This window comes from Thiemannella venezuelensis, from assembly GCF_014203605.1.
In the GTDB taxonomy this organism is placed as follows: domain Bacteria; phylum Actinomycetota; class Actinomycetes; order Streptosporangiales; family Streptosporangiaceae; genus Planomonospora_A; species Planomonospora_A venezuelensis.
Map to the genome: position 1 here is coordinate 112810 of NZ_JACHJJ010000007.1, position 113400 is coordinate 226209.

Sequence of the window (113400 nt, forward strand, 5' to 3'; positions counted from 1 at the left end):
GGGTGTTCACGCGACCTCCCAGCACCTCCTCCAGCAGCCGGGCCGAGGCGTCTGCGGGGAGGGGGCCCAGCGGCAGATGCGGCAGCGGTCCGCCCGTCCGGAGCCGCGCCACCGCGTCCGGTGCGCCGCGGTCCGGCCGAGCCAGCACGAGGAGGCGGGTCCGTCCGTGCACCGCCAGGTGGTGGACGAGCGCCGCCGAGGCCTCGTCGAGCAGGTGGGCGTCGTCCACCACCAGCACGCGCACCGGCTGCAGCGCCTGAGCAGCCCGGTGCAGGGAGACGGTGCCCGGCAGCAACTGGGCGAAGGCGGCGAAGGGCATCGGCCGCGCTCCGGGCGTGCCGGCGACCATGACGTGCTCCAGTTCGCGTACGGCCTCCGCGGCGAGGCGGGTCTTGCCGCTCCCGGCGGCCCCGGTCACCACGGTTCCCCGGTGGCCCGCGGAGAGGCTCCGCCGTACGAGATCGAGTTCTTCGCCCCGGCCGGTGAACGGCCAGGGCCTCCGGAGGTTCTCCATGACAGGGAGAGCCGGGTTGCTCAGGTCTGATACAGGGACGGTTGAGCATGCCCCTGCTCAGGCGTCCGCCGGGTGCCCGGCCGCAGCCTGGTGCCATGAACATTCGTTACTGCTCCATCCCCCGGCAGCCTCCGCCGGCGCTCCCTGCCGACCTCGACGCCGACCGGCTGAACGCGATCGTCGCCACGCGCTTCACGTGGCTGAACGGCACGGTCCTGCACTACTACTTCTTCGACGGGGAGACCGACGGGTCCGTCATCCCGATCCCGGGAGAGGAGACCCGGCGGTGGGTCTCCTGGGTCGGCGGCAAGGACCAGCAGGACGTCGTCCGCGAGAGCTTCCGGGCGTGGAAGGACCTGGGAATCGGCCTGGAGTTCACCGAGGTGGCCGACCGGACCGAGGCGGAGCTGCGGATCGGCTTCCAGCGCGGCGGCGGATCGTTCTCCCGGGTGGGACGCAGCGCGCTCGCGGTCGCGACCGACCAGCGCACCATGAACTTCGGGTGGGACCTCACGCCTCCGGACGAGCGGTCCACGGCCCTGCACGAGATCGGCCACGCCCTCGGGATGGTCCACGAGCACCAGAGCCCGTTCGCGGGCATCGTCTGGGACGAGGAGGCGGTCTACGCGAACCTGGCCGGCCCGCCGAACTTCTGGCCCCGGGAGCGGACCTTCCACAACATCATCCGCAAGCAGGATCCCGCCGAGGTGAACGGATCGGACTGGGACCCGCAGTCGATCATGGAGTATCCCTTCAGCCCGGGTCTCATCCTGGAACCGGAGAGGTTCCGGGCCGGCTTGTTCCCGCCGGGGACGATCTCCGAGACCGACGCCGCGTTCGCCCGGCGCTGGTACCCGTCCTTCGGAGACGCCGAGCCGCCCCGGCTCCTCCCCTTCCGCTCGGCCCCGCTCGGCCTGGACGCGGGGGCCCAGGCCGACTTCCTGGTCGTGCCCGAGGCGACCCGCGACTACACCGTCGCCACGTTCGGCGAGAGCGACGCGGTGCTCGTGCTGTTCGAGGAGATCGGCGGAGAACCGCGCTACCTGACCGGCGAGGACGACGGCGGGCGGCCCGGCAACGCGTCCGTGACGGCCCACCTGGTCAAGGGGCGCCGCTACATCGTCCGTGTGCGCCTGCACTCCTCATGGGGGTCGGGCCAGACGGCTGTCATGTGCTGGTGACCACCGGCACGGTGAACGAGAGAGGAAACGCAATGCGGAACAAGAACGTCAAGAGCATCGCCGACGCCCTGCAGCAGGCCGGCATCGTCAACTTCGGCGGGACGATCCAGGACCTGCTCACGATCGTCGAGACCGCCGAGCTCGACCCGGAGAACCCGACCGACAGCGGCGCCCTCGCATGGGACGGCTACCTGCTCATCTACAAGGGCGACGCGACCGGGATCGAGGAGCTGCGGCGCCTCGCCGGCCCGAAGGGGTAGACCGCCGTGCGCTCCGTCGTCGCCGACTCACCGCCCGCCGTCATCCGGACGCTCCTCGATCTGATCGAGGCCGACCGGCCCGCCCAGTTCGTGGACTTCGGCTGCGGCCGGGGCGAGGTGCTGCTGAGCGTCGCGCGAAGGTTCCCGGACCTGCCGTGCGTCGGCGTCGACATCGACGCGCACGCCCTTGAGCACGCACGCGTGCGAGTACCGGCCGGGAACGTCACCCTTATCGAGGGTGACGTTCTCGACCACGCCGGCGTGGCCGGAGACCTCGCCTACCTGTACCTGGGCGGGGCGCTGAACCAGCGCCTCGGCCACGCCCTCCTCGCGCTCGGGCGGTGCCGATGCCTCCTCGCCGTGCGGTACCCGGTCGCGGGGGCCGTGGCCTCGGCCCGCATCCCCACAGGCGGCCCGGGCGTCACAGGCGCCTCGGACATCTTCGCCTACGAGCCGGCGTCGTCCCGCGGGCTGGTCGAGTGGGACGCGCCGGCGACACACGTCCAGGTCCCCGCGGGGGCCGCCTACCTGCTCACCAGGGCGGTGCGGGTCACCGCGGCGGGCACCCTCACGCTGCGCCGCCGCGCGCTGGCCGGAGCGCCGCTGCGCTCCTACGAGTTCGGGCTGCAGCCGGCCCGGCCGGGCGTACCCGTCATGTGCGACCTGTTCCTCGGGTCGCGAGGGGTGCTGGAGGTGTCGGTCCTCCTCGACGGGACCGCGCTGACCCCGTCGCACCTGGTCGTCGTCACCGAGGGACCGCCCGGCGAACGGGTGATCGACGGGCCCGGGGAGCTGGAACGCCTCATCGCCCGAAGGAACGTCCCAGGAAGGAAGCCATCGTGACACGCGAGCTCGAAGACCGCCTCGTCGCCGCCCTCAGGTGGGGCGCCGTCACCATCCGGGCCGCGGACCCCGGACGGCCGCCCTGGAGGCAGGACGGCACCGCCGTCGTCCAGCCGTTCGACAAGCTGCTGGTCGAGGCGGCCCTGCTGGCGCTGCTCGCCCGGCGCGCCATCGGCCCCCACCCCGCGGTCACCGATCTCGTCGGCGCGATCACGGACTGCCGCGAGTCCCTCGACCGCACATACGAGATCGTGCGCTGGCGCCCCTACCTGTGGACGTCCGCGGGGGCCGTCTGGGTCTTCCTCGACCGGTTGTCCGCCGGGGATCCGGTGAAGCGGGGACTGCTGCGCGAGCTCTGGAACGCCCCGGTCGTCGAGCCCCGGGAGCGCGTGCCGTACCGGTTGCTGGACCAGGCGTGGACCCGGATGATCGCGCGGGGGAGGCCCGACTCCCGGATCTCCTCGGCCGGCCTGCGGTCGACCACGTCCCTGTGGAACCTCGACGGCGCGCTGCTCATGAGCCGGAACGACCTCTACGCGATCACGCACGCGGCCATGTACCTCACCGACTTCGGCAACGCCGGCCGGGTACCGGCCGCCCCGGGCTGGATCGGCGCGCTCGCCGCGGCGCGGCTGCTGCTCGGCGACTTCGACCTGGCCGGCGAGCTGGCCGTCACCGACGTGCTCACCCGCGGGGCGCCGGAGGCCGGGACCCTCGCCGCGGCCGCGGCGCTGAGCACGGTCTTCGACCGGCTCGGCTTCGTGCCCGCCCCGACCTTCCGCGCGCAGGACCATGCCGCCGCGGAGGATCCGTCCGCGTACCTGTTCTTCCACAGCTATCACAGCACCTTCGTCTACGGCCTGCTCTGCGCGGTCCTGATCACGTCCGGCGCGCACGGGAGCGCGCTCGCCCGTCTCATGACGTCGGGGGTCCCGGAGCCGGAGCTCCCGGAGGAGTGGCACGGCGGACGCGCGGGCGTCACGGGGCTGGGCGCGCAGATCGTGCACACCTGCGAGTCGTGGGAGGGGATCGCGGCGGCGCGCGGAGGCGAGCCGGACCTCCTGCGCACCGTGGTCGACGCCTATCTCCTCGACGCCGCCTCCCGCCAGGACACCCCCGGCGTCCTGGCGCTCCTCGGCATGCGCGACGTGGCCGGGTCCAGCGTCGTCGACGGGGCGGCGCGGCGGCTGCTGACCGTCCGCGCCCGGCTCGGGGGTGCCTCGTGGACCTTCGCGTGACGCCCATGACCCCGGCCTGCGGGGCCGAGGTCCACGGCGCCGACCTGGCGGGGCCGCCGGCCGCCGTCGCCCGGGGCCTGCGCCCCCTGCTCCTGCGCCACGGAGTCCTCGTATTCCGCGGGCAGGCCGCGCTCACCCCGCAGGGCCAGATCGCGCTGGCGCGCTGCTTCGGCGGTGTCACGCCCCTGCCCTCCGGGCTGCCCGGCCATCCCGAGATCGCGCGCATCGACCACGGGGTGGACGCGCCTCCCACGGAGAACGTCTGGCACAGCGACATGAGCTTCCTCCCGAACCCCCCGATCGGCGCCCTGCTGCGTGCGGTGCGCCTTCCCGCGGTCGGCGGCGACACGTTGTTCGCCGACATGAGGGCCGCCTGGCGGCGGCTGCCGGAGAGGCTCAGGGAGGTCGTCCGGGACCTCTCCGCCGAGCACGACATCGCCAAGTGCGCGCGCGCCGAGGAGCGCGGACGTCTCGCCGGTTTCCCGCCGGCCGTCCATCCTCTGATGCGGGCGCATCCGGAGACCGGGGAGGAGATCCTGTTCGCCAACCCCGCCTACACCACGCGGGTGGTCGGCATCCCGGAGAACGAGAGCGCCGCCCTGCTCGGGCGGTTGTTCCGGATGGCGTCCGTGCCGGAGGTGCAGTGCCGCGTGCGGTGGGCGGAGGGGACCGTGGTCCTGTGGGACAACCGCTCCGTCCAGCACTACGCCGTCGCCGACTACCTGCCCGAACGCCGGATCATGGACCGGGTCGCGATCGCCTGACCACCGGCCCGCCGTCGTCGGGCCGGTGCCGCCGCCGGCGGGTCCCCGGGGGGTCCCCGTCCAGGACGCTCCGGTAGACGGCGAGCGTCTCCTCGGTGGTCCGGTCCCAGCTCAGCCGTTTCCGGACGAACCGCTCGCCCTCCGCCGCGAGCGAATCCCGCGCCTCCCGGTCGGGCATGAGCTCGATCACGGCCTCGGCGATGTCGTCCGGGTCGTCCCCGCGTACGAAGCGCGCCGCGGGGCGGGCCGGGTCGCCGAGGAAGATCCGGGAGAAGCCGTGACCGAGGATCGTCGGCTTCCCCATGGCCATCGCCTCGGTCGCCACCAGGCCGAACGGTTCGAAGAGCGAGGGGAAGACGCAGGCATCGGCCATCTCGTAGTACTCCAGCAGGTCCTCGCCGCCGACCCACCCGCCGGAGGTGCGGACGTGCCCGGCCAGCCCGGCCTCGGCGACGATCCGCCGCACGCCCTCATCGTCGCCCTCCCCGACGATCACCAGGCGCAGCCCGGGCACCGCGGCGACGATCCGCGGCATGGCCTCCAGCAGCTGGTAGATCCCCTTCTGCCGTTCGATCCTGCCGACGAACAGCAGGACCGTGTCGTCGGACCCGACGCCGAGCCGGGCGCGCAGGCCGCCGGCCCGCGCCCGCAGCGCCTCCCCTCCGGGCCCGTCTCCGGCGAGCAGCCGCTCGAAGGTGCCGCCCAGGCAGACCACCTCGATCGACGAGCGGTCCCAGCCGGAGGCGGCGAGCTGGTCGCGCACCTCCGGGGTGGGGACCACGATCCGGCGGGCGACCCGTGCCAGCCACCGCTCGACCGCGGCGAGCAGTCCCTTCGCCCCCGCGGTGCCGTGGCTGCGGTTGACGCCGTACTCGGTGGTGTGGACGTGGAAGACGACGGGAAGCCGCAGCAGGTGGTGGCAGAGGAGGCCGGCGAGGAAGTTGGTGGAGTCGTGCACCGCCACCAGGTCGGGCCGCCCGTTCCGCCCGGCGGAGAGAAGGCGCAGGAAGTACCGCCAGTTGCTGACCAGGACGTTCAGCGTGAGCAGGGCGAAGTCGAGCCTGCGGGTGCGGTTGAGCCGCCGCCTGCGGCTGATCGCGCCGAGCAGCCGGTCCCCGGGCCGGTGGACGACCACGCCTCCGACGCGTTCGAGGGCCGGCAGGCGGCCGTCGTTGGGCGTGAAGACGGTCAGGCGGTGCCCCTCGGCCATGCGGGGGGCGATCTCCGCGATGTAGCGGCCGAGCCCCGCGGTGATGTTGGGCGGGAACTGGTTGATGATGTGAGCGATCTTCATCGCCGGACCTCCGGACTGCGGACGCTCGGCGCCTCGGCCCGCGACCGGTACACCCGGGCGGAGACGACGGCCACGGCCGCGATGAGAACGAGATTGCACAGGATGAACGCCACCAGCCCGCCTACCAGGCCCTGCCAGGCGATGAGGGCGGCCTGGCAGGAGAGCACGATCGGCGCCGCGGCGGACTGCGCGGCGATGAGGGCCTTGGCTCCCCGCACCCCGTCCATCGACAGGGCCGCCGAGTAGAGGTTGAAGACCGTGTGGGCGCCGATGCCCAGGGCCGACAGGGCCATGAGGCCGAACGAGTACGGATACTCGTCCCGGAGGAGGAGGAAGAACACCGCGCTCGCCGCGAACGACAGCAGAACCGTCGCCGCGAAGACGGCCGGGGACAGCCGCCCGATGCGGCGCAGTGCCGAGGACGTGTCCGTGACGGCCAGCGCGGGCAGCAGGACCAGGCCGATGCCGTCGGCGACCACCACCCCCAGGAGCCGCTTGGGAAAGTTGTTGTAGATCGAGTACACCCCCACCTCGGTCTGGTCCGCCCAGTGGTTGAGGAAGATCACGTCCACGCCGAAGAGCACGGCGCTGAGGCCGCCGAGGACGGTGAGGTAGGCGCCGTGCCGGTACAGCGAGCGGGCGAGCGGGCGCGACCAGGAGCGCGGGTCGATCCGGAAGCCGATCGCCGAGACGAGGGCGAAGAGCAGGTTCGTGCCGATCAGCGCCAGCAGGTACCAGTCGACGTTCCTGACGTCGAGCACGAGCAGGCAGTAGGCCGAGAGTCCCAGGTAGGCGAAGGCGATGACGATCTTGATTCCGGAGGTGAGGCCGTACTTCCGCAGGCCCCGCAGGAAGCTCTCGGTGAGGTGGTTCACCGCCATTGACAGGGCGAGGGCCAGCGCGAGGCAGAGGGTGCGCAGGTCCACTCCCACGAGCACGGTCAGCAGGGGGGCGGCCAGCAGCCCCGCCAGGGCCATGGCCGTGCCCAGCACGAGGGTGGACAGCAGTGCCGTGGTGATCAGGGCGCGGTGCTCCTCCGTCCGGGCCCGCGGGAGCTCCTGGTACATGACGAAGTGCAGGCTCATCACCATGCCGACCGTGACGATCAGCGCGATCGACAGGACCAGGGTGAAGCGTCCGAACTCGGCGGCGCTGACTCCCCAGGCCACCAGCAGCGTGGTCGAGGCCGAGACGCCGCTGGCGACCGCGTTGACGGCCATCGGGGCCGCGACGGCCCAGCGCCGCCCGCCGCGCCGGAAGATCACCGTGCCGCCCCGGTGCGGGAGGGCCGCCGCGCCGCCTCGGCGTAGGCGGCCAGGGTCCGCTCGGCCGTCCGGGACCAGCTGTAGCGCTCCCGGACGTACGCGGCGCCGCGGGCGGCGAGCCGCGCGGCCTCCGCCGGGTCGTCGAGGCAGCGCGACAGGGCGTCGGCCAGTTCCCCGGGGCAGTCGCGCGCGTACCGCAGCGCCCCGTCCCCCACGACCTCCGGCGAGTAGCCGGGGCCGACGAGCACCGGCCTGGCCAGGGCCATGGCCTCCACCGCGACCAGCCCGAACGGCTCGTACACGGACGGGAAGACGCACACGTCGGCGGCGAGGAAGTGCGCGAACAGCTCGGCCGAGTCGAGGAACCGGTAGCCGGCGACCACGTGCTCGCCGGCGCCGGTCTCGTCGATCAGCCGCGCGACGACCGCGTCGTCGTCGGTCTGCGGGAGCTGCGCACCGATGATCACGATCCGCAGGTCGCCGTACTTCTCCGCCAGCAGCGGCGCCGCCCGGATGAGGGTGTGCACGCCCTTGTGCGGGGACAGCCGCCCGGCGAACACCACCAGCCGGCCTTCGCCGTCCGGCAGGTAGCGGCTCCGTATCCGCGAGACGACGCGGGCGCGCTCGTCGCCGGGCAGCGCGGCCAGCCGCAGCAGCTCCGGTTCCTCGAAGCCGTGCGGCAGGACCCGCAGCCGCTCCCCCGGCCAGCCGCGGGCCGCGAGGTCGTCGCGGACGCTCGCGCTCGGCACGATGATCAGGTCCGCCAGGCGGGCCTGCGCCGTCTCCACCGCGTCGAGGCAGGCCGCCTGCAGGGAGCGGCCCCCGGACGGGTCGGCGTTGAGTTCGCGGGTGTGCACGTGGAAGACCACCGGCAGGCGGCCGACCAGGCGGCACAGGATGCCGGCCGGGGAGCCCATCCAGTCGTGCACGGCGACGACCGTCCCGGACCGCTCGGCCCGGGGCCGTCCCGCCTCGGCGCGGAGGATGCGGCTCGCGACGCGCACGTTGAAGGCGAGCAGCCCGGCGATCCTGGCTGCCAGCCGGAGCACGCGCGGGGTGCGCGGGTTCCTCCCGTGGCCGCCGCCCGCCGTCGTCAGCCGGTGCAGCGTGACGTCGCCGCGGCGCTCGGTCCGGGGCGACCGGCCCCTGCGGGCGGTGCCGTACACCGTGACGGGGACCCCGCCGCGGCGCAGGGCGTCCATCATGCGTTCCGCGTAGCGGCCGAGCCCGCCCACGACGTCGGGCGGGATCTCCGAGCAGACGACGTGGACCCGGCGGGGCAGTCCGGGACCGGGGGTCAGCTCGTGCATCGCAGGTACGCCCTACGGGTGAACTCCAGGTCGGCGGGGGTGTTGATGCCGCGGGCCTCGTCGGGGTCGGCGACCGGCACCACCGTGGTCCGCCAGCCGAGCTCCCGCGACAGGTACGGCAGGAACGGCAGGAAGTTGACCTCGCCGGTGACCGTCCCGGTCCTGGCCGCGGCCAGGTAGCGCGGCCACGCCTGGGCCAGCCCGTCCACGCTGAGGCAGAAGACGCCGACGTCGCTGAGCCCGCCGGGGCGGCACTCGTCCCCCTCCCTGGACATGCGTACCCGGAGCAGGGCCGAGGAGTCCTCGTCGTATTCGTACTCGACGTAGGGGTCGGGCAGCGCGACCAGCGGAAGGGCCAGTGCCGGCCCTCCCCCGGCGGCGCTCCCGCGATGGGCCCGCACCGTCTCGCCGACCGTCCGCGAGGAGAGGTTCGCCTGGTCGCCCCAGACGACCAGGATCGCGTCGTGGTCCGCCCAGTACGGCACGGCGGCCCCGAAGACGGCGTCGCCCATGCCCGTGGGCTCTTCCTGGACGCTGACGGAGACCTCTCCCCGTTCGATCGCCTCGGCGGCCAGCCGCTGGAAGGGGGCCTTCCCCGCCGGGGAGAGCACCACGTGGACGTGCTCCGCCCACGGTGCGAGGCGGCCGCGCAGCAGGTCCCACACGGTGACGCCGCCGGCCACCTCCAACATGATCTTCGGGATCCCGAGGCCGAGCCGGGACCCCTGCCCCGCCGCGGGGACCACCGCGCAGACACGTCCGTCACCCAAGGGGGTTCTCCTCCATGTCCAGAGCCTCCATGTCCAGAGCCTCCATGTCGCTCATGTCATCCGTGCCGAGAAGGGAAACGATCTCTTCCAGGTCCCGTACCGGCACCGCTCCGGCCGCCGGGGCGGCGCCGTGCACCTGGAGGGTGAGAAGACCCGCGCCGACGGCGGAGGCCACCCCGTGCGCGGAGTCCTCCAGCACGACGGCGCCGCGGGGATCGACCGCCCAGGCGTCGCAGGCCCGCCGGTAGAAGTCCGGATCGGGCTTGCTGCACGACACGTCGTCGGCGGTCAGCACGCCGCGGAAGTATCCGGTCAGCGCGCATGCCTCCAGGACGCGGGTGACCGAGTCGCGGCTCCCGCTGGTGACGAGGTAGGCGGTGTGCCCCCGGTCGGCCAGGAGCGCCAGCAGCCGGTGCGCCCCGGGCAGGACCGGCACCGCCCCGTCCAGGACGTACGCCCGGTACAACCGCTGCTTGCGCCTGATCACCCCTTCGGCGAGGGCCGGGTCCACGCCCAGCCCCTCCACCACCTGCCGGGTGCTCGCCCCCGTGTGGGCGCCGTAGTCGAAGGAGCCGGACAATCCGGGGGACACCTCGGCGAGCGCGGCGCGGAAGGCGGCCTCGTGGGCGGGGGCGGAGTCGACGAGCGTGCCGTCCAGGTCGCACAACCAGACGCGCCGCCCGGCGAGCACCGCGGCCGTCCGCCGCGTGACCGCGCTCATCCGGCGCCCAGCAGGGAGGTCTCGCCGACGATGCGGGCCAGCGCGGCCACCGTGCGGGCCCCGGAGTGCACACCGGGCCGCCGCGGGTCCTCCAGGTCGGCCGTGACCCACCGCGCCCCGTCCCCGTCTCCCGCGTCCTCGGGCGCCCGGGAGTCCCCCGTCGCGGCGGGCCCCGCGCGGTGGCAGAGGACGTGGGTGACCATGCGCCGCTCGTTGCGGGGGTCGCCGAGGTAGCGCAGGGTGCGGCCGACGAGGGCGCGGGCGTCGAGTCCCTGGACGTCGTGGTCGTCCCTGACGTTGACGACGAACACCTTCGCGGCGGCGCGGCCGGCGGCGATCGCGTCGGCGATCCCGGGGGTGAGATAGCTCGGCAGCAGCGACGAGTGCGGGGTGCCGGGCCCGTACACGATCAGGTCGGCGTGCACGACGGCGTCCCTGGCCTCCGGATTGAGGGAGATCCCGGCGCCGTCGCGGGCCAGGGCGCGTCGCCGGTGCTCGTCGGGGAGCGCCTCGAGTTCGGCCCGCCGCCGCGGGGTGATCGGCCTGTCGAGGAGGAACAGGTCGGAGATGGCGACCGGGTCCTGCGGGGCGACGATGTCGGCCTCGTCCGCCAGGAGCCGGCCGTCCTGCTTGAGCGCCACCAGGAAGGCGTTCTCGCCGCCCGTCACGTTGACGAGCCGCACCGGCGACCCGAACGTCTCGGCGCAGGAGCGGATCGCGGCGTTGAAGTCCCGGCCCAGTCTCAGGTACGCGCCCGCGAACACGAGGTTGCCGAGCGCGCAGTCGCCGAGATCGAGGCCGGGGCGGCCGTCGAGCATGTCCGTCAGGACGCGGAGGTCGCGCACCACCGCCGCCCTCGTGCGCGGTGGCAGCATGCCGTACACCCCGCCCCGCGCCAGTCCGTCCACGAGGTCGTCGAGGTCCTGCCGGGTGGCCTGGGCGGGCAGCCGGTGGTCGAGCACGCCCCTCAGCGCCGCCTGGCGCGAGTCGTCCCCGTGGAGGTGCAGCAGGAGGTTCTTGCGGAAGTCCGAAGGGCCGAGCATGCCCGGCAGGTAGCGGCGGAGCGCCCCGGTGGACTGCCCGTTGTCGTATCCGTTGATCACCACGGACAGGTCGAGGTCCGGCACGCGCAGCAGGCCCCGGGCGATGCTGGCCCCGCCTCGCCCTCCGCTGAACAGGACCACCGACGCCCGGTCGAGGTGCGGCGTGGTCATCGGACCTCCAGGGGCGGGTCGGCCGGTCCACCGGCGGCGGGCAGGGCCGGGGGCCGCAGCACGCCCATGCGGAGCAGCCAGCGCCGGTACCCGAGGTAGCCCACGAACAGGGCACGGTCGCGCGCCCCCCGCCAGAACCGCCAGCCCCGGCTGCCGCCGCCGCGCTCCCGGTGTTCGATCGGGATCTCGATCCAGTCGTGGCCGACCTCGACGACCCGGGCGGTGATCTCGGTCGAGCAGTTCATCCCGCCGGACTCCAGCGGCAGGGTGCGGAAGAGCGGGCCGTACACGACCTTGAAGATCGAGTTGAAGTCGCGGTACCGGGTGCGGTGGAGCAGGTTTCCGACGGCGCCGCTGAGCGCCGACCCCCACCGGTACCGCAGGCCGTCCGCCTTCCGGATCCTGGCCCCGGAGAAGGCGGTCCCCTCGCCGGCGCGGACGCGGTCGAGGAACCCGTCCAGATTGGAGATCGGGAACTGGCCGTCGGAGTCGAGAAGCACGACCCAGTCGAGGCGGGTGGCGGCGATCGCGGCCGCGATCGCGGCGCCCGCGCCGCGGTTGCGCTCGAAGCCCACCACGACGAGCTCGGGGCATCCCTTCCGCAGGTCTTCCAGGATCGCGCGGGTGGCGTCGGTGCTGCCGTCGTCGCACACGACGATCTCCCACGCGCCGATCGCCGGGTGGTCCTCCAGATAGCCGCGCCACTCCCCCACCGCCGCCGCGATGTTGTCGGCCTCGTTGAAGGCGGGCGCCGCGACGGAGAGCTCGACCGTCCGGGACGCTGTCGGGACTTCCGGCATGCGCTCGCCCTTCGTGATCATTTCGGGCCGCCGGTGGGGGCGGTGCCGGGCAGGCGGTCGATCCGGCGGTTTTGTGGGAGCGCTCCCAAAAAAACCATGACAAAGCGGGCGGTCATTTCGAACCGCCGACCTGTGCAACGCCGAGCAGGCGATCGATCCAGCGATCTATTGGGAGCGCTCCCACAAGCACGACGGCAGGGAGGTGAGCCAGGGTGAACAGGACGGTCGCCCCGTAGGAGATCGGACCGCCCGTGAAGATCGAGATGTGCGGCGCGTCGATGACCCGGGGCAGTTCGACCGGGTTGACGAGGAACCACATCAGGTCGAGGAAGCCGGAGAACACGATGACGATGCCGTTCACCGCGATCTTCAGGCAGGCGCCCGGGCTTCCGCCCCCCAGCCGGTGCGCGGCCGCGACGGTGAGCACGATCCCGGGGTACAGGAGCAGGTAGAGGTGCGTGTAGAAGCTGTCGCCCTGGGCGCGCGCCACGTCCCCGTAGTAGAAGTAGCTGATCCGCGGGATGACGTATCCGGTGAAGAACACGAAGGGGACGTACAGCAGCCAGTGGAGGCGCGGCGTCGACCAGGGGAAGAACGCGATCGCCGCGCACAGGCAGGCGAACGCGGCCAGCTTGACCCCGAGCTCCCACACCGCTTCTATCTCTCTGCCGTGCGGCGTGGCCAGCCATGTGAACGCGGCTCCGGCGCCGCCGAGGACCAGGGCGATCCACCACACGTGCCGCGCCCACGCCCGCTCCGACCTCAGGACGGAGCCCTGAGGATGCCGCGGAGACCCGGTGGCGGGAACACCGCCGCGGAGGAGGCCGAGGGAAGGGGGGCTCCCCCTGTTTACTGCCATGGCTTCAGCGCCTTTCTTCCGTTGCCAGTGCTCCGGCACCCGTTCGGACCCGAGACGCGGGCCGCCCTGCCGGGGCCCGGAGGAAGGTCGCGTCCGCGGCGTGCGGTGGCCGGGGTGCCGAGTGAGGCGTGGACGGGGGTGTTCGGCTCCGGCCCCTCCGGGGAGGGTCCGGCTGACGGGTGAGGTAGAGGGGACACAGAGCGAAGGAGCGCTTCGCCCGGCGTTCCGAGAGAAAGTTGCCGCAAAAGATCATAGTCCTTTCAGTAACTTTCGGAAAGGCTCGACAATCCGGGTGCCGCCGGGATGCATCCTTCCGTAAGTCCCCACTGATGTCTTCCGAATTGGGACGAATCTTCTGGATCCAGCACCCCTATAAATCAGGACAAAAGGGTATTTTGGTAAGCCTCAGGCATCGTCCGTACGGACGCTCCCCGAAGGCTGCGAGGGCACGGCGAGTGAAGGCACGGGTTCTCCCAGGGCCGCCGAACCCCGCCGTGCGATGAGCGTCCCGGCCGCTCCGCCCACGGGGACCCGGCCGGGCACCGGGCCCGCACTCCGCTGCGAACGCGGCGCACCCACCGGACGGGACGAGGCCGGCGCGGCATGACCGGCCGTACCGGACGCCCGCCGCTCTTGCTCGACGTCGACGGGCCGCTCCTCCCCTTCGGGCGGTCCAGCACCGCCCAGACCAGGCCGCCCATGGTCTGCCTATTGTTTCCCAGGCTCGTCTCGGGTCGCTTGCGGGTCCAACGGAACGCCGTTCCGGCTGCCTCATCGGCAAGCAGATCTGCATAAGACGCGAGCACCCTCACCGACCTGCAGATATACCTCATACTGTCCGATATGGACAGATAGACGATTCGCCTCTCCCTGTATGCGAGGATTCGGAGAATGTCCTCCCCTCGTGATGGGAAGCCCCTGACGGGTGTGGCACTGGGCGCGCTGGTGCTGGCCCTGATCGGGTGCACGGCACCGTCACCCGGAATCTCCTCATCCGGAGACGAGCGTCCGTCCGCCGAGACCGCGCGCTCCTCCCCCGGCAAGACCCGTGTTCCGTCTCCGCCCGATGCGCCGGCGACCGTGCCCCCGCAGCCGGTGGCGGCCCCGACCCTGTTGCTGCGATCGGCCAAGCCCTTCAGGCTCGAGCCCGTCCGGGCCCGGCCCACCGCCTGTCTCCAGCCGCCGGCGCGTGCCGACGATTTCCGTGTGGCGGGCAAGGCCCCGGCGTGGAAAGGACTGGCGGCCGATAAGGATGACGCCTTCGCCGCGCCGCTCGGGGTGGCCGCCGCCGCGGACGGGACGGTGTGGGCCGTCCATGATCGTGATGGCGCGGGGTACCGGCCCGGTCGACTCCGCCGCTGGGATGGTTCGGCCTGGCGGGTCTTCGACATCCCGGCGGTGCCGTTCAGCGGGCCGTTCGACTCTTACTCCAACCCCCATACCGCGAAGCAGGTGGCGGTGACGCCGGATCGGCAGGTGCGGGTCTTCGGTAGCCCGCAGTACGCCCACCGTTCCTCCGGTCCCGCGATGTTCGTCCACACTTTCGACGAAGGGCGGTGGCGCAGTGAGGTCTTTCCCGTCGCCGCGGAGCCCGATGCTTCCGTGCAGGCACGTGGGCCGTGGGTGAGGTACGGCGTCGGGCGGGCGTTGCACTGGACGGGTTCGGCCTGGCGGTCCTACCGGCTGCCGGCCCCGCAGTTGGGCGTTCCGGGTTATGGCGGTTTACAGGACGTCTCGATGTTCGAGGGACGGGGCGACGAGTTCTGGGCGATCGCCGGGAGGGAGGGCGACGGGGGTGGCTGGCGGACGGGGCTGCTGCGCTGGGAGGGGACGGGCTGGCGGGAGATCGGAATGCCCGGCGTGGGCGGCCCGGGCAGGGGCGTCCTGAAGAGCGGCCGGAGGCTTATCGAGACCTACGTGATGGTCAACGACGTGGCGGTGCTGGGTGCCGGTGACGTGTGGGTGGTCGGTGCGGCGGTGATGCTGGTGGAGACCGGCGAGGATGAGGAGGTGGATTTCCGTCCGATGGCGATGCACTGGGACGGGAGGTCCTGGAGCTGTCATTGGGGTCCCGCCGCGGGGGACCGCAGTGAGTGGTTCCAGCATGCCGAGCCCGACGGTGCGGGCGGGATGTGGGTGGTGAGTAAGGCCGGGAAGTTGTGGCATATGTCGGGTGGGCGCTGGAGCCGGGGGCGGCTTCCCGGCTTCGGCGGTTGCGCGGGGCCGTCGGTGGACCTGGTGATGGATCTGGTGGTGCGGCCTGGGGGGCGTCAGGTGTACGCGCTGGGCACCCACCGCTGTGGTCGTGTCGTCCGTTCCGCATTGTGGCGGACTGGGTGATCGTGTGCGGTGGGGTGTTCATTCGCCCGGGGCTGCCGCCGCGGGAAGACCGTCGGCGGGTGATGCGTCGCCGGTTGTAGAGCCCCTCGATATACCGGATGACCTGGCGTCTTGCCTTGGCCCGGGTGGTGAGGACGAAACGGCGCAGCCACTCGTTCTCCAGCGCGGCGAAGAACGACTCGGCCATCGCGTTGTCGTAGCAGATCCCGGTGCGACCGACCGAGCGGCGGGTGTGCAGGCCGGTCAGGAAGCGGCCGAACTCGTCCGAGGTGCAGTTCGAGCCGCGGTCGGCGTGGAAAACGGCGCCGGGCTGGAGCAGGCCGGCGCCGGCGGCCGTCCGGATCCGTCCTTGATCGGCTCGGTGCGGGAGTGATCGGCCACCGCCGCGACCGCCCGCTCGCCCTCCGGCACCATGCGGACGGCTTCGTCCTTGAACTCGGGCGGGAACCGGCCTACGACGCCTCGTCACGCACCTACCTCTTCCAGACTTCTATCAGCTTACGTAGCCGACTGTCCGGAATCTGCTAGGCGCCTCACACCGCGATCACACACGGAGCGATGAGAAATGACGAGACCTGCGCCGCAGGTCAGCGGGGGTTCCGCCGCTGCGGCGCAGGCTCTCAGAGCAGGTCAGCCCTTGATGCAGATGAGCTGGCGCAGGTGGGCGACGACCTCGACCAGGTCGGTCTGGGCCGCCATGACCGACTCGATGTCCTTGTAGGCGGCCGGGATCTCGTCGATCACCCCGGTGTCCTTGCGGCACTCGACGCCCTCGGTCTGGGCCTTGAAGTCCGCCAGGGTGAACGTCTTCTTGGCCTTGTTCCGGCTCATCCGGCGACCGGCACCGTGCGAGGCCGAGTTGAACGCCGCGGCGTTCCCCCGGCCCTTCACGATGTAGGTGCCGGTCGCCATCGAGCCGGGGATGATGCCGAACTCGCCGGATCCCGCGCGGATCGCGCCCTTGCGGGTGACGAGCACATCCACGTCGTCGTACCGCTCCTCGGCCACGTAGTTGTGGTGGCAGGAGATCGGCTGCTCGAAGGTGATGTTCGGCAGGTGGCGGCGGAGCACGTCGCAGACCAGGGCCATCATGACCGCCCGGTTGCGGCGCGCGTAGTCCTGCGCCCAGAACAGGTCGCGCCGGTAGGCGTCCATCTGCGATGTGCCCCCGACGAACACCGCGAGATCCCGGTCCGGCAGATCCTGGTTGTGCGGCAGCCCCCGCGCCACCTCGATGTGGTGGTCGGCCAGCTCCTTGCCGATGTTGCGCGACCCGGAGTGCAGCACGACCCAGACCACGCCCTCGTCGTCGGCGCAGACCTCCAGGAAGTGGTTGCCTCCCCCGAGGGTCCCCATCTGCACCTCGGCCTTCTCACGGCGCCCCTGAACGGACGGGGCCAGCTCGTCGAAGCCCTTCCAGAACTCCGCCCAGCCGGTTCCCCTGAGCCCCTGCAGCGCGGTCGGGTCGACCGGCCGCTTGTGGTGCCCGAACCCGACGGGGACCGCCCGCTCCAGCTTCGAGCGCAGGTATCCCAGGTTGTCGGGCAGGCTCTCGGCCCGGTAGGAGGTCTTCACCGCGGTCATCCCGCAGCCGATGTCCACACCCACCGCCGCCGGCGAGACGGCGTCGCGCATCGCGATCACCGAGCCGACCGTGGCGCCCTTGCCGTGGTGCACGTCCGGCATCACCGCGACGCCGTGCACCCACGGCAGGTCGGAGACGTTGCGCAGCTGCCGCATCACGTCCGGCTCGACCTCGGCCGGCTCGGCCCACATGCGGATCGGCGCCCGGCCACCCATCACCTCGTTGTACGTCATCCCCACGTCGCCTCCCTCCGGCGCGTCAGTCGGTCGTGAACGAGATCAATAACGCCAGAAACCGCACTGCCCCCGCAACCGAATTAACCACGCGCGAAGGATCTGAGCAGTCAAAACACCCTCAAATCTTCCTGTACGGCTCCGCCGGAGCCTGTCCTGTGATCACGCGAGGGGGCATCTCCACTCCGCGCACCGGAGGTTCCCGGGCGCGCGTCTTCCCCCTCCGCCGCCGGGTCATCACGAGGCCGTGGGGCTGCGTGCTCATCCGCCGGTCCGGCTGGGGAACCCGTCCGCGGCAGCCCGTGCGGACGGCGGTGCGGACGGCGGCGCGGAGGAGCCCGGCAGGATCAGGGCGCGGTGATCCCGACGCCCTGCGCGAGCAGGAGGAGGACGCCGACGGCGGCCACCGCGATGGCCGCCGCGAACGGGATCCGGGGTGAGCGCCCTCCCAGCAGCACTCCCGCGCCCGCGAACACGCAGGCCGCGGCGAGGGCGGCCCAGCCCGCCGCGCCGGGCGGGCCGTCCGGGGCCAGGACGAGCAGGCCGGTCGCCGCGAGCAGCGGGAGCGGAATCAGTGCGCGGACGCGGGCGGGGCCGAGCCGCTGCGGCCAGCCGCGGACCCCGGTGGCGAGGTCGTCGGAGATGTCGGGCAGCACGTTGGCCAGGTGGGCTCCGCAGCCGAGCAGCGCCGCCGCGGCGACCGCCCACCAGGCGGGCCGGGGCTCCCCGGGCAGGCCGAGCGCGACGAACGCGGGCAGCGAGCCGAACCCCGCCGCGTAGGGGGCCCAGGACAGCACGGTGGCCTTCAGCCCGAGGTCGTAGGCCCACGCGGCGGCGACGCCCGCGAGGTGGACGGCTCCGGCCGCCGGGCCTGAGGCGAGGGAGAGCGGCACGCAGAGCGCCAGGGCGGCGAACGCGGCGGCCCGCACTGTCCGGACGCTCACCTCGCCGCCGACGATCGGCTTGTCCGCCCGCCCGGCCGCGCGGTCCCGCCCGGCGTCCACCGCGTCGTTGCACCAGCCGATGGAGAGCTGCCCGGTGAGCACGGCGGCGGCCACCGCGGCGCATCCTGCCGCGTCCCGCCCGCTCGCCGCGGCCAGCGCGGCGGTCAGGACGGTGACCGCGGCGGTCGGCCCGGGGTGGCAGGACCGCGCCAGCCCGAGGGCCGCCGCCGGCACGGCCCCGCGGGTGCGCCCGCTCGTCGTCACGGAGCCGATCCTAGGACGCCGTACGGCGACGCCGCGACGGGCGGCCCGCGCGGCGGAGAGGCATGACGTCCGGCCGGATGGGCACAGAGCGGGTGTTCCGCCGTCCGCCGTCCGGGGGTGTCCAGATTGAGCCGTATCGCCGCTGTCCAAGGGGCGCTGCCGCCGAACCGCTACTCCCAGGACGAGATCGCGGACGCGTTCGCCCGGATGTGCCTGCCGGAGGGGAGCGGCCGGGCGCTGCTCGACCGCCTGTACGCGGGTGCACGGGTCGGGCACCGCCACCTGAGCCTGCCCCTCGACCGGTACGGCAAGCTCGACGGCTTCGGGGCGGCCAACGACGCCTTCATCGAGACGTCCGTCGAGCTGGGCGCGGAAGCGGTCTGCGGCGCGCTGGACGCGGCCGGGCTCGCGCCGGAGGACGTCGATATGATCATGTGCACCTCGGTGACCGGCATCGCCGCGCCCTCGGTGGAGGCCCGGCTGGCCGGCCGGATCGGGCTGCGTCCCGACGTCAAGCGGGTGCCGGTGTTCGGGCTGGGGTGCGTGGCGGGGGCGGCGGGGATCGCCCGCGTCCACGACTACCTGCGGGGCTGGCCGGACCACGTGGCCGTGCTGCTCTCGGTCGAGTTGTGCTCGCTGACCCTGCAGCGCGAGGACGCCTCCGTCGCCAACATGGTGGCGGGGGCGCTGTTCGGCGACGGCGCGGCCGCGGTGGTGCTCTGCGGCGACGAGCGGAGCCCGCGGGCGCCGGATCCGGCGGGGTCGCCGGGAGCGTCCCGGCCGCCGGGGAGGACGGGGCCGGCCGTCGTGGCCTCCCGCAGCCACCTGTACCCGGGCTCCGGGCAGGTGATGGGCTGGGAGGTCGGCGACACCGGTTTCCGGGTGGTGCTCGACCCGGGCGTCCCGGACGTCGTGCGGACCCATCTCGCCGCCGACGTGCACGGGTTCCTCGCCGGCCACGGCCTGAGCACCGGCGACGTCACCGCCTGGGTCTGCCACCCGGGCGGTCCCAGGGTCCTGGAGGCGGTGGCGGAGACGCTGGAGCTGCCGCCCGGCGCGCTGGACGTCACCTGGCACTCCCTGGCGGAGGTCGGCAACCTGTCCTCCTCCTCGGTGCTGCACGTCCTGCGCGACACGATCGCCCTGCGGCCGCCGCCGGGCACGCCGGGCCTGGTCGTCGCGATGGGCCCGGGCTTCTGCTCCGAGCTCGTCCTGCTGCGCTGGTAGGGGTTCCCATGCTCTGGAACACGGTGTCCTGGTACACGGCGCTCGTCCTGCTGATCGCGGCGGAGCGGCTGGCGGAGCTGGCCGTCTCCCGCCGCAACGCCCGGTGGAGCCTGGCCCGCGGCGGGACGGTCAGCGGACGCGGGCACTACCCGTGGATGGTCGCCCTGCACACGGGCCTGCTCGCGGCCTGCCTGGCCGAGGTCCACCTGGCGGGGCGGCCCTTCGTCCCGGCGCTGGGCTGGCCGATGCTCGTCCTCGTGGCCGCCGCGCAGGCGCTGCGCTGGTGGTGCGTGATCACGCTGGGACGGCAGTGGAACACCCAGGTGATCGTGGTTCCCGGCCTGCCGCGGGTGGCGGGCGGTCCCTACCGCCTCTCATGGCTCCCCCACCCCAACTACGTCGCGGTGGCCGTGGAGGGTGCGGCGCTGCCGCTGGTGCACGGGGCGTGGATCACCGCGCTGGTCTTCACCCTCTGCAACGCCGCCCTGATGATCGTGCGGATCCGGTGCGAGGACGCCGCGCTGGCGGCGCTCACCCCGGCGCCCGCCCCGGAGCGGGCGGGCGGGCCGGATACGGGCCGGGCCGAGGGCCGGGCCCCCGCGTGATCGACGTGCTGGTCGCCGGGGGCGGGCCCGCGGGCCTGGCGACGGCCATCCACGCGGCCGCGGCCGGCATGGAGGCGGTCGTGATCGAGCCCCGCCCCGGGCCGGTGGACAAGGCGTGCGGCGAGGGCCTGATGCCCACCGGGGCCGCCCTCCTGCACGCGATGGGCGTCGAGCCCGAAGGCCGGCCGCTGCGCGGGATCCGCTACCTGGACGGGCGCCACGAGGCCCAGGCGGCCTTCGGCGGCGGCTGGGGGCTGGGCGTGCGCCGTACCGCGCTGCACGCCGCGCTCTCGCGGCGCGCGGCGGAGCTGGGCGTGCGGATCGTCCCGGGGCGGGTCTCGGAGGTCCGCCAGCACTCCGGCGGCGTCGAGGCCGCCGGGTTCCGGGCCCGCTGGCTGGTGGCCGCCGACGGCCTGCACTCTCCGCTGCGGGCCCGGCTCGGGCTGGAGCTGCCCGGTCGCGGGCCGCGCCGGTACGGCCTGCGCCAGCACTACCCGGTCGCCCCCTGGACCGACTTCGTCGAGGTCCACTGGGCGGCCGACGCCGAGGCGTACGTGACCCCGGTGGGCGACGACCTGGTGGGCGTGGCGGTGCTGACCTCCAGGCGGGGCGGCTATCCGGACCGGCTGGCGGCGTTCCCCTCGCTCCTGGACCGGCTCGGCGGGCCTGCCGCGACCCGGGTGCGCGGCGCCGGTCCGCTCCGCCAGCGGGTCCGGGCCCGGGTCGCGGGGAGGGTGCTGCTGGTCGGCGACGCCGCCGGCTACACCGACGCGCTCACCGGCGAGGGGATCTCGCTCGCGCTGCTGTCGGCGCGGGCCCTGGTCCGCTGCCTGCGTGCGGGCGCCCCGCAGGACTACGAGGCCGCCTGGCTCCGGCTGTCGCGGCGCCACCGGCTGATCACCGGGGCGCTCCTGTCCGCCCGGCGGCATCCGGCGGCGGCCCGGCTGATCGTCCCGGCAGCGCAGCGGATGCCCGCCCTGTTCGGCGCGGCGGTGCGGGCACTGGCCTGACCTCGCGCAGGAGCCGTACCCGGCCGGGAAAGGAAGCGCCCGGCGCCCCTGGCGGGGTGCCGGGCGACCTCGTGTGCCGGGCCCTGGAGCCGGTCAGGTCAGTGGTAGACCTTCACCCAGTCCCTGGCCTCGGCGCCGGACAGGCCCCTGGCGCCCTCGAAGACGACCCGCCAGGTGCCGGAGACGCGGGCCGGGACCTCGGTGTAGAAGTGCCCGTCACGGCCGGTCCAGATCGAGTCGACGTAGTGCCACTTGTGCTTGCCGGCGACGCGGAACAGGACGACGATCTTCTGTCCGCCCGCGTTCCCGCTCCAGGTCCGCCGCGTGCGCTCGTCACACGGGACATGGACGGTCACCACGTCCTCGCCGCGGCCGCGCTCGGAAGGAGTGCACTCCTCCTCGATCTGCAGGCGGCCCGAGAGCGAGATCTTGTGGTGCCTGTGGACCCGGCCGGGGCTCGCCTGGAATCCGGTGATCCGCGTGGACTGGTCATACTGCGGGTGGTCCACCGCGGCGGACGCGGCCTGCGCCGGAGCGGCGATCGCGAGCGCGGAGACGCTCAGGGTCGCCGCGGCCAGAGCCGTGGCAAGGCGTCGCATCATATGGAACTTCCTCTCCCCGTGAAGAAACGCGCCCCGGGACGGAGCGCGCCTACCGTCAAAGACGCTCCAAGGTAAAGAAAAGTTGCCATCCAGAACAGAGAAATCTATTCCATTTTGGAAACATTCGTTGAGATTTATGGTCCTTAATGGCTATTTGTCCCTTTTGCCGATATGGATGGTCCGGCTCAGGCCGGAGGCGAAGCGGCTCGTGCCCGGGAAGCGGATCCGCCAGTCACCCCGGCGGCGCTCCCTCACCTTCCTCGCGAAATAGCCCAGGCGGTCCGTCACCGCCGCGGCCGCCTCCTCCCACGCGTCCCCGTCCGTCCTGCGGTGCAGGATCTGCACGGACGCCCCGGCGAAAGGCGCGTAGTCGGTATATCCCTGCGGATCGACCCGGTTCAGCACGCCCTCGACCCGGACGCCCCGCCCCTCCCCGGCCGCCCGGACCGCGCTGAACACGGTCTCCCGCTTCAGCCAGAACCCGGCGTGCCGGACGGCCTCGGCGCCGCCGGACCCCCTGGCGGTGGCGGTGATCGTCCAGCGTCCCGCGGGATACCAGCGGCTCAGCCGCTTCTCCGGCAGGAACCTCCAGGTCGCCCACTCCTGTCCTGCGGACTCCCGCCCTGCCGGCCCCACGGACTCCCTCCCCGGCCATGGGGCGGATCCGGGCGGTGGAGCCCCGTCGGCCGAGGGAGCAGGACCGGACTCGGGCCCGGCGCCGGAAGACGGCCCGGGAGACGGCCCGGGAGACGGCAACCGGCCTGCCCCGGCCTCCGGTGCCTCACCCGGCCCGACCTGGATCGTCACGCCGTCCGGCCCGGAGGTCCCGCGGGCGACCACGTCGATCACCAGCCGTACGGCGTCGCCCGGGCGGACCACCGGCTCCGCGGGATGCAGCGTGATCGATCGGATCTCCGGACCGTCCGCGGCGGGCCGGTCCTCGGCCGCGGGGCCCGCCGTCGCCGCCGCGGGCAGCGCGCAGGCCCCGGCCGCCAGGAACGCGAGAAGAGCTCTGACCTTCATGATCAGGACGCTAGGAACCGGCCGGTCATGGCAGCGGGACGACACACGCCCGGTTGGGCAAAACAGCGGAAAGGGCGCCCGCCCCCGCCGGGAGGACGGGCGCCCGCGCGGCCCGCCGGTCAGTCCTCGTACATCCCGGCGATCACCTCGGCGTACTTGGCGTGGATGACGCGGCGCTTGAGCTTCAGGCTCGGGGTGAGTTCCTCGGTCTCGGCCGTCCACTCCACCGGCAGCAGCCTCCAGCGCTTGACCTGCTGGACCCGGGCGAGCTTCTCGTTGGCCGCCTCGACCGCCGCCCCGACCGCCTTGAGGACGTCGGGGTGCTCGGCGAACTCGGCCAGCGTGGTGAACCCGATGCCGTTGGCCTGCGCCCAGCCGGGGGCCACCTCGCCGTCGAGGGTGAGGATCGCCACCGGGTACGGCCTGCCGTCCCCGAAGGCGAGGGCCTGGCCGACGAGGGGGTGCTCCTTGAGGTAGTTCTCGATGTTGGCCGGGGAGATGTTCTCCCCGCCCGCGGTGATGATGAGCTCCTTCTTCCGGTCGACGAGCTTCAGGAAGCCGTCGTCGTCGAGGGAGCCCACGTCGCCGGTGTGCAGCCAGCCGTCGTCGTCCAGCAGCTCCGCGTCGGCGTCCGGCCGGTTCAGGTAGCCCCTGGTGTTGAGCGGGCTCCGGCTGAGGATCTCGCCGTCCTCGGCGATGCGGATCTCGACGCCGGGCTGGCCCCGGCCGACGGTGCCGAGCTTGTAGGCGTCGTTGGTGTTGCCGGTGAAGGCGCCGGTCGTCTCGGTCATGCCGTACACGTCCAGGATCTTCAGGCCGAGCCCGGCGAAGAAGCGCTGGACCTCGATCGGCATCGGGGCGGCGGCGGTGGCCAGCCAGCTCGCGTTCTCGAGGCCGATCAGGGAGCGGATGATCGACAGGAGGGCGGCGTCCGCCTGCTCGTAGGCCTCCCGGATCTCCGGGGTGACGGTCTGCCCGTACTGGCCGGCCTCGATGTAGGCCAGCCCGGCGGCCATGGCCGCGCGGACCTTCTCCTGCTGCTCCTCGGGCTGGGTCGCCATCATCGCCTGCAGGCGGGCCATGATCTTCTCCCACACCCGGGGCACGCCGAAGAACATGACCGGCTTGACCTGGGCGAGCGAGGCGCCCAGGTTGGCCAGGTCGGTGCAGAAGTGGATGTGGGACATCTTGAACAGCGGCAGGTACAGGCTGAGCACCCGCTCGGCGATGTGCGCGTAGGTCAGGTAGGAGATCTGGGTGCCGTGGGTGGGCAGGGAGGTCAGCCGCTCGGTGGCCTCCACCTCGTAGAGCACGTTGGTGTGGGTGAGCGGCACGCCCTTGGGGTTGCCGGTGGTGCCCGAGGTGTACAGGACCGTCAGCACGTCGTCGGGCTTGACGGCCTGCCAGCGGGCGTCGACGGCGGCCGGGTCGGCGGCGAGCCGCTCGCGGCCCAGCGCGGTGAGGTCGTCCCAGCCGATGAACCGGTCGTCGCCCGCCGGGGCGCCGTCCAGCATCACGATCTTCTCCAGCCCGGGCAGCTCGCCGAGGATCGGCTCCCAGCGGGCCAGCTCGGCCGGGCCGCCCAGCACCGCGACCTTCGCGCCGACGTCACCCGAGACGTAGGCGATCTGGTCGGGGGCGAAGGTGGAGTAGATCGAGCACGACACGGCCCCGGCGTGCACGGCGCCGAGGTCGGCCAGCACATGCTCGCTCCGGTTGATCATCATCAGCGCGACGGCGTCACCGGGCTCGACGCCGAGGGCGGCGAATCCGGCCGCGATCTCCAGGACCCGCTGCCGGGCCTCGGCGTAGGTCAGGGTGGTCCAGCCGTCCCCGGCCGGATCGGAGTAGGCGGGGGCGCCGGGATCGCTCTCGGCGGCCTCCTTCAGCTGTACGCATACCGTACGGCCTGCGATCGTCTCCTCGATCGACGTGCGCTCCGCAAGGACATCACCCATGACGCGCCTCCAGAAAGTGCTTACTTGCACGATTGGCATGCATCGCACCACACCCCATCAGTCCAGGCAAGACCTGCGCCGCAAGAAGCGGCGCGCCCGCCGGAGAAGAGACCGCGGAAACACATAGGGTCACCGATTGGAGGCGGTCCGGAGCCGGAGCCTCCGCCGACCGGCAGGACGACCGGAGCCACCATAAAACCAATCATGGGATGATTCCCCGGTGAACCAGGTGCTCGATCTCGTCGGGATCTTCGTCTTCGCGCTCTCCGGCGCCCTCGTCGGCGTCCGCCGGCGGCTGGACGTGGTCGGCATGGCCGTCCTGGCCTCGATGACCGCGCTGGGCGGCGGGATCCTGCGGGACCTGATCCTCAACGTGCAGCCCACCGCCTTCTCCAGCGTCGGCTACGTCCTCACCCCGCTGGCCGCCACGGTGATCGTGTTCTTCTGGCACCCGCAGGTGGAGCGGGTGATGCCCGTCGTGAACGTGTTCGACGCGGCCGGGCTGGGCCTGTTCTGCGCGGTCGGCACCGAGAAGGCGATGGACCACGGCCTCAGCCCGCTGCACGCGGTCCTGCTGGGGGTGACCACGGCGGTCGGCGGAGGCGTGCTGCGCGACATGCTGGCCGGCCAGATCCCCACCCTGCTGTACGACCGCCAGTTCTACGCGGTCCCGGCCATGCTCGGCTCGGCGGCGATGGCCGTGCTCTACATCCTCGACCTGCACGGCTGGCCCGCCACCCTGGCCGCGGCCGTCCTCGCCTTCGGACTGCGGATCGCCGCCGTGCGCTTCCGGCTGCAGGCCCCGCTCGCCCGGGGCGTCACAGGACAGGAATGACCGCCGAGCGGTCACAGCATGACGGTGACCGCCGAGCGGTCACAGCATGACGGTGACCGCCGAGCGGTCACAGCATGACGGTGACCGCCGAGCGGTCACAGCGCGGGAGTGAGCGGCTCGGCCGGGCGGGCGCCGTGCGGGCCCCTGAGCCTCGCCTCGGCGATGCGCTCCACCGCCTCGGTGACGATCCGGGGCGGCTGGGTGAACGGCAGGCGGAGCCGGTGCTCCAGGGCGCCGTCCACGCCGAACCAGGTGCCGGGCGCGAGCCGTACCCCGTGGCAGGCCGCGGCGTCGGCCAGCGCACCGGCCGAGGGGCCCTCCAGCCGGACCCAGAGGGAGCCCCCGCCCGCCGGGACCGTGAACGTCCAGTCCGGCATCCGCTCCCGCAGCGCCGCCGCCAGCGCGTCCCGGGAGGCGCCGAGCGTGCGCCGCCGCTCGGCCCTGGTCTCCTCCATGTCCTCGAACAACCGGGCCACGACCAGCTGCTCGAAGAGCGGGCTGGCGATGTCCACGGCCGCGCGGAGCACCGCCAGGCGGCGGACCGTGGCGGCGGTGGCGCGGATCCAGCCGATGCGCAGCCCTCCCCACCACAACTTGGACGCCGATCCGACGCTGATCACCCGGTTGTCGGTGTCGAACGCGCCCAGCGGCGCGGTCCGGGACACCTCGTCGATCGCCAGCTCGCTCCAGGTCTCGTCGACGACCAGCGTGGTGCCGTGCCTGCGGGCCGCGCCGACCAGCCCGGCCCGGACGGCGTCGTCCATCAGGTGCCCGGTGGGGTTCTGGAAGTCGGGGATCACGTAGGCGAGGCGGGCGGCCGACTGGCCCATCGCGGAGGCGAGCAGGTCCAGGTGCCAGCCGTCCTCGGCGAGGCCTGCCGGGACGATCCGGGCGCCGCGTATCCTGGCCAGGTCGATCACGTGCGGGTAGGTGGGCGACTCGATCAGCATCGGGTCGCCGGGCGAGAGGAACATCGTGATCAGCAGGTGGATCGCCTGCTGGGCGCCGGTGGTGACGAGGATCTGCTCGGGCCGGGTGGCCAGCCCGCGCGCGGTGTAGCGGGCCGCGATCGCCTCGCGCAGCGGCACGATGCCGACCGGGTCGTAGCCCATGCCGAGCGCGTAGCGCGGGTAGTGCTCGCTCGCGTGGGCGATCGCCGCGGGCAGCGCCGAGGTCGCGTGCGGTGCGGCGCAGTGCAGCGGGAGCAGGCCGTCGTCGCCCGCCGCGATCCACGGGTTCTCCACCCCGAGCGCGCCGGGGTCGGGCAGCGCGGTCCAGCTCCCGGCGCCCTGGCGGCTCTCCAGGTAGCCCTGCTCGCGCAGGCGGTCGTAGGCGGCCGTCACGGTGGTGCGGCTCACGCCCAGCGCCTCGGCCAGGTGGCGCTCGGCCGGCACGCGCACCCGGACCGGGAGCCGCCCGTCGAGGATCAGCGAGCGCACGGCCTCCGCCAGCACCCGGTAGTACGGCCGGGCGCCGGGGTCGATCGCGACGAGCCGGGCGAGCTGGGGGCCACTCAGGTACCGGTCCATACGGGCCAGCATAAAGCCACTTGCCCTGATTGGCCCTTTTATTACCCAACGCCCTCCAGAATGATTGGTCTAGTTATGAGCGAACTCTCCCTTTCCTCCCTGGATGCCCTCCCCAACCGTCTCGTCCGTCTCTACTCGGGCCTGGCGCTCTACGGCGCCGGTGTCGGCCTGCAGATCGAGTCCCAGCTCGGCGGGAGCCCCTGGGACGTGTTCCACCAGGGCCTCTCGATCCACTTCGGCCTGTCCATCGGAACCTGGATCATCGTCGTGGGCGCGGCGGTGATGCTGCTCTGGATCCCCCTGCGCCAGAAGCCCGGCATCGGCACGCTGAGCAACGTCGTCTTCCTCGGGCTGTTCGCCGACGCGGCCTTGTGGCTGGCCCCGTCCCTGACCTCCCTCCCCGGCCGGTGGGCCTACCTGCTGACGGGCGTGGTGGCCACCTCGGCGGCCACGGCCCTGTACATCGGCGCCGGCCTGGGCCCCGGCCCCCGGGACGGTATCATGACCGGCCTGGTCCGCCTCGGACTGTCGATCCGGCTGGCGCGCACCCTCATCGAGGTGACCGTGCTGGCGGTCGGCTGGCTGCTCGGCGGCACCGTGGGCGTCGGCACGGTGGTCTTCGCCCTCGCCATCGGCCCGCTCACCCAGTTCTTCATGCCGCGGCTGAGCTTCTCCCGCCCCGCCGTGCAGAGCTGACCCGCCGCCCCGGACCGGCCCGGACCGGGGCACGGCGCGGGGGGCCGGGCGGACCACCGCGCCCGCGAGGACTGACGGACGCCGCCCCGGGTATTAGCGTCGGATCATGCGGATCGAGGACTACGCCCTCATTGGCGACATGCAGTCGGCCGCCCTCGTCGGGCGGAACGGCTCCATCGACTGGCTCTGCCTCCCCAGGTTCGACTCCCCGTCGTGCTTCGGGGCGCTGCTCGGCGACGAGGACCACGGGCAGTGGTGGCTCGGGCCCGCGGGGACCGGGCGCTCCCCCGCGACCCGGCGGCGCTACCGGGGCGAGACCCTGGTGCTGGAGAGCGAGTGGGACACCCCCGGCGGCACCGTCCGGGTGATCGACTTCATGCCCGCCCGGCAGACCAATCCCGACCTGGTCAGGATCGTGGAAGGCGTCTCCGGCACCGTCGAGATGACCACCCAGATCCGCATCCGGTTCGACTACGGCCGGATCGTGCCCTGGGTGCGCCGCACTGACGGCGGCCTGCTGCACGCCGTCGGCGGCCCCGACTCGGTCTGGCTGCACTCCCCCGTGCCGCTGCACAGCGACGGCTACTCGCACGAGGGCACCTTCCGGGTCTCCGCCGGCGAGCGGATGGCGTTCCTGTTCACCTGGCATCCCTCCCACGAGCCCCGGCCCGTCGAGATCGACCCGTTCGAGCAGCTGACCGAGACCGAGGCGCTGTGGGCCGAGTGGGTGGAGCAGTGCACCCACAAGGGGCCCTGGCGGGAGGCCGTGGTCCGCTCCCTCATCACGCTCAAGGCGCTCACCTACGCCCCCACCGGAGGCATCGTCGCCGCCCCCACCACCTCGCTCCCCGAGGACCTGGGCGGGGTCCGCAACTGGGACTACCGCTTCTGCTGGCTGCGCGACGCCACCATGACCCTCGACGCCCTGATCGGCGCCGGCTACCTGCAGGAGGCCCGCGACTGGCGGGCGTGGCTGCTGCGCGCCATCGCGGGCCGGGCCGAGGACCTGCAGATCATGTACGGCGTCGCCGGCGAGCGCCGCCTGCCGGAGATGGAGATCGGCTGGCTGCCCGGCTACGAGGACTCCCGGCCGGTCCGGATCGGCAACGGCGCGGTCAACCAGCTCCAGCTCGACGTCTACGGCGAGGTGATGAACTCCCTGTACCTCTCGCGCACCTCCGGCATGGAGCCCGACAAGCGGGCCTGGACCATCCAGCGGCAGCTCATCGACTACGTCGAGGCCCACTGGGACGAGCCCGACGAGGGCCTGTGGGAGGTCCGCGGGCCCCGCCGCCACTTCACCCACTCCAAGGTGATGTGCTGGGTCGCCCTGGACCGCGCGATCAAGTACGTGGAGGTCCTCGGCCAGGACGGCCCGGTGGAGCGCTGGAGGGAGATGCGCGCCCGGATCCACGCCGAGATCTGCGAGAAGGCCTTCGACCCGGTGCGGGGCACCTTCACCCAGGCGTACGGCTCGCAGGAACTGGACGCCGCCCTGCTGCTCATCCCGATCGTCGGCTTCCTGCCGCCGGAGGACCCGCGCGTGGTCGGGACCGTCGAGGCCGTCCAGCGCGAGCTGATGGTGGACGGGTTCGTGCTGCGCTACCCGGTGGCCAGGGACAACGACGTGGACGGCCTGCCCGGCGGCGAGGGCTCGTTCCTGGCGTGCAGCTTCTGGCTGGCCGAGGCCCTGGTGATGATCGGCCGCAGGGAGGAGGCGGTCGAGCTCTTCGAGCGCCTGCTGGCCCTGCGCAACGACGTCGGCCTGCTGGCCGAGGAGTACGACCCGCGCTACGGCCGCCTGGTCGGCAACTTCCCGCAGGCCTTCAGCCACGTCCCGCTGGTCCACGTGGCCCGCGCGCTCAGCTGAGGCGCCCCGCGGAGCCGTCCCGGACAGGGGGCGTCCGGACAGGGGGCGTCCGGACAGGGGGCGTCCGGACAGGGGGCGTCCGGACAGGGGGCGGGCCGCCGGGTCCGCCGCCCCGGTCACGGCACGGCACCGCAGGTAACAGCAGGGCGCCGCAGGTCACGGCCGCGTCCCCGGCGGGATGCCCAGAGCGGCGAGCTCGGCACGGCCCTCGGCCTCGCGGCCGGGCAGCAGCGCGAGGGTGCAGGCGCGTTCGAAACGGGCGCCGATGCGCTCCCACCCATCGACGGACTCCTCCAGCGCGGCGGCGTCGCCGTGCAGCCGGCCGCGGGCACGGGCCAGGCACGCGGCGGCCCAGTCGTTCTCCTCGGCCGCGGGGATCACGGCGGCCAGGTGCCGTTCGGCGTCGGGGAACCCTGCGACGACGGCGAGCTCGGCCGCGGCGGCGCACGCGTACGGCGGTGACCAGGTCTGGTTCTCGGTGAAGGCCACCTCCATGAGGGCGGCGGCATCGTCGAACCTGCGGGTGTGGACGGCCAGGCGGACGTCGACGAAGGTCGTGAACGTCGCGTGGTCGCGCACCACGCCACCCATGACCGCGCCCGCCCGGGCACGCCACATCCGGCATCCGCGCTCGTCACCGCGCAGGCCGTGCACGAGGGCGACGGCTGCCAGGGGCGGGGCGAGTATGCCTGCCACGGGGCTCCCGGCCCGCTTCCAGCCGTCCCACAGCGGCGGCGCCAGGCGCAGCACCTCGTCGAAGTCCCCGGTGAGCGCCAGGGACGTGACCAGGCGGACCGCCCCGATGTGGGAGGCGCCGATGAGGTCGTCGTCCCACGCCCACCGGCTGACGGACACCGCGGTGCGAAGATCACCGGTCGCCAGGGCGGCCGCGGCGGCCATCCGGTAGGTGTCGAAGATCTCCGGAGCGGCGCGGGGGTCGTCACGGGACATCCCGGCCAACAGGGACAGCCGTTCGGAAGTGAACTCGCTTCCCTTTCTCCGTCGTCCCGGTGCCAGGGCCCAGGCGCCGACCCCGTCCAGGGCGGCCAGGACGAGAACGGGATCGCCGGTGGCGCGGGCCGCCGCGACGGCGGTCTCGGCCCGGACGATGTCCACCTCGAACAACCGCGGGTCGGCGATCCACGCGTCCGCCAGGGCCAGGTGAGCCGCCACCCGGGGCTCGCGCGGATCTCCCGCGGCGACCGCCTGCTCGAACAGGCTGCGCAGCCGCTCATGGGGCACCTCGGCGGCGAACCCGGCCGGGCTCCCGGCGACCATGACGACGGCGGAGGCGAGCGCGATCGCCTCCGCGTCGCCATCGCCGGCCGCGCGCGCCCGCTCTGCCGAGGCAAGCAGCAGGTCGAAGACCCGCTGGCCGGCGCCGTGGACGAAGCACGCGCAGCCGGCTGCGCTGTACAAGTCGCGGGCGGCCTCACCCGGCCCGGGCGCCCGTTCCGCGGCCTGCCGGTAGTGGTCGAACGCTTCGGCGAGGAACCGGCGCGCGAAGGCCAGCCCGCCCATCGTCCGGGCCAGCCGGTGCACGGCGGGGTCCGGGCCGGGCGGGGCGGCGGCCAGCGCCGCCCGCAGGTCGCCGGCGACGGCGTCGAAGTCGTCGCGCCACCCGTCCCGCCCTCCGTCGCCGCCCAGCCGGGCCTCCAGCACGCTCGCGGCGTCCACGGCCCACTCCAGGTGCCTGCGCCGGATCTCCTGCCGCTCGCCGCTGTCGTCCAGACACCCGGCGGCGAAGGCGCGGACGGTCTCCAGCAGCCGCCACCCGCCCGCCCGTCCCCGGGCCACCAGGCTCTTGTCCACGAGCCGGCCCAGGAGGTCGGCGGCCACGGCCCGGTCGCCGTCGGCGGCCACCGCCGCCACCGCCTCCAGGCCGAAAGCACCGGCGAGCACGGCCAGCCGGCGGAACAGCACCCGTTCCTCCTCCGCCAGCAGGTCGTGGCTCCAGCCGATCACCGCGCCCAGCGAGCGGTGCCGTACGGCGGGCCCGCGGCCACCGGCCAGCAGCCGCACGTAGTCCCCCAGCCCGGTGAGCAGCCCGGCCGCGCCCAGCGACGCGCAGCGGGCCGCGGCCAGCTCGATCGCCAGCGGCAGCCCGTCCAGCCGGGCGCAGAGGTCCGCGACGGCGGCAGGCTCGGCGGTGAAGCCGGGATCGGCCGCGAGGGCGCGCTCCCGGAAGAGCCGCTCGGCGTCGGAGTCCAGCGGGAGCGGCGCGACCGGGACGGTGCGTTCGCCGGGCAGGCCGAGCCGCTCGCGGCTGGTGGCCAGGATCGTGGTCTCGGGGCAGTCCGACAGCACCCGCTCGGCGAGCTCGGCCACCGCGTCGATCAGGTGCTCGCAGTTGTCCAGGACGAGCAGCGACCGGCCGCGGCCGAGCCGCTCCACGACGGCCTCGGCCAGCGGCTGCTGCGCCCGCTCGGTCACGCCCAGCGCCGCGGCCACGGCCTGTGTGACGGCCTCGCCGCGGACCGGGATCAGGTCGACGAAGACCACCCCGAACGGGAACGACGGGGCGGCCGTCTCGGCGGCCACCGCGGCCAGGCGGGTCTTGCCGACCCCGCCGGGGCCCAGCAGGGTCACCAGCCGGGTCTCGCCGAGCACGGCGAGCACGGTCTTCTGCTCCCCGGCACGTCCGACGAAGCTGGTGCGTGTCCGCGGCAGACCGGTCACCTGGCCGACGGGGGGCGGTGTGCCGCCGCCCGCTGTCGCGGCCAGCTCCGCGAGCGCCCTGCGGTCCGCCACGCCGTACTTGCGCAGCAGCGAGGAGACGTGTCCCTCGACGGTGCGCACCGAGACGTGCAGCCTGCCGCCGATCTGCGCGTTCGACAACCGCAGGCCCAGCAGGGCCAGCACCTCGGCCTCCCGGGCCGAGACCTCGACGGGATGCGTCTGATCCACCGGATCATGATGACCGAATTTTGATCATTTTTCGGTGGTTTCTCGGGATCGGCACGTGGTCTCCCCGTGGTGGACACGTGGTCGTCACGGATGCCCGTACCCCCGCAACCGCAGCAGTCTGCAGGCAGACGGGCCGGGACCGGCAGAAGGCCCCGGCCCCCGACGAAAGGATCGCACGATGTCCGAGAACGCAGAGTTCCAGATGCCGGCCCCCGACCCCGCGCTCAAGCGCCTGGACTTCCTGGTCGGCTCCTGGGAGCTGAAGGGCTCCACGGTGGAGGGCCCGATAGGCCCGGCCACCGAGATCACCGGCTGGGAGACCTTCGAGTGGATGGAGGGCGGCTTCTTCCTCGTCCACCGCTGGGAGAGCAGCTTCGCGGTCGACGGCGTCGAGGTCGTCGACGCCGGGTACGAGTTCTTCGACTACGACCCGGAGGGCGGCCGGTACCGCACGCACTTCTTCAACAGCCTGGGCCCCTACGACCACGAGGGCAGCAAGTACCACGGCGGCTTCGAGGACGGGGCCCTGGTGGTGACCGGCCCGGCCCGCATCACCCGCACGCCCGGCGCCGACGGCACCGTCACCGTCGACTCCGACGTGCCGGCCGGAGACGACCAGTGGATGCGGATCATGAAGTACACCCTCACCCGGGCGCGGTAGCCGCCCGCGCTCCGGGCCACGGCCGCACGGTACCCGGGCGGCCGTGGCCTGCGGGAGAACCGCCCCAGCCGGGGTCCGGGGCTTTGATGCCCCGGCGCCGGAAGAAGTTCGAAAAAATCTTGAAACCCGCTGTAACAATCCGCCGCCGCCGCTCCTCTCATCTGATGAACCACCGAGCGGAACGGAAGAACCCGATGAGCGACTTCGATATCACCACCACCGAGTACGTCGACTACGACGGCGACGGCGGCGTCGACGCCCAGCTGATCGACACCGACGGCGACCGCGTCGCCGACGAGGAGCGCTACGACGTCGACGGCGACGGCGTGACCGACGTCGTCTACCTCGACCACGACGGCGACGGCTACGTCGACGAGGTCCGCGTGGACCTCGACGGCGACGGCGTCTCCGACCACACCGAGCACCAGGGCCCGTTCACGACCGCCTGACCGATCGTCCGGTACGAGCCCGTGCGGTCCCGCCGGGGGAACCCGGGGCACCCGGGCCGCCGACGAGGAAGGCGACCGGTCAAGAGCCCAGGCCCGAGAGCCTGGGTCTCCACACTGGAGGAACTGATGAGAGACCGACGCGCGCTCCTTCCGCTGCTGCTCCTGGGCGGCCTGGCACTGGCCGGCTGCGGCTCGGTGGCGGGATCCGGCGGGAACGCGGCGGGTGCCGGCGGGGACGCGGTCACCGCGGTCACGCAGCCCGCGCCCGCCCCCGCCGAGACGAGCGGGGGCGGTGTCGGGCGCCTGCTGCCCAGAGGCGAGGACGGCGTGGCGCAGACCCCCGGCGGAGCCGGTGCCGCGCAGCCCTCCGGGGAGGCCGGGCGCGGCGGGGAGAAGCCGGCCGGCGAGTCCGGCGCCCCGGAGGAGCCGGGCCCGTTCGGCCTGCCGCTGCTGCCGCTGCTGCTCGCGCTGGGGGCGGCGGCCGTCGCCGCGATCGCCGCCGGAGTGCTCCTGTGGCGGCGGAACGCCGGCGCCTCCTCTCCCGCCGCCTGGCAGGCAGGGCCCGTTCCTCCGGAGCCGGCGGGTCCCGCAGCCCCGCAGGCCGGCGCGCCGATGCCCGTCCCGCCCGCGGGGGCGCCCGCCCCGGCTGCGCCGCCCACCGCGCAGTCCGCCATGCCGCCCACCGCACCGCCCAGCCCTGCCGCACCGTCCGGACCGCCCGCCAGGTCGTCCGGAGCGTCCGCGCCTCCGGGATCGCCCGCACCCTCTGGAGACCCCATGCCATCCGCACAGCCCGCCGTACCGGACGGAGATCCCGCTCCCGCCGCCTCGGACCCGCTGAAGGACGTCCTGGAGGAGGTCGCCGGGAGCGGGATCAGCCAGGCGCTCACCCAGCAGGTGGAGCGCCTGTTCGCCGGTGGCCGTCCGAGCAGGGAGGCCCTGGTGGAGGCGTGCATCGGCTGCCGGGACCAGATCGCCGAGCGCCACCCCCGGCTGGCCGACAGGCTGCTGGCCGGGCTGAACCGGGCCGGGGTCCGGGAGATCGTCGCGGACGGGCAGCGCTTCGACCCGCGCCTGCACGAGGCGTTCGGCACCGAGCCGACCGACCGGCCGGAACTGCACGACATCGTCGCGGAGACCGTCAAGCACGGGTACGCCGACGGCGACCGCGTGGTCCGGGTGCCGCAGGTGGCGGTCTACCGCCACGAGCCGGCCGCCGTCCCCGACTCGGACGGGGCCGGGCGATGAGGAGGTCAGGCCGCCCCGAGCTCGGCCTGGAGACGCTGCCTGGCCCGGTGGATCCAGACCTTCACCGTGTTGAGCGGGACCTGGAGGGTCGCGCCCACCTGCTCGTAGGTGAGCCCGCCGGCCCACAGCAGCAGCGCCTCGCGGTGGGAGTCGGGCACCGTGGCCAGCGCCCGGCGCAGGTCGGTCAGCTCGGCGACGGTGTCCTCGAAGGGCTCGGTGACCACCGATTCCTCGCCCACCTCGTCGAAGATCGTCCCCATGGGGGCGCGGCGCCGTACCACCGCGCGTGCGGCATTGCGCGCGATGGCGAGGACCCAGGCCCGGAAGGGGGCCTTGCCCTCGAAGGTGGCCAGGCCCTTCCAGGCGGCGAGCTGGGTGTCCTGCAGCGCGTCGAGCGCGTCGGCGCGGTTCTCGGTCAGGTGGTAGCAGACGCCGAAGGCCTGACGCTGCGCCGTGGACCACAGCGCGGCGAAGGCCGCCTCGTCGCCCGCCCGCGCCGCGACGAGGAGAAGGCTCTCGTCGTCAACCGCGCTGCTCAACGACCCACTCGTCATCGGTCACCCGTCCTCCCGAGGTGGAAATCAGCCAATGACATCACGCCGCACGTTTGCCCGGTATGAGGTATCTAGCCATGATATTGGACCGTAACAATACAGAGTTCGGAGCGGCTTTCGACGGTTCGGACGACCTGGACGAACTGCGCAGGCTCCTCTTCGACGCGGTCCCCGGACCGACCGAGGAGGAGACCGGCGACATGTTCGCGCAGACGTTCTCCGCGGACGAGGCCGACCTGTCCCTCCTGCCCGACGAGGACGTCCTCTCCGGCGACTCCGCCCCGGACGCGCAGGACCCCGCCGGCGAGCCCGGCCCGTTCGGCGAGGACGGGTCCTTCGGCGGGGAGGACCGGGGGGACGCCCAGGACGCCGGTCACGAGGACGCCGGTCACGAGGACTACGGCGACCACAGCGGCGACCAGGACGGCGACCACGGCGAGGACCCCTACACCCCGGACGACGACCACGGCGGCTGGGACGACCCGATCTTCGGAGGTGGCGTGTGACGACCGCCGGACCCGCGGACCTGCTGCGCCGCCTGTGCGACGGCACCGCGGCCAGGCTCGCCGGGGCGGAGCTGCGCGAGCGGGTGGCGCGGGTGCGCGCCGACCTCGACGCGCCGCTGCGGGTCGCGGTGGCGGGCGCGGTGAGCAGCGGGAAGTCGACCCTGGTCAACGCCCTGCTCGGGCTGCCCGTCGCCCCGGTGGACGCGGGCGAGTGCACCTTCGTGGTGACCCAGTACGAGTACGGCCAGGACGACGGCCGCATCACGATCGAGCTCACCGACGGCACGGCGGCCCACTCCCGGCTGCTGCCCGGCCACCGGCTCCCCGCCGACCTCGGCGTGGACGTGGCGCGGATCCGGCGGCTGCGCGTCACGCTGAACCTGCCGTCGCTGCGCACGGTCACCATCATCGACACCCCAGGCATGAACACGGTGACGGCCGTCAACGAGCGGGCGGCCAGGAGCATGCTCTTCGGCTCCGGCGACGAGGACGACCGTGCGCAGGCGATGATCTACGTGCTGCGCTACGTCCAGAAGTTCGACGACACGACCCTCGCCGACTTCCGCCGCCTCACCGACGCCTCCGGCATGAGCTGTGTCAACACCCTCGCCGTGCTCGGCCAGATCGACCGGCGCGGCGACGAGGAGGACCCCTGGCCGACCGCCCGGCGGCTGGCCGCCGGCGGCTACCGGGACCTGCGCACCTCCGTCTTCGACGTGGTCCCCGTGATCGGCCTGCTGGCCGAGACCGCCCGCGCCCGCCCGCTGGACGGCGAGGAGATCGCCGCCCTGTCCCGCCTGGCCGAACTCGACGAGGACGACCTGGAGGACTACCTCCTCGACATGGAGGACTTCCGCACGGCGCCCGACCTGCCCGTCCCGGCCGGGGTACGGCACCGCCTGGTGGAGCGGCTGCACCGCTACGGCATCCGCGTCGCGGTGGACGCGCTGCGCCGGGGCGAGGCGGCCGACGCCGCCTCGCTCACCGCCCTGCTGCTGCAGCGCTCGGGGTACGCCTCTGCGGGACGCGCGGCGACCGGGTCGGTCGCCGCGGGCCTGACCCACTTCGCCCGCCGCGCCGACCAGCTCAAGGCGCTCGACGCGGTGACCCGGCTCCGCCGGATCGCCCGCACGCCCGCGCTCGGCTCCGACCGCGCCACCCTGGACGCGCTGGCGGCCCAGCTCGACGAGAACCGGCCGATCGCGACCGCCCTGGGCGGCCTGCGCATCTTCACCGCGGCCGAGGCGCTCGGCCGGGGCACACTGGTGCTGAGCGAGGAGATGACCGCCGAGCTGCTCCGTCTGGCCCGCCACGACGACCCCGCCGAGCAGTTCGGCCTGGCCGCGGGGGCCTCCCGGCAGGACGTCGCCGCCGCGGCCACCGCCGCCACGACGCGCTGGCGCACGCTCGCCATGATGAACGAGGGCCGTACCGCCGGACACCGGGCCAGGGACGTGCTGACCGTGCTGGAGGACGTCGTCATCGCGGCGCTGGAGGAAGACTCCGGTCCGGCCGCCGCTGCGGCGGGCGACCCGCTCCCGCCGGTCCGGGTCGACTCCGCGGCGATCGAGGTCCTGCGCGCGGCCCCGCTGGTCCCCGCCGACGACAAGCGGGCGCTGGAACTCCTGCTCGCCGGGACCGAGCTGGCGACCCAGCTCGGCGCCCCGCCCGGCGCCCCGCGCGCCGAGGTCGCCGGCTACGCCGCCGCGCTGGGCGCGCGGTTCCGCGTCCTGACCCACCGGCCGATCTCGCTGCGGCAGCGGCGGGCGGCGGAGACCCTCTGCGACGCCTACGAGGCCATCTGGGCCCGCTACCACCAGGACGGCGCGTCCTGACCCGGTGACCACCAGCCACCGCCGGTCCCGGTGTCCGCGGACACCGGGACCGGCTCCCGTTCCCCATAGGAGAGACACATGACGACCCCCGACCAGAACGGCCCGGTGGCCCGGCTGCTGCGCTACGCCAACGAGGTCCACTCGCTGGCGAGCCGGTGCGGCCGGGCGGACCTGGCGGAGGTGCTGGCCTCCTGCGCGGCCCGCTGGAAGGACGAGTGCACCGACATCGTGGTCGCCGGGGCGCAGAAGCGGGGCAAGAGCCGCCTGCTCAACACCCTGGTCGGCCACCCCGACCTGGTCCCGGTCGACGCCGACGTGGCCACCAACTGCTTCCTGTCGCTGCGCCGCGGCCCCAAGCTGGCCGCCGTCGTGCACCGCAGCACCGAGAACGGGCCGGTCCAGACCCCGATCACCGTCGAGTCGATCCCCGACTACGCCTCGATGCGCGGCGACGCCGGCAAGCGCCGCGACGTGGTCAGCGTGGACATCACCCTCGACAGCCCCCTCCTCGACGGCCTGCGGCTGCTCGACACGCCCGGGGTGGACAGCCTCACCGTCGGCCACCGCCAGGTGACCGTCGCCATGCTCCAGCGGGCCGACGCCCTGCTGTTCACGCTCAGCGCGCAGGACCAGCCCGTGCTCCGGCACGAGCTGGAGTTCCTGGCCGAGGCCGCCGAGCGGGTGCAGGCGATCGTGTTCGTGCTCACCAAGGTGGAGGACTCGGCCAACTGGCGGAGCCTGATGGAGGAGAACCAGGCCCGGTTGCGGACCTTCGTCACCGAGGCGGTCGCGGAGAACCCGGCCCGGGCGGCGACGCTGAACCCGCTGCTGTCGGCGCCGTGGATCCCGGTGAGCTCCAAGCTCGCCGAGGCCGCCGAGGTCAAGCGCCGGGAGGGGCGCACCGAACGCGCCGACGCGCTGCGCGCGCGCAGCGGCATGGACGTGCTGGAGCGGCACCTGCGCGCCTTCGCCGAGGGCCGCGACTCCGCGCGGGGGGCCACCGTGGTCGCCGCCGCGCTCTCGGTGCTGGGCTCGCTGGCCACCGGGGCCAAGGACGACGTCGCCGCGGGCTCCGACGACGAGGGCGACGTCACCGCCCGGCTGGCCGAGGTGGACGCCGGGCTGGAGCAGCTCACCGAGCTGGCCGCCAAGCGCCGGGCGGGCGCGGTGGCCAACACCTTCCTCGGCCGCGAGGTGGCGGGCATCGTGGCGGCGCGGGTGGCCGAGGTCCGCCAGCCGTACGAGAACACGATCTCCACGCTGAAGAAGCAGGAGCAGATCGACCGGTACATGGCGGAGCTGCCGCTGAGCGTGCAGCGCTCGCTGGAGGCCATCTGGTCGCAGATCGTCTACGACGTGGAGGTGCTCTCCCGGACCACGCTGGACGCCTTCGCCCGCGACCTCGGCCTGGACCCGGTGGACCTGGAGGCCGACCGGCGGATGCTGCCCAACCTCTCGCAGGTCCAGGTCCGGGGCGACATGGCCGCGGGCGCCCCGGAGAGCGTGGACATGGTCCGCGACGTGCTGCCGTCGGCATCGATCGGGCTCTCCCTGGGCGGTTTCGCCGCGACCCTGCTCGGCCCGGTGGGCTTCATCCTGGTCGCCCCGGCGATCGGCGCGGCCATCTTCATGGGACGCCGATCGATGGAGAAGGTGCAGCGCAACCAGGCGGCGCTCAGGAGCGCGCTGCGGGACCAGTTCTCGATCGTCTCCCGGGAGATGACCCTCGACCTGGAGCGGATGGTCGCAACCTGGCGGGTCAACGTCGAGCAGGTCGCGGACGAGAGCCTCATGCGGCGGCGCAGGGAGCTGGAGGGCAGGCGCGCCGAGCTGAAGGCCGCCTCCGCGCGCTCGGCCGAGGAGCGCCGCAAGGCGCGCCAGTCCGGCCAGGACCGGATCACCGCCATCGGGACCCTCACCAAGCGCGGCCACGAGCTGCGCAAGGAGCTCGCGACCGCGGTGGCCGCCCTGGGCGGCGGCGCCTCACGGCCCTGACCGCCCGGCGGCCCCGCCTCCTCCGGCGGCCCCGGGGGAGGCGGCCGGTCCGGCCACACCTTGCTTACTCTGAGTAATGACTCCGTAACATACGGTATCCGTACGGGCTGGGCTCCTGATACGGCTACACCATGTCCGCCCAGCACCGAGCGCGCCGCACCCTGCCCGCCGCCGTGTTCCCGTCCTTCTCCTCCGCCGTCCCCCGGCCGCCTCGGCGCCGGCCGGACACGGACGCATGGACAGGACACGACCACGTGCAAGGAGAACGATGTACCGCAGACGCGACCTTCTACGCTGGGGAGCCGCCGCCACCGCCGGCCTCGCCACGACGCTGATCCCCGGCCGGGCCTCCGCCGCGCCGCCCCTTCGGCCGTCACCCGTGCCACCGCCGGTCGACGAGGCCGCCTGGCGTGCGCTGGGCCGCGCCCTCGGCCCCGGAGCGGATCTGTACCGCCCCCGGGCCAACGCCTACGACCGCCTGGCCGCGCCGTGGAACCTGCGGTACGCCGACGTGCTTCCGGCCGGCATCGTCGCCTGTGCCGGCACCGCCGACGTGCAGGCGGCCCTGCGCTGGGCCACCGCCCACGACATGCCGCTGGCGGCGCGCTCCGGCGGCCACAACTACGCCGGATACTCCACCACGACCGGCCTGCTGATCAGCCTGCGCCGCATCGACGGGGTCCAGGCCCGCGGCCGCCGCCTGCTGGTGGGGGGCGGGGCGACCAACTCCGACGTCCACCGCGCCCGGGCCGGCGACCTGTACTTCCCCGGCGGCCGCTGCCCCGGCGTGGGCGTGGCCGGGCTGACGCTGGGCGGCGGCCTGGGCTTCAACGACCGCAGATGGGGCCTGACCTGCGACCGGATGGTGGAGACCGAGGTCGTGCTGGCCGACGGGTCCCTGGTGCGTGCCGGCGAGCGGGAGAACGCCGACCTGTGGTGGGCCTGCCGCGGCGGCGCCGGCGGAAACTTCGGCATCAACACCTCCTTCGTCTTCGACGCGGTCCCGGTGGCCGACCAGACCGCCACCGTCTTCGACCTGACCGTCGACCCCCGCCACGCCGTGGCGGCGATGGACGCGGTGCAGGAGATCCTGCAGCAGGACCGGGCCGGCCGCTTCGACTGCCGCGTCGGCTTCTCCCGCTCCGGCACCGGCCCGGCCTCGATCACGCTGCTGGGCCAGTACCTGGGCGCGGAGGAGGCCGCGCGCCGCCTGCTGGCGCCGCTGCTGGCCCTCGGCCCGTCCCGGCGCTTCATCGAGCAGCGCCAGTTCTGGTCCGCGCAGAGCTACCTGATGATGCGGCCCGAACGGACCGCCATGACCTCCCACTCCCTGATGCCCGACCGCTGGCTGCCCGCCCGGACGGTGCAGGCCATCGCCGAGGCCGTCACCGGCTGGCAACCCGGGGGCCCGGGCACCGGCGGGTACGTCACCCTGTTCGCCATGGGCGGCCGGGTCGGTGACGTCGGCCCCGGGGAGACCGCCTTCGCCCACCGCGGCGCCACCTTCGTGATCGACATCGGCGCCGAGTGGGCCCCGGCCACTCCGCAGGAGACGGTACGGCGCCTGCGCCGCCAGGCCCGCGCCGTGTACCGCAGGCTCCGCGCCGACCTGGACACCTCGTCGGCCTACGTCAACTTCCCCGACCCCACCCTGCCGGACTGGGCGCGCGCCTACTACGGCGACAACTACCGGCGCCTGGTGCGGATCAAACACCGGTACGACCCCGAGGGCGTCTTCCGCTACGGCCAGAGCATCGGCTCGCCGACCCGCTGACCGCGCCGTCCGCAGGCCCGGCACCCCCTCGGGTGCCGGGCTCTCGCGTGTCTAGAGCGGCAGGTGGACCAGGGTGGCGGGCTGGTCCCGGGCGGTCCCCGCCGTATCGCCGGGGTTGTGCAGGCAGAGCAGGCCGGTGGCGACCCGGGCCACCGGTTCGAACGTCCCCGAGGTGCGGTGCACCTCCCGCGCCCCGGCGGGGGTGACGTGCAGGAGCCTGCTCCGGCCGGCGTCGCGCATCGTCATCCACATGGAGTCGCCGTCGGCGACCATGCGGGGGCGCTCCCAGCGGTACCGGGAGGTGAGGTGGCCCGAGAGGGTCGCCGACTGCTTTCCCATCAGGAAGGCCACCGAGTGGGAGCGCTCGTCGAAGACCCCGACCGACCAGCCCCTGGCCGGGCTCACCTGGTCGGTGCCGACCGCGTAGATCTGGTTGCCGGCCGGGAACCAGCGCAGCGCGCCGGTCCGCGGGCGCGGCAGGACCGGCACGGTCCGGCCGTCCACGGTGTCGGCCTCCAGCCCCGCCGAGCTGGCCGTGAACCACCTGCCCTTGTGCAGGACGACCTGGTGCAGCCAGCTCTGCCCGCCGTCGCGCACCGTCGGGCGGACGACGCCGCCCGGGTCGATCAGGCACAGCACCTGCCACGGCCGGAAGTTCTGGTGCTGGTTGGCGAACACCGGCTTGGTGCTGCTGAACTGGCCGAGCACCACGGTGCAGCCCGGTGCGCCCACCGAGGGCGACGGCTCCGTGCCGCCCGGCCCCTCCTGGTCCAGCAGCCGCCGGGTCCGGTTGTCCTCGTTCACGAACCACTGGGCGTAGGCGCCGAGGTCGCGGGGCTTGGGCTCCTGGAAGAAGAACCCTCCGCCCAGGTCGAGCTCGATCATCGCCAGGTGGCCCGTCTCCCCCCAGGGCAGGCCCACCGCGCCGTCGACCGCCAGCACCTGACCGGGCTGGTAGAAGACCCACGCCGTGGGGCCGTGGGCCAGCACGGTGGGGTTGCCCCACATCTGCAGCGGGTGCGTGGAGCGTACGGCCAGCTCCGGCGTGAGCGTGCGGGCCAGCGTCTGCGCCGGTCCGACCTGCTCCACCGTGACGACGCCCTCGCTGGAGGCGGCCCACTCCACCAGGCGCCCGAAGGCGAACTCGCGGTCGTGGCGGCCGCCGAGCCCGTCGAGCCTGCGCAGGAAGTGGCCGTTCTCGAACGCCTGGTGGACGTAGACCCGGCCGGCCTCGGCGCGCACCTCGAGCACGCCGTCGAGCACCTTCTCGATCCCCTTGGCGGTGGGGCCGTCCGGGGCGGGAGCCGCACCGCCGGGGAGCCGGTGACCGCCGGTCTGGCCGCCGCTGGGGCCGGTGAACGCCGGGTGGCCTCCGGTGGAGCCCGCGAAGGCCTGGTGGCCCCCTGTCTGCCCGTGGCCGGTCCGCCCGGCCACGGACAGGGCGGACCCGTCCGTGGACCGCGGGCCGGTGGTGTCGGGCCGCTCGACCTTGAGCTTCCAGGCGAGCTGGGCGGCGCCGTAGGCGACCACGATCTTCGGGTCGTCGTAGGTGCGGACCAGGTCCCCGTGGCGGTCGCGCACGACCTGCTGGACCAGCGGCATCCGGCTGGCGCCGCCGGTCATGAACACCGCGCCCAGCTCGTCGCCCCGGATGCCGGCGCCGCGGATGGTCTCGTCCAGGATGTCGACCGTCTTGACGATCTCCTCCCCGATGAGCCCCTCCAGGTCGGCCCTGTTGATGTGCACGTCCTCGTTGATGCCGACCACGTAGTGGGAGGAGGTGTCGAACTTCGACAGGGCCTCCTTGGCCTCCCGCGCCATCTTGAACAGGTCGGCGGCGTAGCTGAGGTACCGGCGTTCGGCGCTGGTGGTCACCTGCTGCCACCACTCGGCGTCGTGCCGCTCGATCTGCGTCCCGAGGAAGGCGAAGACCTGCTCGTCGAAGCTCTCGCCGCCGATCTCGTCGTGCCCGCCCGGCTCTCCGACGACCTTGAAGTCGCTGCCGTCCACGGTGAGCACGGCGGCGTCGAACGTGCCGCCGCCGAGGTCGTAGACGGCCAGGTGCGAGCCGGGGGCCACCCGCCCGGAGGAGGCGAAGTAGCGTGCCGAGGCCACCGGCTCGTCGATGAGCACGATCCGCACGCCGCGCACGACCTTCTTGGCGGCCGCCACCAGCACCGCCTTGCGCTCCTCGCTCCAGGCCACCGGGTGGGTCAGCGCGATGCAGTCGGGCGCGGCCCCGTCGAAGCGCCGCCGGCCCTCGCTCACGAACAGCTCCAGCAGCGCCGCCATGGCGTCGGTGACGTCCACCGGGACCCCGCCGAGCAGCATGCGGCCGCGGCCGACGTAGCGTTTGGGGTTGCGCTCGACGCGCTCTGGGCTGATGCCGATCCCCCGCTGGGCCACCCGGCCGGCCACCAGCGTCCCGCGCTCGTCCAGCATGACGGCGGAGGGGATGCGCCGCTCCCCCTCCACCTCAAGGATGTCGAAGCGCCCCTCGGCCGCTATCACCCCGGCCGAGAAACTCGTCCCGAGGTCGACACCGAGGCACCACTGCGCCATTTCTCACTCCTCGTCGACGCGAACCCGATCACTCCGCATCCGCCGGACGCACCCCCGTCGCGGGCGGGCACCCGGGAACGATCCAGGGTATGCGAAAGGACCATCGGCATGGATCCGGAGCAGAAGACCATCTTCCTACGATCTGCGGAGAACTCGCGATTTCTCCTGACTTCGCGGCGCCGTCAGCTCCCCGGCGCCCCGCCACCGGGACGGACGGCCAGGGCGGCGAGCACGCGGGCGAACTCCGGAGGCGGGGCCACGACCAGCCGGGTCTGCCCCTCCTGGCTGACCAGGTCGGCCCTGATCAGGGCGAGGCGGCCCCGGTGCCACCAGTAGACCTGGGGACTGAGCGGGTCGGCTCCGCGCTCGAACTCGCGCTGGGCCAGCAGGCGCATCCGCTCGATCGCCCGCACGACGTCGATGCCCTCGACCGGGTGGACGACCAGGGTCGCCGGATCGGGCAGCACGACCAGCACGCCGTCGGCGGGAACGGGCAGGTAGTCGCCAAGACGGCGCAGGTGGGCGGCGGCGCACGAGGTGGGACCGGTCAGCCTCAGGACCGCCACGCCGTCGAGGTCGCCGGCGGTCACCGAGAGCAGTTCGTCCTGCCAGGCGTTGTCCAGTGCCAGGTCCAGCGCCTGGGCCGCGGTGACCGGCCAGCAGCCGGCCTCCTCGGGGCGGACCGGGCGTCCGGCGGGGCCGTACCCGACCGTGAGCACCTCGACCAGGTCGGCGGTGAGGTGGCGGCCGACCACCCGGCCGGGGGCTCCGCCCGAGACCAGGTCGTCGTCGCGCTGGATGCGGGTGCGCAGCAGCGGGCGGACCTGCGCCAGGTCGCAGGCGTCCAGCGGCTCGTCCACGGTGGCCAGGGTGTGCGACAGGTGCTCGGAGACGAGCATCGGCCAGTCCTCGCGGGAGCGGCGGGCGGCCTCGGCGCGCAGCCCGGCCAGCCGTACGGTCACCTCGCGCGGGCCCGACAGCACGAGCGTGCCGCCGTCGGAGGCGAAGGAGCAGGTGTAGCCGAGGGAGTCGGCGACCAGGCCGAGCAGCGAGTCGAGGTCGACGTCTTCGATCGGGCGCGACGGTGTTCTGGCCGGCGTCCCAGACGATGTCTCGGCCCGCCGGTCGCGATGCCGCCGGAACAGCCTCACGCGCACATCCCCTCTGCCGGTTTTCTCCCTTTTCTAGACTGCCCCCTCGGAAGTACGGATTGACCAGGTCAGAGAGCACGATTCCGCATCAATAGCACCAAGTGCCCCTAACGGCAGGCTGAACTGGGGCATCCCATGCCCGACCGGCAGACCGGCGATCACCGGCACGCCGAGCGGCGCGAGCCGCTCCTCCAGCACCGGGTAGGGGTCTCCGCACTCCACCCACGAACCGAGCGCGAACCCCGCCGCCCCGTCCAGCGAACCCGCGTGGAGCAGCTGGGTGAGCATGCGGTCGATCCGGTAGGGCGCCTCGCAGACGTCCTCCAGCAGCACGATCCGCCCCCGGGCGTCCATCTGGTACGGCGTGCCGCACAGCGCCGCCAGCAGCGACAGGTTGCCCCCCGTGATGGGGGCCGCGACCGGGTCGCCGCCGCCCCGGGCGATGACCCGGTCACCGGCGACGGGCGGGGCCTCGGCGAACAGGGCCGCGGTGAGGTGCTCGAAGGTGCGGGGCTCGGGCCCGCCGGGGTCGCTGATCGTGGCGCAGGCCGGCATGGGGCCGAACCACGTCACGACGCCGAGCTCGACGGCGAACGCCCGGTGCAGGGCGGTGACGTCGCTGGATCCGGCCAGGGTCTTCGGCCCGGCCGCCCGCATGGCGTCCCAGTCGACCAGGTCCAGGATCCGGGTCGCGCCGTAGCCGCCCCGCGCGCACAGCACGGCCGCCACCGCCGGGTCGCACCAGGCGTCCTGCAGGTCGGCCGCGCGGGCGGCGTCGGACCCGGCCAGATAGCGGTCGCGGTCCAGCACGTGGGCGCCGGTGACGACCTTCAGCCCGAGCCCTCGCAGCACCTGGACGCCGCGCGCCAGCCGTACGGGGTCGGGCGGCCCGCAGGGGGCCACCACCGCGACCGTGTCGCCGGGGCGCAGCGCGGGCGGGACGGCCGCTCCGCCGGAGCCCTGGGCGGGTGCGGCGCCGGAGCCCCGCAGGGGCGCTCCGCCCGGGGCGAGCGCGGTGGCCGCGGTGCCGGGACCCCGCGCGAGTCCGGCGCCCGCCGCCGCCGTCCTGGCCTGGATGGGCGCGGCCGGTTCGTTCACCCGGGAAACGGTGCCACACTGGGGTCAGATATGCGACCTCCGACCCACATCCTCGTGGTCAACGGCATCAAGGTCCGCCGGCCGGTCTTCGTGCTCGCCGCCCCGCACTCCGGCGCGGACCTGCTTGCCCGCGCCCTCAAACGCTCTCCCGGCTTCCACGTCACCATGGGCCGTGCGGCCGTGGCCCATGTCGTGCACGCCTTCGCCCGCCGCCCCTCCATCACCCGGCGCGGCCTGGGGGCCACCCGCGTGCTCCGCGACGCCATGGCCGAGTCCTGGCAGATCCTGCCGGGCGCCTGCCGCGAGTGCCCGGAGCCGTGCCGGGAGGCGGGCGGCGTGACGGGCACGGGCCCGTGCGCCGCCCCCGACACCGTCGCCCGCTTCGGCGACGCCAGCCCCGACCTGCTCTACAGCGCCCCGGTGCTGCTCCAGGCCTTCCCGGACGCCCGGTTCGTCCAGCTCATCCGGGACGGCCGCGACGTGGCCGCCGACATGCTGACCGATCCGGCGGCCCTGTCGTGGTTCAGGCCGGCCATGCTGAGCGACGAGGCCGAGTTCCCCAACGCCTTCCTCGGCGTCAACTCCGCCGAGAACGTCGACCGGTGGAAGGCGATGTCCACGGCCGGCAAGTGCGCGCTGCGCTGGCGCGGCGCCGTGCGGCTCTCGGCCGAGCTCCGCCGGGAACTGCCCGCCGAGCAGTTGCTGACCCTGCGCTACGAGGACGTGGCGGCCTCCCCGGGCGAGACGGCGGACGCCCTGTCCCGCTTCCTCGAGACCCGCGTGTCCAGGATCGGCCTGTACGGCAGGAGCGCCCCGAAGGTCGGCGCCTGGCGCACCCGGCTGCGCTCCGAGGACGCCGCGCTGGTGGAGAAGGTGGCCCGGCAGGAGCTCGCCCGCCTGGGCTACCGGTGACCGGCGGTCAGTTCCCGCGGCTGAACTGGGTGCGGTAGAGCTCGGCGTAGACGGCGCCCTTGGCCAGCAGTTCCTCGTGGCGGCCGCGCTCGACGATCCGGCCGCCCGAGACCACCAGGATCTGGTCGGCCTCGCGGATGGTGGACAGCCGGTGCGCGATGACCAGTGAGGTCCGCCCGGCCAGCGCAGTCTTCAGCGCCCGCTGCACCGCGGCCTCCGCCTCCGAGTCCAGATGCGCGGTGGCCTCGTCGAGCACCACCACCCGGGGCGCCTTGAGCAGCAGCCTGGCCAGGGCCAGGCGCTGCTTCTCACCGCCGGACAGCCGGTAGCCCCGGTCGCCCACCACGGTCTCCAGGCCCTCCGGCAGGGACTCGACCAGCTCGGCGATCTGCGCGGCGCGCAGCGCCTCCCAGATCTCCTCCTCGCTCGCGCCCGGCCGGGCGTAGCGCAGGTTGGCCCCGATGGTGTCGTGGAACAGGTGCGCGTCCTGCATGACGACGCCCACGGTCTCGCGCAGCGAGCCGAGGGTGGCCTCACGCACGTCCAGGCCGTTGATCCGGACCGCGCCGTCGTTGACGTCGTACAGCCGCGAGACCAGCGAGGTGATGGTCGTCTTGCCCGCGCCCGAGGGGCCGACCAGCGCGACGAGCTCGCCGGGGCGGGCGGTGAAGCCGATCCCGCGCAGCACCTCGTGGCTCTGGCCCGTGTCGGGCCTGGCCACCGCCTCCAGCGAGGCCAGCGAGACCTCGGAGGCGGCCGGGTAGCGGAAGGACACATCGTCGAACTCGACCGTCGCGGGCCCCGCCGGGACGGGCCGCGCACCGGCCTTCTCGGCGACCATCGGCTTCAGGTCGAGCACCTCGAAGACCCGGTCGAAGCTGACCAGCGCGGTCATCACGTCCACGTGCACGTTGGACAGGCTCGTCAGCGGGCCGTACAGGCGCATCAGGAGTGCGGCGAGCGCGACCAGGGTGCCGACCTCGAAGGCGCCGTTCACGGCCAGCACGCCGCCGGCGCCGTACACCAGGGCGGTGGCGAGTGAGGCGACCAGGCCGAGGGCGACCCGGAACACCGTTCCGTACATGCCGACGGTGACGCCGACGTCCCTGACCCGCCCGGCCCGGCCCCCGAAGACGGCCGCCTCCTCGTCGGGCCGGCCGTACAGCTTGGCGACCATGGCGCCGGCGACGTTGAACCGCTCGGTCATCATGGAGCTCATCTCGGCGTCGAGCTCCATCTGCTCGCGGGTGAGCCCGGACATCTTCCGCCCGACCCACTTGGCGGGGAAGATGAAGATCGGCAGCAGCACGAGGGCGACGGCGGTGATCTGCCAGGAGAGCGCGATCATCGCGCCGAGCACCAGCACCAGCATGACCACGTTGGACACGACCGACGAGAGCGTGCTGGTCAGCGCCCGCTGCGCGCCGATCACATCGGTGTTCAGCCGGGAGACCAGGGCGCCGGTCTGGGTCCGCATGAAGAACGCGACGGGCATGCGCTGCACGTGGTCGAAGACCTCGGTGCGCAGGTTGTAGATCAGGCCCTCGCCGACGCGGGCGGAGAACCAGCGCTGGGCCAGCCCGAGCCCGGCGTCCACGACCGCGAGCGCGGCGATGGCCAGGGCGAGCCGGACGACGAGGCCGGCGTCCTTCCCGATGATGCCGTCGTCGATGATCGCCTTCATCAGCAGGGGGTTGGCGATCACGATGACCGAGCCCAGCACGACGAGCGCGAGGAAGGCGGCGATCTGCCGGGAGAAGGGACGCGCGTACCGGGCGATGCGCCGGACCGTGCCCGGCGCGAGGCGCTCCTTGGTAACGGAACTGTCACGCCGCAGCGAGCGCATCGCCTGGGGGCCGAAGCCCCCTCCCATCATCGCCATCAGGCCTCCTCTCCCGGTGCGAGCACCGCAAGAGGCTACGGGATTCCCCCGTCAGCTCCGGGCGAACAGGACCGTGCGGCGTCCTGCGCGGGCACGGCCCGTGCCCGCGCAGCGCGGATCAGCCGAAGAGCGACCTGATCCGCGCCATCTGCTCCTGGCGCTCGGCCGCGCACTGCTCCTCCAGCGTCCGCCCCTGGGCGCCCTGGAGCAGCCGCTTGGTCGCCGTCGCGGCGTCCCTGTTGGTCGCCAGCAGGGCGTCCGCCAGGTCGCGTACGGCCTGCATCAGCTCTCCGGGGGCGACCACCAGCTCGGCGAGGCCGATCCTGGCCGCCTCCTGCGCCCCCACGACCCGCGCCGTGAGGCAGATCTCCACGGCACGGGACAGGCCGACCAGGTCGACCAGCGGCTTGGTCCCCGTCAGGTCGGGGACCAGGCCGAGCGCGGGCTCCTTCATGCACAGCTTGGCGTCGTCCGCCAGGACCCTCAGGTCGCAGGCGAGCGCCAGCTGGAAGCCCGCGCCGACGGCGTGCCCCTGAACGGCCGCGACCGAGACGATGTCCGGGCGCCGCAGCCACAGGAACCCCTTCTGGGCCTGCGCGATCCGCTCGTCGAACGCCGCGCCGCCGAGCGTGGCGGTGCTCGAGAACGAACCCTGACCGGGGACCCCTTCGGGGGTGAACATGCGCAGGTCGATGCCCGCCGAGAAGGACGGCCCCTCACCTCGGACCACGACGACTCTCACCTGCTGCGGCAGGTTCTCACCGATCTGGGCCAGTGCCGACCAGGTGGCGAACGTCTGCGCGTTCCGCTTGTCCGGCCGGTCCAGCGTGATCGTCGCGATCTCGCCGTCCACCTCGTAGCGCAGGCCGATCTCCGCGAGGGAGACCTCCTCCGCACTCCCCCCAGGGGCCACGTCCACCATCGCTCGTTCTCCCATACAGGTCGCCGTCCGTTCCGCCCGAGCCTACCGAACTCTCCAGAATGAGGTTCTACAGACCCGGGCGGACGGCCGGCTGTGGACGAGCGGCTGCGGTCGCGCGTTCCGAGGCGGGTCAGCGCTTGGACTTGCCCCGGGTGGCGCCGCCGCGCCCGCGCAGAGTCACGCCGGACTCGCTCAGGATGCGGTGGATGAACCCGTACGACCGGCCGGTCGAAGCGGCGAGCGCCCGGATGCTCTCACCCGAGCTGTAGCGCTTCTTGAGATCGGCGGCCAGTTTTTCACGGTCGGCCCCGGTCACCCGGGTGCCCTTCTTAAGAGTCTCGGCCACGAGTACCTCCTGTAGTGCCAGACTTCCGCAGCGTTACTCCGCCATGATCAGTCATTTCTGCGGGATCGGCTACCTACTCCCAGGGAAAAGATCCGTACCCGCTCAAAATAAGATCAGGCAAGTGCCACAAGATCGGAAAATTCGTCGCTCCACGCGTCTTCAACTCCGTCAGGCAGCAAGATCACCCTATCGGGCTGCAGGGCGTCCACAGCACCCTCATCGTGCGTAACGAGAACAATCGCCCCAGAATAGGACCTTAGGGCCGAAAGCACCTGCTCCCGGCTCGCCGGATCGAGGTTGTTCGTGGGCTCGTCGAGCAGCAGGACGTTGGCCGCCGAGAGCACGAGCGTGGCCAGGGCCAGCCGCGTCTTCTCCCCGCCGGAGAGCACGCCCGCGGGCTTGTCCACGTCGTCGCCGGTGAACAGGAACGAGCCCAGCACCTTGCGCAGCTCGACGTCGGCCAGCTCGCCCCCGGCCGAGCGCATGTTCTCCAGCACGGTGCGCTCCGGGTCGATCGTCTCGTGCTCCTGGGCGTAGTAGCCCAGCTTGAGGCCGTGCCCGGGCCTGACCTCGCCGGTGTCGGGCTTCTCGATGCCTCCGAGGATGCGCAGCAGCGTGGTCTTGCCGGCGCCGTTCAGGCCCAGGATGACGACCCTGGAGCCCTTGTCCACGGCCGCGTTGACGTCGGTGAAGACCTCCAGCGAGCCGTACGACTTCGACAGGTCCGTCGCCGAGATCGGGGTGCGCCCGCAGGGCGCGGGCTCGGGGAAGCGCAGCTTGGCGACCCTGTCGCTGCGCCGCTCCACCTCGAGCCCGGACAGCAGCCGCTCGGCGCGGCGCTGCATGTCCTGCGCGGCCTTGGCCTTGGTGGCCTTGGCCCGCATCTTGTCGGCCTGCGCCATCAGCGCCGAGGCCTGCTTCTCGGCGTTGGCGCGCTCGCGCTTGCGGCGCTTCTCGTCGGTCTCCCGCTGCGCCAGGTAGGCCTTCCAGCCGACGTTGTAGGTGTCGATCACCGCGCGGTTGGCGTCCAGGTGCAGGACCCTGTTTACCGTCGCTTCAAGGAGGCCCACGTCGTGGCTGATAATGATCAAGCCACCTTGATGTGATCGCAAAAAGTCGCGGAGCCAGCCGATCGAGTCCGCATCCAGGTGGTTTGTGGGCTCGTCGAGCAGGAGAGTCTCGGCCCCGCTGAACAGGATCCGGGCCAGCTCCACCCGCCTGCGCTGGCCTCCCGAGAGGGTCTCCAGCGGCTGGACCAGCACCCGGTCGGGCAGGCCGAGGCTGGAGGCGATCGAGGCCGCCTCCGACTCCGCCGCGTACCCGCCCAGCACGTGCAGCCGGTCCTCCAGCCGCCCGTAGGCGCGCACCGCGCGGTCCCGGGTGCGCTCGTCCGCCGAGGACATGCCGAGCTCGGCCTCGCGCAGCTCGCGCAGCACCTCGTCCAGCCCGCGCGCGGACAGGATACGGTCGCGGGCGATCACCTGCAGGTCGCCGGTGCGCGGGTCCTGCGGCAGGTAGCCCACCGAGCCGGTGATGGCGACCGTGCCGGCGGCGGGGATGCCCTCGCCCGCCAGCACCCGGGTCAGCGTGGTCTTGCCCGCGCCGTTGCGCCCGACGAGCCCGATCTTGTCACCGGGGTTCACCCGGAACGACGCGCCCTCGATGAGCAGGCGCGCCCCGGCGCGCAGTTCGATGCCAGAAGCCACGATCATGGTTGGAGAACACTCCCAGACTGGAGATACACCGGCGTACGTCACTGCGACCGGACCCGCCGCGCCCGGTGTCCCCCGGCTCTCGGCCCGGCCGTCCCGCATCAAGCGCGGGCGGCGTCAATCGGGAGCGTGCATACCGATCAGTGTACGGCGCGCCGGCACCCCTCTTCCCCTCGTTTTCAGCCGGGGTCGACGACCCTGATCCTGACCGCGCGGAACTGGGCGGGGGTCCCGGCGAGCACCGCGTGCCTGGGGTCGGGGACCGCCAGGAAGGGCCCGGCCTCCAGCGCGAAGACCGGAGCGAGCCTGCGGTCGGCCCGCAGCGCGTCCACCGCGCGCCGGTCGCCGCCGAGGACCACCGCCTCCAGCCCGGCCACGTGCGGGCCGAGGATCCGCAGCGCCACCTCGGCGGCCGCGTCGTGCGCCTGGTCCACCTGCTTCTCCCTGCGCCGGGCGAAGCGCCGCTGCGACCAGCCTCCCGCGGCGCTGCGGCCGTGCACCTGCCGCGAGCCGACCTTGGAGGAGACCAGCTCGTCACCCTGGAAGATCCCGGCCGCGTGGCCGCCGAGCCGTACCAGCAGCACGCCGATCCGGCGCTCTCTGCGCGCGTGGGTGGTCAGCCTGGCCAGCGGCCCGCCCCCCTCGGCGGTCAGCGGCGGGAAGGGCACCAGGCACTCGGCCACCGCCCCGTCGGCGCCCTCGATCCGCACGGCCTCCTCCGAGGCGGTCACGGCGATCGGGCCGTGCCGTTCGGCGAAGCCGTCGATCCAGCGGCCGAGCCGCTCCGGCCCCACCGAGACCCAGCGTCCTCCCCCGGCGGCCGGTCGTGACGTCATGTCCCGGACCCTACCGGCCCGGCGCTCCCCCGCCTCCCGCGGGCTCCGTGACCGCTTCCGCATTCCCCATCCAACAGATGGAGAATTGTCGGTGAACAACGATGAACGGTACTTATGCGGCGGAAGAGGAATGTTCCATCCTCTGAGCGTGTCGACCAATACACAGCTCCTCCCGCCGGCCACCTCGGCGGCGGCCACGGCGACGACCGCCGCGACCCCCGGGGCCACCGCAGCGGCCCCTCCGGTCGGGATCACGGGCGTCACGCCGATCGTCGACCTCGACACGGGCGGCGTCATCGCGCTGCAGGCGGTCGGCGGCGACCTGGGGGACGGCGGCTCAGGCCACGGAGACGTCGTCGCCCTCGCCAGGACGGTCCTCGACGTCTCCAGGAGCGAGGCCCGGCTCCCCCTCGTGCTCGCCCTGCCCACGGCGGCGGTGATCAGCGGCTCGGCCGCGCTGGCCCCGCTCCACGAAGCCCTGCGCCTGTCCGGGCGGCGGCCCCGCGAGATCATCCTCACGCTCCGGGGCGGGTTCTCCGAGGCCGACCGGCGGGCCCTGGTCGTCGGGCTCGACGGCCTGCGCGCCATCGGATACCTGATCGCCGTGGGCGACCTGGGCACCGCGCACGTCCCGCCGGACCTGCTCACCGACGCCGCGCCGTACCTGGCGGTGCTCTCCCCCCGGCTCATGGCGCGGGTCGCGCGCGACCCGCGGCGCGCGGCGCTGGCCGAGTCCCTGGCCGCCCTCGCCAGGAACGTCGGCGCCCACGTGCTCGCCCCCGGCCTGACCGATGAGGCGCAGCTCGCGGCGGTCCGCTCCTGGGGGGTACGGCTGGCGCAGGGCCCGCTGCTGGCCCCCGGCCCGTCCGGGCGCATCCACGTGCCGCTGCCGGCCGTCAAGCCCGAGCCGGTGCAGCTCCTGCTCGGCCCGCGCGTCCAGGAGTTCCTGCTGCCCGCGGTGACCCTCCCGGAGGAGGCCACCTCCGAGGACGCCGTGGAGATCTTCAGCAGCGAGCCCTCCATCACCAGCGTGATCCTGGTGGACGAGTACCAGCGGCCCAAGGGCAGCCTGGACCGCAGCCGCTTCCTGCTCTCCATCGCCAGCCGCTTCGGCCACGCCCTGCACGGCAAGAAGCCCGCCGTCCGGCTGGCCGACACCGTGCGCGCGGTCCCCAAGACCACGCCCGCCATCGCCGCCATGCAGGTCGCCGGCCGCGACGCCGAGCGCGTCTACGACGACCTGGTGGTCACCGACGAGGTCGGGCGCTGCATGGGCATCGTCCGCGTCTCCGACCTGATCCGCCAGGTGGCGGGCATGCAGCGCTGAGCGGGGCGCCCACCCCTCGCCTTTACATTGTAGATTCATTCCGTGGCGGCCGGTCGGCCGCCGCCCTTGGCAGTCCCCCCGCGATCACGGTAGGAAAGGGCCAGGACACGGCGCGAGGCGCCGGCGAGCGGCAGGGGGTTGCCACGATGCGGGAGCACGACCCCTCGATGGGGCGCAGGGCCCTGCTCGGCGCGGGCCTGGCCGCCGGGGCCGGGGCTGCGCTGGCCGGATGCACCTCCGGCGGGACGCCGCCCGCCGGCTCCGCACCGCCGTTCGACCCGGCGAGCTGGGAGTCGGTGCGCGCCCAGTTCGCCCTCGACCCGGCGCACGCGCAGTTCGCCGCCTACGTGCTCGCCTCCCATCCCGCCCCGGTGCGGCGGGCCGTCGAGGAGCACCGGCGCCGCCTGGACACCGACACCGCCGCCTACCTGGACGGACCGGACCGCGAGCAGGCGGTGCGCGAGGCCGCCGCGGCCTACCTCGGGGGCCGGGCGGACGACGTGGCGCTCACCGACAGCACCACCATGGGCCTGGGCCTGCTCTACGGCGGCCTGCGCCTGCTTGCCGGCCAGGACGTGCTCACCACCGAGCACGACTTCTACGCCACCCACGAGAGCCTGCGGCTGCTCGCCGGGCGCACCGGGGCGGAGGTCCGCCGGGCCCGCCTGTACGACGACCCCGCCGCCGCCTCGGCCGACGGGATCGTCTCCCGGCTCAAGGACGCCCTGCGCCCCAGGACCCGGGTGGTCGCCGTCACCTGGGTGCACTCCGGCACCGGGGTGCGCCTGCCGGTCCGGGAGATCGCCCGCATGATCGCGGAGGCCAACGCCGGCAGGGACGAGGAGGACCGCGCGCTGCTCTGCGTGGACGGCGTGCACGGGTTCGGGGCGCTGGCCGACGGGGTGGCCGACCTGGACTGCGACTTCCTGGCCAGCGGCACCCACAAGTGGCTGTACGGCCCGCGCGGCACCGGCGTCCTGTGGGGCCGCGCCTGGGACGCCCTGCGGCCCGTCGTCCCCAGCTTCTCCCTGCCCGCCTTCGCCGGGTGGATCGGCGGGCACGAACCGTCCGGCCCCGGCGGCGTCCTCGGCACGCCGGGCGGCTACCACAGCTTCGAGCACCGCTGGGCGCTCGGCGAGGCCTTCGCCTTCCACCGGGCGATCGGCAAGGACCGGGTCGCCGCGCGGATCGCCGAGCAGGCCGCCCGGCTCAAGGAAGGGCTCGCCGGGCTCCGGAACGTCCGCCTGATCACACCCCGGGACCCCGGCCTCTCGGCCGGGCTGGTCTGCTGCGCGGTCGTCGGCGTCGAGGCGGACCTGGCCGTGCTCCGCCTGCGGGAGAGGCACCGGATCATCGCCGGCGTCACGCCGTACCGGGAGGCCTACCTGCGCTTCGGCCCCGGCATCGTCACCACGCCCGAGGAGGTCGACCGCGCGGTGAAGGCGGTCGCAACGCTCGAATGACCGTATGCTACAACTTAGGCATACCTAAGTTGATACCTCGGGGAGTGGCATATGGCAGAGGGCAGGCCGGCCCGGAAGGCGACCCGCGGCGAGGTGCTCCGCACCGAGCGGCTCACCCCGCACATGATCCGGGTGGTGCTCGGCGGCGAGGGGCTCCGCGGCTTCGGCGCGGGCGAGTTCACCGACCACTACGTGAAGCTCCTGTTCGCCCCCGAGGGGGTGACCTACCCCTCCCCTTTCGACATGGAGGCGATCCAGCGCGACCTGCCCCGCGAGCAGTGGCCCACCACCCGGACCTACACGGTCCGCGCCTGGGACCCCGAGGCGGTCGAGCTGACACTCGACTTCGTCCACCACGGCGAGAGCGGCCTGGCCGGGCCGTGGGCCGCCCGGGTCCGGCCGGGTGACGAGATCTGGTTCTTCGGCCCCGGCGGCGCCTACGCACCCTCCGCGGACGCCGGCTGGCACCTGCTCGTGGGCGACGAGAGCGCGCTGCCCGCCATCGCCGCGTCCCTGGAGCGCCTGCCCTCCGGCGCCCCCGCCCACGTCTTCGTCGAGGTCGCCGGTCCCGAGGAGGAGCAGCGGCTGGACTCCCCCGGCGACGTGAAGCTCGTCTGGCTGCACCGCGGCGACGCCCCGGTCGGCGAGGCGCTGGTCTCCGCGGTGCGCGAGCTCGAGTTCCCCGAAGGCACGCTGCACGCCTTCGTCCACGGCGAGGCGAACTTCGTCAGGGAGCTCCGCCGCCACCTGCGCACCGAGCGCGGCGTCCCGCTCTCCCAGCTGTCCATCTCCGGCTACTGGCGGCTCGGCCGCGACGAGGACGGCTGGCAGTCCTCCAAGCGCGAGTGGAACAAGCAGATCGAGGAGGAGGAGGCCGCCGCCCTTCCCTCCTGACCCCGGCGTGCGGGCCGCGCCGCCCGGGACGGCGTCACAGCCGGGCGGCGTAGATGGCGGTGACGAGGATCGCCTTGGCGCCGATCTCCCAGAGCTGGTCCATGACCTGCTGGTGGCCCTTGCGCGGCACCATGGCCCGCACGGCGACCCAGCCCTCCCGGTGCAGCGGGGAGACCGTGGGTCCCTCCATGCCCGGCGTGAGCGCGATGGCCTCCTCGATCCGCTCGGCCCGGATGTCGTAGTCGATCATCACGTAGTCGCGGGCCACCAGCACGCCCTGCAGGCGGCGGACGAGCTGCCCGACCCCCTGGTCCTCCGCGGCGCCCACCGGCCTGATCAGCACCGCCTCGGAACGGGCGATCGGCTCGCCGAACACCTGCAGGCCCATGTTGCGCAGGGTGGTCCCGGTCTCCACGACGTCGGCGACCGCGTCGGCCACGCCCAGCCGGATGGCGGTCTCGACCGCGCCGTCCAGCTTGATCACCCGGGCGTCGACGCCCTGCTCGGCGAGGTAGCCCTCCAGCAGCCCGGCGTAGGCGGTGGCGATCCGCCTGCCCTTCAGGTCGGCGACGGAGGCGAAGCCGTCCGGCGGGGCGGCGAAGCGGAAGGTGGAGCGGCCGAAGCCGAGCGGCAGGACCTCCTCGACCCGGGCGCCCGAGTCGTGGAGCATGTCGCGGCCGGTGATCCCGGCGTCCAGGGTGCCCTCGCCGACGTAGACGGCGATGTCCTTGGGCCGCAGGAAGAACAGCTCGCAGGAGTTGTCGGGGTCGACGACCACGAGCTCCTTGCTGTCCCTGCGCGGGCGGTACCCGGCTTCCTTGAGGATCGTCTGGGCGCCCTCGGCGAGGGCCCCCTTGTTGGGGACGGCGAGACGCAGCATGGCGGGGGTTCCTTGTCGGGAAGTGTCTGATCTGTGAGACGGGAGGCCGGGCCTACCGGCTCACAGATGCTTGTAGACGTCTTCCAGGCCGATCCCCTTGGCGATCATGAGGACCTGCACGTGGTAGAGGAGCTGGGAGATCTCCTCGGCGGCCCGCTCGTCGGACTCGTGCTCGGCCGCCATCCAGCTCTCGGCGGCCTCCTCCACGACCTTCTTGCCGATGGCATGGACCCCGGCGTCCAGCGCGGCCACGGTCCCCGACCCCTCGGGCCGGGTGCGCGCCTTGTCGGACAGCTCGGCGAACAGCTCTTCGAAGGTCTTCATGATCTCTCTCGGCCTCGGTGGATGTGCCCGCCCAGCCTAACGGCCCCTGGCCCTGCCACGTGCGCCGGTCCACACAGTGGGACCGTTCACGACGCGCAGCACCGGGTGTCCGACGAGCGCCTCCGGGTCGGGGGAGCCGGTCACGCGCAGGGTGGCGGTCTCGCCGGGCAGGAGGGTGAGGAGCATGTCGTCCACGGTCGAGGCGGGGTCGAGGCGGTCGGGGAACAGGCACAGGTCGCGCAGGACGGTACGGGCGGTGACGGTCACCTCCAGGCCGCCCGGGACCGGGGCCGTCTCGGCGTCGTAGGCGGCCGGCGGGAAGGCCACCCGCGGGTCCTCCGCGAAGAAGCGCACGATCCGCGTCCCGCCCAGCCGTACGGCCAGCAGCTCGGCGGCCGGGTCCCCGGGCACGGCCACGGAGTCCGGCAGCGGCACCAGTTCCACCGACCGCGGGGCCGCCTCCACGGCGGCCGAGGCGCGGGCCAGCGGCTTTCCGGTGAGGGAGTGCCGCACCAGGGAGAGTTCACCGGTCCACGGCTCGGCGCTGTCGTTGACCACCGCGACCGCGCCGTCCTGGACGGTGAGCAGGCGGTCGGCGTAGACGCGGCGCAGCGCGTACCACAGCGGCTTGCGCCGCCCGTCGCCGTCGACCGCCGCCCAGGAGACGACCGGCCAGCAGTCGTTGAGCTGCCAGACGACCGTCCCCATGCAGTGCGGCGCCAGCGCGCGGAAGCGCTCGATGCCGAAGGCCACCGCGCGGGCCTGGTTGAGCTGCGTCAGGTAGTGCCAGTCGTCGAAGCCCTGCGGCTGCGGCAGGTGCTCGCCCAGCCCGCGCAGCAGCTTGGCGCCGCCGTCGATCGCCTTCTGGTGGTGCAGCACCAGCGGGGCGTCGGCCGCCAGCTCCCCGCTGACCGCGCGGCGCAGCGTGGCGTACGCCGGCGGCCCCTGGAAGCCGAACTCGGCCACGAACCGGGGCGTGTAGGCGCCGTAGCGGGTGTAGTCCTCGCGGTTCCACACGTCCCAGATGTGCACGGTGCCGCGGGCCGGGTCGTTGGGCGGCAGATCCGGGGCGCCGGAGTAGGGGCTGCCCGGCCAGTAGGGGCGGGTGGAATCCAGCTCGGCCACGACCTTCGGCAGCAGGTCGTGGTAGAAGCCGGCCCCCCAGCTCCGCCCGGCCAGCTTCTCCTGCCAGCCCCAGTCGGCGTGGCCCTCGATGTTCTCGTTGTTGCCGCACCACAGCACCAGGCTCGCCCGGTGCGCCAGCCGGGCCACGTTCTGGCGCGCCTCGGCCTCCACCTCCGAGCGCAGCGGCTCCTCCTCCGGATAGGCCGCGCAGGCGAAGGGGAAGTCCTGCCAGACCAGCAGGCCCAGCTCGTCGGCGAGGTCGTAGAAGTCCCCGCTCTCGTACAGGCCGCCGCCCCACACCCGCAGCAGGTTGACGTTCGCCTCCGCTGCCCGGGCGAACCGCTCGGCCAGCCGCTCGCGGGTGACCCGGGCCGGGAAGCAGTCGTCGGGGATCCAGTTGACGCCGCGCACGAACACCGGCACACCGTTGACGGCCAGGGTGAAGGCTCCGCCGTCGCGCTCCAGCTCGACCGTGCGGAACCCGACCTTCGCGCTCCACCGCCGCCCGTCCAGGGACACGGTCAGCTCGTGCAGCGGCTGCGCGCCGTACCCGCGCGGCCACCACGGCTCCGGCTCCGGCACGGCCAGCTCCAGCACCGCCTCGCACTGCCCGTCCTCCAGCCGCGCCTGCGCGGTCACGCCCGCGACGGCGGCGTCCACCGTGAGCGGCCCCTCGGCGGTGCGCTCCACCCGGACGTGCACCCGCACCCGGCCGTCGGCTCCCTCCATCGTCACCAGCGGGCGCACCTCGGCCAGCCGGGCGCCGCTCCAGGACTCCAGCCCGATCGGCCGCCAGATCCCGGCGGTGACCAGGGTCGGCCCCCAGTCCCAGCCGAAGTTGCAGGCCATCTTCCGGATGAACGGGTACGGCTCGGCGTAGGCGCCCGGCCGGTCCCCCAGCGCCGCCCGCTGCGCCTCCGCGTAGGCGTAGGCCGAGTCGAAGCGCACGGTGAGCGTGTTGGCGCCCTCGCGCAGCAGGTGCCGTACCGGGAACCGGTAGGAGCGGTGCTGGTTGGCGGTGGTCGCGACCTGCACGCCGTTGAGGATCACCGTGGCGACCGTGTCGAGCCCCTCGCAGACCAGGTCGGTCCGCTCGAAGCCGTCGCCGGACCAGTCGAAGACGGTCTCGTAGACCCAGTCGGTCCGGCCGATCCAGGCCAGCCGGGCCTCGTTGTCGTCGAGGTAGGGGTCGGCGATGAGCCCGGCGGCGAGCAGGTCGGTGTGCACGCAGCCGGGCACGGCCGCGGCGACGCCCGCCACCTCGGCGTCCCCCGAGACGGCGGTCAGGGTCCAGCCGTCGTGCAACGGACGGTACGAACTCACGCAGGTCTCCTTAGCGGTCATGGAGGACGTCACTGTGCGACGTCACCGGGGGCAGTCGCCGAGCCGGGCGCACGCCACGAAGTGCCCCGCCTCCGCCTCGAGCAGCGGGCCGGACGCCCCGGCGGCGTGGTAGCGGCAGACACCGGTGGGCTCGGCGTCCTCCCAGGGGGCGTTCAGCCGGGGCACGGCGGCCAGCAGCTTACGGGTGTAGGGGTGCAGCGGGTCGCCGAAGACCTTCTCGGTCAGCCCCATCTCGACCACCGTGCCGTTGCGCAGCACGACGGTGCGCTCGGCCAGGTAGTTGCCGAGCGACAGGTCGTGCGTGACGTACAGCACCCCCAGGCCGCGCTCCTTGAGCTCGGCCAGCAGGTTGAGCACGTCGATGCGGGTCGAGGCGTCGAGCATGCTGGTGATCTCGTCGGCGACCAGCAGCTTGATGTCGAGCAGCAGCGCCCGGGCGATGAGGAGGCGCTGGAGCTGGCCGCCGCTGAGCTGGTGGGGGTACTTGCCGAGGACCTGGCCGGGGTTGAGCCGGACGTCCTGGACGGTGGAGCGCACGCGCTCGTCCCATTCGGCGCCCGAGACCTCCGGATAGTAGGAGTCTTTGATCATCCGGAAGACGCGGTCGGCCTTGAACACCGGGTTGTAGCAGCTGAAGGGGTCCTGGAAGACGCCCTGCACGTGCCGGTAGTACTCCTTGGCCGCCTTGACCGGCACGCCGTCGACGGTGATCGAGCCCGTGGTGATCGAGGTGAGACCGAGGATCATCCTGCCGATCGTGCTCTTGCCGCTGCCGCTCTCCCCGATGAGGGAGACGACCTCGCCCTGGCGCACGTCGAAGCTCACGCCGTCCACGGCCGCGAAGGCCTTCCCTCCGAAGGCGCCGACCTTGTAGACCTTCGTGACGTTGTCGAGTCTCAGCATCATGCCTTCCAGCACGCGACGAAGTGGCCGGGCTCGACCTCGGCCACGGGCGGTTCCTGCGCGCACTCGTCTCCGGCGAGCGGGCAGCGGTCCCGGAAGCGGCAGCCGGCCGGCGGGTCGAGGAGCGAGGGCGGGCTGCCGGCGATGCCGGCCAGTTTCTTGTCGGCGTAGCGAACGCCGACCTCGGGCAGCGAGTTGATCAGCAGCTTGGTGTACGGGTGGCGCGGCGCGGTGACCATCACCCCGGCGGGCGCCTTCTCGGCGAGCCTGCCCGCGTACATGACCATGATCGTGTCGGCGATGCGGGAGGTGAGCGCGAGGTCGTGGGTGACGAAGATCATGCTCTTGACGAACCCGGCGTCGCGGAAGCCCGTCAGCGCCTTGGCCACCGCCTTCTGCGTGGACACGTCGAGCGCGGAGGTGACCTCGTCGGCGATGAGCAGCGACGGGTTGAGCAGCGTGGAGATGACCATGACCATCCGCTGCTTCATGCCGCCGGACAGCTCGATCGGGTAGTTGCCCAGCACCGTGCGCGGCAGCTCGACCAGGTCGAGGCGGGACTCCAGCTCGGCCCGGTCGAGGGTGACGCCCCTGGACCTGAGCAGCTCGCCCACCATCTTCCCGATCTTCCGCGTCGGGTTCATGGCGCTCATCGAGTACTGCGGGATGAGGGAGACCTCGTGGAAGCGGAACTCGTTCATCCGCCGGTCGTCGCCGATGGGCAGTTCGCGGCCGTCGAGTTCCACCGTGCCGCCCATGTGCCGCATCCGTCCGTCCAGGCGGATGAGGCTCTTGCCCAGGGTCGTCTTGCCGCAGCCCGACTCCCCTGCCAGGCCGAGGATCTCCCCGTCGCGCATCGTGAAGGAGACGTCGTCGAGCGCCTTCACGTCGCCCTTGAGGGTCCGGTAGTACACCCTCAGTTCGCTGACCCGCAGACTCATGTCTCCCTCAGTTTCGGGTTGAAGACCTCGTCGAGCCCGACGTTGGCCACGTACAGCGCCCCGACGACCGCGGTGATCCCGGCGCCCGGCGGCAGGAACCACCACCACAGGCCCAGTTGCATCGCGCTCCACTGGTTGGCGTTCTGGAGCATCAGGCCGAGCGAGACGCCCTCGGTGGGACCGAGCCCGATGAAGTCGAGCGAGGAGGCGATCAGGATCGAGCCGCCGAAGAGAAGGATGAACATCATGAACAGGTAGGAGCTCATGTTCGGCGCGATCTCCCGGAGGATGATCTTCCGCGTGCTCGAACCGCTGAGCCGGGCCAGGGCCACGAAGTCCCGGGTGCGCAGCGAGAAGGTCTGCGCCCGGATCGCCCGCGCCGCCCACGGCCACGAGGTGAGCCCGATGAACAGGGCCTGCGCGGGGACGCTGCGCACCCCCAGGTAGGCGTTGATGATCAGCAGCACGGCCAGGGTCGGGATGACCAGGACGATGTTGGTGACCATGTTGAGGATCTCGTCGACCAGGCCTCCCCGGTAGCCGGCGGTGAACCCGACCGCCATCGCGATGACCGCGGCGATGCCGCCGCCGAGCGCGCCCACGACGAAGGTGGTCCGCAGGCCGTGGACGAACTGCGCGAACACGTCCTGGCCGAACGTCGTCGTGCCGAACCAGTGCTCGCCCGAGGGCGGCGCCATGGGCTGCGAGCCGTACGCGTTGGGGTCGGCGGCCTCCAGCACCAGCGGGCCGGCGAAGCCGAGGAGGAAGAGGACGGCCACGACGCCGAAACCGGCCAGCAGCTTGCCGTTGCGCAGCGCGAAGTACAGCGCCTCCCGGCGCACCCCGGCGCCGGCGTCCTTGGCGGGGGTCTCCTGGATCGCCGTCATGCCTGCGCACCCGCCATTCCGGCCCGCGTCCGCGGATCGACCACGACGTAGACGATGTCGATGATGAAGTTGGCGATCAGCACGCCGAGGACGATGAACATGAATGTGCCCTGCAGCAGGAAGAAGTCCTGGTTCTGGATGGCCTTGAGGATGAGGCTGCCCAGTCCCGGGTAGGAGAAGACGATCTCGGTGACCAGGGCGCCTGCCACCAGCACGCCCAGTTGCAGGGCCAGGCCGGTGATCTGGGGCAGCACCGCGTTGCGGAAGGCGTAGCGGCGGATCAGCCGCTGCGGCGCCCCCAGCGCGGACAGGTAGTTCGAGTAGTCCGACTCCAGCTCATAGATGATCATGTTGCGCATGCCGATCGCCCAGCCGCCCAGCGCGACCAGGAAGAGCGACAGGAACGGCAGCACCCAGTGGTGCAGCAGGTCGGCGACGAACTCCCAGGACAGGCTGGGCTGCAGCGAGAAGCTGTAACCGCCCGCGACCGGGAAGATCCCCGCCACGACCCCCAGGCCCCAGGCCAGGAGCACCGCCAGCCACATGTACGGCATGGCGGTCAGGACGTAGCCCACCGGCAGCACCGTGTTGTCCAGCAGCTTCCGCCGCGCGGCGAAGGCGCCGGCCCAGTTCCCCACCACCCAGCTCAGCAGCACCGAGGGGATCATCAGCCCCAGGGTGTACGGCACGGCGCCCATGATGACCTCGCTCACCGGGGTGGGGAACACCCAGATGCTGATGCCGAAGTCGCCCTGGAGCAGGGCCGCCCAGAAGTTCGCGTACTGCTTCCACAGCGGCTGGTCGAAGCCGAAGAGGTTGGTGTAGTAGGTCCGCATGGTCTCCACGGCGCCGGGATTGCTCACACCCGCCCTGGCCACCATGCTCGAGACCGGGTCGCCGGGCATGAACCGCGGGACCATCCAGTTGATCGTGACGGCGACGAAGAACGTCAGGCCGTAGACCAGCAGTTTCCGGCCGAAGTATTGACGCAAGGGAACCCTCCCAGAGGGCCCCCGCCCCTCCCCGGGCGGGGAGGGGCGGGGGCGGTGTCATCCGGTCAGGAGGCCGGCTTGATCTGCGTGAGCGTCTCGAAGCCGCCCAGCTCCAGCCAGTTGCGCCACATCGTCGGCGGCGTCTTGGGCGTGCTCGCCTCCGAGGAGGGCCAGTTGGTCCAGGCGGCGTTGCTCACCTGCGACCACAGGCCGTTGTACCAGAGCGGGATGATCGGCAGCTCGTCCAGGTGGATCGCCTGGATCTTGGACATGACCTGCTTCATGCCCTCGACGTCGTCGGTCTTGACCTGGTCGAGCTCCTGGACGAGCTTCCAGACCTCCTTGTTCTCGTACCGGCCGAAGTTGACGGTGTTCTGCGTCTTCTGGACCGGGAGCTGGAACATGTAGTCGTAGTACGTCCAGGGGGTGTTCGACAGCTGCCGCTCGTTGTTGATCAGCATGTCGAAGTCGCCCTTGCCCCGCTTGTCCACCAGGGCGTTGAAGTCGGGGAAGTCGGGGGTGACGTTGATCCCCGCCTCCTTGGCGCCGGCGGCGATGACGCGGATCGACTCCATCCAGTCGGTCCAGCCCGACGGGACGATGATGTCCAGCTCGATCTTCGAGCCGTCCTTGTTCTCCACGAACCCGTCGCCGTCGGAGTCCTTGTAGCCCGCGTCCGCCAGCAGCTTCTTGGCCTTGGCGACGTCGAAGGAGAAGCCCTTCTCCCCGACGACCGCCTGGTCGACGTACTGCTCCCACTGGGGCAGCAGGCCGGTGGGGCTGGCCGGCTTGACCAGGTTGCCGTAGACGCCCTCGACGATCTTCTTGGTGTCGATCGAGCCGGCGAGCGCCTTGCGGAACGCCGGGTCGTCCATCGGCTTCTTCTTGGTGTTCAGCACCAGGAAGGCGGTGTTGGCCGAGAGCATGTACGGCGGCTCGGGGTAGTAGGTGGTGATGCCGAAGTTGCCCTTGACCAGGTTGGCCGCGCCGGGCAGGAAGTTGTTGCTGAGGTCCATGCCCTTCTGCAGCAGCAGGCCCATCGCCACCTCGTTGCTGGAGTTGACGATGTCGACGATGTACTTCGGCTTGGGCTCCATGGAGAGCGCGGTCTTGCCCCACCAGTCGTCGCGGCGCTGCCAGACGACGCGGTCCTGGTCGTGGCTCTTGTAGGTGTAGGCGCCGGTGCCGACCGGGTTCTCGTTCTTGCCGTCCAGGACCTCCTGCTCGGAGCGGCCCTGCCAGACGTGCTGCGGGACGATCGCGCGGCTGTACAGCTGGAAGTCCCACTCCTGGTAGTTGGCCTTGGAGAAGGTGAACTTCACGGTCCGGTCGTCGACCGCCTCGGCCTTCTCCAGCCACTCCCAGATGTTGTGGTAGGGGACCGTCTCCATCTTGCCGAGCTCGAAGGTGAAGACGACGTCCTTGGCGGTGAACGGCTTGCCGTCCGACCAGGTGACGCCCTGGCGGAGCTTCAGCTCGTAGGTCGTCTCGTCGGCCCACGCGCCGCTCTCGGCCAGCCAGGGGACCAGCTTGCCCGCGGTGCCGTCGAAGTGGAACAGCGACTCGTAGACCAGGCCCTCCGTGCCGGTCGCGTAGTCCCACTCGCGGAGCGGGTTGAAGTTGGCCGGCGGCCCCCACTGCGTGCCGCTGGTGTAGAGCGTCTCGTGGCGGGGCAGCGCGCCGCCGTCGCCGCCTCCCGGATTCACCGCGGGCGCGCTGCCCGCCTGGGATCCCTGGGGAGCGGGCGTCGTCCCGCCGCTCGAGCACGCGGCGGCGGCCAGGCCCGCCGCCAGGAGTGGAGCCATGATCCGCATCCGGCTTCGCATCGCGTCTCTCCTTCCCCCCGCCCTGCCGGCGGAGGTCATGAACGTCGTCACAGACCCCGATAGCCAGGCGGCGGGGTTACCGCCCCGCCGCCTGGGAGCGCTCCCATAGCTATGAAGACCGCACCTCCCGCCCATCGGACCGGTTGATGACGACCTCCGCGGGATGCCGGGCGATCACGGCCGGCATCTCGCTCCCATCCGCCAGCACCTGCTGAACCGGATAAGTAGGGCGAACGTAAATTCCGCGTAACCTCGCCGTCAATAGTCGTGACACGTTCGATATCTGCCCGGCAAAGGCCCTGGTGGGTTCTCTGGAACGCGAGGCGGTAGGGTCACGGCAACAGGGACTAACCGGTTCAACAGGGGGCTTGCGTGAAGCGACCGACGATCGCCGACATCGCCCGTCGGGCGGGAGTGTCCAAGGTGGCGGTCTCCTACGCGCTGAACGACCGCCCGGGGGTCTCCGAGACGAAGCGAGTCATGATCAAGGCCATCGCCGAGGAGATCGGCTGGCGTCCCAACAGCGCGGCGCGCGCGCTCAACGGGGCGCTGGCCCGCACCGTCGGCCTGACCGTGTGCCGCCCGGCGCGCATCCTGGGCATGGAGCCGTTCTTCATGGAGCTGATCAGCGGGATCGAGAGCGAGCTCGCGGCGCGGTCGTACGCGCTGATGCTCCAGATGACGGCGGACCCCGGCCAGGAGATGGAGGTGTACCGCCGCTGGTGGGGAGAGCGCCGGGTGGACGGGGCGATCCTGGTGGACCTGCGTTTCTGCGACCCGCGCGTCACCGGGCTCGCGGAGCTGGGCCTGCCTGCCGTCGTGGTCGGCCATCCCTCGGAGTCGGGGTCGCTCGTGCCCGTCTGGTCCGACGACACCGCCGCCGTCCGCGAGGCCGTGGAGTATCTCGTCGCCCTCGGGCACCGCAGGATCGCCCGGGTGGCGGGCATGCCCGAGCTGGTCCACACCGCCCTGCGCGACCAGGCGTTCACCGCCGCGTGCAAGGAGATGGGCGTGACCGGATACACCGTCACGCACACCGACTACACCGGGGAGGAGGGCGCGAGGGCGACCAGGCGGCTGATCGGCTCACCCTCCCGGCCGACGGCGATCGTCTACGACAACGACATCATGGCCGTGGCCGGCCTCTCGGCCGCCCAGGAGATGCGGCTCGACGTGCCGGCGGACCTGTCCATCGTGGCCTGGGACGACTCCCCCCTCTCCCGGGTGGTGCGACCGGCCCTGACCGCGCTGAGCCGTGACATCCCCTCCTACGGCGCCCACGCCGCGCGGACCCTGCTGACGCTGATCTCCGGCGAGGAGGTCACGGCCTTCGAGGACGAGGCGCCCCGGCTCGTCCCCCGCGGCAGCACCGCCCCGCCTCCGCCTCCCGGACCGGGCCGCTGACCGCCGGGTGCCCGCGCCCCCGCCCCGCGGTGATGCCCGAAGGGCCGGTACGGCGTCCGCCGTACCGGCCCTTCGGGTCGGATCAGGTGATCAGCGGCCGTAGCGGGCGCCGCCGGAGTGGTCGCCGTGCGGCCGGCCGCCGCGGAACCCGCGGTTGTCGCCGCGGCCCTCGGCCCGGAACGGCTCGCCGCTGCGGTAGCCGCCGCCGGAACGCTCGCCGCGGTAGCCGCCGCCCGCGGGGCGGTCACCGCGGTAGCCGCCGTTGCCGCCCTGGTAGCCGCCGCCGGAGCGCTCGCCGCGGTAGGAGTCGCGCTCGCCCGCCGGACGCTCGGAGCGGTAGCCGCCGGAACGGCCCTCGGCCCGGAACGGCTCGCCGCTGCGGTAGCCGCCGCCGGAACGCTCGCCGCGGTAGCCGCCGCCCGCGGGGCGGTCACCGCGGTAGCCGCCGTTGCCGCCCTGGTAGCCGCCGCCGGAGCGCTCGCCGCGGTAGGAGTCGCGCTCGCCCGCCGGACGCTCGGAGCGGTACTGGCCGCGCAGGTCGTTCACGCTGCCGCCGTTGCCGCCGTTGCCGCGGTAGCCGCCCTGGCGCTCGCCGCCGCGGTTGTCGTCGCCGAAGGAACGCTCGCCGCGGTGGCCGCGGTCCTCACCGGAGCGCTCGCGGGACTGGTAGCCCTCGCCGCCGTGGCCGGGACGGTCGCCGCGGAACCGGCGCGGCCCGCGGCCGCCACCGCCGCCGCCGAAGCCCTCGCGGCGCTGGCGCTGCTTGGCGACCGGCGCCGAGGGCTCCCAGACCGGGATCGCCTCGCCGCTGGGCGTGCGGGCGCCGGCGACCTCCTCCAGGCGCGGGTGGCCCGGGGTGGCCTTGAGGCGGAACGGCTTGATGCCCGCGCGGCGGGTCATCGCGTCGGTGGAGCGGCGCTCGTTGGGGAGCACCAGCGTCATGACGGTGCCCTTCTCCCCGGCGCGGGCCGTACGGCCGCCGCGGTGCAGGTAGCTCTTGTGGTCCTGCGGCGGGTCGACGTGCAGCACGAGGCTGATGTTGTCGACGTGGATGCCGCGGGCCGCGACGTCGGTGCAGACCAGGACGTTGATCGCACCTTCCTTGAACTCGGCCAGGATGCGGGTGCGCTGGTTCTGGCGCTTGCCGCCGTGCAGGCCGCCGGCCTTGACGCCGACCTGGGCCAGCTGCTTGCACAGGCGGTCCACACCGTGCTGGGTGCGGACGAAGATGATCGTCCGGCCCTCGCGGTTGGCGATCTCGGCGGTCACCGGGAACTTGTCGTCGCGGTGCACCTCCAGGACGTGGTGCTCCATGGTGTCGACCGGAGAGGTGGCCGGGGCCAGGGAGTGGGTCACCGGGTCGGTGAGGAAGCGCTTGACGAGCTTGTCCACGTCGCCGTCGAGGGTGGCGGAGAACAGCAGGCGCTGGCTGCCGGCCGGGGTCTGCTGGAGCAGGGCGCTGACCACCGGGAAGAAGCCGAGGTCGCACATGTGGTCGGCCTCGTCCAGGACGGTCACCTGGACCTCCTCCAGGGAGCACTCGCCCTGCTGGATGAGGTCGGTGAGCCGGCCCGGGGTGGCCACGACGATCTCGACGCCGCGGCGCAGCGCCTCGATCTGGCGGCCCATGGACATGCCGCCGACGACGGTCTTCATGCGCAGCGACAGCCCGCGGCCCAGCGGCTCGAGCGCGTCGGTGACCTGCATGGCCAGCTCGCGGGTGGGCACCAGGATGACGGCGCGGGGGCGGCCGGGGGCCGCCTTGACGCCGGCGATGCGCGTCATGGTGGGCAGGCCGAAGGCCAGGGTCTTGCCGGAGCCGGTCTGGCCGCGGCCGAGCACGTCGATCCCGGCCAGGACGTCGGGGATGGCGATGCTCTGGATCGGGAAGGGGCTCTCGATGCCCTGGCGGGAGAGCGCGGTCACGAGGGGCTTGGGCAGGCCGAGCCGGGTGAACTCGGACACGCCGGCGGGCGCCTCGGGAAGCTCGGAGACCTCGCGGAACTCGGTGTTCTCGGGCAGGGCAGCGTCAAGCATGGTCACGAAGGTTCGTGCCTTTCGATAGAAGTACGGGGCACGTCACTTCTGCGAAAGGACGAGCCTGGAGCGCGCGGCGCGGAGCCGCGCTCGATCGGCGCCCACATGAGGGGCGGTGGTGCGGTGCAAGTCGAGGCGCACCGCACGGGGCGGGTCAATCATACCCGCACGCAGTCAAACCACGATCAAGCATTCCCGGCGTTCGCAGTGCCGGGTCGGTCGGGGCGTCCGCCATGGGGCGGGCGCTTGTCCGTCGGTGGAGCCAACGCTCCGAGCCGGGATTTTCTTCCCGGCCCCGGGCATCCTCTCACACAATCCGGTACGGCTCGCAACTCGCGAGGTGCGAACCGTACCGGGAAGGGCCGGGTCAGACGTTGAAACCGAGCATTCTGAGCTGGTCACGGCCCTCGTCGGTGATCTTGTCGGGACCCCACGGCGGGAGCCAGACCCAGTTGATCTTCACGTCGGAGACCATGCCGTCCAGCGCGGAGTGCGCCTGCTCCTCGATGACGTCGGTCAGCGGGCAGGCCGCGCTGGTCAGCGTCATGTCGATGGTCGCGATCGGCGGGGCCCCGGCCTCGGCGGGGTCGAGGTTGACCCCGTAGATCAGGCCGAGGTCGACGACGTTGATGCCGAGCTCGGGGTCCACGACGTCCTTGAGGGCCTCCATGACCTCGTCAAGGGTGGTCTCGCCGTCGTACGCCGAGGTCGGCGTCTCCACGGGCTTGCTCATGATGCACTCCTCACAACAGCGTCCTTGTAGGCCATCCACGCGAGCAGCGCGCACTTGACCCGGGCCGGGAACTTGGCGACCCCGGCGAACGCCACGGCGTCGCCGAGCACGTCCTCGTCCGGATCCACCTGGCCCCTGCCCTGCATGAGCCGGGTGAACTCCTCCACCACCGCGAGCGTCTCCGGCACGGTGGAGCCGGTCGTCAGCTCGTGCAGGACCGAGGCCGCGGCCTGGCTGATCGAGCAGCCCTGGCCGTCGTAGGAGACGTCCTCGACCTTGCCGCCGTCGCCCACCCTGACCCGCATGGTGATCTCGTCGCCGCAGGTCGGGTTGACGTGGTGGACCTCGGCGTCGAAGGGGTCGCGCAGACCGCGCCCCTGGGGGTGCTTGTAGTGCTCCAGGATCAGCTCCTGGTACATGGACTCGGCGATCATGGCTCTCGGCTCACTCGTCGGCTCGGCTGCTCCGGCATCGCTACGCGAACACCTTCCGCACGTGGTGGAGGCCGCGGACCAGGGCGTCGATCTCGGCCGGGGTGTTGTAGAGGTAGAAGGAGGCCCGCGTGGTGGCGGGGATCCCGAACCTCAGGTGGAGCGGGCGGGCGCAGTGGTGCCCCACGCGCACGGCCACGCCGAACTCGTCGTCCAGGATCTGGCCGACGTCGTGCGGGTGGATCCCCTCCAGGGTGAACGAGACCGTGCCGCCGCGGTCCTCCAGGCCGGTCGGCCCGACCACCTTCAGGCCGGGCACCTCGCCCAGCGCCTCCAGGGCGTGGCGGGTCAGCTCGCGCTCGTGGGCGGCGATGGCGTCCATCCCGATCGAGGACAGGTACTCCACCGCGGCGCCGAGGCCGATGGCCTCGACGATCGGCGGGGTGCCCGCCTCGAACTTGTGCGGCGCGGGCGCGTAGGTCGAGCGGTCCATCCAGACCGCCTCGATCATCTCGCCGCCGCCCAGGAACGGGGGCATGGCCTCCAGCAGCTCCGCGCGGGCCCACAGCACGCCGATCCCGGAGGGACCGGCCGCCTTGTGCCCGGTGAAGGCCACGAAGTCCACGCCCAGCGCGGCCACGTCCACCGGCTTGTGCGGGACCGACTGGGAGGCGTCGAGCATCAGCAGCGCGCCCGCCTGGCGGGCCCGGGCGAGCACCCGGGCCACCGGGTTGACCGTGCCGAGCACGTTCGACTGGTGCGCGATCGAAACGATCTTCGTGCGCTCGGTGACCAGCTCGTCGAGGTTCGACAGGTCGAGGCGGCCCTCGTCCGTGACGGAGAACCAGCGCAGCGTGGCGCCGGTGCGCCGCGCGAGCAGCTGCCACGGGACGATGTTGGAGTGGTGCTCCATCTCGGAGATGACGATCTCGTCGCCGGGCCCCATCATGAACCGGGGGTCCTCGTTGACGGGGTTGCCGAAGGCGTAGGCCACCAGGTTGAGCGCCTCGGAGGCGTTCTTGGTGAAGACGATCTCGTCGCGGCTCGGCGCGCCGACGAAGGAGGCGACCTTGTCGCGGGCGGCCTCGTAGGCCTCGGTGGACTCCGCGCCCAGCACGTGCATGGCGCGGCCGACGTTGCCGTAGTGCATCGCCAGGTGCTCGCGCATGACCTCGATCACCTGGACCGGCTTCTGCGAGGAGTTGCCCGAGTCGAGGTAGATCAGCGGCCTGCCGCCGGGCAGCTCGCGGGAGAGGACCGGGAAGTCCTTCCTGATCCTCTCCACGTCGAACGCAGTGCTCATCGGTCGCTCACCACTCCCACCGCTCCCAAGATCACGCAGAGGCCTTGGTGTAGGCCTCGTAGCCCTCGGCCTCCAGCTTGTCGGCGAGCTCGGGACCGCCCTCCTCCACGACCCGGCCGGCCGCGAAGACGTGGACGAAGTCCGGCTTCACGTAGCGCAGGATGCGGGTGTAGTGGGTGATGAGGAGCACGCCGGTCTCACCGGCGGCGCGGAAGCGGTTGATGCCCTCGGAGACCACGCGCAGCGCGTCGACGTCCAGGCCGGAGTCGGTCTCGTCGAGGACGGCGATCTTCGGCTTGAGCAGCTCCAGCTGGAGGATCTCGTGGCGCTTCTTCTCACCGCCGGAGAAGCCCTCGTTCAGGTTGCGCTGCGCGAAGGCGGCGTCGATGGACAGCGCGTCCATGCCGGCCTTCAGGTCCTTGGCGAACTCGCGGAGCTTGGGCGCCTCGCCGCGCACGGAGGTGACCGCCGAGCGCAGGAAGTTGGAGACGCTGACGCCGGGGACCTCGACCGGGTACTGCATGGCGAGGAACAGGCCGGCGCGGGCGCGCTCGTCCACGCTCAGCTCCAGCAGGTCGACGCCGTCCAGCAGGACCTGGCCGCCGGTGACGGTGTACTTCGGGTGGCCGGCGATCGCGTAGGCGAGCGTGGACTTGCCCGAGCCGTTGGGGCCCATGATGGCGTGGGTCTCGCCGGCCTTCACGGTCAGGTTGACGCCGCGCAGGATCGGCTTGTCCTCGACGGCGACGTGGAGGTCGCGGATCTCAAGCGTTGACACTTATGACTCCTTCGAGAGCGAGACGAGGACGTCGTCGCCGTCGATCTTGACTCGGTAAACGGGAACGGGCTTGATGGCGGGCGGGCCGGTGGGCTTGCCCGAGCGCAGGTCGAAGCACGAGCCGTGCAGCCAGCACTCCAGGGTGCCGTCGTAGACCTCGCCCTCGCTGAGCTTCACCTCGGCATGGGAGCACACGTCGTGCAGGGCGTGCACCTCCCCGCCCTGGCGGACCAGGGCGACCGGGGTGTCTCCGACCTCGACGCCGATCACACCGCCGTCGGGGACGTCGGCGACCTTGCAGACTTTCTCGAACGTCATCCGGCGAGCTCCGCCTCGACCTTGGCCATCACCCGGTCTCGGAGCTCCTCGACCTCGATCTTCTCGATGAGCTGGCCGAAGAAGCCCCGGATGACCAGGCGGCGGGCCTCGTCGAACGGGATGCCGCGGGCCTGGAGGTAGAAGATGTGCTCGTCGTCCAGACGGCCGGAGGCGCTGGCGTGTCCCGCCCCGGCGACCTCGCCGGTGAGGATCTCCAGGTTCGGCACCGAGTCGGCGCGGGCGCCGTCGGTGAGCAGGAGGTTCCGGTTGAGCTCGTAGGTGTCGGTGCCCTCGGCCTCCACCCGGATGATCACGTCGCCGATCCAGACCGCGTGCGCGTCGTCGCCCTGCAGCGCGCCCTTGTAGACCACGTTGCTCTTGCAGTTGGGCTGGGAGTGGTCGACCAGCAGGCGGTGCTCCAGGTGCTGGCCGGCGTCCACGAAGTACAGGCCGGTCAGGTCGGCGTCGCCGCCGGGGGCGGTGTAGGAGACCGACGGCGAGAGCCGTACCACGTCGCCGCCGAGGGTGACCACGAAGCCGCGGAAGGTCGCGTCCTTGCCGAGCTGGGCGTGGTGGTGGGAGACGTGCACCGCGTCGTCGGCCCAGTCCTGCAGGCTGACGACCTTGAGGGTGGCGCCGTCGCCCACGACGAACTCGACGTTGTCGGCGTAGACCGCGCTGCCCCGGTGGTCCAGGACGACGACGGCCTCGGCCATCGGCTCCAGCCGGACCACGGTGTGGCCGTAGGCCGTGCCGCCGCCGCCGGTGAAGGTGATCACCGTCGGCTTGGAGGCGACCGCCTCCCGCGGAACCGTGACGACGGTGGCCTTCTCGAAGGCGGCGTAGGCCTGGGCGCTGACCCGGTCGGCGGGCACGTACGCCTTGCCGATCCGCTCGTCCTCCCGGCCCACGGTCTCCACGGTGGCCTCGGGGGCGGCGTCCACCGCGACGGACACGGCGCCGGAGCCGGCGGCCGTGCCGTCGTGCAGGCCCTTGAGCCGCGACAGCGGCGTGAAGCGCCACTCCTCCTCCCGGCCGGTCGGCACGGCGAAGTCGTCCAGCTCGTAGGAGGACTTGCGCTGGAGGGTCGACGAGGGGGTTGTTGCGAGACCCATCAGCCGACGGCCCCTTCCATCTGCAGTTCGATAAGGCGGTTGAGCTCCAGGGCGTACTCCATCGGGAGCTCGCGGGCGATCGGCTCGACGAAGCCGCGCACGATCATCGCCATCGCCTCGTCCTCGTCCAGGCCGCGGCTCATCAGGTAGAAGAGCTGGTCGTCGGAGACCTTGGAGACCGTCGCCTCGTGCCCCATCGCCACGTCGTCCTCGCGGACGTCGACGTAGGGGTAGGTGTCGGAGCGGCTGATCTGGTCGACCAGGAGCGCGTCGCACTTGACCGTGCTGGCGCTGCCGTGGGCGCCCTCCTCGATCTGGACCAGACCGCGGTAGGAGGTACGGCCGCCGCCCCGGGCGACGGACTTGGAGATGACGGTGGAGCTGGTGTTCGGCGCGAGGTGCACCATCTTGGCCCCGGCGTCCTGGTGCTGGCCCTCGCCGGCGAAGGCGACGCTCAGCGTCTCCCCCTTGGCGTGCTCGCCCATCAGGTAGACGGCCGGGTACTTCATCGTGACCTTGGAGCCGATGTTGCCGTCGATCCACTCCATGGTCGCGCCCTCGTAGGCCACGGCGCGCTTGGTGACCAGGTTGTAGACGTTGTTCGACCAGTTCTGGATGGTCGTGTAGCGGCAGCGGGCGCCCTTCTTCACGACGATCTCCACGACCGCGCTGTGCAGCGAGTCGGAGGAGTAGATCGGCGCGGTGCAGCCCTCGACGTAGTGGACGTAGGAGTTCTCGTCCACGATGATCAGGGTCCGCTCGAACTGGCCCATGTTCTCCGTGTTGATCCGGAAGTAGGCCTGGAGCGGGATCTCGACGTTGACGTTCGGCGGCACGTAGATGAAGGAGCCGCCGGACCAGGTCGCGGTGTTCAGCGCGGCGAACTTGTTGTCGCCGACCGGGATGACCGAGCCGAAGTACTCCTTGAAGAGCTCCTCGTGCTCGCGCAGGCCGGTGTCGGTGTCGACGAAGATGACGCCCTTCTCCTCAAGGTCCTCGCGGATCTTGTGGTAGACGACCTCGGACTCGTACTGGGCGGCGACGCCGGCGATCAGGCGCTGCTTCTCCGCCTCGGGGATGCCGAGCCTGTCGTAGGTGTTCTTGATGTCCTCGGGCAGCTCGTCCCAGGAGGCGGCCTGCTTCTCGGTGGAGCGCACGAAGTACTTGATGTTGTCGAAGTCGATGCCGGAGAGGTCGGAGCCCCAGGTCGGCATGGGCTTCTTGCCGAAGAGGCGCAGGCCCTTCAGACGCAGGTCCAGCATCCACTCCGGCTCGTTCTTGAGCGCGGAGATGTTGCGGACGACCTCCTCGGACAGACCACGCTTGGCGGCCGCGCCCGCGGCGTCCGAGTCGGCCCAGCCGAACTTGTAATTCCCGAGGCCTTCCAGCTCCGGGCGGTCGGTGACAGTCACCTTCCGGTCTCCTTGCTCGATTCGTCGATCGTTCTATGACGGGGCGGGCTCACGTGGGTGGTGCACACCCCGTCGCCGTGGGCGATGGTCGCGAGCCGCTGCACTGGCGTGCCGAGGATCTGCGCGAACGCCTCCGTCTCGGCCTCGCACAGCTGCGGGAACTCCGCGGCCACGTGCGCCACCGGGCAGTGGTGCTGGCACAGCTGCTCGCCACCGAGACTGGCCTTGCTCGCCGAGGCGGCGTAGCCGTCGGCCGAGAGCGCCTCGGCCAGGACGCGCACCCGCTCGGAGGCGGGGACGCCGTCCATCTCTGAGCGCAGGCGGCCGACCAGGCCGGACACCTGCGACCGGGCGAACTCGGCCACGGCTTCCTCGCCCGCGCGCTCGGCCAGGAAGCGCAGGGCGCTGCCGGCCAGACCGTCGTAGGCGTGTTCGAAGGCGCTCCGCCCGGCATCGGTGATGGCGAACAGTTTCGCCGGTCGCCCCCGTCCACGCTGACCGCGCGGGCGCGCCGTACGGGGCTCGATCATCCCGTCGGCGAGCAGCGCGTCCAGATGGCGGCGGACGGCGGCGGGGGTGAGCCCGAGCCTCTGTCCGAGGGCGGCGGCGGTGATGGGTCCGTGTTCCAGGATGAGCCGGGCGACCCGCGCGCGCGTGCCGCTCTCGGCGGACACCCCGGCGGACCGCGCGACGGCGGTCTCCTCGGTGCCCGGCATCCCTTCCACGTATTTCACAACATCAGTGTGGCGTAATTCCTTCCCGGCTGCCAAACCGGCGCGGGGTCCGGAGAAATGCAATTCATCACCCAGGTAAGGCTTACCTAAGCTGCGGAAACGGCTCCGGTGTGTCCGCGCAGCCCGGCGAACGCGGCGGCCGCCGCCACCGCGAAGACCGCCAGGACGGCGGCCATCGGCAGTGCCGACCCGTCGCCCAATCCCACCAGCGGGGCGGCGAGCGCGCCGAGCGCGAACTGCAGGACGCCCAGCAGCGCCGAGGCGCTCCCGGCGATCTGCGGGGGCTGGCCCGCCAGCGCGAGCGCCCCGGCGCCCGGCAGCACGAAGCCAGCACCGCACATCATCACGAACAGCGAGGCGACCAGGACGGGGAGCGGGAGGTCGAACAGGGCGGTGACGGTCAGCGCGCCCGCCCCGGCCACGTAGGCGAACAGGCCGATCACGACCAGCCGCGCGGGCGCCACCCTGCGCCCGGCGAGCCGGCCGCCGATCTGGGCGGTGACCGTCAGGCCGATCGCGTTGAGCGCGAACACCAGCGAGAAGGTCCGCGGCGAGGCGCCGTACACCTCCTGGAGGACGAACGGCGAGCCGGAGATGTAGGCGAACATGCCGCCGAACCCCAGGCCGGCGGCGAGCGCGCTGGCCATGAAGGGCCTGCTGCGCAGCAGCCCCCCGAAGGTGGCCAGGGTCCTGCGCAGGCCGCCGGCCTCGCGCCGGTCCGCGGGGAGCGTCTCCCGCACGCCGGAGAGCGCGGCGGTCAGCAGCACGAGCCCGCCGGCGCTCAGCACGACGAAGATCCCGCGCCAGGAGGTGTGGGAGAGCAGTTCCGCGCCGAGGATCGGGGCCAGGATCGGCGCGAGCCCGCTGACGAGCATGAGGGTGGCGAAGATGCGCGCGATGGCGGCGCCCTCGTAGAGGTCGCGGACGACCGCGCGGACGATCACCAGCGCGGCGCCGCCCGCGATCCCCTGGAGCAGGCGGAACCCGATCAGCCCGTAGACCGTCGGGGAGAACGCGCACAGCAGGGAGGCGGCGGCGTAGGCGACGATGCCGACCATCAGCGGGACCCGGCGCCCCCGCACGTCGCTGAGCGGGCCGGCGATGACCTGCCCCACGGAGACGCCGACGAGGCAGGCCGTCAGCGTGAGCTGCACCTGGGCCTGGCCGGTGCCCAGCTCCCCGGCGATGGCCGGGAAGGCGGGCAGGTACATGTCGATGGAGAGCGGGCCGATCGCCGAGAGCGCGCCCAGGACGAGCAGGAGCAGCGCCCGGCGGCGCCCGCCGGCCGAGACGCCGGGCTCCTCCGGCGGGCCCGCCGAACCGCCGGGCTCCCCCGGCGCCTCCGGTCTCTCCGGCGAAACGCCGGCTCTCTCCGGCGCAGTGTCGGCCGCGGTCATTCCGGTCCCCCATCCCTCGCAGGCCACAGAGCCCGTGAGGGCCGATGCTCCGTAACGGGAATAGGGGCCGCCGGTATTCCCTAAAGCGGGCTTTCCCGTATTTTTTCGAGAACGGCGGGTTCGGGCAGCACGATGACGGCGAAGGTGGCGAACTCCGGATCGGTCATCACCGCGACGAGGCCCCCCACCGTCTTCACCGGTTCGGCGAAGACCCTGCCGCCCAGCTCGCGGACCTTCGCCACGGCGGCGTCGGCGTCCGCGACCGCGAAGTAGGTCCGCCAGTGCGACGGCACCTCCGCCCGGACGTCCGCCCCGATGGCGGTCATCCCGGCGACGGGGCGGCCGTGCGCCCGCCACTGGGTGTACTCCACGCCGCCGACGCCCATGTCCCTGGCCTGCCAGCCGAAGACCTGCCGGTAGAAGGAGAGCGCGGCGGCCGTGTCCCGGGAGGACAGCTCGCACCAGGCGAACGCCCCCGGCTCCGCGACGAGTTCGACGCCGTGGTCCTCGCCCGGCTGCCAGACCGCGAGGAAGGCGCCCGACGGATCCGTGAAGGCGGCCATCACGCCCCTCTCCCGGACCTTCACCGGCTCCAGGACGACCTCTCCCCCGGCCGCGCGCACCCGCGCCATCGCGGCGGCGGCGTCGTCGACGGCCACGTAGGTGTTCCAGGCGGCGGGCGCGTCCCCGCCGAGGCTCGGGGTGATCCCGGCCACCAGCCTGCCGCTCATCCTGAACCGGCCGTACCCGCCCGGCTCCGGCCCGTCGTCGAACGCCGCCTCCCAGCCGAAGAGCTCCCGGTAGAACCCGACCGACAGGGAGACGTCGGTGCTGGAGAGCTCCACCCAGCACGGGACGCCGTGCTCGTGGCCGCTGCGCTCGGGCATCCGGCCTCCTCTCTGCCGCGACCGGAGACGGAGCCAGCGTGACATGCGCGGGCGAGGGCCCCTCGGGGACGGTCGGCGGACTTGGCGGGATCGGCCCGAAGGCTTTTACCGGACATGGCCCGGAGGCTTTTACCGGACCCGGGAGGCCCGGGCGGAAGGGCGCGAGCCGGACCGGCCCGGGGAGTCCCTAAACTCGTGGCCATGGACTCCCCAGCCGTCGAGATCACCGATCTGGTCAAGAGGTACGGCCGCACCACCGCGGTCGACGGCCTGACCCTCAGCGCCGCCCGCGGCGCGGTGACCGCGATCCTGGGCCCCAACGGCGCGGGCAAGACCTCCACCGTCGAGATCTGCGAGGGGTTCCGGCGGGCCGACGGCGGCACCGTGAACGTGCTCGGGCTCGACCCGTCCCGGCCGGAGCTCCGGGCCCGGGTGGGCGTGATGCTCCAGGCCGGCGGGGTGCCCCCGGCCATGCGCTGCGGGGAGTGGCTGCGGCTGATGGCCCGCTTCCACGCCAGCCCGCTCGATCCGGCCGCGCTGCTGGAGCGGCTCGGCATGACCGGGCACGCCCGCACGCCGTACCGGAGGCTCTCCGGCGGCCAGCAGCAGCGCGTCTCGCTGGCCGGAGCCGTCGTCGGCCGCCCCGAGCTGGTCTTCCTCGACGAGCCGACCGCCGGGCTGGACCCGCAGGCCCGGCACGCCTGCTGGGAGCTGGTGTGCGACCTGCGGGCCGCGGGGGTCTCCGTGGTGCTCACCACCCACCACATGGACGAGGCCGAGAAGCTCTCGGACCACGTGGTGATCATCGACCACGGCAGGGTGGTGGCCGAGGGCACGCCCGCCTCGCTCACCGGGGCCGAGCGGCAGCTGCGCTTCCGCGCCCGGCCGGGCCTCGCCCTGGACGAGCTGCTCACCGCGCTGCCCGCGGGGAGCGCGGCCAAGGAGTCCCCCGCGGGGCACTACATCATCGAGGGCCAGGTCGGCCCCGAGCTGCTGGCGACCGTGACGGCCTGGTGCGCGGCCGAGGGCGTCACGGCCGACGACCTCAGCATCGAGCGCCGCACCCTCGAAGACGTCTTCCTCGAACTGACCGGCCGGGAGCTGCGATGACCATGGTCGATGGAACGGCCGGGCAGGACCTCACGCCGGCCCCGGGCGCCGCGCCGCTGCCGGCGATGGTGTTCGCCCAGGCGGGCGCGGAGATCCGGGCGATGCTCCGCAACGGCGAGCAGCTGCTGCTCACGATGATCATTCCAGTGCTGCTGCTCGTCGGCTTCTCCGCCGCGCCCCTGGTGAACGTGGGCGGCGGCCCGCGGATCGACTTCATGACCCCCGGCGTGCTCGCGCTGGCCGTGATGTCCACGGCCTTCACCGGGCAGGCCATCGCGACCGGCTTCGAGCGCCGGTACGGCGTGCTGAAGCGGCTGGGCGCCTCCCCGCTCTCCCGGAGCGGGCTGCTGCTGGCCAAGACGCTCGCGGTGGTCGCGGTCGAGGCCGTCCAGGTCGCGGTCATCAGCGGGGTGGCGCTCGCGCTGGGCTGGCGGCCCGGCGGCTCCCCGTTCGCGGCGCTCGCGCTGGTCCTGCTCGGCACCGCCGCCTTCAGCGGGATGGGCCTGCTGATGGCGGGCACGCTCCGGGCGGAGGCCACGCTGGCCGGGGCGAACCTGGTCTACCTGCTCATGCTCGGCTGCGGCGGGGTCGTCTTCCCGCTGGCGGCGTTCCCCGACTCGGTGGAGCCGGTGCTGGAGCTGCTGCCGATCTCCGCGCTGTCCGGCGGGCTCCGGGCCGTCCTGGCCGACGGCGGCGGGACGCCGCTCGCCGCCCTGGCGGTCCTGGGCGCCTGGGCCGCGGGCTCGCTGCTGCTGGCCTCCCGGACGTTCCGCTGGGAGTGATCCCGATCACGCCGCAGGGCCGGTGAAGATCTCCTATCATCCCCCGGGTGATCATTACCGGAACGCGGCCCGCGGCCGCTCCGGCGGAACGGCACACGGGGCGGAATCTCTGGCCGTACGCGGCCATGGGGATCATCGCAACGGTCGTCGCCGTCGCCGGCTCATCGGCGGCCTCGCTCTCCTCGGACGAGCTGGCCACCCACAGCGCGGCCCGGCGGGGCCTGGGCGGGTTGTGGGAGCTCGCGCAGCACATCGACGGGCACTTCCTGCCCTACTACGGGTTCATGCACCTGTGGCTGCAGTTCGGCCAGGCCGAGTGGTGGATGCGGCTGCCCTCGGCCCTGGCGACCGGCGCGGCGGCGATGCTCGTGGCGGCCCTCGGCCGCCGCCTGCACTCCCTGCCCGCCGGGCTGCTGGCCGCCGCGGTCTACGCCGCCCTGCCCGCGGTCTCCTACCACGGGCAGAACGCCCGCTCCTACGCCTTCGCCGCCGCGGCGGCGGTCCTGGCCACGTGGGCGCTGCACCGCGCGGTCGCCGAGCCCGCCCGCCGGGGCCGGTGGGCGGGTTACGCGGCGGCCGTCGCGCTGCTCGGCTCCACCCAGGTGTTCTCGCTGCTCACGCTCTCGGCCCACCTGATCGTCGTGGCGATGTCCGGCAGGGGCGTGCTGGTGCGGACCCTGCCCGCCATGGCCGCGGGCTGCGTCCCCGGCGCCGTGTGGCTGGCGATCGGGTTCGCCGAGCGGCACGCGATCAGCTGGATCAAGCTGCCGGAGCCCTCGGTGTTCCTGGCGCTGCCCAAGATGGTCGGGGGGACCCCCGCGGCGGGCTGGGTCCTGGCGGGGACCGCGCTCCTCGCCCTGCTCCTGCGGGCGCTGCCCGCCCCGGGGGCCCGGGAGGGCCGGCGCACGCCCCGCTCCGGGGAGAGAGCGCGCGCCTCCTGGCCCTGGCTCGCGGCCCTGGCGGGCTGGGCCCTGCTCCCGCCCGTGCTGCTGTTCGCCGTCTCCCACCTGGTCTCCCCGGTCTACGTCGACCGGTACCTGTTCGCGACCGTGCCCGCGTACGCGCTGCTGGCCGGTATCGCCCTCGCCTCGCTCCCCCGCGCCGCCGCGGCGCTCGCGCTGGCGGGCGCCGTCGCCGCGGCGGTCCCCGGGCAGCTGGACGTCCGCAAGCCGGACGGGCGCCACGAGAACTTCCCCCGGGCGGTGCGGCTCGTCGAGCAGCAGGCGCGGCCCGGCGACGCGATCGTCTACGGACGCTCCTCCCTCCGGGAGGGGTTCCTGTACTACGACGGCGGCGCGCTCCCCGACGACGTGCTCCTGACCGGGCCCGATCCCCTCCCCGAGTCCTTCCACTATCCGGAGCGGGACGACGTCGCCGCCGCCGTCGAGGGCCGTGAACGGGTCTGGGTCGTCTGGCGCGGGGGCAGCGAGGCCGCGGCCGGCGTCGAACGGGTCTCCGCGCTGGTCGAGGCGGGTTTCACCCGGACCAAGGCGTGGCGCACCGGGCGGGTGCCCGGCATGACCGTCGCCCTGTACGGCAGGGAGCCGGAACGCAGCGGGTGACCCCGCCGGACAGGGAGGCGCGTGACGGGACGGGCCGTCCCGCATCGCGGACGGCCCTCCGGGAGGGAGCGCGCCCCCTGTAAGGTGTATGACGCCGTTTGGGGAATGTCTGCACGACCGTGCCGTCGCCTCTCGGCACGGCGCCCGGACGACCGCGGCGGGCACCAGACCGGCCAGCCCGGCAGCACGGCCAGACCAGCAGCACGGCCCGATCCTCAGGAGGAATCCCGTGACCGCCGACGCCCTGACGGGGTCCGCCGAGCCGTACCGTCGGGGCCTGCCCCGGACGGGGGCGCTGTTCCGGGCTGCCTCCGACGCCGTCCCCCCGTCCGGTCTGGTCCTGCTGGCCATCCTGTCGGTGCAGATCGGCGCGGGCTTCGCCAAGGAGCTGTTCGCGCAGTTGCCGCCGAGCGCGGTGGTGTTCCTGCGGATCGCGATGGGCGCGCTGGTCCTGGGCGTGGTCGCCCGGCCCCGGCTGAAGGGGCTGACCCGGGCGGACCTGGGGGTGGGCGCCGCGTTCGGCGCGACGCTCGGCCTGATGAACCTGTCGTTCTACGAGGCCCTGGCCCGGCTGCCCATGGGGATCGCGGTGGCGATCGAGTTCCTCGGCCCGCTCGGCGTGGCGGTGGCCGCCTCGCGGCGGCGGCTGGACCTGCTCTGGGTGGCGCTGGCCGGCTCCGGCATCGCGCTGCTGGCGCCCTGGGGCCGGGCGACCGGCCTCAGCTGGGCGGGGATCGGCTTCGCACTGGTCGCCGGGGCCTGCTGGGCGGCGTACATCCTGCTCTCGGCGGCCGTGGGGCAGCGCTTCCCCGGCACCGGGGGCGTCTCCTTCGCGATGGTCGTCGCCTGCCTGCTGGTCGCTCCCATCGGGATCGGCGCGGGCGGGAGCGACCTGCTCCACCCCGAGCTGCTCCTGATCGGCCTGGGCGTCGGGCTGCTCTCCTCGGCCATCCCGTACGCGATCGAGCTGGAGGCGCTGCGCAGGATGTCGAAGCGGGTCTTCGGCATCCTGATGAGCCTGGAGCCGGCGATGGCGGCGCTGGTCGGGCTGGTCGTCCTGGGCGAGGTGCTGAACGTGCGCGAGTGGGCCGCCATCGGCTGCGTGGTCATCGCCAGCGTGGGCGCGACCCGCAGCACCGGCTGACCGCCGCGGCCGCGCGTCGCCGCCCGGCGGCCCGCGCCTACTCCGGGCCGTCGGCCCAGATGCCCCGGACCTGCCGGATGTGGTCGCGCATGAGGCGTTCGCAGCCGCCGGTGTCCCCGGCGGAGAGCAGGTCGAGCAGGTCGAGGTGCTCTCGGGCGGAGTCGGCCAGGACTCCCCGCTCGCGCAGCGCCGCCAGGCCGTACAGCCGGGCCCGGTTGCGCAGGTCGCGCACCACCTCGACCAGGTGGGCGTTGCCGCCCAGCGCCAGCAGGGCCAGGTGGAAGCGGAGGTCGGCGTCCACGTAGGCGAGCAGGTCGCCCTCCTCGGCCGCCTCGACGATCCGGCGGGCGAGCGGGCGCAGCTCCTCGAAGCTCTCCGCGCGGGAGGCGTCCGCCAGCCGCGCCACCGTGGGGACCTCGACGAGCCTGCGGATCTCGGTGAGCTCGTCCAGATCGCGTCCGGACAGTTCGGTGACCCGGAAGCCCTTGTTCCTGACCGCCTCCACCAGGCCCTCCTTGGCCAGGTCGAGCATCGCCTCGCGGACCGGTGTGGCCGAGACGCCGAACTGGGCGGCCAGCACCGGCGCGGAGTAGACCACGCCGGAACGCATCTCCCCGGTGACCAGAGCCGCCCGCAGCGCGTCGGCCACCTGCTCCCGCAGGCTCTGCCGCTCGCCCACGGCCGGCAGGTCGAGCCGGTCGGGTGCCGAAGGAGCCATTCCAGCGCCTCTCATCTCGCTCGTCGTCGCCCTCGCGGGCGGCGGCCATTGTCTCAGACCCCGCCGTCCCGGACCCCGCCCAGGTAGGCCGCCACGACCCGGGCGTCCTCGCGCAGCCCGGCGGCGGGGCCGTCGAGCACGCACGCCCCGTTCTCGATCACGTACCCGCGGTGCGCGATGCGCAGGGCGGCGACCGCGTTCTGCTCGACGAGCAGGACCGAGACGCCCTCGGCGTTGACGTCCGCGACGAGTTTCATGACCGAGGCGACCACCAGCGGGGCCAGGCCCATGGAGGGCTCGTCGAGCAGCAGCAGCCGGGGGCCGGTGACCAGCGCCCGGCCGATGGCGAGCATCTGCTGCTCACCGCCGGACAGGGTGCCGCCCTGCTGACCGCGCCGTTCGGCCAGGCGGGGCAGGAGGGCGTAGACGCGCTCGATCCGGCGGCGGAGCTCTGCCTGGTCGCGGACCAGGTGGCCGCCGAGCTGCAGGTTCTCGTGGACGGTGAGGGTGCTGAAGACCTTCCGGCCCTCGGGCACGTGCACCAGCCCGCGCTCGGTGATCCGGTGCGGCCGCTCCCGGGTGATGTCGGAGCCCTCGAAGAGGATCGCGCCGCCGCTGGGCCGGAGCAGGCCGGAGACCGCCGAGAGCGCGGTGGTCTTGCCCGCGCCGTTGTTGCCGAGCAGCGCGACGACCTCCCCCGGCGCGACGGTGAGGGACAGGCCGCGCAGGGCGTGCACACCGCCGTAGTGCACGTCGAGCCCGCGGATCTCAAGCATCCGGCGCACCTCCCAGGTAGGCCTCGATGACGGCGGGGTCGCGCCGGACCTCCTCGGGGCGGCCGTCGGCGATCTCCCGGCCGAAGTTGAGCACGACCACGCGCTCGGAGACCTCCATGACCAGGCCCATGTCGTGCTCAATGAGCACGACGGCGACGCCGAGCGCCTGGATCCGCCGGAGCAGGTCCAGCATCCCGGCCTTCTCTCCGTGGTTGAGCCCGGCGGCCGGCTCGTCCAGCAGGAGCAGGGCGGGGCGCCGGGCCAGCGCTCTGGCGATCTCGGTACGGCGCTGCTCGCCGTAGGGCAGGGCGCGAGCGGGGCCGTGCCGGTCGCCGCGCAGGCCGACGAAGTCCAGCCAGTGGTGGGCCTGCTCGGTGCACTCGCGCTCGGAGCGGCGGTAGCGGGGGGTGTGCAGGAGCGCGTCGAACGCGCTCTGCCGCAACCACAGGTGGGCTCCGGCGCGCACGTTGTCGAGGACCGAGAGCTCCCCGAACAGGCGCAGGTTCTGGAAGGTCCGTGCGACGCCCAGCGCCGCGACGGCGGACGGCCGGAGCCCGCGCAGGTCCCTGCCGCGCAGCGCGATCCGCCCGGAGGAGGGCCGGTAGAACCCGGTGACGCAGTTGAAGGCCGAGGTCTTGCCCGCGCCGTTGGGCCCGATGATCGAGACGATCTCCCCTTCGCGCACGGAGAAGCTCAGCCCGTCGACGGCCAGCAGCCCGCCGAAGGACAGGCGCAGGTCCTCCACGCTCAGCAGGGTCACTTGAGGGCCTCCTTGGAGCGGGCGGGCCACAGCCCCTGCGGGCGCAGGAGCATGACCGCGATGAGCAGGATCCCGAACAGCAGGAAGCGGTGGTCGGCGAGGTCGCGGAGGACCTCGGGGAGAAGGCTGATCACGACGGCGCCGACCACGACGCCGGGGACGGAGCCCATGCCGCCCAGGACCACGGCCATCAGGACCAGCGCCGACTGCAGGAAGGTGAAGCTGGCCGGGGAGATCGCCGACAGGTGCGCGGCGAACAGCACTCCGGCCAGCCCGCCCCAGACCGCCCCGGCGATGTAGGCGGCGAGCTTGACCCGGTAGGTGTGCACGCCCATGGCCTCGGCGGCGTCCTCGTCCTCCCGGACGAACCGCCAGGCCCGGCCGAGGCGGGAGCGGCCCAGCCGGGCCGCGCCCAGGACGGCCAGGGAGACGACGGCCACGGTCAGGTAGTAGAAGGCGACCGGGTCGCCGGCCAGGGGCGGGATGCCGTAGACGCCCGACGGTCCGCCGGTGACGTCCAGGTTGTTGGCGGTGATCCGGATGATCTCGCCGAAGCCGAGGGTGACGATGGCGAGGTAGTCGCTGCGCAGCCGCAGGGTCGGCGCGCCGACGACGACCCCGGCGACCACGGTGACCACCAGGACCGCGGGCACCGTGGCGAGCAGCGGCAGGTCGAACCGGGTGGACAGCACGCCGCCGGTGTAGGCGCCGACGGCGAAGAAGGCCGCGTAGCCCAGGTCGAGCAGGCCGCAGTAGCCGACCACGATGTTCAGCCCGGCGGCGAGCATCACGAAGATCGCCGCGCTGGTCATGACGGAGAGCGCGTACGGCGTGGCGTTCACGAAGGGCGCCAGCAGCGCGACGAGCAGGCCCGCGAGCCCGGCCCACCGGTTCGCCAGCAGCCGCGACGCCCGCGTCGGCGGCCGGGAGACGCCCCGCAGGCGGACCTTCCGCGCGCCCGTGCGGTCCCCGTCCGGCGGTTCGGGGCCCGCGGGGTCCCGGCCGGTGGTCACGGGCTCCGGGCGGGGCTCCGGGGTGGGGCCCTTCACACCCGCTCCGTGACGCGCTCGCCGAGCAGGCCGGTGGGCCGCACGGTCAGGAAGAGGATCAGCACGCCGAAGGCGAAGACGTCGCGCCATTGCCCGCCCAGCCAGAACGTGCCGAACGACTCCAGCAGCCCGAGCAGCAGCCCGCCGAGCATGGTGCCGGGAACGTTGCCGATCCCGCCGATGACCGCCGCGGTGAACGCCTTGAGCCCGATGAGGAAGCCCATCAGGAAGTCGATCTTCCCGTAGTAGGCCCCGGCCATCACCCCGGCGGCCCCGGCCAGGGCCGAGCCGAGGAAGAACGTCCGGGAGATCACCGCGTTGACGTCGACGCCCATGAGCGCGCTGGTGCGCGGGTCCAGCGCGATGGCCCGCATGGCCCGGCCCTCGCGGGTCCGGGTGACCAGCAGGTTCAGCCCGGCCATGAGCGCCACGGCCACCGCGACCAGCACCAGCTGCTGGAGGGTCAGCCGGGCGCCGAGCACCTCCAGCGGGGTGCCGCCGAGCCGTACCGGGTAGACCCGGGGGTCGGCCCCGGCGGCGGCGCGCATGCCGTACTCCAGGGCGAAGGAGGCGCCGACGGCGGTGATCAGCAGGGAGAGGCGGGGCGCTCCGCGCAGCGGCCGGTAGGCGACGCGTTCCAGGACCACCCCGGCCAGGCCGGTGACCGCCATGGTCGCCAGGAGTACGGCGAGCAGCACCGGCAGGGCCATCGAGGACGAGACGCCGCCGACGGCGCCGAGGACGGCGAACCCGGTGAAGGCGCCGAGCATGTACAGGTCGCCGTGGGCGAAGTTGAGCAGTTTGATGATCCCGTAGACCATGCTGTAGCCCAGCGCGACCAGGGCGTAGAACGAGCCGACGAACAGGCCGTTCCAGACGAGCTGCGTCATGCGGCCTCCCGCGCCGCGGGAACGCGGGAGGTCTCCGCCGGGCCGGCGGGAAGCACTGCCGGGCCAGCGGGAAGCACTGCCGGGCCGGCGGGAAGCACTGCCGGGCCGGCGGGAAGCACTGCCGGGCCGGCGGGAAGCACTGCCGGGCCGGCGGGAAGCACTGCCGGGCCGGCGGGGGGTGCTGCGGGGCTCACTGGAGGGAGTCCTGCAGGGTGAACGCGCCGTCCTTGACCACGAGGATCTGGAAGCCGCCGTTGGCCAGGGTGTGCTCGGGGGTGAACTTCAGCGGTCCGGAGAACATCGGGAAGCCGTCGACCGCCTCCAGCGCGGCGACGACCTTGGCGCCGTCGGTCCCGCCCGCCTTGGTGATCGCCTCGGCGGCCAGCCGTACCGCGTCGTAGGACTGGTTGGAGTAGGGGCCGGGGTCGGCGTTGTACTTCTTCTTGTAGGCCGCGATCCAGTTCTCGGCCCCCTGGAGGGTCTCCGGGGTCTGCGTCATGGTGGCGTAGACGCCCTCGGCGGCCTCGTTCCCGGCGATCTCGGCCAGCTTCGGCGAGACGGCGCCGTCGGCCACCATGACCGCTCCCTCGTACCCGGCCTGCCGGAGCTGGCGCGCGATCAGGCCGCCCTCCTGGAAGTAGCCGGTCCAGTAGACGAAGTCGGGTTTCTTCGCCAGCACGTTGGTGATGTTGGCGCTGTAGTCGCTCTCCTCGGGCGTGACCGCCTCGACGATCACGGCCTGGTCGCCGAGGAGCTGCTGGGCCCGGACCGCGATGTCCTTGGAGTAGCTGGTGTTGTCGTGCATCAGCGCGACGCTCTTCGCGCCCTGCTTGGCGATCCACTTCTGGGCGGCCGCGGCCTGCTGGGAGCCGGTCCCGTTGATCAGGAAGACGTGCTTGAGCTTCTGGTCGACCAGTTCCTGGGAGTTGGCCGCCGGGATGATCATGGGGATGTCCGCCTTGCCGAAGATGGGCAGGGTGGGCAGGGTCGCGCCGGAGCAGTACCCGCCCACCGAGACGTGCACGCCCTCGGTGACGAGCTTGCTGGCCGCGGCCGAGGCCGTCTGGGGGTCGCAGGCGTCGTCGGCGGTCTTCAGCTCCAGTTTGCGGCCGAGCACTCCGCCCTTGGCGTTGATCTCGTCGATCGCGAGCTGCGCCGCGTTGCTCATGTAGGGGCCGATCGCGGCCTCGCCGCCCGACTGCGGGACGAGCATGCCGAGCACGATCGGGCCGTCTCCGGTGGCGGCGTCGTCCCCGCCGCCGAGCAGTCCCTGGCCGCATCCGGCGAGAAGCAGGGCGAGGACGGCGAGCGCGGCGAGGGGTTTCAGGGGGGTGGCGCGCATGGGAGGCTCCTCACATATGGTGATGTGTGACATTGCACGTCGCGGAGGCGGTCCCGTCAAGGGCCCGGCCGGGCGGGATCGCGGGCGGGGGCCCGCCGCGGAACCGCCGCGGGATCACATCAGGAAGCCCTCGGGGAAGGGGTCGCGGGGGTCGAGGAAGTACTGGGCGGTGCCCGTCACCCACGCCCGGCCGGTGATCGCCGGGATGACCGCGGGCCGTCCGGCGACGGAGGTCTCCCCCACCACCCGGCCGGTGAACCGGGTGCCGATGAACGACTCGTTGACGAAGTCCGCGCCCGGAGCGAGCTCGCCCCGGGCGTGCAGCTGGGCCATCCGGGCGCTGGTGCCGGTGCCGCACGGGGAGCGGTCGAACCAACCGGGGTGGATGGCCATGGCGTGCCGGGAGTGCCGGGCGTGCGATCCCGGGGCGGCGAGGTAGACGTGGTGGCAGCCCCGGACCCGGTCGTCGAGCGGGTGCACCGGCTCGTCCGCCTCGTTGACCGCCTCCATGATCGCCAGCCCCGCGTCGAGGAGCCGCTGCCCGTGCGCGCGGTCGAACGGCAGGCCGAGGGCGTCCAGCTGCACGATCGCGTAGAAGTTGCCGCCGTAGGCCAGGTCGTAGACCACCTCGCCGATCCCCGGCACCTTGACCACCCGGTCCAGGCCGACGCTGAAGGAGGGCACGTTGGTGATGGTCACCTCGGCCGCGGCGCCGTCCTCGACCCGGACCTCGGCGACGACCAGTCCGGCCGGGGTGTCCAGGCGGACGGAGGTGACCGGCTCGGTCACCTCGACCATCCCCGTCTCCACCAGGACGGTGGCCACGCCGATGGTGCCGTGCCCGCACATCGGCAGGCAGCCGGAGACCTCGATGTAGAGCACGCCGTAGTCGGCGTCGGGCCGGGTGGGCGGCTGCAGGATCGCCCCGCTCATCGCCGCGTGGCCGCGCGGCTCGTACATGAGCAGGGTGCGGACGTGGTCCAGGTGCGTCATGAAGTGCTCGCGCCGCTCGGCCATGGTCGCGCCGGGCACGACGCCCACTCCCCCGGTGATCACCCGGGTGGGCATGCCCTCGGTGTGGGAGTCCACGGCGTGGAAGACCCGTTTCGTTCTCATCGACCCTCCTCGGGGACGGCGTTCGGTTCCGGGGCCCGGCCGGAGCGGCCCGGCGCCGGGGATGTCCTGCGGGTCCCCGCCGCGGCGGAACCCTCCTGCGCCCTAGCGGAGTCCCCGGGCCAGGGCCTGTCCGGTGGCGGTGCGGACGGCCGCCTCGTCCTGCGGCGTCAGCGGGAGCCGGGGCGGCCGGCACGGGCCGCCCCGGCGCCCGGCCAGGTCCATGGAGGCCTTGATGGCCTGCACGAACACGGTCCTGGAGTCCCAGCGCAGCAGCGGGTGGAGCGCCCGGTAGAGCGGGAGCGCGGTCGCCAGGTCCCCGGCGGTCGCGGCCCGGTAGAGCGCCACGCAGGACTCGGGCAGCGCGTTGGGGTAGCCCGCCACCCACCCCGCCGCCCCGGCCACGGCCAGCTCCAGCAGCACGTCGTCGGCGCCGGCCAGCAGGTCCAGGCCGGGGGCGAGCTCGGCCAGTTCGTAGGCCCTCCGGACGTCGCCGCTGAACTCCTTGACCGCCGCGATCAGGCCCTCGGCGTGCAGCCGCGCGAGCAGCGCGGGGGTGAGGTCCACCTTGGTGTCGACGGGGTTGTTGTAGGCCACCACCGGCAGGCCGGCCCGCGCCGCCTCGCGGTAGTGCTCGACCACGGTCCGCTCGTCGGCCCGGTAGGCGTTGGGCGGGAGCAGCATCACCGCGCGGCACCCGGCCTCGCGGGCCTGCTCGGCCCAGCGGCGGGCCTCCAGCGCGCCGTAGGCGGCGATCCCCGGCATGACCCGGTCCCCGCCGACGGCCGCCACCGCCACCCGGACCACCTCGGCCCGCTCCTCGGGCGACAGCGTCTGGTACTCGCCCAGCGAGCCGTTGGGGACCACGCCGTCGCAGCCGCTGTCCACCAGCCAGCGGCAGTGCTCGGCGTAGGCGTCGTAGTCGACGGAGAGGTCTCCGTCCAGCGGCAGCGCGGTCGCCACCATCACTCCGTGCCAGGGGTGCTCTCGGGTCGTCATCGCGGTGGTCCTTCCGGGGAGGGGGAGGCCGGGGGCGCGGAGCCTCCGGCCGGGGAGTCCGGGGCGAGCCCGGCGAGGTCGCCGAGGCGGACGGGCTGGGCGATCGTCCGCCGGGGCGCCGGAGGGCTCCCTCCCGGCCCGTCCGCCTCGCCGGCCAGGCACGAGACGGCGTAGCCGCACATCCGGCCCTGGCACCAGCCCATCCCCGCCCGGGAGAGCAGCTTGACCGAGCGCGCGTCGGAGGCCCCCAGCGCCCGCGCCTCGCGCACGGCGGCCAGCGGCACCTCCTCGCAGCGGCAGACCGGCGTCTCGTCGCGGAGCCACTCCTGCCAGCCGGGCCGTACGGGGTAGGACTCCCGCAGCGCCCGGGCGAACGCGGCCAGGCGGTCGCGCCGCCGGGACAGGGCGGGGTCGGGCGGGACCCGGCGGCCCAGGTCGGCGGCCGCCGAGCGGCCCGCCAGCCGGCCCTCGGCCTCGGCCAGTACGGCCCCGCCGACGCCGGTGGTCTCCCCGGCCGCGTAGACGCCGGGCACGCTGGTGCGCATGCCCGCGTCCACGGCGACGACGGGGCTCCCGTGACCTCCCTGACCGCCGTGGTCGCCGCGCAGGGCGCAGCCGAGCTGGACGGCCAGGTCGATCCGGGGGACGAAGCCGTATCCGGTGGCGAGGGTGTCGCACGCGACCGTGCGGGTGGCGAGCGGCCGCCAGTCGTGGTCCAGGTCCGCGATCGTGACGTGGGTCAGCCCGTGCTCGCCGTGCGCCTCGATCACCGCCTGGCGGCCCCGGTAGGGCACCCGGTGCCGGGCCAGGCGCAGACCGTACCCGAGCGCCTCGCCGGCCTTGCCCGCGGCGAGGAGCGGGTGCCTGGCGAGGCCGAACCGGCCGGCGGCCTCGTGCACGCCGAGCACGTGCGCGCCCGCGGCGGCCAGGCCCGCGGCGACCGGGAGCAGGAAGGGGCCGGTCCCGGCGACCACGACCCTGCGGCCCGCGACGACGAGGTCGCCTTTGAGCAGCGCCTGGGCGCCCCCGGCGGTGAGCACGCCCGGCAGGTCCCAGCCGGGGAACGGCAGCGGCAGGTCGTACGCGCCGGTGGCGATGAGCAGCCTGCGCGCGGTGACCGTGCGGGGCCGCTCCTCCCGGTCGCCCTCCAGGCACCGTACGGTCACCGTCCCGTCCGCCTCCTCGCGTCCGGCGGTCCAGACGCGGTGGCCGGTCAGTACGTCGGCCCGCGCGGCGAGGCCCTCGCACTGCCGGGTGAACCGGTCGAGGCCTCCGGGGGCGTGGTGGAGCGCACCGGGCCGGGCCGCGCGGAACCCCGCCGGGAGGCGGCGGAAGTACTGCCCGCCGAGACGCGGGGCGGCGTCGACGAGGACCACGGCGAGTCCGGCGAGCGAGGCGGTCAGCGCCCCGGCCACCCCGGCGGGCCCGCCGCCGATCACCGCGAGGTCGTACTCCGGGGTCATCTCCGGTCCTCCCGTTCCCCGCCGCCGCCATCCCCGCCGCCGCCATCCCCGCCACCGTCAGCCCCGACACCGCCGCCCCCGCCACCGTCAGCCCCGACGGCACCGGCGCCGCCCGCGGTGTCGTCGTCGCCGGTCGTCACCCGGTCCCCGGCCCGGGCCTCGATCTGGCAGGCCCGCAGGGACGGGACGCCGTTGACCGTGACCAGGCAGTCGAAGCAGACGCCGATGCCGCAGAACAGCCCGCGCGGGCGGCCGCCGTGCCGGGTGGTGCGCCAGGAGCGGACGCCCGCGCCGTACAGGGCGGCGCCGATGCTCTGGCCGGGGACGACCGGGACGGCGGCGCCGTCCACCGTGATCTCGAACGCCGGCTCGGGGCGGGCCCGCACCAGCCGGTGGGCGCGGCTCGCGGCCGTCCCGTCCCCGTCTCCGGGCGCCGCCGCGCCGGTCACCGGCGTTCCCCCTCGAAGCGGTCCGGGCGGAAGGGGGTCAGGTCCAGGTCGGTCCGGAGGCCGGTCAGGGCCTGGGCGAGCAGGTGGCCGGTGGCCGGGGCCAGGCCGATGCCCGCCCCCTCGTGGCCGCAGGCGTGGTAGAGGCCGGGGGCCCGGGGGTCCTCGCCGATCACCGGGAGGTGGTCGGGGCAGTAGGGGCGGAAGCCGCAGTAGGCGCGGATCACCCGGCGCCGCGCCAGGGCGGGGAAGAGGGCGACGGCCTGCGCGGCGAGCCTGCCCAGCACCGCCGGCGGGACGGTCCGGTCGAAGCCGGCCCGCTCGCGGCTGGCGCCGATGAGCACCGGGCCCGCCGGGGTGCCCTCCACCACGGCGGAGGTCTCCAGCCCGGCGGAGTCGCTCGCCACGGCGGTGACGTAGGCGGCGGTGTAGACCTTGTGCCTGATCAGCGGCTTCTCCAGCGGCTCGGTGACCAGGATGAATCCGCGCCGGGGCAGCACGGGCACGTGCGTCCCGGCCAGCGCGGCGACCTCGCCGCCCCAGGTCCCGGCGGCGTTGACGACGGCTCCGGCGGGGATGTCGCCGCGGTCGGTCCTGACACCGGTGACGCGGCCGCCGTCGCGGGTGAACCCGGTGACGGTGACGCCGGTGCGCAGCGTCAGGGCGCTCCGGCCGAATCTCTCGGCACCCCCGCGGATCAGCCGTGCGGCGGCCAGCGCGGGCTGGACCTGGGCGTCCTGCGGGTAGAACACGCCTCCGGCGAGCCCTCCGGCCAGGTGGGGCTCGTAGTCGCGCAGCCGGTCCGGCGCGACCACGGTGGACTCGACGGCGCCTCCGGAGGCGCTCCCGGCGCCCTGCCGGGCGGCCAGGCCGGCGAGGGCCTCCATCGCCTGCGCCGTCTCGGCCACCACCAGGCCGCCCTTGGCCTCGAACTCGAACCCGCCGCCCGCCCGGGCGGGCCCCCGGAGCCCCCCGGGCCGCGCGCCGCCGGGAGCGCGCCGGGCGCCCTCCCCGTCTCCGGAGGCCGCCAGCTCGCGCCAGAGCCGGTTGGAGAGCAGGGCGAGCCCGAGCTCCGGGCCGGGCTCCTTGTCGGAGACGAGAATGTTGCCCTCGCCCGCGCCGGTCGTGCCGCCCGCCACCGGCCCGCGGTCCACGACCGCCACGTCGAGCCCGGCGCGCGCCGCGTAGTAGGCGCACGCGGCCCCGACGATCCCGGCCCCGATGACGACGACGTCCGGCACGGCTCACCTCCCTCCGCGGCTCCCCTGTAAAATGTCACATACCTCTGAGGGGATCAATAGGGTGCCCGGGTCGGCGGCGGGACCACCGCCCCGGCCACCTACGATGTGAGCCGTGAATCAGCTCCTGGACCCGATCCGCCGGCCCGTCGCGCCCCTGTTCCGGACCGTGTGGTCCCCGACGGCGGCCACCATGCGGTGGTGGGCCCTGATCGCGGTGGCCGTCAACGCCGGGATCACGGTGACGGGCGCGGTGGTCCGGGTGACCGGCTCGGGGCTCGGCTGCCCCACCTGGCCCCGGTGCACCCCCGACAGCTTCGTCCCGGCGGCCCACGACGGGATCTCACCGCTCAACACCGCGATCGAGTTCGGCAACCGGCTGCTGACCTTCCTGGTGCTGGTCGTCGCGCTGGCCTGCCTCGCCGCCGCGCTGCGGCTGCCGGAGCGCCGCCGCGACCTGGTCCGCCTGGCCTGGCTGCAGCCGGTCGGCGTGGCCGTGCAGGCCCTGTGGGGCGGCGTGGTGGTGCACAGCGCGCTCAACCCGGTCACGGTGAACGTGCACTTCCTGTTCTCCATCGGCATGATCGCCGCCGCCTGCGCGCTGTACGCCCGGGCCGGGGAGGGCGACGCGCCGGCGCAGCGCCTGGTCCACCGCGACATCCGCACGCTCGGGTACGTCCTGGTCGGCGCGGTGCTCCTGCTGATCCTCGCGGGCATGGTGGTGACCGGCACCGGGCCGCACTCCGGCGACGAGATGGCCTCCCGGTTCGACTTCGACATCGAGACCGTGGCCAGGATCCACGCCGACGTCGCCTACCTGGTGGTCGGGCTGACGTTCGCGCTGCTGTTCGCGCTGCACGTGACCGACGTGCGGGGCGGGGCCCGGCGGGCGGCGCTGACGCTGCTCGCCGTGGAACTGGCCCAGGGCGTCATCGGCTACGTCCAGTACTTCCTGGCCGTGCCCGCCTTCCTGGTCGGCCTGCACGTCCTCGGCTCGACGCTGGTGTGGATCTGCACGCTCCGGGTGGCGTTCGCGATGCGGGTCCGGGGCCCGCTCGGCGTCCCGGCCGGCGACGCGGCCGGGCTCGGCGCGGTCCCGGTGTAGCGGACGGAACGGCGGAGCCGATGCCCCTGCCCCTGCCCCTCAAGAAGGTCCTCTCGCGCGAGGTCCTCCTCTCCCGCGCGGTCCTGCGCCGCGCCTACCAGGTGGCCGTGCTGCTGAGCGTGCTGGCGGTCACCCCGCTCACCTGGGCCTGGCTGTCGAGCTCCGGGCACCGCACGGTCGCCGGCGCCTCCCCCGGCTGGGTGTCCGGCGTTCCGGAGGCCCCGGTGGCGCTGGTGCTCGGCGCGGGCGTGCGCGGCGCCCACCCCTCCCCCATGCTCGCGAGCCGGCTGGACATCTCCGCCGAGCTGTACCGGGCGGGCAAGGTGCGGGCGATCCTGCTCTCGGGCGACAACGGCCGCAGGGACTACGACGAACCGACCGTGATGCGGGACTACCTGGTCGTGCGCGGCGTGCCCGCCCGGGCGCTCGTCCTGGACTACGCGGGCTTCGACACCTGGGACTCGTGCGTACGGGCCCGCGACGTGTTCGGAGCCACCAGGGTGACCCTGGTCACCCAGGTCTTCCACCTGCCCAGGGCGGTCGCGCTCTGCCGTACGGCGGGACTGGAGACCCACGGCGTCGGCGACGACTCCACCCGGCGGTGGGCCGGCACCACCTACGTCTACGCGGCCCGCGAGTTCTTCGCCTCGGCGAAGGGCTTCCTGGACGCCGTGGTGCTCGACTCCACCCCCGTCTTCCCCGGGCCCCGGGAGACGACCCTGGAGGCCGCGCTCCGGCCGGAGGGCTGACCCGGGCCTCAGCCGGGGACGACGCCCCGTCCCGGGGCCGGGAAGCTGCGGCGGGCCTCGGCCATGCAGCTCAGCAGCGCGTGCTGCTCGTCGTTGAACGTGCGCTCGTCGATCACGCGGCGGGCGGCCCGCTCGTGCAGCAGGCCGAGCTCGGTGGCGGCCAGCTGGTAGTCGCTCATCGCCCGCAGACCGGGCCGCCCGCCGTGCGTCCTGGCCCACTGCCGGGCCTGCCGCCGCCCGGGCAGCGAGGAGAGCATGTGCACGTCGTACGGGGCGACGAGGCCGGTGGGCTGGTAGGCGGGCAGATAGCTCTGGATCAGGCCGACGATGCGCCTGCGGTCGCGGACGACGACCATGATCAGCACGACCAGCACGGCCATCAGCAGCAGGTAGGCCAGGGCCAGCCCGGCGAAGCCGAGGTAGGAGGCGAAGCCGTTCCAGATGCCGTGCAGCAGCATCGCGCCGATCCAGCCCGCCGCGATGACGCCGGCCCGGCCGGGACCGTGCCGCTGCGCCGCGTAGGCCACCGCGACGCCGATCATCGAGGTGAACAGCGGGTGCGCGAACGGGGAGAGGATGCCCCGGATCACGACGGTCACCGCCAGTCCCTGCGCCCCCGTCTCGTCGAGGGCGGCCACGTAGTAGCTGACGTTCTCGCTCATCGCGAAGCCGAGGCCGACCATGCTGGCGTAGATGACGCCGTCGGTGGGGCCGTCCAGCTCCGCCCGCCTGAACCTCAGCAGGCCCAGCAGGACCAGCCCCTTCATCGTCTCCTCCACCACCGGGGCGCCGAAGGTCGCGGTGAGGTTGCGCGCGTCGGCGTACTCGATCGCGGCGGCCTGGCCGATGTACAGCAGGTTGAGGGAGTTGATGACCCCCGCCACCAGGACGGCCACGCCCGCACCCCAGCCGAAGGCGAAGACCAGGTTGCTGCGGGGCTCGGGCTCCATGCGGTCCAGCGCGAGCACCGCCGCCAGCAGCACCGGGACCGGGGCCAGCGCCAGCGTCAGCGCGATGAAGAAGCGCACCGGGTCGCCGTTGAGCACGTCGAAGGAGAGCGACGCCAGCCCGCACAGCCCGGTCACGACGAGCCCTGAGATCAGTGCGACGGACGGGCGGTCCCTGAACACCCATCGAGGATCACGGCTCGACATGGAGAAACCGTAACCGATCGCCGCCCCCGTGTCCCCGCCTGCCCGGGACGGAAAGATTGCCCCCCGCAAGCTCAGACGAGCATGGAGTCGATCGCGACGGCGAGGAAGAGCAGCGCGAGGTAGGCGTTGGACCAGTGGAAGAACCGCATCGGGCGAAGATCGACGCCGGTCCGGCCGGCGTTGAGGCGGGTCAGCAGCGCGTGGGCCTCCCACAGGCAGACCGCGCCGAGGACCGCGGCCACCGCCGGGTAGAGGAGCGTGGTGCCCGCGACCGGCCACAGCAGCAGCGAGCAGGCCACGGTCGCCCAGGTGTAGGCGATGCTCTCCAGTACCACGCGGCGCTCGGTGGCGACCACCGGGAGCATGGGGACCTTCGCCGCGGCGTAGTCCTCCTTGTAGCGCATGGCGAGGGTCCAGGTGTGCGGAGGCGTCCAGAAGAACACCACTCCGAACAGGACCACCGGGGCCCAGTCGAGGCTCCCGGTGACGCCGGCCCAGCCGATCAGCACCGGCATGCAGCCGGCGAGGCCGCCCCACACGATGTTCTGGGCGGTCCGCCGCTTGAGGATCATCGAGTAGACCAGGACGTAGAACAGGTTCGCGGCCAGCGAGAGGCCGGCGGCGAGCCAGTTGACCGTCAGGCCGAGGCCGAGGGTCGACAGGGCGCCCAGGACGATGCCGAAGATCAGCGCGTTGACCGGCGGGACCTGCTCACGGGCGAGCGGGCGGCGGCGGGTGCGGCGCATCGCGGCGTCGATGTCGCGGTCGACGTAGCAGTTCAGCGCGTTGGCGCTGCCCGCGGAGAGGGTGCCGAACACCAGGGTGTTGACGGCGGTCCACAGCGGCGGCAGCCCCTTGGCCGCCAGGAACATCACCGGCAGCGTCGTGATCAGCAGCAGCTCGATGATCCGGGGCTTGGTGAGTGCGACGTAGGCCTTCACGACCTCGCCGAACGAGCGCGGTGCGGCGCCGGCCGCCGCGCTCTCCTCGAGCGGGGACGCCGGTTGCTTGTCGGTCAGCACCATCTAGGGCGCTTCCAGCACGTGCGGGGTCAACGCGTAACCTCTGATCAGACGGATCCGTCATGCGGGCGGTGGTGCGGGCGGCGGTGCGGGCGAAGGCCGGCTCCCGCGGTCTTCTGGCTTTTCGTGGTCTTCACTGTAGTTGCACCGGTGGCCGGTCCCGGCACGGGGGCACAGGCCACGCGAGACGTCATCCGGTTCGGGATGTTTCGTCCGCGCTCTTCATGGCTCCTGGCGACTCGCCCCGGCTGGCCCTTGCGCCACGGTGACGGAGCCGAACCGTTAGGGTCCGGTGTGGGCGGGAAATGCCAAACCAACGGCACCATCACAACTAGATCCGGAGATCGAGCACTTGAGCAGCGAACTCGTGCCAGCCCTCGAATGGAGCGACCTGGACCGACAGGCGGTCGACGTCGTTCGGGCCCTGGCGATGGACGCGGTGGAGAAGGCGGGTTCGGGGCACCCCGGCACCGCGATGAGCCTGGCACCCGCCGCATATCTGCTTTTCCAGCGCACCATGCGCCACGACCCGTCCGACCCCACGTGGGCGGGGCGCGACCGCTTCGTCCTGTCGTGCGGCCACACCAGCCTGACCCTCTACATCCAGCTCTACCTGTCGGGATACGGCCTGACCCTGCACGACCTGGAGATGCTCAGGCAGTGGGACAGCCGGACCCCGGGCCACCCGGAGCACGGCCACACCGCGGGCGTGGAGACCACCACCGGCCCGCTCGGCCAGGGCATCGGAAACGCGGTCGGCATGGCGATGGCCGCCCGCCGCGAGCGGGGCCTGTTCGACCCGGACGCCGCGCCGGGCACCAGCCCGTTCGACCACATGATCTGGTGCTTCGCCTCCGAGGGCGACATCGAGGAGGGCATCAGCCACGAGGTCAGCGCCCTGGCCGGCCACCAGAAGCTGGGCAACCTCGTCGTCGTCTTCGACAGCAACCACATCTCCATCGAGGACGACACCCAGATCGCGCTGAGCGAGGACGTCGTCAAGCGCTACGAGGCGTACGGCTGGCACGTCCAGACCGTCGACTGGACCCAGACCGGCGAGTACGCCGAGGACGTCCAGGCGCTGAACGAGGCCCTGGAGGCCGCCCGCCGGGTGACCGACAAGCCGTCGTTCATCCGGCTGCGGACCATCATCGGCTGGCCCGCGCCGAACAAGCAGAACACCGGCAAGATCCACGGTGCGGCGCTGGGCGAGGCGGAGATCGCCGCGACCAAGAAGATCATGGGCATGGACCCGGAGAAGTCCTTCGACGTCCCGGCCGCGGTGCTGGAGCACGCCCGCCAGGTCGTGCAGCGGGGCCGCGCCGTCCGCGCCGAGTGGGACGTCGCCTTCGAGCGCTGGCGGGCGGCCGACCCCGAGCGCGCCGCCGCGTTCGACCGGATCTCCCGGCGGGAGTTCCCGGAGGGCTGGCACAAGGCGCTGCCGTCCTTCGAGACCGGCTCGTCCGTCGCCACCCGCAAGGCCTCCGGCGAGGTGCTGAACGCGCTCGCGCCGGTCCTGCCCGAGCTCTGGGGCGGCTCGGCCGACCTGGCCGAGTCCAACAACACCACGATGAAGGGCGAGCCGTCCTTCATCCCCGAGGAGTTCCAGACCAAGGAGTTCCCCGGCGGCCCCTACGGCCGGACGCTGCACTTCGGCATCCGCGAGCACGGCATGGGCGCGATCCTCAACGGCATCGCCCTGCACGGCGGCACCCGCCCCTACGGCGGGACGTTCCTGGTCTTCAGCGACTACATGCGCCCCGCCGTACGGCTCGCGGCGCTGATGAAGCTGCCGGTCACCTACGTGTGGACGCACGACTCCATCGGCCTGGGCGAGGACGGACCGACCCACCAGCCGGTCGAGCACCTGTGGGCGCTGCGCGCCATCCCCGGCCTCGACGTGGTGCGCCCGGCCGACGCCAACGAGACCGCCGCCGCCTGGCGGGTCGTGCTGGAGCACGCCGACCGCCCCGCCGCGCTGGCGCTGACCCGGCAGAACCTGCCGGTCTACGAGGGCACCGCGGACGCCTGCAAGGTGGCCAAGGGCGGCTACATCCTGCAGGACGCCTCCGACGGCCAGCCCCGGGTGGTCCTGATCGGCACCGGCTCCGAGGTCGAGCTGGCCGTCAAGGCCCGCGAGATCCTGGAGGCCGACGGCGTCCCGACCCGGGTCGTGTCGATGCCGTGCGTCGAGTGGTTCCGGGCCCAGGACTCCGCCTACCAGCAGACCGTGCTGCCGCCGGCGGTCCGGGCGCGCGTCGCCGTCGAGGCCGGCATCGCGCTGGGCTGGCGGGAGTTCGTCGGCGACGAAGGGGTAGTGGTGAGCCTGGAGCACTTCGGCGCCTCCGCCCCCTACAGGACCCTTTTCGAGCAGTTCGGCCTGACCGCCGAGCGCGTGGTCGCCGCAGCCAAGGGCAGCCTCGCCAAGACCGGTGCCGACAAGGGCGAGACGACGGGAAACTGATCATGAGTGAGATCCTGAAGAACCTCTCCGGCCACGGCGTGTCCATCTGGCTGGACGACATCAGCCGCGAGCGCCTGCGCACCGGCAACCTCGATGCCCTGATCCGCGACAAGAGCGTGGTCGGCGTCACCTCCAACCCGACGATCTTCGCTTCCGCGCTGAGCAAGGGCGACGCCTACACCACCCAGCTGCACGACCTGTCCATCCGCGGCGTCGACGTGGAGGAGGCGGTCCGCGCGATCACCACCTACGACATCCGCTGGGCCGCCGACGTGCTGCGCCCCGTCTACGACGCCACCGGCGGCGTGGACGGCCGCGTCTCCATCGAGGTGGACCCGCGGCTGGCCAGGGAGACCGAGAAGACCATCGCCGAGGCGCGCGCGCTGTGGTGGATGGTCGACCGGCCCAACCTGTTCATCAAGATCCCGGCGACGGTCGAGGGCCTGCCCGCGATCACCCGGGCCATCGCGGAGGGCATCAGCGTCAACGTCACGCTGATCTTCTCCCTGGAGCGCTACCGCGCGGTGATGGACGCCTGGCTGACCGGCCTGGAGCAGGCCAGGGCCGCCGGCCTGAACCTGTCCACGATCGAGTCGGTGGCCTCCTTCTTCGTCAGCCGCGTCGACACCGAGATCGACAAGCGCCTGGACAAGCTCGGCTCGCCGGAGGCGGCGGCGCTCAAGGGCAAGGCCGCGGTCGCCAACGCGCAGCTGGCCTTCGCCGCCTTCGAGGAGGTCGTGAACTCCCCGCGCTGGCAGGCGCTGCAGGCCGCCGGGGCCCGCCCCCAGCGCCCGCTGTGGGCCTCCACCGGCACCAAGGACCCCAGCTACCCCGACACCCTCTACGTGGACGAGCTGGTCACGGCGGGCACGGTCAACACCATGCCGGAGAAGACCCTCGACGCCGTCGCCGACCACGGGAAGATCACCGGCGACACCGTCCGCGGCTCCTACGAGCGGGCCTGGAACACCATGGCCGCGCTCAAGGAGATCGGCGTCGACTACGACGACGTCGTGCGGAGGCTGGAGGAGGAGGGCGTGGAGAAGTTCGAGGCGTCCTGGACCGAGCTGCTGGCCACCGTCAGCGCCGAACTCCGGAAGGCGTGAACCGCATGGCAGCACCTACGACGTCCGTGACGTTCAACGAGGACGCCCTGGCCGAGCAGACCGCGGAGACGGTCCGGCGGCTCGTCGCCGAGGGGGTCCACGAGGCCCTCTCGGGCGGCGACGCCACCCTGTGGGGCGAGGAGGCGCAGGCCGAGGCGGCCGTCCGGCTCGGCTGGCTCAACCTCCCCCTCACCAGCAGGGAACTGCTCCCCGAGATCGGCAAGCTGGTCGAACGGGCCCGCGCCGAGGGCCTCGACCACGTGGTCCTCGCCGGGATGGGCGGCTCCTCCCTGGCCCCCGAGGTCATCTGCGCCACCGCCGACGTGCCGCTGACCGTGCTCGACACCACCGACCCCGGCCAGGTCCGCCGCGCCCTGGCCGACCGGCTCGACCGGACCATCGTCGTGGTGGCCAGCAAGAGCGGCGGCACGGTCGAGACCGACAGCCACCGGCGCATCTACGAGAAGGCCTTCCGCGACGCCGGGATCGACCCGGCCGACCGGATCGTCGTGGTCACCGACCCGGGCTCGCCGCTGGAGCAGGCGGCGATCGAGGCGGGCTACCCGGTCATCCTGGCCGACCCCAACGTGGGCGGCCGCTACAGCGCGCTGTCGGCGTTCGGCCTGGTGCCCAGCGCGCTGGCCGGGGCCGACGTCGAGAAGCTCCTCGACGACGCCGCCGCGGTGCGGCCGCTGCTCGCCCAGGCCGAGGGCAACCCCGGCCTGGAGCTCGGCGCCGCCCTGGGCGCCGCCGCGCTCGCCGGGCGCGACAAGCTCCTCCTCGAGGACAGCATGTCGGAGATCAACGGCCTGCCCGACTGGATCGAGCAGCTGGTCGCCGAGTCCACCGGCAAGTCCGCCAAGGGCATCCTGCCGGTCGTCGGCGCCGACCCCAACGAGGCCTCCGACGAGCTGGTCGCCGGGATCGAGTCCGACGGCGCGGTGACGGTCAGCGGCCCGCTGGGCGCGCAGTTCCTCGTCTGGGAGTACGCCACGGCCATCGCCGGGCGGGTCCTGGGCATCGACCCGTTCAACCAGCCGAACGTGACCGAGTCCAAGGAGAACACCGGCGCGCTGCTGGCCGCCGGCGAGCTCCCGGCGGGCACGCCGGCGCTGGTCGACGGCCCGGTCGAGGTGTACGGCGCGCTCGCCGACGGCGCCAAGGACCTGCCGGAGGTGCTCACCAGGCTGCTGGAGGCCGTCCCCGGGGACGGCTACCTGACGATCATGGCCTACCTCGACCGGGAGGCGGCGTTCGACGCGCCCGTGGCCGAGGGCGCCTCCTTCGAGGCCATGACCGACGCCTGGAGCGCGGCCGACCCGGCCACGCTGCGCAGCCTGATGGCGATCAGGACCGAGCGGCCGGTCACCTTCGGGTGGGGCCCCCGGTTCCTGCACTCCACCGGCCAGTACCACAAGGGCGGTCCGCAGAACGGCGTGTTCCTGCAGATCACCGGGGCCAACGAGGCCGACCTCGAGGTGCCCGGCAAGCCGTACACGCTGGGCCGCCTCCAGCTCGCCCAGGCCCTGGGCGACCAGGGCGCGCTGGTCAAGCGGGACCGGCCGGCCGTACGGTTGCACCTGACCGATCGCGCGGCCGGGGTCGCGCGCCTGCTCGCGGCAGCGCGGGAGGTCTGATGACAGAGGGAAGCCCGGGGGCGCTCACCGAGCCGCCGACGCGCACCGAACCGGCGGCGCACGCCGAGGAGGCGGTGCTCGCCGCCTCGACCGCAGCGGTCGCCGCCACCACCGAGGCGGTGGTGGCGGCCAATCCGCTGCGCGACCCGAGCGACAAGCGCCTGCCGCGGGTGGCGGGGCCGTGCGTGCTGGTGCTGTTCGGCGTGACCGGTGACCTGGCGCGCAAGAAGCTGCTCCCGGCGATCTACGACCTGGCCAACCGGGGGCTGCTGCCCCCGGGCTTCTCTCTGGTCGGCTTCGCCCGCCGCGACTGGGCCGACCAGGACTTCGCGAAGCTCACGTACGACGCGGTCAAGCAGCACGCGCGCACGCCGTTCCGCGAGGAGGTCTGGAAGCAGCTCTCGGAGGGCATCTTCTTCTGCCCCGGCGAGTTCACCGACGACGGCGCGTTCGACGCGCTGGCGATGATGCTCAAGGAGATCGACGAGACCCGGGGCACCGGCGGCAACTACGGGTTCTACCTGTCGGTGCCGCCGAAGTTCTTCCCGGTCGTGGTCGAGCAGCTCAAGCGGACCGACCTCGCGCACGGCCCGGACGCCGCCTGGCGCCGGGTGGTGATCGAGAAGCCGTTCGGGCACGATCTGAAGAGCGCCCACGAGCTCAACGCGATCACCAGCGCGGTCTTCCCGGAGAGCTCGGTGTTCCGCATCGACCACTACCTGGGCAAGGAGACCGTCCAGAACATCATGGCGCTGCGGTTCGCCAACAACCTGTTCGAGCCGATCTGGAACCGCGGGTACGTCGACCACGTCCAGATCACGATGGCCGAGGACATCGGCATCGGCGGCCGGGCGGGCTACTACGACGGCATCGGCGCGGCCCGCGACGTGATCCAGAACCACCTGCTCCAGCTGCTGGCGCTGGTCGCGATGGAGGATCCGACCTCCTTCGACGCCGACGCGCTGCGCCGGGAGAAGGAGAAGGTCCTCAAGGCGGTGCGGCTGCCGCAGGACCTGTCCCTCTCGACCGCGCGCGGGCGCTACGCCGCGGGCTGGCAGGGCGGCCGGCAGGTCATCGGCTACGCGGAGGAGGAGGGCATCCCCGCCGACTCCATCACCGAGACCTACGCCGCCATCAAGCTGGAGATCGCCAACCGGCGCTGGGCCGGGGTCCCGTTCTACCTGCGCACCGGCAAGCGGCTGGGCCGCCGGGTGACCGAGGTCGCCGTGGTCTTCCAGAAGGCGCCGCACCTGCCGTTCAGCAAGGACGACACCGAGATCCTGGGGCACAACGCGCTGGTCATCCGGGTCCAGCCGGACGAGGGCATCACGGTGCGGTTCGGCTCCAAGGTGCCGGGCACCGCGATGGAGGTCCGGGACGTCTCGATGGACTTCGCCTACGGCGAGTCGTTCATGGAGTCGTCGCCGGAGGCCTACGAGCGGCTCCTGCTGGACGTGCTGATCGGCGACCCGCCGCTCTTCCCGCACCAGCGGGAGGTCGAGCTCTCATGGAAGATCCTCGACCCGATCGAGGAGTTCTGGGCCTCGCAGGGCGTGCCGGAGGACTACCCGGCCGGCACCTGGGGTCCCGCCTCGGCGGACGAGATGATGGCCCGCGACGGGCGCGTCTGGAGGAGGCTGTGACGGCGATGCGCGCAGGAGGCCGCAGATGACGAGCTTCATGCTCAGCGACACGACCGCCTCGAAGATCTCCTCGCAGCTCACCCATCTGCGCCACCAGATGGGCAGCCCGGCGGTGGGCATGGTGCTGACGCTGGTGGTGGTCTGCGACGAGGGCGAGCAGTACGACGCGGTGCGCGCCGCGACCGAGGCCGCCCGGGAGCACCCCTCCCGGATCCTGGTCGTCATCGCGCGCGACCCCGCCGAACCGAACCGGCTGGACGCGGAGCTGCGCGTCGGCGAGTCCACACCGGGCGAGGTCATCCTGCTCCGCCTGTACGGCGAGCTCACCCGGCACGCCGACTCGGTGGTCAGCCCGCTGCTGCTCACCGACACCCCGGTGGTGGCCTGGTGGCCGCGGGAGTGCCCGGACGTGCCCGCCAAGGATCCCATCGGGGCGCTCGCCCAGCGCCGGATCGTCGACGCCCGGCCCGCGGCCGAGCCGGTGAAGGTGCTCGCGAGCCGTACCCGCAGTTACGTCCCCGGTGACACCGACCTGGCCTGGACCCGGCTGACGCCGTGGCGGAGTCTGCTGGCCGCCGCGTTCGACCAGCCGGTGGGCAAGGTGAAGAAGGGCGTGGTGGAGGCCGCGGCCGGTCACCCGAGCGCCCCGCTGCTGGCCGCCTGGCTCGGTGAGCGGCTCGGCGCCCCGGTGAAGGTCACCGAGTCGGGTGGCCCCGGCCTGACCAGGGTGGTGCTCTCCACCGCGGACGGCGACATCGCCATCACCCGTTCGGACGCCCGGCTGGCCACGTTGTCCCGCCCGGGTCAGCCGGACCGGCAGGTCGCCCTGGCCCGCCGCCCGACCTCGGAGCTGATCGCCGAGGAGCTGCGGCGGCTGGACCCCGACGAGGTCTACGAGGCCGCGATCCGGCGGGTCTCGAAGACCGTCCGGTCGTGAACCCGGAACCCGGCCGGACGTGAGCCCTCGGGCCCGCCGGTCGCGGTCCGAACCCGGGCAGGTCGCAGGCCCGGATCATCCCCGAGTCAGAGAGAGCGTGCAGTGAGTGTTCCCAACGTCGTCGTCCACCGCGACGCCGACATGCTCGCCAGGGCCGTCGCCGCCCGGGTGATCACCCGGCTCGTCGACGCGCAGTCCGCCAAGGGCTCGGCGTCCCTGGTCCTGACCGGCGGGTCCGTCGGCATCGCCACGCTGGCCGAGATCGCCGCCAGCCCGGCCCGCGACGCCGTCGACTGGCGGAACCTGGACATCTGGTGGGGCGACGAGCGCTTCCTGCCGTCCGGGGACGCCGAGCGCAACGAGACCGGCGCCCGCAAGGCCCTGCTCGACCACGTCGACCTCGACCCGGACCGCGTGCACGTGATGCGCGGCCCCGACTCGGGGATGACGGCCGAGGAGTCCGCCGACGCCTACGCCGAGGAGCTGCGCCGCGCGGCGCGGCCCGAGGACCACGGCCCGGCGCCCTCGTTCGACGTGCTGCTGCTGGGCATGGGCCCGGACGCGCATGTCGCGTCGCTGTTCCCGGAGATGCCCGCGCTGCACGACACCCGGCCGGTGGTGGCCGTGCACGGCTCCCCCAAGCCGCCGCCCACCCGGATCTCGCTGACGCTGCCGGTGATCCAGGGAGCGCGTGAGGTGTGGGTGGTCGCGGCGGGCTCGGACAAGGCGGGGGCCGTACGGCTGGCGCTGTCGGAGTCGGGGCCGGTGCAGGTCCCGGCGGCGGGGGCGCGCGGGCGGCAGCGCACGCTGTTCCTGCTGGACCGGGCGTCGGCGTCGAAGATCCCTGCCTCTCTGGGGCGGATCTCCTCGCCCTGACCCCGTCCCTCGCACCGGCGCCGCCAGGGAGCACCCCGCGGCAGGCCCGGCGGCGGATCGCCGAGCTGACCTCCCAGGGGTACGCCCGGGAGGCCGAGCGCCGGGTGCACGCCGAGCGCCCGGCGATCGCACGGGACCTGTACGACTCCGATCGGGCACACCGTTTCCGTCACCGGTTCAGGCGTCCCGGTGGCGGGATCTCCCGTGGTGGTCCAGCAGGCGGGTGAGCAGGTCGGTGAACTGGCGGCGTTCCTCCCGGCTCAGCGGGGCGAGCACGTCGTCCCCGATGGCGGCGAGCAGTTCGTCGAGCCTGTGCAGCCGGCGCCGGCCCTGCCCGGTCATGGTGATGACGTTGCGGCGGCGGTCGGCGGGGTCGGGCGCGCGTTCCACGAAGCCCCGCTCGGCCAGCTCGTTGATGACGGTGACCAGGTCGCTGCGGTAGATGCGGGTGCGGCGGCTCAGCTCCGCCTGGCTCGCCGGGCCGAACTCCTGCAGCGTCGCGAGCACGGCGTAGTGCCACTGGCGGGCGTCCGCACCGGCCAGTCCCTCCGTCACCAGCCGGTCGGAGTGCAGCGCGGTCAGCGCCAGCAGCCGGGTGGGCAGGTTCCGCAGCCGGGCGGGGGCGGCCTCCCCGCCCAGGGGGTCTGCCATGCCGGACGCGCTGCTGTTCATGCCGGCGATCCTACCTCGTTGCGTTAGCCCGACTAACGATATAAGTTCGTTCGCGTGACGAACGTTAGTCGCACTAACAATTAGAGGGGCGCCCATGCCTTCGATCGACGTGCTCGACTCGGCGATGCACTACGAGGACACCGGATACCGCGAGGACAGCGGGAGCGGCGTCTCCTTCGTCTTCCTGCACGGCAACCCCGCCTCCTCCCACCTGTGGCGCAACGTGCTGCCCGGCATCGGCGGGCCCGCCCGGCTGCTCGCCCCCGACCTCATCGGCATGGGCCGCTCCGGCAAGCCCGGCGGGCCGTACCGCTTCGCCGATCACGCCCGCTATCTGGACGCCTGGTTCGACCTGCTGGAGCTGGAGGACGTGGTGCTCGTCGGCCACGACTGGGGCGGAGCGCTCGCCTTCGACTGGGCGGCCCGCCACCCCGGCCGCGTCCGCGGCGCGGCCTTCCTGGAGACCTTCGTCCGGCCGATGTCCTGGCGCGAGCTGGGCGACGGCCCGCGCTCCCGCGCCGAGGCCGTACGGGGCCCGCAGGGCGAGGCTCTGGTCCTCGACCGGAACTTCCTGGTGGAGACCGCGTTCACCGGAGGGGTGCTGACGCCCCTGAGCGAGGAGGAGATGGAGCCGTACCGGGCGCCGTACCCCACCCGCGAGAGCCGCCGTCCGCTGCTGGAGTGGGCGCGCTCGCTGCCGCTCGACGGAGAGCCCGCCGACGTGGCCGGACGGATCGAGCGCTACGGCACATGGCTCGCGGGCAGCGACGGCGTCCCCAAGCTGCTGCTCACCTTCGACTCCTCGCCGACCCTGCTCGTCAAGGAGGAGACGGCCGCCTGGTGCGCGGCGAACATCGCAGCGCTGGAGATCGAACACTGCGGCCCGGCCGGCCACCACGCGCCGGAGGACCGTCCCGAGGCCATCGCCGCGGCGATCACCGCCTGGGCGGAGAGGCACGGCCTGGCGGAGAGGCACGGCCGGGGCGGACCTGCCGGAGCGGGGGGCGGGCGGCGCGCGGCGGGGGACGCCGCGACGGCGCGCTGAGCCCCGCGCGGGAGGAGGCCGGCGGCAGGTGAGGGCGGCGGTGACGGCGTCGAGCAGGTGCGCCTCGGCGTCGCGGGCACTCCTGCCGCGGTCGATCGTGAGCTGCTCCCAGACCGGGACGGAGGTCATCGCCCAGGCCAGGTCCGCGGCGGCCTCCGGCCCCAGACCGGGCCGGAGCAGGCCCGACCCGTCCAGTCTCCGGGTGGCGGCGAGGAAGCCCTGGCGGAGCTCGCCCATGCGGTCGTCCCAGGCCGCCGCGGTGTCGGGGTCGTCGCGGCGGGAGGCCAGCAGCGCCGAGGCGACGGGGCGGATCCGGTCCGCGTAGCGGAGCCAGGCGAGCAGGAACGCGCGCAGGGCCTCGACGGGGTCCGGGGCGGCCAGCGCCCGCTCGCAGCGCGGGCGGATGCCGTCGGCGTCGTCCATGTGCCGCACGAGGGCCATGAGCAGGCTCGCCCGCGAGGCGAAGTGCAGGTAGACCGCCTGGCGTGAGACACCGGTCTCACGGGCTACGTCGGCCATCGTGAACCCGGTCCCGTGCTCGGCGATGAGCCGCCCGGCGGTCTCGAGGATGCGCGGTCGCGTGCTTGACACGTGTCAATCATAGCCCTAGCTTGACACGCGTCAAGCAAACGGTTCCGCTGGAGGCACCCGATGAACACCACCCACCCGGCGGCCGCCGCCGCGCTCGCCGCGATGGAGGCCGTCGGCGCCGGCGACCGGGACGCCTGGCTCGCCTGCTACGCCCCGGACGCCGTGCTCCACGACCCGGTCGGCGGTTCGCCGCTGGACCCGGAGGGGACGGGACTGACAGGGCGGGAGTCCCTCGAACGGTTCTGGGAGCTCACCGTCGCCCCCAACGACGTGCGCTTCGACGTCGCCGCCGTGCATCCGGCGGGCGACGAGGCGGCGGTCGTGGCCTCGGTGGCGATCCGGTTCCCCGGCGGCGCCGAGGCGCGCTACGACGGCGTCTTCGTCTACCGGGTCGGCGGCGACCGGCGGATCAGCTCGGTGCGCGCGTACTGGGACCTGCGGCAGGTGCTGTCCGCGCTCGGCCTCTGAACCACGCCGGCGCCGGGAGGGGCGGCCGCCGCGGGGACCACCAGTTCGCGCGGCCGGCCAGCCGCATGACGGCGGGGACGAGCAGCGCGCGGATCAGCGTGCAGTCCAGGAGTACGGCCAGCGCCAGGCCCACCCCGACCATCTTGAGCAGGACCAGGCCGGAGGTCGCCAGGGAGGCCATCACCACGGCGAAGACCACGGCCGCCGAGGTGAACAGGCGGCCGGTGTGCTCCAGCCCCAGGGCCACCGCGGTGACGGTGTTCCCGGTCCGCCGGTACTCCTCGGTGATCCGGGACAGCAGGAAGATCTCGTAGTCCATGGAGAGCCCGAAGGCCATGCAGAACATCAGGGCGGGCACCAGGACGTCGGTCGTGCCCGTCGGGGTGAAGCCGCCGACCAGCCAGCGCAGGTGGCCCTCCTGGAAGACGTGGACCAGCGCGCCGAACGTCGCGCCGAGGCTCAGGACGTTCAGCAGCAGGGCCTTGGCGGCCAGGACCACGCTTCCGGTCAGCCCGGTGACCAGCGCGAATGTCGTCAGCGCGACCAGGGCGAGCCCCGGGGGCAGGGCTCCGGCGATGGCGAGCCGGATGTCGCGCAGCTGGGCCCCGGGGCCGCCCACCAGCGCCTCCGCGGGCGCGGGCACGGCGCGCAGGTGCCCGGCGAGCTCGCTGTTCTCCACCGAGTAGGGCTCGTGCGCGGTGGCGACCGAGAGCCACGTCCCGGCGGGGCCGGTGAAACGCTCCGGCGGCCCGGCGGGCAGGCCGGTGAACCTGCCGCCGGCGTAGGCGCCGGTGGCGGTCTCCACCTGGTGCACCCCCGCCACCGCCGACAGGCTCCGCGCGTAGGCGTCCAGCGACAGGTGGGCCGTACCGCCCGCGGCGCCGGCGGCCAGGCCGGGCAGCACCACCGTCGTCGCCGAGACGCTGCCGCGGGCGTCGAAGTCCCGGCGCAGCTCCTCGGCGGCCCGCGCGGCGGGCGCCTGCGGCGGGAGCAGCCGGTCGTCGAAGACCCCGAAGCGTGCCCCGAGGAAGGGCGCGGCCAGGACGGCCAGCAGCAGGACCGCGGGGACGGCGACGGTCAGGGGGCGGCGCATCACGGCCATGGCCAGGCGGAACCAGCCGCCCGCCGTACGGCTCCGCCCGGCCCGCCAGGGCCCCGGCACGGCCAGGCTGTCGACCCTCCGGCCGAGGACGGCGAGCAGCGCCGGGAGCACCACCAGGCTCCCGGCCGCGGCCAGCAGGGTCACCGTGATGCCGCCGAGGGCGACCGAGCGGAACATCATGAACGGGAAGAGCAGGAGCGCGGCCAGGGACAGCGCCACGGTGACCGCGGAGAAGGCCACCGCCCGGCCGGTGGTGCGCATGGTGACCCGGATCGCGTCCGCGGCGTCGCGCCCGCCCGCGAGTTCCTCGCGGAAGCGGGTGACGATGAACAGGCTGAAGTCCACTGCCAGGGCGAACCCGAGGGCGCTGGCGAGGCTCATCGCGAAGACGGAGACCTCGGTCAGCTCGGTGAGCAGGCGGAGCACCGCCATGGTCCCGGCCACCGCGGACACTCCGACGAGGACCGGCAGCACCGCGGCGGTGAGGCTGCCGAAGACCAGCAGCAGGATCGCGAAGGTCAGCGGGGCGGTGATGAGTTCCAGCGTGCGGAGGTCCTGCTCGCTGCGGCTCTGCGTCTCGGCCTTGACCTGCGCCTCCCCCGTGACGGAGACGGTCAGCGGCCCGTGCGCGCCGGCCAGGGCGGCCGCCAGGCGGGCGGCCGCGGCGACCTGCCCTCTGTCGTCGCCGCGCAGGCGGGCCAGGATGAGCGCGGCCCGCCCGTCCCTGCTGCGGAGGCCGGGTGAGCGGGTGTGCCAGTAGGAGGTGACGCGGGCGACTGCGGGATCGCGGGCGAGCCGCGCCGCCACGGCCCTCCCGGCCGCCGCGGCGGGCGCGCGGTCCACCGGCTGCGCTCCCCTGGCGATGAGGACGAGGTGCGGGTCGCCCGCGCCGAACCCCTTCGCCAGCAGTTCCGCCGCGCGCCCGGACTCCGCGCCGGAGGCGGTCGCACCGCCGGGGACCAGCCGGTCGTGCACGTCGTGCCCGGCGAGCACGGCCAGCACGACGCCGAGGGCGGCGAGCCACAGGATCGGGCGGCGGCGCCGTACGAGGAGGCCGGAGACGGGCGCGCCCCGCCCGGGCCGGGCCCCGGGCGGCTCCGCCGTGACGCCCGGGCGCGGAGGAGCCGGGTGCGTGACGTCCGGATGGTTGCGGGGCACCCCTCCTCCTTCGCGACCGGCCGGTCCGACGCCGGCCACCACTTCCGCCACTCGGCACACTCGCCGATTACACACAGTCACGATAACGGCGGAGACGGCGGCGGCGGGGGACGGGACCGGGCCGTGGCCGACGTGTCGGGCGCCGCCGCGAGCGGCCCCGGACCGGCCGGCGGGCGGGATCAGGCGAGGGCGTCGATCTCGGCGAGGAGGTCCCGCTTGGCCGCGGAGCCGAGGTAGGAGGCGGTGACGGCGTTGCGCGCCAGGGCGGCCAGGGCGGCGCGGTCGAGGCCGAAGACGTCGGCGGCGATGCGGTACTCGCCGGTCAGGGTGGTGGCGAACATGGGCGGGTCGTCGCTGTTGAGGGTGACGAACAGGCCCTCGCCGAGCAGGCGCGGGAGCGGGTGCTCGGCGATGCGGGCGACCTGGCCGGTGCAGACGTTGGAGGTGGGGCAGACGTCCAGGGGGATCTGCGCCTCGCGCAGGTGCGCGACGAGACGCGGGTCGTCCAGGCAGGAGATGCCGTGGCCGATGCGCTCGGCGCCGAGGTGGCCGACGACCTCCCAGACGGTCTCGGGGCCGGTCATCTCCCCGGCGTGCGGGACGCTGTGCAGGCCGGCGGCGGTGGCGGCGCGGAAGGCGTCCCGGAAGGCGTCCCGGTGGCGCACGCGCTCCTGCTCGATCCCGGCCAGGCCGAAAGCTACCAGTGCCTGGGGAGGTTCCTGCAGGGCGTGGTCCAGGGTGACCCGGGCCGCCTCGGCACCGCACTCACCGGGGATGTCGAAGATGTAGCCGATCCGCACCCCGTGCTCGTCGAAGGAGCTCCGGGCGGCGATGTCCAGCGCCTCGGTGACGGCCCTCATCGGCATGCCCGCGACGTGGTGGGCGTACGGCGTGACCGTCACCTCGGCGTAGCGCCCGTTCTGCCCGGCCAGGTCCCCGGCCAGGCCGGTCACCAGGGTCGCCACGTCCTCGGGCTCGCGGACCAGGGCGTTGACCGCCTGGTAGACCGCGGCGAAATCCGTGAAGTCCCGGAAGACGTAGAAGGCCCGAAGCTCCTCCTCCGTGGTCGGCACGCCGCTGCCGGGATGACGGCGGGACAGCTCCAGCACGGTCGGTACGGAGGCGGAGCCGACGAGGTGGACGTGGAGCTCGACCTTGGGAAGCGCATCGATGAAGGAGTGGATCGACATGCCGCGACCTTATGCATCTCCCTCTCCGACGGACAGAGATCGGCCCGTTATCTAACATGAAAATGTCATGTTCTCCTGATCGGAGGCCGGTCCCCCGCAGCGGGGGTCCCGCGTCTCCGCTCTCCCTGATCACTCGTCCGCCTTCGGCGCCGGCGGGCGGCGGGACCGCCGGCGGGCGCGCCGTCGCGGTGCCGTGAGACGGCGGGAAGGGGCCGCTCCCCGGGGACACGACCGGGGACGGGCGGGATCCCGGAGCAGCGCGCGCTCCCGCCGACCGGGCGATCTGACGCATAGTGGGGTGAAGGGCAACTCGATCCCCCTCTCGGAGGCCCCCGTGTTCGAGCGCTTCACCGACCGTGCCCGCCGTGTCGTGGTCCTGGCACAGGAGGAGGCCAGGCGGCTCAACCACAACTACATCGGCACCGAGCACATCCTGCTCGGCCTCGTCGGCGAGGACGACGGCGTCGCGGCCCGCACCCTGCAGGCCTTCGACGTCAGCCTCGCGCAGGTGCGCCAGGAGGTCGAGGAGA

98 protein-coding genes and 2 pseudogenes (2 of these 100 cut by a window edge) are annotated in these 113400 nt (G+C 73.2%); 39 read left to right on the forward strand and 61 right to left on the reverse strand.

Annotated features, from left to right (window positions below; translation table 11 throughout):
* Window positions 1-514, reverse strand: the start of a protein-coding gene (locus tag FHS22_RS38965) for a helix-turn-helix transcriptional regulator (RefSeq protein ID WP_184941430.1). The gene continues 1328 nt to the left of window position 1, outside the view; 514 of the gene's 1842 nt are visible here — the first part of the coding sequence; the start codon lies at window positions 512-514; the stop codon falls past the left edge of the window.
* Between the two features lie 95 nt (window positions 515-609).
* On the opposite strand from FHS22_RS38965, the gene absR1 reads away from it, so the two are divergent.
* The 5 genes from absR1 to FHS22_RS13010 are packed head-to-tail and all read left to right on the forward strand — an operon-like array spanning window position 610 to window position 4800.
* Entirely contained in the window at window positions 610-1695 is a 1086-nt protein-coding gene (gene absR1 / locus FHS22_RS12990) for a beta-glucuronidase AbsR1 (RefSeq protein WP_184941431.1), read from the forward strand.
* Window positions 1696-1727: 32 nt separating this feature from the next.
* Window positions 1728-1955: a hypothetical protein gene (locus FHS22_RS12995; protein ID WP_184941433.1), complete on the forward strand. Its 228-nt coding sequence runs from the start codon at window positions 1728-1730 to the stop codon at window positions 1953-1955.
* A gap of 6 nt (window positions 1956-1961) precedes the next feature.
* The gene (locus tag FHS22_RS13000) at window positions 1962-2798 is read left to right on the forward strand and encodes a class I SAM-dependent methyltransferase (protein ID WP_184941435.1); all 837 of its coding nucleotides are present in this window, start codon (window positions 1962-1964) and stop codon (window positions 2796-2798) included.
* The gene (locus tag FHS22_RS13005) at window positions 2795-4036 is read left to right on the forward strand and encodes a DUF6895 family protein (protein WP_184941437.1); all 1242 of its coding nucleotides are present in this window, start codon (window positions 2795-2797) and stop codon (window positions 4034-4036) included. Before FHS22_RS13000 ends, FHS22_RS13005 begins: the two co-directional genes overlap by 4 nt.
* Before the next feature lie 5 nt (window positions 4037-4041).
* Window positions 4042-4800, forward strand: coding sequence for a TauD/TfdA dioxygenase family protein (locus FHS22_RS13010; RefSeq protein WP_260407919.1), 759 nt, complete (start codon window positions 4042-4044; stop codon window positions 4798-4800).
* Here the strand turns inward: FHS22_RS13010 and FHS22_RS13015 are convergent.
* The 8 genes from FHS22_RS13015 to FHS22_RS13050 form a co-directional block, all read right to left on the reverse strand.
* Window positions 4775-6094 carry a glycosyltransferase family 4 protein gene (locus FHS22_RS13015; protein ID WP_184941441.1) on the reverse strand — a complete coding sequence of 440 codons (1320 nt, stop codon included), beginning with the start codon at window positions 6092-6094 and terminating at the stop codon, window positions 4775-4777. The two genes, FHS22_RS13010 and FHS22_RS13015, sit on opposite strands and share 26 nt — an antisense overlap.
* Window positions 6091-7359 carry a lipopolysaccharide biosynthesis protein gene (locus FHS22_RS13020; RefSeq protein ID WP_221473586.1) on the reverse strand — a complete coding sequence of 423 codons (1269 nt, stop codon included), beginning with the start codon at window positions 7357-7359 and terminating at the stop codon, window positions 6091-6093. The genes FHS22_RS13015 and FHS22_RS13020 overlap by 4 nt, the downstream gene beginning before the upstream one ends.
* Window positions 7356-8669: a glycosyltransferase family 4 protein gene (locus tag FHS22_RS13025; RefSeq protein ID WP_184941443.1), complete on the reverse strand. Its 1314-nt coding sequence runs from the start codon at window positions 8667-8669 to the stop codon at window positions 7356-7358. The genes FHS22_RS13020 and FHS22_RS13025 overlap by 4 nt, the downstream gene beginning before the upstream one ends.
* Entirely contained in the window at window positions 8657-9439 is a 783-nt protein-coding gene (locus tag FHS22_RS13030) for an NTP transferase domain-containing protein (RefSeq protein WP_221473587.1), read from the reverse strand. The genes FHS22_RS13025 and FHS22_RS13030 overlap by 13 nt, the downstream gene beginning before the upstream one ends.
* A complete protein-coding gene (locus FHS22_RS13035; RefSeq protein WP_184941445.1) occupies window positions 9432-10160 on the reverse strand; it encodes an HAD family hydrolase in 729 nt (242 codons plus the stop codon). The genes FHS22_RS13030 and FHS22_RS13035 overlap by 8 nt, the downstream gene beginning before the upstream one ends.
* Window positions 10157-11374, reverse strand: a complete 1218-nt coding sequence (locus FHS22_RS13040; RefSeq protein ID WP_184941447.1) for a 2-phospho-L-lactate transferase CofD family protein — start codon at window positions 11372-11374, stop codon at window positions 10157-10159. The genes FHS22_RS13035 and FHS22_RS13040 overlap by 4 nt, the downstream gene beginning before the upstream one ends.
* Window positions 11371-12174: a glycosyltransferase family 2 protein gene (locus tag FHS22_RS13045; RefSeq protein ID WP_184941449.1), complete on the reverse strand. Its 804-nt coding sequence runs from the start codon at window positions 12172-12174 to the stop codon at window positions 11371-11373. The genes FHS22_RS13040 and FHS22_RS13045 overlap by 4 nt, the downstream gene beginning before the upstream one ends.
* Before the next feature lie 112 nt (window positions 12175-12286).
* Window positions 12287-12910, reverse strand: a complete 624-nt coding sequence (locus FHS22_RS13050) for a hypothetical protein (protein WP_338047730.1) — start codon at window positions 12908-12910, stop codon at window positions 12287-12289.
* A gap of 1050 nt (window positions 12911-13960) precedes the next feature.
* Here FHS22_RS13050 and FHS22_RS13055 point away from each other — a divergent pair.
* On the forward strand, window positions 13961-15373 hold the full coding sequence (locus FHS22_RS13055; RefSeq protein WP_184941451.1) for a hypothetical protein: 1413 nt from the start codon (window positions 13961-13963) through the stop codon (window positions 15371-15373).
* A gap of 630 nt (window positions 15374-16003) precedes the next feature.
* Here the strand turns inward: FHS22_RS13055 and FHS22_RS13060 are convergent.
* Window positions 16004-17191, reverse strand: coding sequence for an RtcB family protein (locus tag FHS22_RS13060; RefSeq protein ID WP_184941453.1), 1188 nt, complete (start codon window positions 17189-17191; stop codon window positions 16004-16006).
* A gap of 347 nt (window positions 17192-17538) precedes the next feature.
* A complete protein-coding gene (locus FHS22_RS13065) occupies window positions 17539-18399 on the reverse strand; it encodes a UbiA family prenyltransferase (RefSeq protein ID WP_338047731.1) in 861 nt (286 codons plus the stop codon).
* A gap of 117 nt (window positions 18400-18516) precedes the next feature.
* Here FHS22_RS13065 and FHS22_RS13070 point away from each other — a divergent pair, with 117 nt between their 5' ends.
* The 3 genes from FHS22_RS13070 to FHS22_RS13080 are packed head-to-tail and all read left to right on the forward strand — an operon-like array spanning window position 18517 to window position 21241.
* Window positions 18517-19626, forward strand: a complete 1110-nt coding sequence (locus FHS22_RS13070) for a type III polyketide synthase (RefSeq protein WP_338047732.1) — start codon at window positions 18517-18519, stop codon at window positions 19624-19626.
* A gap of 8 nt (window positions 19627-19634) precedes the next feature.
* Complete coding sequence (locus FHS22_RS13075) at window positions 19635-20231, forward strand: isoprenylcysteine carboxyl methyltransferase family protein (protein WP_221473588.1); 597 nt, start codon at window positions 19635-19637, stop codon at window positions 20229-20231.
* On the forward strand, window positions 20228-21241 hold the full coding sequence (locus FHS22_RS13080) for an NAD(P)/FAD-dependent oxidoreductase (protein WP_184941456.1): 1014 nt from the start codon (window positions 20228-20230) through the stop codon (window positions 21239-21241). Before FHS22_RS13075 ends, FHS22_RS13080 begins: the two co-directional genes overlap by 4 nt.
* Before the next feature lie 98 nt (window positions 21242-21339).
* Here FHS22_RS13080 and FHS22_RS13085 read toward each other — a convergent pair whose 3' ends face one another.
* The 3 genes from FHS22_RS13085 to FHS22_RS13095 all read right to left on the reverse strand — a co-directional run bounded on the left by FHS22_RS13085 (window position 21340) and on the right by FHS22_RS13095 (window position 24824).
* A complete protein-coding gene (locus FHS22_RS13085; RefSeq protein WP_184941458.1) occupies window positions 21340-21843 on the reverse strand; it encodes a hypothetical protein in 504 nt (167 codons plus the stop codon).
* A 150-nt stretch (window positions 21844-21993) separates the two neighbouring features.
* Window positions 21994-22866 carry a hypothetical protein gene (locus FHS22_RS13090; RefSeq protein WP_184941460.1) on the reverse strand — a complete coding sequence of 291 codons (873 nt, stop codon included), beginning with the start codon at window positions 22864-22866 and terminating at the stop codon, window positions 21994-21996.
* A gap of 119 nt (window positions 22867-22985) precedes the next feature.
* Window positions 22986-24824: an AMP-dependent synthetase/ligase gene (locus tag FHS22_RS13095; protein WP_184941461.1), complete on the reverse strand. Its 1839-nt coding sequence runs from the start codon at window positions 24822-24824 to the stop codon at window positions 22986-22988.
* A 220-nt stretch (window positions 24825-25044) separates the two neighbouring features.
* Between FHS22_RS13095 and FHS22_RS39220 the strand changes: the two genes are divergently transcribed.
* The gene (locus tag FHS22_RS39220) at window positions 25045-25659 is read left to right on the forward strand and encodes a trimeric intracellular cation channel family protein (protein ID WP_184941463.1); all 615 of its coding nucleotides are present in this window, start codon (window positions 25045-25047) and stop codon (window positions 25657-25659) included.
* A 95-nt stretch (window positions 25660-25754) separates the two neighbouring features.
* Here FHS22_RS39220 and yczR read toward each other — a convergent pair whose 3' ends face one another.
* Window positions 25755-27188: a MocR-like transcription factor YczR gene (yczR, locus tag FHS22_RS13105; protein ID WP_260407902.1), complete on the reverse strand. Its 1434-nt coding sequence runs from the start codon at window positions 27186-27188 to the stop codon at window positions 25755-25757.
* Between the two features lie 75 nt (window positions 27189-27263).
* Here yczR and yczE point away from each other — a divergent pair, with 75 nt between their 5' ends.
* Both yczE and FHS22_RS13115 read left to right on the forward strand, forming a co-directional pair.
* Window positions 27264-27884: a membrane protein YczE gene (gene yczE, locus FHS22_RS13110; protein WP_260407903.1), complete on the forward strand. Its 621-nt coding sequence runs from the start codon at window positions 27264-27266 to the stop codon at window positions 27882-27884.
* 106 nt (window positions 27885-27990) lie between these two features.
* A complete protein-coding gene (locus FHS22_RS13115; protein WP_184941469.1) occupies window positions 27991-29754 on the forward strand; it encodes a glycoside hydrolase family 15 protein in 1764 nt (587 codons plus the stop codon).
* A gap of 156 nt (window positions 29755-29910) precedes the next feature.
* Here the strand turns inward: FHS22_RS13115 and FHS22_RS13120 are convergent, their stop codons facing one another.
* Window positions 29911-32661, reverse strand: coding sequence for an ATP-binding protein (locus FHS22_RS13120; protein WP_184941471.1), 2751 nt, complete (start codon window positions 32659-32661; stop codon window positions 29911-29913).
* A gap of 178 nt (window positions 32662-32839) precedes the next feature.
* Here FHS22_RS13120 and FHS22_RS13125 point away from each other — a divergent pair, with 178 nt between their 5' ends.
* From FHS22_RS13125 to FHS22_RS13135, 3 genes are all read left to right on the forward strand, one after another.
* Window positions 32840-33322 (forward strand): DUF1579 family protein, encoded by a 483-nt coding sequence (locus FHS22_RS13125; RefSeq protein WP_184941472.1) that lies wholly within the window; start codon window positions 32840-32842, stop codon window positions 33320-33322.
* A 194-nt stretch (window positions 33323-33516) separates the two neighbouring features.
* Window positions 33517-33771 carry a hypothetical protein gene (locus FHS22_RS13130; RefSeq protein ID WP_184941474.1) on the forward strand — a complete coding sequence of 85 codons (255 nt, stop codon included), beginning with the start codon at window positions 33517-33519 and terminating at the stop codon, window positions 33769-33771.
* A 126-nt stretch (window positions 33772-33897) separates the two neighbouring features.
* Window positions 33898-35019 carry a nucleotide exchange factor GrpE gene (locus FHS22_RS13135; protein WP_184941476.1) on the forward strand — a complete coding sequence of 374 codons (1122 nt, stop codon included), beginning with the start codon at window positions 33898-33900 and terminating at the stop codon, window positions 35017-35019.
* A 5-nt stretch (window positions 35020-35024) separates the two neighbouring features.
* On the opposite strand, the gene FHS22_RS13140 is transcribed toward FHS22_RS13135, so the two are convergent.
* The gene (locus tag FHS22_RS13140; protein WP_260407904.1) at window positions 35025-35558 is read right to left on the reverse strand and encodes an RNA polymerase sigma factor; all 534 of its coding nucleotides are present in this window, start codon (window positions 35556-35558) and stop codon (window positions 35025-35027) included.
* 92 nt (window positions 35559-35650) lie between these two features.
* Here FHS22_RS13140 and FHS22_RS13145 point away from each other — a divergent pair, with 92 nt between their 5' ends.
* The 4 genes from FHS22_RS13145 (at window position 35651) to FHS22_RS13160 (ending at window position 41683) form a co-directional block, all read left to right on the forward strand.
* Window positions 35651-36079, forward strand: a complete 429-nt coding sequence (locus FHS22_RS13145) for an ICP22 family protein (protein WP_184941480.1) — start codon at window positions 35651-35653, stop codon at window positions 36077-36079.
* Window positions 36076-37914, forward strand: coding sequence for a dynamin family protein (locus FHS22_RS13150; protein ID WP_184941481.1), 1839 nt, complete (start codon window positions 36076-36078; stop codon window positions 37912-37914). The genes FHS22_RS13145 and FHS22_RS13150 overlap by 4 nt, the downstream gene beginning before the upstream one ends.
* 78 nt (window positions 37915-37992) lie before the next feature.
* Entirely contained in the window at window positions 37993-39909 is a 1917-nt protein-coding gene (locus tag FHS22_RS13155) for a dynamin family protein (protein WP_184941483.1), read from the forward strand.
* Between the two features lie 268 nt (window positions 39910-40177).
* Entirely contained in the window at window positions 40178-41683 is a 1506-nt protein-coding gene (locus FHS22_RS13160; RefSeq protein ID WP_184941485.1) for an FAD-binding oxidoreductase, read from the forward strand.
* 51 nt (window positions 41684-41734) lie between these two features.
* Here FHS22_RS13160 and FHS22_RS13165 read toward each other — a convergent pair whose 3' ends face one another.
* The 3 genes from FHS22_RS13165 to FHS22_RS13175 form a co-directional block, all read right to left on the reverse strand.
* Window positions 41735-44245, reverse strand: coding sequence for an Hsp70 family protein (locus tag FHS22_RS13165; protein ID WP_184941486.1), 2511 nt, complete (start codon window positions 44243-44245; stop codon window positions 41735-41737).
* Between the two features lie 182 nt (window positions 44246-44427).
* Window positions 44428-45396, reverse strand: a complete 969-nt coding sequence (locus tag FHS22_RS13170) for a hypothetical protein (RefSeq protein ID WP_184941488.1) — start codon at window positions 45394-45396, stop codon at window positions 44428-44430.
* A gap of 33 nt (window positions 45397-45429) precedes the next feature.
* On the reverse strand, window positions 45430-46494 hold the full coding sequence (locus FHS22_RS13175) for a S66 peptidase family protein (RefSeq protein ID WP_338047734.1): 1065 nt from the start codon (window positions 46492-46494) through the stop codon (window positions 45430-45432).
* Window positions 46495-46524: 30 nt separating this feature from the next.
* On the opposite strand from FHS22_RS13175, the gene FHS22_RS13180 reads away from it, so the two are divergent.
* Window positions 46525-47406 (forward strand): sulfotransferase family protein, encoded by an 882-nt coding sequence (locus tag FHS22_RS13180; protein WP_184941490.1) that lies wholly within the window; start codon window positions 46525-46527, stop codon window positions 47404-47406.
* 7 nt (window positions 47407-47413) lie between these two features.
* Here the strand turns inward: FHS22_RS13180 and FHS22_RS13185 are convergent, their stop codons facing one another.
* The 5 genes from FHS22_RS13185 to FHS22_RS13205 all read right to left on the reverse strand — a co-directional run bounded on the left by FHS22_RS13185 (window position 47414) and on the right by FHS22_RS13205 (window position 53104).
* Window positions 47414-49288 (reverse strand): ABC transporter ATP-binding protein, encoded by a 1875-nt coding sequence (locus tag FHS22_RS13185; RefSeq protein WP_184941492.1) that lies wholly within the window; start codon window positions 49286-49288, stop codon window positions 47414-47416.
* A gap of 118 nt (window positions 49289-49406) precedes the next feature.
* The gene (locus FHS22_RS13190) at window positions 49407-50225 is read right to left on the reverse strand and encodes an enoyl-CoA hydratase/isomerase family protein (protein WP_377296216.1); all 819 of its coding nucleotides are present in this window, start codon (window positions 50223-50225) and stop codon (window positions 49407-49409) included.
* Window positions 50226-50340: 115 nt separating this feature from the next.
* Complete coding sequence (locus FHS22_RS13195) at window positions 50341-50556, reverse strand: helix-turn-helix domain-containing protein (protein WP_068924102.1); 216 nt, start codon at window positions 50554-50556, stop codon at window positions 50341-50343.
* A 113-nt stretch (window positions 50557-50669) separates the two neighbouring features.
* Window positions 50670-52268, reverse strand: a complete 1599-nt coding sequence (locus FHS22_RS13200) for an ABC-F family ATP-binding cassette domain-containing protein (protein ID WP_184941494.1) — start codon at window positions 52266-52268, stop codon at window positions 50670-50672.
* 179 nt (window positions 52269-52447) lie between these two features.
* Window positions 52448-53104, reverse strand: coding sequence for an acVLRF1 family peptidyl-tRNA hydrolase (locus FHS22_RS13205; RefSeq protein WP_184941496.1), 657 nt, complete (start codon window positions 53102-53104; stop codon window positions 52448-52450).
* Between the two features lie 148 nt (window positions 53105-53252).
* On the opposite strand from FHS22_RS13205, the gene FHS22_RS13210 reads away from it, so the two are divergent.
* The 3 genes from FHS22_RS13210 (at window position 53253) to FHS22_RS13220 (ending at window position 56788) form a co-directional block, all read left to right on the forward strand.
* Window positions 53253-54431: an EAL domain-containing protein gene (locus tag FHS22_RS13210; protein ID WP_338047735.1), complete on the forward strand. Its 1179-nt coding sequence runs from the start codon at window positions 53253-53255 to the stop codon at window positions 54429-54431.
* Window positions 54432-54577: 146 nt separating this feature from the next.
* Window positions 54578-55894 (forward strand): aminotransferase class V-fold PLP-dependent enzyme, encoded by a 1317-nt coding sequence (locus FHS22_RS13215; RefSeq protein ID WP_184941499.1) that lies wholly within the window; start codon window positions 54578-54580, stop codon window positions 55892-55894.
* Window positions 55895-55945: 51 nt separating this feature from the next.
* Window positions 55946-56788, forward strand: coding sequence for a siderophore-interacting protein (locus tag FHS22_RS13220; protein ID WP_184941501.1), 843 nt, complete (start codon window positions 55946-55948; stop codon window positions 56786-56788).
* A 34-nt stretch (window positions 56789-56822) separates the two neighbouring features.
* Here FHS22_RS13220 and hisG read toward each other — a convergent pair whose 3' ends face one another.
* The 8 genes from hisG to FHS22_RS13260 all read right to left on the reverse strand — a co-directional run bounded on the left by hisG (window position 56823) and on the right by FHS22_RS13260 (window position 66010).
* On the reverse strand, window positions 56823-57668 hold the full coding sequence (gene hisG / locus FHS22_RS13225; RefSeq protein WP_184941502.1) for an ATP phosphoribosyltransferase: 846 nt from the start codon (window positions 57666-57668) through the stop codon (window positions 56823-56825).
* Window positions 57669-57728: 60 nt separating this feature from the next.
* Window positions 57729-57992 carry a phosphoribosyl-ATP diphosphatase gene (locus FHS22_RS13230; RefSeq protein WP_184941504.1) on the reverse strand — a complete coding sequence of 88 codons (264 nt, stop codon included), beginning with the start codon at window positions 57990-57992 and terminating at the stop codon, window positions 57729-57731.
* A 36-nt stretch (window positions 57993-58028) separates the two neighbouring features.
* Window positions 58029-60440, reverse strand: coding sequence for a glycosyl hydrolase 2 galactose-binding domain-containing protein (locus FHS22_RS13235; protein WP_338047736.1), 2412 nt, complete (start codon window positions 60438-60440; stop codon window positions 58029-58031).
* A 42-nt stretch (window positions 60441-60482) separates the two neighbouring features.
* The gene (locus FHS22_RS13240; RefSeq protein WP_184941701.1) at window positions 60483-61364 is read right to left on the reverse strand and encodes an ATP-binding cassette domain-containing protein; all 882 of its coding nucleotides are present in this window, start codon (window positions 61362-61364) and stop codon (window positions 60483-60485) included.
* A complete protein-coding gene (locus FHS22_RS13245) occupies window positions 61364-62305 on the reverse strand; it encodes an ABC transporter ATP-binding protein (protein ID WP_184941508.1) in 942 nt (313 codons plus the stop codon). Before FHS22_RS13245 ends, FHS22_RS13240 begins: the two co-directional genes overlap by 1 nt.
* A complete protein-coding gene (locus FHS22_RS13250; RefSeq protein ID WP_184941510.1) occupies window positions 62302-63192 on the reverse strand; it encodes an ABC transporter permease in 891 nt (296 codons plus the stop codon). The genes FHS22_RS13245 and FHS22_RS13250 overlap by 4 nt, the downstream gene beginning before the upstream one ends.
* Complete coding sequence (locus FHS22_RS13255; RefSeq protein WP_184941511.1) at window positions 63189-64184, reverse strand: ABC transporter permease; 996 nt, start codon at window positions 64182-64184, stop codon at window positions 63189-63191. The genes FHS22_RS13250 and FHS22_RS13255 overlap by 4 nt, the downstream gene beginning before the upstream one ends.
* 65 nt (window positions 64185-64249) lie before the next feature.
* A complete protein-coding gene (locus FHS22_RS13260) occupies window positions 64250-66010 on the reverse strand; it encodes an ABC transporter substrate-binding protein (RefSeq protein ID WP_184941513.1) in 1761 nt (586 codons plus the stop codon).
* 372 nt (window positions 66011-66382) lie between these two features.
* Between FHS22_RS13260 and FHS22_RS13265 the strand changes: the two genes are divergently transcribed.
* Window positions 66383-67414 (forward strand): LacI family DNA-binding transcriptional regulator, encoded by a 1032-nt coding sequence (locus tag FHS22_RS13265; protein ID WP_184941515.1) that lies wholly within the window; start codon window positions 66383-66385, stop codon window positions 67412-67414.
* A gap of 90 nt (window positions 67415-67504) precedes the next feature.
* On the opposite strand, the gene FHS22_RS13270 is transcribed toward FHS22_RS13265, so the two are convergent.
* From FHS22_RS13270 to FHS22_RS13320, 11 genes are all read right to left on the reverse strand, one after another.
* A complete protein-coding gene (locus FHS22_RS13270) occupies window positions 67505-69451 on the reverse strand; it encodes a DEAD/DEAH box helicase (protein WP_184941517.1) in 1947 nt (648 codons plus the stop codon).
* Window positions 69452-69818: 367 nt separating this feature from the next.
* A complete protein-coding gene (locus tag FHS22_RS13275) occupies window positions 69819-70184 on the reverse strand; it encodes a metal-sulfur cluster assembly factor (RefSeq protein ID WP_184941519.1) in 366 nt (121 codons plus the stop codon).
* Window positions 70181-70618 carry a Fe-S cluster assembly sulfur transfer protein SufU gene (gene sufU, locus FHS22_RS13280; protein ID WP_184941520.1) on the reverse strand — a complete coding sequence of 146 codons (438 nt, stop codon included), beginning with the start codon at window positions 70616-70618 and terminating at the stop codon, window positions 70181-70183. Before sufU ends, FHS22_RS13275 begins: the two co-directional genes overlap by 4 nt.
* A 40-nt stretch (window positions 70619-70658) precedes the next feature.
* A complete protein-coding gene (locus tag FHS22_RS13285; RefSeq protein WP_184941522.1) occupies window positions 70659-71918 on the reverse strand; it encodes a cysteine desulfurase in 1260 nt (419 codons plus the stop codon).
* A 31-nt stretch (window positions 71919-71949) separates the two neighbouring features.
* Window positions 71950-72696: a Fe-S cluster assembly ATPase SufC gene (sufC, locus tag FHS22_RS13290; RefSeq protein WP_184941523.1), complete on the reverse strand. Its 747-nt coding sequence runs from the start codon at window positions 72694-72696 to the stop codon at window positions 71950-71952.
* Window positions 72697-73014 carry a Rieske (2Fe-2S) protein gene (locus tag FHS22_RS13295; protein ID WP_184941524.1) on the reverse strand — a complete coding sequence of 106 codons (318 nt, stop codon included), beginning with the start codon at window positions 73012-73014 and terminating at the stop codon, window positions 72697-72699.
* A complete protein-coding gene (gene sufD, locus FHS22_RS13300) occupies window positions 73011-74129 on the reverse strand; it encodes a Fe-S cluster assembly protein SufD (RefSeq protein WP_184941526.1) in 1119 nt (372 codons plus the stop codon). The genes FHS22_RS13295 and sufD overlap by 4 nt, the downstream gene beginning before the upstream one ends.
* Window positions 74129-75541: a Fe-S cluster assembly protein SufB gene (gene sufB, locus FHS22_RS13305; protein ID WP_184941528.1), complete on the reverse strand. Its 1413-nt coding sequence runs from the start codon at window positions 75539-75541 to the stop codon at window positions 74129-74131. Before sufB ends, sufD begins: the two co-directional genes overlap by 1 nt.
* On the reverse strand, window positions 75538-76257 hold the full coding sequence (locus FHS22_RS13310) for a helix-turn-helix transcriptional regulator (protein WP_221473615.1): 720 nt from the start codon (window positions 76255-76257) through the stop codon (window positions 75538-75540). Before FHS22_RS13310 ends, sufB begins: the two co-directional genes overlap by 4 nt.
* 104 nt (window positions 76258-76361) lie before the next feature.
* On the reverse strand, window positions 76362-77672 hold the full coding sequence (locus FHS22_RS13315) for a multidrug effflux MFS transporter (RefSeq protein ID WP_184941532.1): 1311 nt from the start codon (window positions 77670-77672) through the stop codon (window positions 76362-76364).
* A gap of 80 nt (window positions 77673-77752) precedes the next feature.
* The gene (locus FHS22_RS13320) at window positions 77753-78559 is read right to left on the reverse strand and encodes a VOC family protein (protein ID WP_184941534.1); all 807 of its coding nucleotides are present in this window, start codon (window positions 78557-78559) and stop codon (window positions 77753-77755) included.
* A 201-nt stretch (window positions 78560-78760) separates the two neighbouring features.
* On the opposite strand from FHS22_RS13320, the gene FHS22_RS13325 reads away from it, so the two are divergent.
* The 4 genes from FHS22_RS13325 (at window position 78761) to FHS22_RS13340 (ending at window position 83157) form a co-directional block, all read left to right on the forward strand.
* Window positions 78761-79669: an ABC transporter ATP-binding protein gene (locus FHS22_RS13325; RefSeq protein WP_184941536.1), complete on the forward strand. Its 909-nt coding sequence runs from the start codon at window positions 78761-78763 to the stop codon at window positions 79667-79669.
* Window positions 79666-80451, forward strand: a complete 786-nt coding sequence (locus FHS22_RS13330; protein ID WP_221473589.1) for an ABC transporter permease — start codon at window positions 79666-79668, stop codon at window positions 80449-80451. Before FHS22_RS13325 ends, FHS22_RS13330 begins: the two co-directional genes overlap by 4 nt.
* A 125-nt stretch (window positions 80452-80576) precedes the next feature.
* Window positions 80577-82013 (forward strand): glycosyltransferase family 39 protein, encoded by a 1437-nt coding sequence (locus FHS22_RS13335; protein ID WP_184941537.1) that lies wholly within the window; start codon window positions 80577-80579, stop codon window positions 82011-82013.
* Window positions 82014-82242: 229 nt separating this feature from the next.
* The gene (locus tag FHS22_RS13340) at window positions 82243-83157 is read left to right on the forward strand and encodes an EamA family transporter (RefSeq protein ID WP_184941539.1); all 915 of its coding nucleotides are present in this window, start codon (window positions 82243-82245) and stop codon (window positions 83155-83157) included.
* 37 nt (window positions 83158-83194) lie between these two features.
* Here FHS22_RS13340 and FHS22_RS13345 read toward each other — a convergent pair whose 3' ends face one another.
* From FHS22_RS13345 to FHS22_RS13395, 11 genes are all read right to left on the reverse strand, one after another.
* Window positions 83195-83875 (reverse strand): GntR family transcriptional regulator, encoded by a 681-nt coding sequence (locus tag FHS22_RS13345; RefSeq protein ID WP_184941541.1) that lies wholly within the window; start codon window positions 83873-83875, stop codon window positions 83195-83197.
* A 53-nt stretch (window positions 83876-83928) separates the two neighbouring features.
* On the reverse strand, window positions 83929-84651 hold the full coding sequence (locus tag FHS22_RS13350) for an ABC transporter ATP-binding protein (protein ID WP_184941542.1): 723 nt from the start codon (window positions 84649-84651) through the stop codon (window positions 83929-83931).
* Window positions 84644-85411: an ABC transporter ATP-binding protein gene (locus tag FHS22_RS13355; protein ID WP_184941544.1), complete on the reverse strand. Its 768-nt coding sequence runs from the start codon at window positions 85409-85411 to the stop codon at window positions 84644-84646. Before FHS22_RS13355 ends, FHS22_RS13350 begins: the two co-directional genes overlap by 8 nt.
* Window positions 85408-86460 carry a branched-chain amino acid ABC transporter permease gene (locus FHS22_RS13360; RefSeq protein ID WP_338047737.1) on the reverse strand — a complete coding sequence of 351 codons (1053 nt, stop codon included), beginning with the start codon at window positions 86458-86460 and terminating at the stop codon, window positions 85408-85410. The genes FHS22_RS13355 and FHS22_RS13360 overlap by 4 nt, the downstream gene beginning before the upstream one ends.
* A complete protein-coding gene (locus FHS22_RS13365; RefSeq protein ID WP_184941546.1) occupies window positions 86457-87350 on the reverse strand; it encodes a branched-chain amino acid ABC transporter permease in 894 nt (297 codons plus the stop codon). The genes FHS22_RS13360 and FHS22_RS13365 overlap by 4 nt, the downstream gene beginning before the upstream one ends.
* Window positions 87351-87540: 190 nt before the next feature.
* Complete coding sequence (locus FHS22_RS13370; RefSeq protein ID WP_184941548.1) at window positions 87541-88692, reverse strand: branched-chain amino acid ABC transporter substrate-binding protein; 1152 nt, start codon at window positions 88690-88692, stop codon at window positions 87541-87543.
* Between the two features lie 114 nt (window positions 88693-88806).
* On the reverse strand, window positions 88807-89808 hold the full coding sequence (locus FHS22_RS13375; protein WP_184941550.1) for a proline racemase family protein: 1002 nt from the start codon (window positions 89806-89808) through the stop codon (window positions 88807-88809).
* 102 nt (window positions 89809-89910) lie between these two features.
* Window positions 89911-90804 (reverse strand): dihydrodipicolinate synthase family protein, encoded by an 894-nt coding sequence (locus FHS22_RS13380; protein ID WP_184941551.1) that lies wholly within the window; start codon window positions 90802-90804, stop codon window positions 89911-89913.
* A complete protein-coding gene (locus FHS22_RS13385) occupies window positions 90801-92267 on the reverse strand; it encodes an NAD(P)/FAD-dependent oxidoreductase (RefSeq protein WP_184941553.1) in 1467 nt (488 codons plus the stop codon). Before FHS22_RS13385 ends, FHS22_RS13380 begins: the two co-directional genes overlap by 4 nt.
* On the reverse strand, window positions 92264-92716 hold the full coding sequence (locus tag FHS22_RS13390; protein WP_338047738.1) for a (2Fe-2S)-binding protein: 453 nt from the start codon (window positions 92714-92716) through the stop codon (window positions 92264-92266). The genes FHS22_RS13385 and FHS22_RS13390 overlap by 4 nt, the downstream gene beginning before the upstream one ends.
* A complete protein-coding gene (locus FHS22_RS13395; RefSeq protein ID WP_184941555.1) occupies window positions 92713-93954 on the reverse strand; it encodes an NAD(P)/FAD-dependent oxidoreductase in 1242 nt (413 codons plus the stop codon). Before FHS22_RS13395 ends, FHS22_RS13390 begins: the two co-directional genes overlap by 4 nt.
* A gap of 112 nt (window positions 93955-94066) precedes the next feature.
* On the opposite strand from FHS22_RS13395, the gene FHS22_RS13400 reads away from it, so the two are divergent.
* Together FHS22_RS13400 and FHS22_RS13405 are read left to right on the forward strand one after the other, a co-directional pair.
* On the forward strand, window positions 94067-95056 hold the full coding sequence (locus FHS22_RS13400) for a COX15/CtaA family protein (protein WP_338047739.1): 990 nt from the start codon (window positions 94067-94069) through the stop codon (window positions 95054-95056).
* Window positions 95057-95076: 20 nt separating this feature from the next.
* Window positions 95077-95805 (forward strand): SanA/YdcF family protein, encoded by a 729-nt coding sequence (locus FHS22_RS13405; protein WP_184941557.1) that lies wholly within the window; start codon window positions 95077-95079, stop codon window positions 95803-95805.
* An 8-nt stretch (window positions 95806-95813) separates the two neighbouring features.
* Here the strand turns inward: FHS22_RS13405 and FHS22_RS13410 are convergent, their stop codons facing one another.
* Both FHS22_RS13410 and FHS22_RS13415 read right to left on the reverse strand, forming a co-directional pair.
* The gene (locus FHS22_RS13410) at window positions 95814-96959 is read right to left on the reverse strand and encodes a PrsW family intramembrane metalloprotease (protein ID WP_260407905.1); all 1146 of its coding nucleotides are present in this window, start codon (window positions 96957-96959) and stop codon (window positions 95814-95816) included.
* Between the two features lie 71 nt (window positions 96960-97030).
* Entirely contained in the window at window positions 97031-97984 is a 954-nt protein-coding gene (locus tag FHS22_RS13415) for a heme o synthase (RefSeq protein ID WP_184941559.1), read from the reverse strand.
* 427 nt (window positions 97985-98411) lie between these two features.
* Between FHS22_RS13415 and tkt the strand changes: the two genes are divergently transcribed.
* The 6 genes from tkt to pgl all read left to right on the forward strand — a co-directional run bounded on the left by tkt (window position 98412) and on the right by pgl (window position 106644).
* Entirely contained in the window at window positions 98412-100445 is a 2034-nt protein-coding gene (gene tkt, locus FHS22_RS13420) for a transketolase (protein WP_260407928.1), read from the forward strand.
* Window positions 100446-100447: 2 nt separating this feature from the next.
* Window positions 100448-101551, forward strand: a complete 1104-nt coding sequence (gene tal / locus FHS22_RS13425; protein ID WP_184941563.1) for a transaldolase — start codon at window positions 100448-100450, stop codon at window positions 101549-101551.
* Between the two features lie 5 nt (window positions 101552-101556).
* A complete protein-coding gene (locus FHS22_RS13430; protein ID WP_184941564.1) occupies window positions 101557-103188 on the forward strand; it encodes a glucose-6-phosphate isomerase in 1632 nt (543 codons plus the stop codon).
* Window positions 103188-104831 carry a glucose-6-phosphate dehydrogenase gene (gene zwf / locus FHS22_RS13435; protein ID WP_260407906.1) on the forward strand — a complete coding sequence of 548 codons (1644 nt, stop codon included), beginning with the start codon at window positions 103188-103190 and terminating at the stop codon, window positions 104829-104831. The genes FHS22_RS13430 and zwf overlap by 1 nt, the downstream gene beginning before the upstream one ends.
* Window positions 104832-104856: 25 nt before the next feature.
* Window positions 104857-105768, forward strand: a complete 912-nt coding sequence (gene opcA / locus FHS22_RS13440; RefSeq protein ID WP_184941566.1) for a glucose-6-phosphate dehydrogenase assembly protein OpcA — start codon at window positions 104857-104859, stop codon at window positions 105766-105768.
* A 102-nt stretch (window positions 105769-105870) separates the two neighbouring features.
* Window positions 105871-106644: a 6-phosphogluconolactonase gene (gene pgl / locus FHS22_RS13445; protein WP_184941568.1), complete on the forward strand. Its 774-nt coding sequence runs from the start codon at window positions 105871-105873 to the stop codon at window positions 106642-106644.
* Between the two features lie 177 nt (window positions 106645-106821).
* Here pgl and FHS22_RS13450 read toward each other — a convergent pair whose 3' ends face one another.
* Window positions 106822-107316, reverse strand: a complete 495-nt coding sequence (locus FHS22_RS13450) for a MarR family winged helix-turn-helix transcriptional regulator (protein ID WP_260407907.1) — start codon at window positions 107314-107316, stop codon at window positions 106822-106824.
* 94 nt (window positions 107317-107410) lie between these two features.
* Between FHS22_RS13450 and FHS22_RS13455 the strand changes: the two genes are divergently transcribed.
* Entirely contained in the window at window positions 107411-108361 is a 951-nt protein-coding gene (locus tag FHS22_RS13455; protein WP_184941570.1) for a haloalkane dehalogenase, read from the forward strand.
* Window positions 108362-108808: 447 nt separating this feature from the next.
* On the opposite strand, the pseudogene FHS22_RS39595 reads toward FHS22_RS13455, so the two are convergent.
* Window positions 108809-108952 (reverse strand): annotated as a pseudogene (locus FHS22_RS39595) (TetR/AcrR family transcriptional regulator); the annotation flags it as partial.
* Window positions 108953-109012: 60 nt separating this feature from the next.
* Here FHS22_RS39595 and FHS22_RS13470 point away from each other — a divergent pair.
* Window positions 109013-109420 carry a nuclear transport factor 2 family protein gene (locus FHS22_RS13470; protein WP_184941573.1) on the forward strand — a complete coding sequence of 136 codons (408 nt, stop codon included), beginning with the start codon at window positions 109013-109015 and terminating at the stop codon, window positions 109418-109420.
* Here the strand turns inward: FHS22_RS13470 and FHS22_RS13475 are convergent.
* Window positions 109362-111680: an MMPL family transporter gene (locus FHS22_RS13475; RefSeq protein WP_184941574.1), complete on the reverse strand. Its 2319-nt coding sequence runs from the start codon at window positions 111678-111680 to the stop codon at window positions 109362-109364. The two genes, FHS22_RS13470 and FHS22_RS13475, sit on opposite strands and share 59 nt — an antisense overlap.
* Before the next feature lie 179 nt (window positions 111681-111859).
* On the reverse strand, window positions 111860-112870 hold the full coding sequence (gene add / locus FHS22_RS13480; RefSeq protein ID WP_184941576.1) for an adenosine deaminase: 1011 nt from the start codon (window positions 112868-112870) through the stop codon (window positions 111860-111862).
* 334 nt (window positions 112871-113204) lie between these two features.
* On the opposite strand from add, the pseudogene FHS22_RS13485 reads away from it, so the two are divergent.
* Window positions 113205-113400 (forward strand): annotated as a pseudogene (locus FHS22_RS13485) (Clp protease N-terminal domain-containing protein) (its annotated part continues 243 nt past the right edge of the window); the annotation flags it as partial.

Bases quoted from the DNA above. Each gene is read 5' to 3' on its own strand.
- FHS22_RS13470 (WP_184941573.1), top strand. From the start codon at position 109,013: ATGAACACCACCCACCCGGCGGCCGCCGCCGCGCTCGCCGCGATGGAG.
- FHS22_RS13335 (WP_184941537.1), top strand. From the start codon at position 80,577: ATGGGGATCATCGCAACGGTCGTCGCCGTCGCCGGCTCATCGGCGGCC.
- FHS22_RS13010 (WP_260407919.1), top strand. From the start codon at position 4,042: ATGACCCCGGCCTGCGGGGCCGAGGTCCACGGCGCCGACCTGGCGGGG.
- FHS22_RS13095 (WP_184941461.1), bottom strand. From the start codon at position 24,824: ATGGGTGATGTCCTTGCGGAGCGCACGTCGATCGAGGAGACGATCGCA.
- FHS22_RS13180 (WP_184941490.1), top strand. From the start codon at position 46,525: ATGCGACCTCCGACCCACATCCTCGTGGTCAACGGCATCAAGGTCCGC.
- tal (WP_184941563.1), top strand. From the start codon at position 100,448: ATGAGTGAGATCCTGAAGAACCTCTCCGGCCACGGCGTGTCCATCTGG.
- FHS22_RS13135 (WP_184941476.1), top strand. From the start codon at position 33,898: ATGAGAGACCGACGCGCGCTCCTTCCGCTGCTGCTCCTGGGCGGCCTG.
- FHS22_RS13040 (WP_184941447.1), bottom strand. From the start codon at position 11,374: ATGACCACGCCGCACCTCGACCGGGCGTCGGTGGTCCTGTTCAGCGGA.
- FHS22_RS13060 (WP_184941453.1), bottom strand. From the start codon at position 17,191: ATGACGTACAACGAGGTGATGGGTGGCCGGGCGCCGATCCGCATGTGG.
- FHS22_RS13185 (WP_184941492.1), bottom strand. From the start codon at position 49,288: ATGGCGATGATGGGAGGGGGCTTCGGCCCCCAGGCGATGCGCTCGCTG.
- FHS22_RS13045 (WP_184941449.1), bottom strand. From the start codon at position 12,174: ATGCCGGAAGTCCCGACAGCGTCCCGGACGGTCGAGCTCTCCGTCGCG.
- hisG (WP_184941502.1), bottom strand. From the start codon at position 57,668: ATGCTGCGTCTCGCCGTCCCCAACAAGGGGGCCCTCGCCGAGGGCGCC.
- FHS22_RS13450 (WP_260407907.1), bottom strand. From the start codon at position 107,316: ATGAACAGCAGCGCGTCCGGCATGGCAGACCCCCTGGGCGGGGAGGCC.
- FHS22_RS13035 (WP_184941445.1), bottom strand. From the start codon at position 10,160: ATGAGCGCGGTCACGCGGCGGACGGCCGCGGTGCTCGCCGGGCGGCGC.
- FHS22_RS13320 (WP_184941534.1), bottom strand. From the start codon at position 78,559: ATGCCCGAGCGCAGCGGCCACGAGCACGGCGTCCCGTGCTGGGTGGAG.
- FHS22_RS13125 (WP_184941472.1), top strand. From the start codon at position 32,840: ATGTCCGAGAACGCAGAGTTCCAGATGCCGGCCCCCGACCCCGCGCTC.
- FHS22_RS13375 (WP_184941550.1), bottom strand. From the start codon at position 89,808: ATGAGAACGAAACGGGTCTTCCACGCCGTGGACTCCCACACCGAGGGC.
- FHS22_RS13075 (WP_221473588.1), top strand. From the start codon at position 19,635: ATGCTCTGGAACACGGTGTCCTGGTACACGGCGCTCGTCCTGCTGATC.
- FHS22_RS13415 (WP_184941559.1), bottom strand. From the start codon at position 97,984: ATGGTGCTGACCGACAAGCAACCGGCGTCCCCGCTCGAGGAGAGCGCG.
- FHS22_RS13365 (WP_184941546.1), bottom strand. From the start codon at position 87,350: ATGACGCAGCTCGTCTGGAACGGCCTGTTCGTCGGCTCGTTCTACGCC.
- FHS22_RS13200 (WP_184941494.1), bottom strand. From the start codon at position 52,268: ATGATCGTGGCTTCTGGCATCGAACTGCGCGCCGGGGCGCGCCTGCTC.
- FHS22_RS13310 (WP_221473615.1), bottom strand. From the start codon at position 76,257: ATGCCGGGCACCGAGGAGACCGCCGTCGCGCGGTCCGCCGGGGTGTCC.
- FHS22_RS13165 (WP_184941486.1), bottom strand. From the start codon at position 44,245: ATGGCGCAGTGGTGCCTCGGTGTCGACCTCGGGACGAGTTTCTCGGCC.
- FHS22_RS13325 (WP_184941536.1), top strand. From the start codon at position 78,761: ATGGACTCCCCAGCCGTCGAGATCACCGATCTGGTCAAGAGGTACGGC.
- FHS22_RS13380 (WP_184941551.1), bottom strand. From the start codon at position 90,804: ATGACGACCCGAGAGCACCCCTGGCACGGAGTGATGGTGGCGACCGCG.
- FHS22_RS13345 (WP_184941541.1), bottom strand. From the start codon at position 83,875: ATGGCTCCTTCGGCACCCGACCGGCTCGACCTGCCGGCCGTGGGCGAG.
- FHS22_RS13410 (WP_260407905.1), bottom strand. From the start codon at position 96,959: ATGTCGAGCCGTGATCCTCGATGGGTGTTCAGGGACCGCCCGTCCGTC.
- FHS22_RS12995 (WP_184941433.1), top strand. From the start codon at position 1,728: ATGCGGAACAAGAACGTCAAGAGCATCGCCGACGCCCTGCAGCAGGCC.
- FHS22_RS13370 (WP_184941548.1), bottom strand. From the start codon at position 88,692: ATGCGCGCCACCCCCCTGAAACCCCTCGCCGCGCTCGCCGTCCTCGCC.
- FHS22_RS13315 (WP_184941532.1), bottom strand. From the start codon at position 77,672: ATGACCGCGGCCGACACTGCGCCGGAGAGAGCCGGCGTTTCGCCGGAG.
- FHS22_RS13205 (WP_184941496.1), bottom strand. From the start codon at position 53,104: ATGACGTCACGACCGGCCGCCGGGGGAGGACGCTGGGTCTCGGTGGGG.
- FHS22_RS13260 (WP_184941513.1), bottom strand. From the start codon at position 66,010: ATGCGAAGCCGGATGCGGATCATGGCTCCACTCCTGGCGGCGGGCCTG.
- sufU (WP_184941520.1), bottom strand. From the start codon at position 70,618: ATGATCGCCGAGTCCATGTACCAGGAGCTGATCCTGGAGCACTACAAG.
- FHS22_RS13190 (WP_377296216.1), bottom strand. From the start codon at position 50,225: ATGGGAGAACGAGCGATGGTGGACGTGGCCCCTGGGGGGAGTGCGGAG.
- FHS22_RS13285 (WP_184941522.1), bottom strand. From the start codon at position 71,918: ATGAGCACTGCGTTCGACGTGGAGAGGATCAGGAAGGACTTCCCGGTC.
- FHS22_RS13145 (WP_184941480.1), top strand. From the start codon at position 35,651: ATGATATTGGACCGTAACAATACAGAGTTCGGAGCGGCTTTCGACGGT.
- FHS22_RS13250 (WP_184941510.1), bottom strand. From the start codon at position 63,192: ATGACGGCGATCCAGGAGACCCCCGCCAAGGACGCCGGCGCCGGGGTG.
- FHS22_RS13275 (WP_184941519.1), bottom strand. From the start codon at position 70,184: ATGAGCAAGCCCGTGGAGACGCCGACCTCGGCGTACGACGGCGAGACC.
- tkt (WP_260407928.1), top strand. From the start codon at position 98,412: ATGGACGCGGTGGAGAAGGCGGGTTCGGGGCACCCCGGCACCGCGATG.
- zwf (WP_260407906.1), top strand. From the start codon at position 103,188: ATGACAGAGGGAAGCCCGGGGGCGCTCACCGAGCCGCCGACGCGCACC.
- FHS22_RS13245 (WP_184941508.1), bottom strand. From the start codon at position 62,305: ATGAGTCTGCGGGTCAGCGAACTGAGGGTGTACTACCGGACCCTCAAG.
- FHS22_RS13160 (WP_184941485.1), top strand. From the start codon at position 40,178: ATGTACCGCAGACGCGACCTTCTACGCTGGGGAGCCGCCGCCACCGCC.
- FHS22_RS13270 (WP_184941517.1), bottom strand. From the start codon at position 69,451: ATGCTTGACGCTGCCCTGCCCGAGAACACCGAGTTCCGCGAGGTCTCC.
- FHS22_RS13330 (WP_221473589.1), top strand. From the start codon at position 79,666: ATGACCATGGTCGATGGAACGGCCGGGCAGGACCTCACGCCGGCCCCG.
- FHS22_RS13025 (WP_184941443.1), bottom strand. From the start codon at position 8,669: ATGCACGAGCTGACCCCCGGTCCCGGACTGCCCCGCCGGGTCCACGTC.
- FHS22_RS13215 (WP_184941499.1), top strand. From the start codon at position 54,578: ATGCGGGAGCACGACCCCTCGATGGGGCGCAGGGCCCTGCTCGGCGCG.
- FHS22_RS13115 (WP_184941469.1), top strand. From the start codon at position 27,991: ATGCGGATCGAGGACTACGCCCTCATTGGCGACATGCAGTCGGCCGCC.
- sufD (WP_184941526.1), bottom strand. From the start codon at position 74,129: ATGGGTCTCGCAACAACCCCCTCGTCGACCCTCCAGCGCAAGTCCTCC.
- yczE (WP_260407903.1), top strand. From the start codon at position 27,264: ATGAGCGAACTCTCCCTTTCCTCCCTGGATGCCCTCCCCAACCGTCTC.
- FHS22_RS13240 (WP_184941701.1), bottom strand. From the start codon at position 61,364: ATGCTGAGACTCGACAACGTCACGAAGGTCTACAAGGTCGGCGCCTTC.
- FHS22_RS13230 (WP_184941504.1), bottom strand. From the start codon at position 57,992: ATGAAGACCTTCGAAGAGCTGTTCGCCGAGCTGTCCGACAAGGCGCGC.
- FHS22_RS13085 (WP_184941458.1), bottom strand. From the start codon at position 21,843: ATGATGCGACGCCTTGCCACGGCTCTGGCCGCGGCGACCCTGAGCGTC.
- yczR (WP_260407902.1), bottom strand. From the start codon at position 27,188: ATGGACCGGTACCTGAGTGGCCCCCAGCTCGCCCGGCTCGTCGCGATC.
- FHS22_RS13155 (WP_184941483.1), top strand. From the start codon at position 37,993: ATGACGACCCCCGACCAGAACGGCCCGGTGGCCCGGCTGCTGCGCTAC.
- FHS22_RS13015 (WP_184941441.1), bottom strand. From the start codon at position 6,094: ATGAAGATCGCTCACATCATCAACCAGTTCCCGCCCAACATCACCGCG.
- FHS22_RS13350 (WP_184941542.1), bottom strand. From the start codon at position 84,651: ATGCTTGAGATCCGCGGGCTCGACGTGCACTACGGCGGTGTGCACGCC.
- add (WP_184941576.1), bottom strand. From the start codon at position 112,870: ATGTCGATCCACTCCTTCATCGATGCGCTTCCCAAGGTCGAGCTCCAC.
- FHS22_RS13090 (WP_184941460.1), bottom strand. From the start codon at position 22,866: ATGAAGGTCAGAGCTCTTCTCGCGTTCCTGGCGGCCGGGGCCTGCGCG.
- FHS22_RS13430 (WP_184941564.1), top strand. From the start codon at position 101,557: ATGGCAGCACCTACGACGTCCGTGACGTTCAACGAGGACGCCCTGGCC.
- FHS22_RS13295 (WP_184941524.1), bottom strand. From the start codon at position 73,014: ATGACGTTCGAGAAAGTCTGCAAGGTCGCCGACGTCCCCGACGGCGGT.
- FHS22_RS13220 (WP_184941501.1), top strand. From the start codon at position 55,946: ATGGCAGAGGGCAGGCCGGCCCGGAAGGCGACCCGCGGCGAGGTGCTC.
- FHS22_RS13455 (WP_184941570.1), top strand. From the start codon at position 107,411: ATGCCTTCGATCGACGTGCTCGACTCGGCGATGCACTACGAGGACACC.
- FHS22_RS13130 (WP_184941474.1), top strand. From the start codon at position 33,517: ATGAGCGACTTCGATATCACCACCACCGAGTACGTCGACTACGACGGC.
- FHS22_RS13385 (WP_184941553.1), bottom strand. From the start codon at position 92,267: ATGACCCCGGAGTACGACCTCGCGGTGATCGGCGGCGGGCCCGCCGGG.
- absR1 (WP_184941431.1), top strand. From the start codon at position 610: ATGAACATTCGTTACTGCTCCATCCCCCGGCAGCCTCCGCCGGCGCTC.
- opcA (WP_184941566.1), top strand. From the start codon at position 104,857: ATGACGAGCTTCATGCTCAGCGACACGACCGCCTCGAAGATCTCCTCG.
- FHS22_RS13405 (WP_184941557.1), top strand. From the start codon at position 95,077: ATGCCCCTGCCCCTGCCCCTCAAGAAGGTCCTCTCGCGCGAGGTCCTC.